The sequence below is a fragment of the Streptomyces sp. NPDC006134 genome, from assembly GCF_040628835.1.
In the GTDB taxonomy this organism is placed as follows: domain Bacteria; phylum Actinomycetota; class Actinomycetes; order Streptomycetales; family Streptomycetaceae; genus Streptomyces.
On the sequence record NZ_JBEXTV010000021.1, the window covers coordinates 1 to 113493 of the forward strand.

General features: G+C 72.4%; 99 protein-coding genes, 1 tRNA gene, 3 pseudogenes and 1 riboswitch (1 of these 104 only partly in view). Of the genes and pseudogenes, 42 read left to right on the top strand and 61 right to left on the bottom strand.

Features of this window, described 5'->3' with window-relative positions; translation table 11 throughout:
* Nucleotides 1-1205 (bottom strand): adenosylhomocysteinase (gene ahcY, locus ABZ340_RS15990; RefSeq protein WP_358782382.1); only part of this gene is annotated, 1205 nt, incomplete at its 3' end.
* A 342-nt stretch (nt 1206-1547) separates the two neighbouring features.
* Here ahcY and lepB point away from each other — a divergent pair.
* Nucleotides 1548-2207, top strand: coding sequence for a signal peptidase I (gene lepB / locus ABZ340_RS15995; protein WP_358782383.1), 660 nt, complete (start codon nt 1548-1550; stop codon nt 2205-2207).
* Between the two features lie 85 nt (nt 2208-2292).
* Here the strand turns inward: lepB and ABZ340_RS16000 are convergent, their stop codons facing one another.
* From ABZ340_RS16000 to ABZ340_RS16030, 7 genes are all read right to left on the bottom strand, one after another.
* On the bottom strand, nt 2293-3273 hold the full coding sequence (locus ABZ340_RS16000; protein ID WP_358782384.1) for a cation diffusion facilitator family transporter: 981 nt from the start codon (nt 3271-3273) through the stop codon (nt 2293-2295).
* 144 nt (nt 3274-3417) lie between these two features.
* Nucleotides 3418-4569 (bottom strand): mannose-6-phosphate isomerase, class I, encoded by a 1152-nt coding sequence (gene manA, locus ABZ340_RS16005; protein ID WP_358782385.1) that lies wholly within the window; start codon nt 4567-4569, stop codon nt 3418-3420.
* Nucleotides 4570-4804: 235 nt separating this feature from the next.
* Nucleotides 4805-5938 carry an SIS domain-containing protein gene (locus ABZ340_RS16010; RefSeq protein WP_358782386.1) on the bottom strand — a complete coding sequence of 378 codons (1134 nt, stop codon included), beginning with the start codon at nt 5936-5938 and terminating at the stop codon, nt 4805-4807.
* A 217-nt stretch (nt 5939-6155) separates the two neighbouring features.
* Nucleotides 6156-6326, bottom strand: coding sequence for a Trm112 family protein (locus ABZ340_RS16015; protein ID WP_020940431.1), 171 nt, complete (start codon nt 6324-6326; stop codon nt 6156-6158).
* A gap of 206 nt (nt 6327-6532) precedes the next feature.
* Nucleotides 6533-7897 carry a phosphomannomutase/phosphoglucomutase gene (locus ABZ340_RS16020; protein WP_358782387.1) on the bottom strand — a complete coding sequence of 455 codons (1365 nt, stop codon included), beginning with the start codon at nt 7895-7897 and terminating at the stop codon, nt 6533-6535.
* Nucleotides 7898-7987: 90 nt separating this feature from the next.
* Nucleotides 7988-9604 carry an L-lactate permease gene (locus tag ABZ340_RS16025; protein ID WP_358782388.1) on the bottom strand — a complete coding sequence of 539 codons (1617 nt, stop codon included), beginning with the start codon at nt 9602-9604 and terminating at the stop codon, nt 7988-7990.
* Nucleotides 9605-9725: 121 nt separating this feature from the next.
* Nucleotides 9726-10100, bottom strand: coding sequence for a DUF3499 domain-containing protein (locus ABZ340_RS16030; RefSeq protein WP_029384352.1), 375 nt, complete (start codon nt 10098-10100; stop codon nt 9726-9728).
* 342 nt (nt 10101-10442) lie between these two features.
* Here ABZ340_RS16030 and ABZ340_RS16035 point away from each other — a divergent pair, with 342 nt between their 5' ends.
* A complete protein-coding gene (locus tag ABZ340_RS16035; RefSeq protein WP_358782389.1) occupies nt 10443-10892 on the top strand; it encodes a metallopeptidase family protein in 450 nt (149 codons plus the stop codon).
* A 54-nt stretch (nt 10893-10946) separates the two neighbouring features.
* On the opposite strand, the gene ABZ340_RS16040 is transcribed toward ABZ340_RS16035, so the two are convergent.
* From ABZ340_RS16040 to ABZ340_RS16050, 3 genes are all read right to left on the bottom strand, one after another.
* Entirely contained in the window at nt 10947-12458 is a 1512-nt protein-coding gene (locus tag ABZ340_RS16040) for a DUF5719 family protein (protein ID WP_358782390.1), read from the bottom strand.
* Nucleotides 12455-16192, bottom strand: coding sequence for a glycosyltransferase family 2 protein (locus ABZ340_RS16045; protein ID WP_358782391.1), 3738 nt, complete (start codon nt 16190-16192; stop codon nt 12455-12457). Before ABZ340_RS16045 ends, ABZ340_RS16040 begins: the two co-directional genes overlap by 4 nt.
* 247 nt (nt 16193-16439) lie before the next feature.
* Nucleotides 16440-16703 carry a WhiB family transcriptional regulator gene (locus tag ABZ340_RS16050; RefSeq protein ID WP_003975777.1) on the bottom strand — a complete coding sequence of 88 codons (264 nt, stop codon included), beginning with the start codon at nt 16701-16703 and terminating at the stop codon, nt 16440-16442.
* A gap of 759 nt (nt 16704-17462) precedes the next feature.
* Here ABZ340_RS16050 and ABZ340_RS16055 point away from each other — a divergent pair.
* The 4 genes from ABZ340_RS16055 to ABZ340_RS16070 all read left to right on the top strand — a co-directional run bounded on the left by ABZ340_RS16055 (nt 17463) and on the right by ABZ340_RS16070 (nt 21377).
* Nucleotides 17463-17969: a cysteine dioxygenase family protein gene (locus ABZ340_RS16055; RefSeq protein WP_358782392.1), complete on the top strand. Its 507-nt coding sequence runs from the start codon at nt 17463-17465 to the stop codon at nt 17967-17969.
* 105 nt (nt 17970-18074) lie between these two features.
* Nucleotides 18075-19034, top strand: a complete 960-nt coding sequence (gene cofD, locus ABZ340_RS16060; RefSeq protein ID WP_358782393.1) for a 2-phospho-L-lactate transferase — start codon at nt 18075-18077, stop codon at nt 19032-19034.
* A complete protein-coding gene (locus tag ABZ340_RS16065) occupies nt 19031-20341 on the top strand; it encodes a coenzyme F420-0:L-glutamate ligase (RefSeq protein WP_358782394.1) in 1311 nt (436 codons plus the stop codon). The genes cofD and ABZ340_RS16065 overlap by 4 nt, the downstream gene beginning before the upstream one ends.
* 58 nt (nt 20342-20399) lie before the next feature.
* Complete coding sequence (locus ABZ340_RS16070; protein WP_358782395.1) at nt 20400-21377, top strand: DNA-3-methyladenine glycosylase 2 family protein; 978 nt, start codon at nt 20400-20402, stop codon at nt 21375-21377.
* Nucleotides 21378-21562: 185 nt separating this feature from the next.
* Here ABZ340_RS16070 and ABZ340_RS16075 read toward each other — a convergent pair whose 3' ends face one another.
* Entirely contained in the window at nt 21563-22645 is a 1083-nt protein-coding gene (locus tag ABZ340_RS16075; RefSeq protein WP_358782396.1) for an NDP-sugar synthase, read from the bottom strand.
* Nucleotides 22646-22856: 211 nt separating this feature from the next.
* Nucleotides 22857-24290 (bottom strand): peptidoglycan recognition protein, encoded by a 1434-nt coding sequence (locus ABZ340_RS16080; RefSeq protein ID WP_358782397.1) that lies wholly within the window; start codon nt 24288-24290, stop codon nt 22857-22859.
* Between the two features lie 149 nt (nt 24291-24439).
* On the opposite strand from ABZ340_RS16080, the gene ABZ340_RS16085 reads away from it, so the two are divergent.
* From ABZ340_RS16085 to ABZ340_RS16105, 5 genes are all read left to right on the top strand, one after another.
* On the top strand, nt 24440-25195 hold the full coding sequence (locus tag ABZ340_RS16085; RefSeq protein ID WP_358782398.1) for a TIGR03089 family protein: 756 nt from the start codon (nt 24440-24442) through the stop codon (nt 25193-25195).
* A 158-nt stretch (nt 25196-25353) separates the two neighbouring features.
* The gene (locus tag ABZ340_RS16090; RefSeq protein ID WP_358782399.1) at nt 25354-26583 is read left to right on the top strand and encodes an LCP family protein; all 1230 of its coding nucleotides are present in this window, start codon (nt 25354-25356) and stop codon (nt 26581-26583) included.
* A gap of 237 nt (nt 26584-26820) precedes the next feature.
* Nucleotides 26821-28719: an LCP family protein gene (locus ABZ340_RS16095; RefSeq protein WP_358782474.1), complete on the top strand. Its 1899-nt coding sequence runs from the start codon at nt 26821-26823 to the stop codon at nt 28717-28719.
* A 447-nt stretch (nt 28720-29166) separates the two neighbouring features.
* Nucleotides 29167-30924 (top strand): LCP family protein, encoded by a 1758-nt coding sequence (locus ABZ340_RS16100; protein WP_358782400.1) that lies wholly within the window; start codon nt 29167-29169, stop codon nt 30922-30924.
* A 90-nt stretch (nt 30925-31014) separates the two neighbouring features.
* A complete protein-coding gene (locus ABZ340_RS16105) occupies nt 31015-32691 on the top strand; it encodes an LCP family protein (RefSeq protein WP_358782401.1) in 1677 nt (558 codons plus the stop codon).
* A 55-nt stretch (nt 32692-32746) separates the two neighbouring features.
* On the opposite strand, the gene ABZ340_RS16110 is transcribed toward ABZ340_RS16105, so the two are convergent.
* Nucleotides 32747-33832 (bottom strand): glycosyltransferase family 2 protein, encoded by a 1086-nt coding sequence (locus ABZ340_RS16110; RefSeq protein WP_358782402.1) that lies wholly within the window; start codon nt 33830-33832, stop codon nt 32747-32749.
* Nucleotides 33833-33905: 73 nt separating this feature from the next.
* On the opposite strand from ABZ340_RS16110, the gene ABZ340_RS16115 reads away from it, so the two are divergent.
* Nucleotides 33906-35486 carry an LCP family protein gene (locus ABZ340_RS16115; protein ID WP_358782403.1) on the top strand — a complete coding sequence of 527 codons (1581 nt, stop codon included), beginning with the start codon at nt 33906-33908 and terminating at the stop codon, nt 35484-35486.
* Nucleotides 35487-35504: 18 nt separating this feature from the next.
* On the opposite strand, the gene ABZ340_RS16120 is transcribed toward ABZ340_RS16115, so the two are convergent.
* Nucleotides 35505-36809 carry an LCP family protein gene (locus ABZ340_RS16120; protein ID WP_358782404.1) on the bottom strand — a complete coding sequence of 435 codons (1305 nt, stop codon included), beginning with the start codon at nt 36807-36809 and terminating at the stop codon, nt 35505-35507.
* 119 nt (nt 36810-36928) lie between these two features.
* On the opposite strand from ABZ340_RS16120, the gene ABZ340_RS16125 reads away from it, so the two are divergent.
* Complete coding sequence (locus tag ABZ340_RS16125) at nt 36929-37495, top strand: acyl-CoA thioesterase (RefSeq protein ID WP_358782405.1); 567 nt, start codon at nt 36929-36931, stop codon at nt 37493-37495.
* A 599-nt stretch (nt 37496-38094) separates the two neighbouring features.
* On the opposite strand, the pseudogene ABZ340_RS16130 reads toward ABZ340_RS16125, so the two are convergent.
* A pseudogene (locus ABZ340_RS16130) lies at nt 38095-38271 on the bottom strand (sigma factor); the annotation flags it as partial.
* Nucleotides 38272-38478: 207 nt separating this feature from the next.
* Here ABZ340_RS16130 and ABZ340_RS16135 point away from each other — a divergent pair.
* The gene (locus tag ABZ340_RS16135) at nt 38479-39684 is read left to right on the top strand and encodes a hypothetical protein (RefSeq protein ID WP_358782406.1); all 1206 of its coding nucleotides are present in this window, start codon (nt 38479-38481) and stop codon (nt 39682-39684) included.
* Between the two features lie 93 nt (nt 39685-39777).
* Here the strand turns inward: ABZ340_RS16135 and ABZ340_RS16140 are convergent, their stop codons facing one another.
* On the bottom strand, nt 39778-40254 hold the full coding sequence (locus tag ABZ340_RS16140; protein ID WP_358782407.1) for an ATP-binding protein: 477 nt from the start codon (nt 40252-40254) through the stop codon (nt 39778-39780).
* A 224-nt stretch (nt 40255-40478) separates the two neighbouring features.
* On the opposite strand from ABZ340_RS16140, the gene ABZ340_RS16145 reads away from it, so the two are divergent.
* The 9 genes from ABZ340_RS16145 (at nt 40479) to ABZ340_RS16185 (ending at nt 45794) form a co-directional block, all read left to right on the top strand.
* Nucleotides 40479-41333 (top strand): helix-turn-helix transcriptional regulator, encoded by an 855-nt coding sequence (locus ABZ340_RS16145; RefSeq protein ID WP_358782408.1) that lies wholly within the window; start codon nt 40479-40481, stop codon nt 41331-41333.
* 11 nt (nt 41334-41344) lie between these two features.
* The gene (locus ABZ340_RS16150; protein ID WP_358782409.1) at nt 41345-41581 is read left to right on the top strand and encodes a DUF397 domain-containing protein; all 237 of its coding nucleotides are present in this window, start codon (nt 41345-41347) and stop codon (nt 41579-41581) included.
* The gene (locus tag ABZ340_RS16155) at nt 41565-42083 is read left to right on the top strand and encodes a DUF6879 family protein (protein ID WP_358782410.1); all 519 of its coding nucleotides are present in this window, start codon (nt 41565-41567) and stop codon (nt 42081-42083) included. Before ABZ340_RS16150 ends, ABZ340_RS16155 begins: the two co-directional genes overlap by 17 nt.
* Before the next feature lie 328 nt (nt 42084-42411).
* Nucleotides 42412-42678: a hypothetical protein gene (locus ABZ340_RS16160; RefSeq protein ID WP_358782411.1), complete on the top strand. Its 267-nt coding sequence runs from the start codon at nt 42412-42414 to the stop codon at nt 42676-42678.
* The gene (locus ABZ340_RS16165; protein WP_358782412.1) at nt 42659-43171 is read left to right on the top strand and encodes a DUF6879 family protein; all 513 of its coding nucleotides are present in this window, start codon (nt 42659-42661) and stop codon (nt 43169-43171) included. The genes ABZ340_RS16160 and ABZ340_RS16165 overlap by 20 nt, the downstream gene beginning before the upstream one ends.
* A 12-nt stretch (nt 43172-43183) precedes the next feature.
* Nucleotides 43184-44032 carry a helix-turn-helix transcriptional regulator gene (locus ABZ340_RS16170; protein WP_358782413.1) on the top strand — a complete coding sequence of 283 codons (849 nt, stop codon included), beginning with the start codon at nt 43184-43186 and terminating at the stop codon, nt 44030-44032.
* Between the two features lie 90 nt (nt 44033-44122).
* A complete protein-coding gene (locus ABZ340_RS16175; protein WP_358782414.1) occupies nt 44123-44317 on the top strand; it encodes a hypothetical protein in 195 nt (64 codons plus the stop codon).
* A 218-nt stretch (nt 44318-44535) separates the two neighbouring features.
* On the top strand, nt 44536-44994 hold the full coding sequence (locus ABZ340_RS16180; RefSeq protein ID WP_358782415.1) for a hypothetical protein: 459 nt from the start codon (nt 44536-44538) through the stop codon (nt 44992-44994).
* A gap of 74 nt (nt 44995-45068) precedes the next feature.
* Nucleotides 45069-45794, top strand: coding sequence for a class I SAM-dependent methyltransferase (locus tag ABZ340_RS16185; RefSeq protein ID WP_358782416.1), 726 nt, complete (start codon nt 45069-45071; stop codon nt 45792-45794).
* Between the two features lie 85 nt (nt 45795-45879).
* Here ABZ340_RS16185 and ABZ340_RS16190 read toward each other — a convergent pair whose 3' ends face one another.
* A complete protein-coding gene (locus ABZ340_RS16190; RefSeq protein WP_358782417.1) occupies nt 45880-47037 on the bottom strand; it encodes an acyl-CoA dehydrogenase in 1158 nt (385 codons plus the stop codon).
* Nucleotides 47038-47232: 195 nt separating this feature from the next.
* On the opposite strand from ABZ340_RS16190, the gene ABZ340_RS16195 reads away from it, so the two are divergent.
* Nucleotides 47233-48576, top strand: coding sequence for a UDP-glucose/GDP-mannose dehydrogenase family protein (locus tag ABZ340_RS16195; protein ID WP_358782418.1), 1344 nt, complete (start codon nt 47233-47235; stop codon nt 48574-48576).
* Nucleotides 48577-48624: 48 nt separating this feature from the next.
* Here ABZ340_RS16195 and ABZ340_RS16200 read toward each other — a convergent pair whose 3' ends face one another.
* Complete coding sequence (locus ABZ340_RS16200; protein ID WP_358782419.1) at nt 48625-49134, bottom strand: CGNR zinc finger domain-containing protein; 510 nt, start codon at nt 49132-49134, stop codon at nt 48625-48627.
* Between the two features lie 153 nt (nt 49135-49287).
* Here ABZ340_RS16200 and ABZ340_RS16205 point away from each other — a divergent pair, with 153 nt between their 5' ends.
* The gene (locus ABZ340_RS16205) at nt 49288-49647 is read left to right on the top strand and encodes a VOC family protein (RefSeq protein WP_358782420.1); all 360 of its coding nucleotides are present in this window, start codon (nt 49288-49290) and stop codon (nt 49645-49647) included.
* Nucleotides 49648-49679: 32 nt separating this feature from the next.
* Nucleotides 49680-50072 (top strand): VOC family protein, encoded by a 393-nt coding sequence (locus ABZ340_RS16210; protein ID WP_358782421.1) that lies wholly within the window; start codon nt 49680-49682, stop codon nt 50070-50072.
* A 19-nt stretch (nt 50073-50091) separates the two neighbouring features.
* On the opposite strand, the gene ABZ340_RS16215 is transcribed toward ABZ340_RS16210, so the two are convergent.
* Complete coding sequence (locus ABZ340_RS16215) at nt 50092-51222, bottom strand: dipeptidase (RefSeq protein WP_358782422.1); 1131 nt, start codon at nt 51220-51222, stop codon at nt 50092-50094.
* 92 nt (nt 51223-51314) lie between these two features.
* Nucleotides 51315-51674, bottom strand: a complete 360-nt coding sequence (locus tag ABZ340_RS16220; RefSeq protein ID WP_358782423.1) for a MerR family transcriptional regulator — start codon at nt 51672-51674, stop codon at nt 51315-51317.
* A gap of 68 nt (nt 51675-51742) precedes the next feature.
* On the opposite strand from ABZ340_RS16220, the gene ABZ340_RS16225 reads away from it, so the two are divergent.
* Entirely contained in the window at nt 51743-52903 is a 1161-nt protein-coding gene (locus tag ABZ340_RS16225; protein ID WP_358782424.1) for an alkene reductase, read from the top strand.
* On the opposite strand, the gene ABZ340_RS16230 is transcribed toward ABZ340_RS16225, so the two are convergent.
* The 3 genes from ABZ340_RS16230 to ABZ340_RS16240 are packed head-to-tail and all read right to left on the bottom strand — an operon-like array spanning nt 52852 to nt 55729.
* A complete protein-coding gene (locus tag ABZ340_RS16230; protein ID WP_358782425.1) occupies nt 52852-54039 on the bottom strand; it encodes a dipeptidase in 1188 nt (395 codons plus the stop codon). The two genes, ABZ340_RS16225 and ABZ340_RS16230, sit on opposite strands and share 52 nt — an antisense overlap.
* Before the next feature lie 5 nt (nt 54040-54044).
* Nucleotides 54045-54572, bottom strand: coding sequence for a 5-(carboxyamino)imidazole ribonucleotide mutase (gene purE, locus ABZ340_RS16235; protein WP_358782426.1), 528 nt, complete (start codon nt 54570-54572; stop codon nt 54045-54047).
* Nucleotides 54569-55729, bottom strand: coding sequence for a 5-(carboxyamino)imidazole ribonucleotide synthase (locus ABZ340_RS16240; RefSeq protein WP_358782427.1), 1161 nt, complete (start codon nt 55727-55729; stop codon nt 54569-54571). The genes purE and ABZ340_RS16240 overlap by 4 nt, the downstream gene beginning before the upstream one ends.
* Nucleotides 55730-55883: 154 nt before the next feature.
* Between ABZ340_RS16240 and ABZ340_RS16245 the strand changes: the two genes are divergently transcribed.
* Complete coding sequence (locus ABZ340_RS16245; RefSeq protein ID WP_358782428.1) at nt 55884-56498, top strand: GtrA family protein; 615 nt, start codon at nt 55884-55886, stop codon at nt 56496-56498.
* A gap of 48 nt (nt 56499-56546) precedes the next feature.
* On the opposite strand, the gene ABZ340_RS16250 is transcribed toward ABZ340_RS16245, so the two are convergent.
* A complete protein-coding gene (locus ABZ340_RS16250) occupies nt 56547-57815 on the bottom strand; it encodes an ATP-binding protein (RefSeq protein WP_358782429.1) in 1269 nt (422 codons plus the stop codon).
* 113 nt (nt 57816-57928) lie between these two features.
* A complete protein-coding gene (locus ABZ340_RS16255) occupies nt 57929-58606 on the bottom strand; it encodes a response regulator transcription factor (protein WP_358782430.1) in 678 nt (225 codons plus the stop codon).
* Nucleotides 58607-59139: 533 nt separating this feature from the next.
* Here ABZ340_RS16255 and ABZ340_RS16260 point away from each other — a divergent pair.
* The gene (locus tag ABZ340_RS16260) at nt 59140-60678 is read left to right on the top strand and encodes an oligopeptide:H+ symporter (protein ID WP_358782431.1); all 1539 of its coding nucleotides are present in this window, start codon (nt 59140-59142) and stop codon (nt 60676-60678) included.
* Nucleotides 60679-60897: 219 nt separating this feature from the next.
* Here ABZ340_RS16260 and ABZ340_RS16265 read toward each other — a convergent pair whose 3' ends face one another.
* Both ABZ340_RS16265 and ABZ340_RS16270 read right to left on the bottom strand, forming a co-directional pair.
* Complete coding sequence (locus ABZ340_RS16265) at nt 60898-61491, bottom strand: ATP-binding protein (protein ID WP_358782432.1); 594 nt, start codon at nt 61489-61491, stop codon at nt 60898-60900.
* 249 nt (nt 61492-61740) lie between these two features.
* Nucleotides 61741-62118 (bottom strand): STAS domain-containing protein, encoded by a 378-nt coding sequence (locus ABZ340_RS16270; RefSeq protein WP_358782433.1) that lies wholly within the window; start codon nt 62116-62118, stop codon nt 61741-61743.
* Between the two features lie 239 nt (nt 62119-62357).
* On the opposite strand from ABZ340_RS16270, the gene ABZ340_RS16275 reads away from it, so the two are divergent.
* Nucleotides 62358-63284: an RNA polymerase sigma factor SigF gene (locus ABZ340_RS16275; protein WP_358782475.1), complete on the top strand. Its 927-nt coding sequence runs from the start codon at nt 62358-62360 to the stop codon at nt 63282-63284.
* Between the two features lie 226 nt (nt 63285-63510).
* On the opposite strand, the gene ABZ340_RS16280 is transcribed toward ABZ340_RS16275, so the two are convergent.
* The 6 genes from ABZ340_RS16280 to hutU form a co-directional block, all read right to left on the bottom strand.
* Nucleotides 63511-63882, bottom strand: a complete 372-nt coding sequence (locus ABZ340_RS16280; protein WP_358782434.1) for a hypothetical protein — start codon at nt 63880-63882, stop codon at nt 63511-63513.
* 66 nt (nt 63883-63948) lie between these two features.
* Nucleotides 63949-64884 carry a hypothetical protein gene (locus tag ABZ340_RS16285; RefSeq protein ID WP_358782435.1) on the bottom strand — a complete coding sequence of 312 codons (936 nt, stop codon included), beginning with the start codon at nt 64882-64884 and terminating at the stop codon, nt 63949-63951.
* A 106-nt stretch (nt 64885-64990) separates the two neighbouring features.
* Entirely contained in the window at nt 64991-66166 is a 1176-nt protein-coding gene (gene hutI, locus ABZ340_RS16290; RefSeq protein ID WP_358782436.1) for an imidazolonepropionase, read from the bottom strand.
* A gap of 35 nt (nt 66167-66201) precedes the next feature.
* Nucleotides 66202-67539, bottom strand: coding sequence for a formimidoylglutamate deiminase (locus tag ABZ340_RS16295; protein WP_358782437.1), 1338 nt, complete (start codon nt 67537-67539; stop codon nt 66202-66204).
* Complete coding sequence (locus ABZ340_RS16300; RefSeq protein WP_358782438.1) at nt 67536-68753, bottom strand: allantoate amidohydrolase; 1218 nt, start codon at nt 68751-68753, stop codon at nt 67536-67538. Before ABZ340_RS16300 ends, ABZ340_RS16295 begins: the two co-directional genes overlap by 4 nt.
* The gene (gene hutU / locus ABZ340_RS16305) at nt 68750-70414 is read right to left on the bottom strand and encodes a urocanate hydratase (RefSeq protein ID WP_358782439.1); all 1665 of its coding nucleotides are present in this window, start codon (nt 70412-70414) and stop codon (nt 68750-68752) included. The genes ABZ340_RS16300 and hutU overlap by 4 nt, the downstream gene beginning before the upstream one ends.
* 177 nt (nt 70415-70591) lie before the next feature.
* Between hutU and ABZ340_RS16310 the strand changes: the two genes are divergently transcribed.
* Nucleotides 70592-72046: a diaminopimelate decarboxylase gene (locus tag ABZ340_RS16310; RefSeq protein ID WP_358782440.1), complete on the top strand. Its 1455-nt coding sequence runs from the start codon at nt 70592-70594 to the stop codon at nt 72044-72046.
* Between the two features lie 390 nt (nt 72047-72436).
* On the opposite strand, the gene ABZ340_RS16315 is transcribed toward ABZ340_RS16310, so the two are convergent.
* Both ABZ340_RS16315 and ABZ340_RS16320 read right to left on the bottom strand, forming a co-directional pair.
* Complete coding sequence (locus ABZ340_RS16315; protein WP_358782441.1) at nt 72437-73021, bottom strand: hypothetical protein; 585 nt, start codon at nt 73019-73021, stop codon at nt 72437-72439.
* Nucleotides 73022-73158: 137 nt separating this feature from the next.
* Entirely contained in the window at nt 73159-74001 is an 843-nt protein-coding gene (locus ABZ340_RS16320) for a MurR/RpiR family transcriptional regulator (RefSeq protein ID WP_358782442.1), read from the bottom strand.
* 257 nt (nt 74002-74258) lie between these two features.
* Between ABZ340_RS16320 and ABZ340_RS16325 the strand changes: the two are divergent.
* Both ABZ340_RS16325 and ABZ340_RS16330 read left to right on the top strand, forming a co-directional pair.
* Nucleotides 74259-75238 (top strand): annotated as a pseudogene (locus ABZ340_RS16325) (cytosine permease).
* Nucleotides 75239-75243: 5 nt separating this feature from the next.
* Entirely contained in the window at nt 75244-75669 is a 426-nt protein-coding gene (locus ABZ340_RS16330; protein ID WP_358782476.1) for a hypothetical protein, read from the top strand.
* 511 nt (nt 75670-76180) lie between these two features.
* Here ABZ340_RS16330 and ABZ340_RS16335 read toward each other — a convergent pair.
* Complete coding sequence (locus ABZ340_RS16335) at nt 76181-77569, bottom strand: cystathionine beta-synthase (protein ID WP_358782443.1); 1389 nt, start codon at nt 77567-77569, stop codon at nt 76181-76183.
* A 159-nt stretch (nt 77570-77728) separates the two neighbouring features.
* Here ABZ340_RS16335 and ABZ340_RS16340 point away from each other — a divergent pair, with 159 nt between their 5' ends.
* The 3 genes from ABZ340_RS16340 (at nt 77729) to ABZ340_RS16350 (ending at nt 81197) form a co-directional block, all read left to right on the top strand.
* Complete coding sequence (locus tag ABZ340_RS16340) at nt 77729-78754, top strand: SGNH/GDSL hydrolase family protein (protein WP_358782444.1); 1026 nt, start codon at nt 77729-77731, stop codon at nt 78752-78754.
* Nucleotides 78755-78897: 143 nt separating this feature from the next.
* Nucleotides 78898-80118: an acetyl-CoA C-acetyltransferase gene (locus ABZ340_RS16345; protein ID WP_358782445.1), complete on the top strand. Its 1221-nt coding sequence runs from the start codon at nt 78898-78900 to the stop codon at nt 80116-80118.
* A 293-nt stretch (nt 80119-80411) separates the two neighbouring features.
* A complete protein-coding gene (locus ABZ340_RS16350; protein WP_358782446.1) occupies nt 80412-81197 on the top strand; it encodes a hypothetical protein in 786 nt (261 codons plus the stop codon).
* A gap of 42 nt (nt 81198-81239) precedes the next feature.
* Here the strand turns inward: ABZ340_RS16350 and ABZ340_RS16355 are convergent, their stop codons facing one another.
* The gene (locus tag ABZ340_RS16355; protein WP_358782447.1) at nt 81240-81551 is read right to left on the bottom strand and encodes a hypothetical protein; all 312 of its coding nucleotides are present in this window, start codon (nt 81549-81551) and stop codon (nt 81240-81242) included.
* Between the two features lie 124 nt (nt 81552-81675).
* Here ABZ340_RS16355 and ABZ340_RS16360 point away from each other — a divergent pair, with 124 nt between their 5' ends.
* Nucleotides 81676-81903 (top strand): DUF4287 domain-containing protein, encoded by a 228-nt coding sequence (locus tag ABZ340_RS16360; protein WP_358782448.1) that lies wholly within the window; start codon nt 81676-81678, stop codon nt 81901-81903.
* Between the two features lie 87 nt (nt 81904-81990).
* Here the strand turns inward: ABZ340_RS16360 and ABZ340_RS16365 are convergent, their stop codons facing one another.
* The 6 genes from ABZ340_RS16365 to ABZ340_RS16390 form a co-directional block, all read right to left on the bottom strand.
* Nucleotides 81991-82902 carry a Bax inhibitor-1/YccA family protein gene (locus tag ABZ340_RS16365; protein ID WP_358782449.1) on the bottom strand — a complete coding sequence of 304 codons (912 nt, stop codon included), beginning with the start codon at nt 82900-82902 and terminating at the stop codon, nt 81991-81993.
* A gap of 202 nt (nt 82903-83104) precedes the next feature.
* The gene (locus ABZ340_RS16370; RefSeq protein ID WP_358782450.1) at nt 83105-84280 is read right to left on the bottom strand and encodes a 4-hydroxybenzoate 3-monooxygenase; all 1176 of its coding nucleotides are present in this window, start codon (nt 84278-84280) and stop codon (nt 83105-83107) included.
* Between the two features lie 543 nt (nt 84281-84823).
* Nucleotides 84824-85972, bottom strand: coding sequence for a glycosyltransferase family 4 protein (locus ABZ340_RS16375; protein WP_358782451.1), 1149 nt, complete (start codon nt 85970-85972; stop codon nt 84824-84826).
* Complete coding sequence (locus ABZ340_RS16380) at nt 85969-86520, bottom strand: hypothetical protein (RefSeq protein WP_358782452.1); 552 nt, start codon at nt 86518-86520, stop codon at nt 85969-85971. The genes ABZ340_RS16375 and ABZ340_RS16380 overlap by 4 nt, the downstream gene beginning before the upstream one ends.
* Before the next feature lie 211 nt (nt 86521-86731).
* On the bottom strand, nt 86732-88999 hold the full coding sequence (locus ABZ340_RS16385) for a CDP-glycerol glycerophosphotransferase family protein (RefSeq protein WP_358782453.1): 2268 nt from the start codon (nt 88997-88999) through the stop codon (nt 86732-86734).
* Between the two features lie 872 nt (nt 89000-89871).
* A tRNA-Leu gene (locus ABZ340_RS16390) sits at nt 89872-89955 on the bottom strand.
* Between the two features lie 418 nt (nt 89956-90373).
* On the opposite strand from ABZ340_RS16390, the gene ABZ340_RS16395 reads away from it, so the two are divergent.
* Nucleotides 90374-91144, top strand: a complete 771-nt coding sequence (locus ABZ340_RS16395; RefSeq protein ID WP_358782454.1) for an ABC transporter ATP-binding protein — start codon at nt 90374-90376, stop codon at nt 91142-91144.
* Nucleotides 91145-91213: 69 nt separating this feature from the next.
* Nucleotides 91214-93742 carry an ABC transporter permease gene (locus ABZ340_RS16400; RefSeq protein WP_358782455.1) on the top strand — a complete coding sequence of 843 codons (2529 nt, stop codon included), beginning with the start codon at nt 91214-91216 and terminating at the stop codon, nt 93740-93742.
* 134 nt (nt 93743-93876) lie between these two features.
* Here the strand turns inward: ABZ340_RS16400 and ABZ340_RS16405 are convergent, their stop codons facing one another.
* The 3 genes from ABZ340_RS16405 to ABZ340_RS16415 all read right to left on the bottom strand — a co-directional run bounded on the left by ABZ340_RS16405 (nt 93877) and on the right by ABZ340_RS16415 (nt 96594).
* On the bottom strand, nt 93877-95181 hold the full coding sequence (locus tag ABZ340_RS16405) for a cyclopropane-fatty-acyl-phospholipid synthase family protein (RefSeq protein ID WP_358782456.1): 1305 nt from the start codon (nt 95179-95181) through the stop codon (nt 93877-93879).
* A 343-nt stretch (nt 95182-95524) separates the two neighbouring features.
* A complete protein-coding gene (locus ABZ340_RS16410) occupies nt 95525-96313 on the bottom strand; it encodes an ATP-binding protein (protein ID WP_358782457.1) in 789 nt (262 codons plus the stop codon).
* Nucleotides 96310-96594, bottom strand: a complete 285-nt coding sequence (locus ABZ340_RS16415; protein ID WP_358782458.1) for a hypothetical protein — start codon at nt 96592-96594, stop codon at nt 96310-96312. The genes ABZ340_RS16410 and ABZ340_RS16415 overlap by 4 nt, the downstream gene beginning before the upstream one ends.
* A gap of 483 nt (nt 96595-97077) precedes the next feature.
* Between ABZ340_RS16415 and ABZ340_RS16420 the strand changes: the two genes are divergently transcribed.
* Nucleotides 97078-97836 carry a GntR family transcriptional regulator gene (locus tag ABZ340_RS16420; RefSeq protein WP_358782459.1) on the top strand — a complete coding sequence of 253 codons (759 nt, stop codon included), beginning with the start codon at nt 97078-97080 and terminating at the stop codon, nt 97834-97836.
* Nucleotides 97837-97971: 135 nt separating this feature from the next.
* Here the strand turns inward: ABZ340_RS16420 and ABZ340_RS16425 are convergent, their stop codons facing one another.
* Nucleotides 97972-99354 (bottom strand): NAD(P)/FAD-dependent oxidoreductase, encoded by a 1383-nt coding sequence (locus ABZ340_RS16425; protein ID WP_358782460.1) that lies wholly within the window; start codon nt 99352-99354, stop codon nt 97972-97974.
* A 555-nt stretch (nt 99355-99909) separates the two neighbouring features.
* On the opposite strand from ABZ340_RS16425, the gene ABZ340_RS16430 reads away from it, so the two are divergent.
* Entirely contained in the window at nt 99910-101112 is a 1203-nt protein-coding gene (locus tag ABZ340_RS16430; protein ID WP_358782461.1) for a PP2C family protein-serine/threonine phosphatase, read from the top strand.
* A 102-nt stretch (nt 101113-101214) separates the two neighbouring features.
* On the opposite strand, the gene ABZ340_RS16435 is transcribed toward ABZ340_RS16430, so the two are convergent.
* From ABZ340_RS16435 to ABZ340_RS16460, 6 genes are all read right to left on the bottom strand, one after another.
* Nucleotides 101215-102156 carry a Ppx/GppA phosphatase family protein gene (locus tag ABZ340_RS16435; protein WP_358782462.1) on the bottom strand — a complete coding sequence of 314 codons (942 nt, stop codon included), beginning with the start codon at nt 102154-102156 and terminating at the stop codon, nt 101215-101217.
* Complete coding sequence (locus tag ABZ340_RS16440; protein ID WP_358782463.1) at nt 102153-102701, bottom strand: DUF501 domain-containing protein; 549 nt, start codon at nt 102699-102701, stop codon at nt 102153-102155. Before ABZ340_RS16440 ends, ABZ340_RS16435 begins: the two co-directional genes overlap by 4 nt.
* Before the next feature lie 116 nt (nt 102702-102817).
* Nucleotides 102818-103294, bottom strand: coding sequence for a septum formation initiator family protein (locus tag ABZ340_RS16445; RefSeq protein WP_358782464.1), 477 nt, complete (start codon nt 103292-103294; stop codon nt 102818-102820).
* A gap of 111 nt (nt 103295-103405) precedes the next feature.
* Nucleotides 103406-104686, bottom strand: a complete 1281-nt coding sequence (gene eno, locus ABZ340_RS16450; RefSeq protein WP_358782465.1) for a phosphopyruvate hydratase — start codon at nt 104684-104686, stop codon at nt 103406-103408.
* A gap of 369 nt (nt 104687-105055) precedes the next feature.
* Nucleotides 105056-105823, bottom strand: a complete 768-nt coding sequence (locus tag ABZ340_RS16455) for a transglycosylase family protein (protein ID WP_358782466.1) — start codon at nt 105821-105823, stop codon at nt 105056-105058.
* A 3-nt stretch (nt 105824-105826) separates the two neighbouring features.
* Nucleotides 105827-105993: riboswitch (cyclic di-AMP (ydaO/yuaA leader) on the bottom strand.
* A gap of 182 nt (nt 105994-106175) precedes the next feature.
* Nucleotides 106176-106574, bottom strand: coding sequence for a LysM peptidoglycan-binding domain-containing protein (locus ABZ340_RS16460; RefSeq protein WP_358782477.1), 399 nt, complete (start codon nt 106572-106574; stop codon nt 106176-106178).
* Nucleotides 106575-106671: 97 nt separating this feature from the next.
* On the opposite strand from ABZ340_RS16460, the gene ABZ340_RS16465 reads away from it, so the two are divergent.
* Nucleotides 106672-107043, top strand: coding sequence for a hypothetical protein (locus ABZ340_RS16465; RefSeq protein WP_358782480.1), 372 nt, complete (start codon nt 106672-106674; stop codon nt 107041-107043).
* Here ABZ340_RS16465 and ABZ340_RS16470 read toward each other — a convergent pair.
* The 7 genes and pseudogenes from ABZ340_RS16470 to ABZ340_RS16500 all read right to left on the bottom strand — a co-directional run.
* A pseudogene (locus ABZ340_RS16470) lies at nt 107007-107294 on the bottom strand (transglycosylase family protein); the annotation flags it as partial. The gene ABZ340_RS16465 and the pseudogene ABZ340_RS16470 overlap by 37 nt on opposite strands.
* A gap of 181 nt (nt 107295-107475) precedes the next feature.
* Nucleotides 107476-108882 carry a cytochrome P450 gene (locus tag ABZ340_RS16475; RefSeq protein ID WP_358782467.1) on the bottom strand — a complete coding sequence of 469 codons (1407 nt, stop codon included), beginning with the start codon at nt 108880-108882 and terminating at the stop codon, nt 107476-107478.
* 84 nt (nt 108883-108966) lie between these two features.
* Nucleotides 108967-109941, bottom strand: a complete 975-nt coding sequence (locus ABZ340_RS16480) for a nucleoside triphosphate pyrophosphohydrolase (protein ID WP_358782468.1) — start codon at nt 109939-109941, stop codon at nt 108967-108969.
* Nucleotides 109942-110114: 173 nt separating this feature from the next.
* On the bottom strand, nt 110115-110759 hold the full coding sequence (locus ABZ340_RS16485; protein ID WP_358782469.1) for a SurA N-terminal domain-containing protein: 645 nt from the start codon (nt 110757-110759) through the stop codon (nt 110115-110117).
* 211 nt (nt 110760-110970) lie between these two features.
* Nucleotides 110971-112488, bottom strand: coding sequence for a serine/threonine-protein kinase (locus ABZ340_RS16490; RefSeq protein WP_358782478.1), 1518 nt, complete (start codon nt 112486-112488; stop codon nt 110971-110973).
* Between the two features lie 23 nt (nt 112489-112511).
* On the bottom strand, nt 112512-113195 hold the full coding sequence (locus ABZ340_RS16495) for a hypothetical protein (protein ID WP_358782470.1): 684 nt from the start codon (nt 113193-113195) through the stop codon (nt 112512-112514).
* Nucleotides 113196-113481: 286 nt separating this feature from the next.
* A protein-coding gene (locus ABZ340_RS16500; RefSeq protein WP_358782479.1) for an N-6 DNA methylase crosses the window boundary here: on the bottom strand, nt 113482-113493 show its final stretch. The gene runs 2199 nt beyond the window's last position; the window shows 12 of its 2211 coding nt (coding positions 2200-2211); its start codon lies off the right edge, out of view; its stop codon occupies nt 113482-113484.

The following is a 113493-nucleotide window of genomic DNA, read 5'->3' on the forward strand; positions in this document are numbered from 1 at the left end:
TTGCCCAGGTTCAGCAGGCGGCCCTCGGACAGCACGATGATCTTCTTGCCGTCGGGGAAGGTCCAGGTGTGGACCTGCGGCTTGATCTCGTCCTTGACGATGCCGGGGACCTTGGCGAGGCCGGCCATGTCGATCTCGTTGTCGAAGTGGCCGATGTTCCCGACGATCGCCTGGTGCTTCATCCTGGCCATGTCACCGGCCATGATGATGTCCTTGTTGCCGGTCGTGGTGATGAAGATGTCGGCCGTCTCGACGACCTCGTCCAGCGTGGTGACCTGGTAGCCGTCCATCGCCGCCTGGAGGGCGCAGATCGGGTCGATCTCGGTGACGATGACGCGGGCGCCCTGTCCGCGCAGGGACTCCGCGCAGCCCTTGCCCACGTCGCCGTAGCCGCACACGACCGCGGTCTTGCCGCCGATCAGGGTGTCGGTGGCGCGGTTGATGCCGTCGACCAGGGAGTGGCGGCAGCCGTACTTGTTGTCGAACTTCGACTTGGTGACGGCGTCGTTGACGTTGATCGCCGGGAACAGGAGGGTGCCCTCGCGCTGCATCTCGTACAGGCGGTGGACACCGGTCGTGGTCTCCTCCGTCACACCGCGGATCTCGGACGCCAGGTTGGTCCACTTCTGGGGGTTCTCGCCCAGGGTGCGGGTCAGCAGTTCGAGGATGACGCGGTGCTCGTCGGACTCGGCGGTGTCGGGCGAGGGGACCTTGCCGTCCTTCTCGTACTCGACGCCCTTGTGGACGAGGAGGGTGGCGTCACCGCCGTCGTCCAGGATCATGTTCGGGCCGCCGGTGGGGGAGTCCGGCCAGGTCAGCGCCTGCTCGGTGCACCACCAGTACTCCTCCAGGGTCTCGCCCTTCCAGGCGAAGACCGGGACGCCCTGCGGGTTGTCGGGCGTGCCGTTCGGGCCGACGGCGATGGCGGCCGCGGCGTGGTCCTGGGTGGAGAAGATGTTGCAGGAGGCCCAGCGGACCCGGGCGCCGAGGGCGACCAGGGTCTCGATGAGCACGGCGGTCTGCACGGTCATGTGCAGCGAACCGGTGATGCGGGCGCCCTTCAGCGGCTGCGCCTCGGCGTACTCCTTGCGGATCGCCATCAGGCCCGGCATCTCGTGCTCGGCGAGGGTGATCTCCTTGCGGCCGAACTCGGCCAGGGAAAGGTCGGCGACCTTGAAGTCCTGCCGGTTGTCGACAGTCGTCATTGCGGGCTGCTCCTCGGGTTGGGTCGAGGTGGGTACGGCTGATCTGCGCGGCGGCGGACACAGGGGTGCCCGGAGAAGGCACAGGCATGCCCGCGTGCGCGCAGCGCAGTCCGTCGGAGGCCCTCTCTCCCTCGGCCGGCCCGTCGTGGGTCCGCCCGACCGCCATCAGCAGCGACGTCTGGCTCCGTCCCAAGCTACACCGGTCGGCCCGGACGTCCCCAGTCCGCCTCCGGACACTTCACGCCATCCCGGGCCGTGACCGGGTGTCCGGGCGGGCCGCGCCGGCTCGTTGCTCTCGGCCCGCGCACGTGCCGTATGGGGAGGGCGAGGGGTGTGGGCAGGGTGGGGAAGCTCACGGGTGCGGCATGGGTGCCGGGCCCGGCGGGGCTGGTGACGGTGGTGGGCTCGGTGCTGTATCTGCGGGGGCACTACGGGATGGCCACCGTGGCGGGCCGCAGCATGGAACCGACGTATGCGCCGGGCAGTCGGGTCGTCTACGAGCGGGGTGGTGGTGAGGGGCCGGGGCGCGGTGATGTCGTGCTGTACCGGGTCCCCGGGCGCTGTCCGTTCGACGGGAGCGTCGTCCGGCGTGTCGTCGGGGCGGGCGGTGGCCGGGTCGTGTGCCGCGTGGGTGCGGAGGGCCGGGAGCGGCTCGTCGTCAACGGCCGGCCGCTGACGGAGCCGTACGTCCGGGACGGTGTCGTGGACGGTACCCGCCGGCCGTACGACGTGAAGGTGCCAAAGGGGCGGCTGTTCCTGCTCGGTGACCACCGCTCGCTCGCGCGGGACTCCCGCGCCTTCGCCGACGATCAGGGCGGGACGGTGCCCGTCGGTGCTGTCGAGGGGCGGATGACCGGCGACTGGACGGGGGTCGTCGTGCCGGCGGTGGGGGCGTTCGCCCGGCTCGTCGTGACGCTCGCCGGGCTGGGGTGCGCGGTCGCGGCGCGTGGTGTGCGGCGGCGGCCGGAGGCTCGTACGGAGCTGTGGCCGTCGCACCTGTGAGGCCGCGGGGCCCGTCACCAGCCCACAGGGCCCGCCGGGACGTGCCGGGCGGGCCCTGTGGAGGAGTGTGCGGAGTGCGCGGGGGTCAGTGGCCGGAGCCCTGCGGGGCCGGGCCGCCGGGGGTGGCCTCGCGGTCGGGGCCCTTGGCGGCCTCGGCCTCGCTGTAGACGTCCGGTTCCAGATAGATGACGCGGGCGATCGGGACGGCCTCGCGGATGCGGGCCTCGGCCGCGTCGATGGCGCCGGCGATCTCGCGGGCCGTGCCGTCGTGCCGTACGGCGATCTTGGCGGCGACGAGGAGTTCCTCGGGGCCGAGGTGGAGCGTGCGCATGTGGATGATGCCGGTGACCGTGGTGCCGTCGACGACGGCGGCCTCGATCTTCTGGACCTCCTCGGCGCCGGCGGACTCGCCCAGCAGCAGCGACTTGGTCTCGGCGGCGAGGACCAGCGCGATCAGGATGAGCAGCACGCCGATGCAGAGGGTGCCGATGCCGTCCCAGACGCCGTTGCCGGTGAGCAGGGCGAGGCCGACGCCGCCGAGGGCGAGGATCAGGCCGACGAGGGCGCCGAGGTCCTCCAGGAGGACGACGGGCAGCTCGGGCGCCTTGGCGTGGCGGACGAACTCCTTCCAGGACTTGCGGCCGCGCAGGAGATTGGACTCCTTGATGGCCGTGCGGAAGGAGAAGGACTCGGCGATGATCGCGAAGACCAGGACGCCGACCGGCCAGTACCAGTGCTCCAGTTCGTGCGGGTGCTTGATCTTCTCGTAGCCCTCGTAGAGGGCGAACATGCCGCCGACCGAGAACAGCACGATGGAGACGAGGAAGGCGTAGATGTAGCGCTCGCGGCCGTAGCCGAAGGGGTGCTGCGGGGTGGCCGCGCGCTGCGCCCGCTTGCCGCCGACCAGCAGCAGGGCCTGGTTGCCGGAGTCGGCGAGTGAGTGCACGGACTCGGCGAGCATCGACGACGAGCCGCTGAAGAGGAACGCCACGAACTTGGATGCCGCGATCGCGAGGTTGGCGGCGAGTGCCGCCACGATCGCCTTGGTACCGCCTGACGCGCTCATGTGTCGCGTTGTCCCTTCGCCTTCGTCCTGCGTGTGTACGCCGCCCGGGGCTCGGCCGTCTCCCGGCTTTGCCCGCCCTTTGCGGTGGGTCATTGTTGCAGCCCGCGGCGGCCGTGGCGCGCCGGACTGCCCGTCGTGTCCGCGTCAGACGCGTACGGTGGCCCGGAACACCGTCCCGGCCCCGGACACTTCGGCCTTTTCGCCCGCCGGTACGAACACGGATTCGCCGGGCGTCAGCCGGTGCTCGCCCGCGCGGACGGTGCCCGCGGTGCAGAGCAGGATCTGCGGGGCGGGCCGGGTGAGGTCGTGGGCGGCGGCGCCCTCGGGCAGGACGTACCGGGACAGGCGGAACTCGTCGACGGGGGTCTCGTAGACCTCCTCGCCGTCGTCGGACGCCTCCGGCCGCAGCACGCCGGGGTCGCCGGCCTCGAAGCGGACGACGCGCAGGAGTTCGGGGACGTCGACGTGCTTGGGGGTCAGGCCGCAGCGCAGGACGTTGTCGGAGTTGGCCATGATCTCGACGCCGAGGCCGCCGAGGTAGGCGTGCGGGATGCCGGCGCCGAGGTAGAGGGCCTCGCCGGGCTGGAGCCGGACGTGGTTGAGGAGCATCGCGGCGAGCACGCCGGGGTCGGCCGGGTAGTGGTGGGCGATGCCGGCGTAGGGGGCGTAGGCGCCGCCGAGGCGCTCGCAGGCGGCCGCGGCCTCCGCGACCGTGCGGGACATCTCCTCGGGGTCGGCGGTGAGGATCGCCGTGAGGACCTCGCGCAGGGCCGCGTCCTCGGGGTGGGCGCGCAGCAGGTCGACGTACGGCTTGAGGGAGGCGACGCCGAGGCCGTCGAACAGGCCGGCGGCCTCGGCCGGGGGGCGGAAGCCGCACAGGCCGTCGAACTCGGTGAGGGCGCAGATCAGTTCCGGCTTGTGGTTGGCGTCCTTGTAGTTGCGGTGCGGGGCGTCGGCGGGGACGCCGCGGCGCTCCTCGTCCTCGTAGCCCTGCCGTGCCTGCTCCAGGTCGGGGTGGACCTGGAGGGAGAGGGGGGCGCCGGCGGCGAGGAGCTTGAGGAGGAAGGGCAGGCGCGGGCCGAACTTGCCGACGGCCCGGGCGCCCAGCTCGCGTTCGGGGCCGGACTCGACGACCTCCAGCAGGGTGCCGCGTGCGGTGCGCGAGGGTGCGCCCGGGTGGGCGCCCATCCACATCTCGGCCTGCGGTTCGCCGCTCGGCTCGACGCCGAGCAGCTCGGGGATGGCGGTGGGGGAACCCCAGGCGTAGGGGCGGATGGTGTTGTCGAGGCGGTCCATGCGGTGTCTTCGTCTCTCCGTACGTGCGCGGTGCGGCGGGGCGCGGGTCACAGGGCGGCGGCCGGGCGGCGCCCGTGCCGGTCCGGCTCTCGCGCCGCGTCGGGCGGCGGCGCCGGGTGGCCGGGCGGGCGGGGCCCACGGCCACGCGGGGTGCGGGCGGAGCCCACGGCCGCGCGGGGTGCGGGCGGAGCCCACGGCCGCGCGGGGTGCGGGCGGGGCCCACGGCCGCGCGGGTTCAGGATGAGGGCTTCGAGGCGAGCGCCAGGTAAACGGCGGCGAAATCCGTCGTGGCGATCAGTTCCGCGAGGGTCTCCAGTTCGCCGCCCGCCTCCGGTTCGAGCTCGCTGACCGGTGTGTCGTGGTCGAGGGCCACGTCACGGGCGGCCGGGGCCGCGGTGAGGCTGCCGATGGGGCGGTCGCGCAGCAGCACCACGCGCGCGTGCAGGGCGGGCGGTTCCTCGACGCGGTCGCGGAAGAAGTCGTCGGGGTCGGCCCCGGCGGCGAGCGGGCCGGCGAGCAGGGCGCTGTGCGCGGCGAGCGCCTCGGGCAGCTCGGCGACGACCGCGGGCACGCCGGACAGCTCGGCCAGCGCGGCGGCGAAGCGCCGGCCCGCGGGGCCGGCCGAGGTGCCCTCGGTCCACACGATGGGGAGGGCGTCGGCGAGTTCGGCGGCCAGCGTCTTGGCGGGGTTGCCGTAGGTGGCGATGGCGGGCCCGCAGCGTTCGGCGACCTGGTCGAGGCGGTCGGCGACCTTCTCCAGGGCGTCGGGCGGGGCGGCGAGCAGGCCGGTGCGGTCCAGCAGCGCCAGGAGCGGGGTGAGCAGGGCCCACAGGACGCCGGGGGCGGACGCGGCCAGGGGCTCCTCGACGTCGTAGGGGGCGGTCGCCATCGGGACGAACAGGCCGTGGGAGGCGCTCACCGCGTCGGCGAGCGGGGAGGGGGCGGGGGCCACGCCGACGACCGTGCAGCCGCGCCGGTAGGCCTGTTCGGCGAGCAGGGACAGGCCCGGCTCGGTGCCGTCGGGGGTGGCGATCAGCAGCAGGTCGACGGAGCCGGCCCAGCCGGGCAGCTCCCAGCGCAGGGCACCGGCCGCGGGGGCGACGCCGGTGGGCGCCAGCCGGGTGACCGGGCTGCCGGCGCCGGCGAGTGTGCCGAGGAGGTCGGCGGTGTGGGTGGCGGCGGCTCCCGGACCGGCGATGAGGACGGCGCGGGGGCGGCCGTCCGGCGTGAGGGCGGGGACGCCGGCCTCGGCGGCGTGCCGGGCGGCGGTGCGTACCCGGGCGCCGGCCTCGGCGGCACCGCGGAGCAGTCCGCGGCGGTCGGCCTCGGCGAGCCCTTCCGGGTTGTCGAGCAGCGCTTCGTCGAGCATGGCGGCAGTTCTCCGATCGCCGGGGTTCTGTGACGCGGGCGGCGGGCTCTTCTGCGACGGGGTCGCAGCGGAGCACGGGAGCGCGGGACCGTCCGGGCGGGGCCGCGCGGCCGCGGGGCGACCGGGCGGAACCGCCGGAACCCGCCGGCCCGCGTGCCTGCGTGACCTGTGTGGCCGGGTCCTCTGGCTCCTGCCCGTCCCGCGCGCGGATACGCCGCTACGCCGGGCGGCGCGCCTCGTCGACGAGCAGGACCGGGATGCCGTCCCGCACGGGGTAGGCCAGTCCGCAGTCCTGGCCGGTGCAGATCAGCTCGGCGTCCTGCTCCTTGAGGGGCGCGTGGCAGGCCGGGCAGGCGAGGATCTCCAGGAGGCCGGCTTCGAGCGGCATGGGTGTTCCCTTCGGGCGGGGTGTGTGCGGATGTGCTGGTCAGCGTACCGCCGGTGGGGGCGGGGCGCCGGGTCGGAAGCGTCGCGGTCCGCTTCCGTCCCCTTGGGTCTTTCCGCTGTGTGTCTCTGCGTGTGTTCCTGCCGCGTCCACGTGGTGTTCTGCCGTGTCCTCCGCCGTCCGGCGGCGGAGGACACGGCAGGGCGGTGTCAGGCCCGGATGAGGGCCAGGGCCTCGTCCCGCACCGCGGCCATCGTCGCCTCGTCGCGCGCCTCGGCGTTCAGGCGCAGCAGCGGTTCGGTGTTGGAGGGGCGGACGTTGAACCACCAGTCGGCGGCGGTGACGGTCAGGCCGTCCAGCTCGTCGAGGGTGACGCCGGGGCGGCCCTCGTACGCGGCCCTGATCGCGGCGAGGCGGCCCGCCTGGTCGTCGACGGTGGAGTTGATCTCGCCGGAGCCGGCGTAGCGGTCGTACTCGGCGACCAGGGCCGACAGGGGCTCGTGCTGGCCGCCGAGGGCCGCCAGGACGTGCAGGGCGGCCAGCATGCCCGTGTCGGCGTTCCAGAACTCGCGGAAGTAGTAGTGCGCGGAGTGCTCGCCGCCGAAGATCGCGCCGGTGCGGGCCATCTCGGCCTTGATGAAGGAGTGGCCCACGCGCGTGCGGACCGGGGTGCCGCCGTGCTCCCGCACGACCTCCGGCACGGACCGGGAGGTGATGAGGTTGTGGATGACCGTGCCCGTGCCGCCGTTGCGGGCGAGTTCGCGGCGGGCGACCAGGGCCGTGACCGCCGACGGGGAGACCGGGTCGCCGTTCTCGTCGACGACGAAGCAGCGGTCGGCGTCGCCGTCGAAGGCGAGGCCGAGGTCGGCGCCCTCCTCGCGGACCCGCTTCTGCAGGTCGACGAGGTTGGCCGGGTCGAGGGGGTTGGCCTCGTGGTTCGGGAAGGTGCCGTCCAGCTCGAAGTACATCGGGACGAGGTCGACGGGCAGTCCGGCGAGGACCGAGGGGACCGTGTGGCCGCCCATGCCGTTGCCCGCGTCGACGACGACCTTCAGGGGCCGGATGGAGGTGAGGTCGACGAGGGAGCGCAGGTGGGCGGCGTAGTCGGCGAGGGTGTCGCGTCGCGTGACCGTGCCCGGGGCGGCCACCGGACCGGGGGCGCCGGACTCGCTCCACCGCTCGACGAGGGCGCGGATGTCGGCGAGCCCCGAGTCCTGCCCGACGGGGGCGGCGCCCGCGCGGCACATCTTGATGCCGTTGTACCGCGCCGGGTTGTGGGAGGCCGTGAACATGGCGCCCGGCAGGTCGAGCGCGCCCGAGGCGTAGTAGAGCTGGTCGGTGGAGCACAGGCCGATCTCGGTGACGTCGGCGCCGCGTGCCGCCGCCCCGCGCGCGAAGGCGCGCGCCAGGCCGGGCGAGGAGGGCCGCATGTCGTGCCCGGTGACGACGGCGCTCGCGCCGGTCACCTGGACGAAGGCGGCGCCGAACAGCTCGGCCAGCGCCTCGTCCCACTGGTCCGGGACCACCCCGCGTACGTCGTACGCCTTCACGATCTGCGACAGATCAGCAGCCACGGCCAACCTTCCTGAAAGTCCTATCGGCGCTCTCAAACTACCCGCACCCACCGACAACGGACCGGCCGGACGCCCGGACGCCGCCCCGGGTCAGGGCAGCATCCAGTCCAGCACCGGCGAGGACTGCCCGACCACGATCAGGCACATCACCAGCAGCAGGCCCAGGCTCCAGGGCAGCACCTTGCGCAGCAGGTCCCCCTCGCGGCCCGCGAGGCCGACGGCCGCGCAGGCGATGGTGAGGTTCTGCGGCGAGATCATCTTGCCGAGCACGCCGCCCGAGCTGTTGGCGGCGGCCAGCAGCTCGGGCGACAGCCCCGACTCCCGCGCGGCGGTCACCTGCAGGGCGCCGAAGAGCGCGTTGGCGGAGGTGTCCGAGCCGGTGACGGCGACGCCGAACCAGCCCAGCACCGGTGACAGGAAGGCCAGTCCGGCGCCGGCCGCGGCGACGAAGTGGCCGATGGTGGCGGCCTGCCCGGAGAGGTTCATGACGTAGGCGAGGGCCAGCACGGAGGTGACCGTCAGGATCGCGAACCGCAGTTCGCGCACGGTGGCGAGCCACTCCCGGACCGCCACGCGCGCGTGCACCCCGAGCACGGCCGCCGAGCCCACCCCGGCGATCAGCACGAGCGTGCCGCCGGTGGACACGACCGGCCAGGTGAAGACGTTGGCGCCGACCGGTTGCCCGTCCGCGTCGGCCACGTCCAGGAAGGGCCAGTCGTACGTCTGCGTCGCCCGGGCCAGCAGGTCCTTGACGGCCGGGATCTGCGCGGCGGAGAAGACCGCGACGATCAGCGCGTACGGCGCGTAGGCCCGCACCACCTCCCCGCGCGGGTCGTCCTCGTCCAGTTCCTCGCTCCGCGCGCCGGTCAGCACGGAGGCGCGTACGGCGTCGGCGGCGGGCACGCGCGCGTGCACCACGGCGGCCAGGGCGCCCGCGCCCGCGAGGGCGGCGCCGATGTCGGCGAGCTGGGCGGAGACGTGGTTGGAGGCGACGAACTGGGCGGCGGCGAAGGCGGTTCCGCACGCCACCGCGGGCACCCAGGTCTCGCGCAGCCCGCGCCGCCCGTCCACCAGACCGACCAGCACCAGCGGCACCACGAGGGCCAACAGGGGCGTCTGACGCCCCACCACGGCGGAGACGTCGTCCAGCGGCAGCCCGGTCACCTGGGCCAGCGTCACCACCGGGGTGCCCATGGCGCCGAAGGCGACCGGCGCGGTGTTGGCGACCAGCGACACGACCGCCGCGCGCACCGGGTCGAAACCCAGGGCGACGAGCATCACCGAACAGATCGCCACGGGCGCGCCGAAGCCGGCGAGGGCCTCCAGCAGGGCGCCGAAGCAGAAGGCGATCACCAGCGCCTGGATGCGCGGGTCGTCGGAGAGGCGGCCGAAGGAGCGGCGCAGGACGTCGAAGTGCCGGGTGCGGACGGTCATCCGGTACACCCACAGGGCGTTGACGACGATCCACAGGATGGGGAAGAGGCCGAAGACGGCTCCCTGGGCGGCGCCGGAGAGCGTCTGCTCCAGCGGCATGCCGTAGACCGGCCAGGCGACGAGAACGGCCGCCGCGAGCCCCGTCAGGCCCGCCAGGTGCGCCTTCATCCGCACACCGCCGAGCAGGACGAGGACGATCACGAGGGGCAGGGCCGCCACGAGGGCGGACAGCCCCAGCGAGCCGGCGACGGGTTCCAGTTCCTGGACGTACACGGGCGCCTCCCCGGATTCCGCTGTGCGGAAGCGATGTCTCGCCGTTCCGGAAATGGTCGTGTCCGCGCCAAGTCGGCGTCAATGGCCGTGCGTCACTCGGCGCACAGGGGACGCGGAGGGCTCAGTTGTCGGGCGACCGCAGGACCCGCAGGTGTCCGCGCCGCGCGACCTCCATCGGGTCGGCCGCGCGCGCCCCGCCACCGGCCCCGGCGGCGCGCTCCTGCGGGCGGGCCGCCTCGCGCACCGCGTTGGCAAGCGCTTCCAGGTCGTCCCCGCTGGGCCGCGCCGGAGCGGAACCGTCGAGCAGCCGGACGACCTCCCAGCCGCGGGGGGCGGTCAGGCGCTCGGAGTGCTCGGCGCACAGGTCGTAGCAGTGGGGTTCGGCGTAGGTGGCGAGCGGGCCGAGGACCGCCGTCGAGTCGGCGTAGACGTACGTCAGCGTCGCGACGGCAGGACGGCCGCAGGCGGTGCGCGAACAGCGACGTACAGGGCTCACGATGTTGGACGGTACCGCACTCTTGAGCGGGCCGCGACGACTCTCCGCCGGGTCACACCACCGTGTCGGGGTGTGAAACGCCACACACCCCTGTTTCGACACGCCGCGCCGACCTGCGCGGACACCGCTTTCCCCGCCGTCGGGGCCACTGTGCGCCGGTCACGACCCGGTACAAACATCGCGATTCGCCACGAGCTGATCGCGCTCCGAAAGATACGAAATCGAACCCGGCTTTGGCTGGAATGACCATCTCGTGTCATCCGGCGTCATCCGGTACGGCCGTGTCGCGGCGCCCCGCGGAACCGGGCGCGCGGCCCCGGCGAGGACTACCCTTCACCAGTGATGGACAACCCTGTGACACCCCGTGCCGCCGGCCCAGGGCCCCGCCGCCGTGATCGCCACGGCCGGGGCATGCGCGGCCCGATCGCTCCGCCGCAGGTCCCTCTCGCCGCGAGCCGCGCCGAGGCGTTCGCGGACCTCGTGCAGGACTCCGTGGACCGCCTGGAACGGCGGTGGCCGCAACTCGCCGACATCGACTTCCTCGTCCTCGACGTACCCCACCTGGGCGGTCCCGGGCAGGGGTGGAGCGACGAGGCGGTACCGCTGGGCGGCACGACCCCCGCGCGGGACGGGCAGCGGGCGCGGGTGGTCGTCTACCGGCGGCCGGTCGAGATCCGCACCAAGGGCCGCGAGGAGCGGGCCGCGCTGGTGCACGAGGTCGTCGTCGAGCAGGTCGCCGACTTGCTGGGGCTGACGCCGGAGACGGTGGATCCGCGGTACGACGAGGACTGAGCCGGTGCTGCCGGGGCGCCTTCCCGGGCTCTTCGGGCACAAGGCGCCCCGCGCTCACTTCTGCAGGACCGTCAGGTCCTCGTCCGCCACCGGCACCGCCACCATCCCCCGGTCGTCCGGCAGCGTCTGGATCGTGAAGCCGGTGGTGCCGTCCTCCGTCGCCGTCAGGGTCCGGGCCGCGTACACGGGGCCGCCCGACAGGGGCTCCACCGTGAGGGCGTACGTTCCCCGCACGCCGGCGGGGACCGGCGCCTCGACGTCCTGGGTCGTGCCCCCCTTGACCGTGAACGTCTTCGACACGGCCGTGCCGCCCTCGCTGCCCGCCGACGCCGTGACCTTGACCTTCGCGCCGCCCTCGGGGGCGGTCAGGGAGAGCGTCGTGCCCTCGGCCCTGTTGTCCACCGCCGACGCCCGCTCCCCCACCGGCCTGGCGGCGGGGATGAACGCCGTCTCCTGCTTGGCGTCCTTGCCCCGCACCACCCGTACCGCGGCCACCACCGGCACCGGCTGCCCCGTCGGTGTCAGCACCAGCGACCCGGCCTCGCCCCGTGTGACGTCCCCGAGCTCGATCGTCGTCGTCATGCCCGCCTTCACGTGCACGGTCTCGTGCCCGGCCGGGGTGATCGTCCCGGAGCGCGAGGCCAGCCGCAGCCTGAGGTCGGCGTCGACGTCACCGGGCGTGAACAGCACCAGCCGCACGGCGGTGGCGTCCTTCGGGATGCCCGGCAGCACCAGCGTGCCCGCGGGGTCCGCGGACGCGGGGAGCCAGTCACCGCCGAGCGTGTCGTCCAGGGCCTGCACGGCGGCCCCGACCCGCCCGCTGCGGACGTTGACGTGCACGGTGAGGTCGTTCTGCGGGGTGTCGCCGAGCGTGGAGAGGAGGACCGGCTCACTGGTGTGCGGCCGCACCGTGATGCCCTCCCCCACCGTCGACTTGAGGGCCCCGTCCTTGCCGTACAGCTCGACGTCCACGACGGCGGCCGAGTCGTCGGGGTTGGTCAGATGCACGTAGTCGGTGCGGTCGGACGCCGTGCTGGCGCCCGGGAACCAGAAGTCGGTGTCCGCCTCCGCGCAGGTGATCCCCTGCAGCCCCCGCCCGGTGCCCGCGGCGACCTCGGTGGTCTGCTGCACGGTCCAGCCCGGCGCGAACCTCCCCTCCGCGGTTCCCACGAGCGCGGGCCCGCCGGCACCGGAGGTGTCCCCGGTCACCGGCGTGCCGGGTGCCTTCGGCTCCACCGCCGGCACGCCGGCGTCCTTGCCGCCGCCGCTCCCGCCGGTCTTCGCCCCGGCCTCGCCCGGTGCCTCCGGCGCGGCCCGCAGCTCCGCCTTGCCGCCGCTGCCGGCCGCGCCCTTGGTGACGGGGGTGAACGACGTGTAGGTCGTCTCCGCGAGGTCGGACGTACTGGGCGCCGGGCACACCAGGCTCGTCCGTTCCACGGGCAGCCGGGCGGCCGCCCCGGCGGTGTCGCCGCCGCCGGAGGCGTCCGGCGCGCCGAGCACGGCGAACCCGGTGACGGCGGCGAGCGCCGCCGTGCCGGCGATGAGGGACAGGGTGGTGCGGTTCACTGCTGACTCCCGTCGGGACGCTCACTGCCCGTGCCATGGGGACGCCGGGACTGCGCCGGGTCGTACCCCTGCGGATACGCCTGGTCGTACGTCCCCGCCGGGGACGAGCCGTCGTACGCGTACGGGTCGTACTGGCCGCCCTGGTACGCGTCCGCCGGGTACGCGTCGCCCTGGTACGCGTCCGCCGGGTACGGATGCGCCTGGTACGGCTCCGCCGGGTAGGCGTCCGCTCCCTGCCGGCCGGCCTGGTACGGCTGCCCGTACGCACCCGGCCCGTACCGCGGGTCCTCCTGGTACGGCGGCTGCCCGCCGTCCCCCTGACGGGACTCCTCTCCGTACGTGCCGTACCCGGCCCCCGCGCGGTCCGCCGCGTCCCACTCCCCGGGGGCGGCCTGCCGCGGCACCGCCCCCGGCGGCACCTGCCCGGCCCCCGCCGCGCCCTCGGCCTCGGCCGCCTCGGCCTGCGCCCGCAGCCGCCGCGCCCGGCGGCCCTCGCCGGCGGCCGCCGGTACCGGGACGACCGGCTCCTCGGGCAGGTCGTCGTCGACGTCGCGCCGCCGGCCGGGCAGCGCGAGCACGACGAGGACGACGGCGAGGAGGCCCTGCGCCCACAGCCAGGCGGTGTGGGCGAACGGGTCGTCGTAGGTGACGTCCAGCCTGCCGCCGCCGGCGGGCAGTTCGAAGCCCTGGGCCCAGCCGTCGACCGTGGTGGGGGCGAGCGGCTTGCCGTTCAGGGTCGCCGTCCAGCCCTCGGCGGCGGCGTCGGCCAGGCGCAGCACCCGGCCGCCGGACCCGGAGGGGATCGCGGTGTGGATCTCGACGGGTCCCGCCGCGACGGGCTGCGGGGCGCCGGAACCCGTGCCGGACACGATGGTGGCCCGCGCCACCTCCTGGTCCACCCGCCACAGCGCGCTGCCGTTCTGCTCGCTGAGCCGGCTCAGGCCGGGGGTGGCGTCGAGGACGCGCGCGACCTCGCGGGGCGCGCCCTGGTGGACGAGGACGTACCGCACGGCGAAGCCGCCGAGCTGGTCGGCCTGGTCGGCGCCGGAGCCGGCGACGAGGTTGGCGACGACCTTGTCGAGCCTGCCGCTGCCGCCGCCGGCTGCGGCGAACTCGGCGTCGCCGAGGCGGGCGCCGGCGCCGCGGACCAGCATGTAGCGCACGTGGGCCGCGGAGTCGCTGTCGATGACGAGGGTGCGGGCCTGGTCGCGGGTGCCGCCCTCCTCGGCGACGAACGCGGGCACCTGCACGGGGTCCCGCCGCTCCAGCGGCCCGTCGGCGCCGCGCATCATCCAGCCGGCGGCGATCAGGAGGGGCCCCGCGGCGGCGGCGAAGGCGATCAGCGCGGCGACGGGCTGGCGCCAGCCGAAGCTCTGCTCGGCCACGCGCGCGCGTGCTCCGTCGGCGCCGAGGGCGGCGGCGCCGAGCAGGGCGATGCCGTGGACGAGGGTGGCCGGACCGGCCCAGGCGGAGCCGTTGGACAGCACCGAGAAGACGAAACCCACCAGGGCGACGGCCCAGGCCGTCAGGATGCCCGTGCGGCGCTCGGAGCGCAGCAGGGCGGCCAGCGCGGCCAGCACGATGCCGGCGAGCATCAGCCCGTGGACGGTGCCGGGCCCTCCCGGACTGGTGCCGAGCAGGTCGAGGGCGGAGGCGGCCGAGGGGCCGTACTCCAGGCCGGCCTCCTGGAAGAAGCCGAACGGCAGCAGCGTCAGCGACCAGGGGGCGAGGACCAGCAGGGGCGTGCCGAGCTGGGCGAGGAAGCGCAGCCCGTACGCCGTGATGTCGCCCCGCCGCAGGACGAGCAGCCCGGCGCCCAGGACGAGGGCGATGGGCCACACGACCGGCGTGAAGGCGGTGGTGAGGGTCAGCAGCAGCGCGTACGCCCAGGTGGCCCGCCAGCTTCCCCGCGCGCCGGAAGGGTGCGCGAGACCGGCGGCGGCGATGCCCGCGCGGGCGAGCAGCGGCAGCAGGACGGCCAGGACGGCGGTGCCGATGCGACCGCCGGCGAGCGCGCCGGTGACGGCGGGCAGGAAGGCGTAGGCGGTGGCCGCCCACGCCCGCAGCAGCCGGGAGGTGACGAGCGGGCGGGAGGCGAAGTACGCGGTGAGACCGGCCAGCGGGACGGAGCCGACGAGCAGGACGGTGACGGCGAGCCCGGTGGAGCCCAGCAGCACGGACGCGAGCGTGGCGACGAGCGCGAGGTAGGGCGGCGCGGAGGAGGTGCCGCCGAGGCTCACGGCGTGCCAGGAGTCGGCGTACCGGGACCACAGCTCGCCGGCGCCGGCCGGGGCGGGCAGCAGGGCGCCGCCCGCGAGGGAGCCGCCGCCGAGGAGGCCCCGGCAGGCGACGAGGGAGACGAGCAGCAGCGCCAGGAAGAGCACCGGGCCCGGGTTGCGGGCGATGCGCTTGAGGCGGGCGAACTGCTCGACCTGGAGGAAGTCGGCGTCGTCGCCGCCGGGTCCGGACTCCAGGGCGCCGCCGTGCCGTCCGGCGCCCGTGGCCGACTCGGGGTCGGAGCGTCCGGCGAGGTTGCCCGCGACCTGTTCGACGGTGGCGCGGACGGTGGCGCCGGGCGGCGGGAACAGGGCCCGCAGTTCGTCCTTGTCGATCTGCGGGCGGCCCCTGACGCGCCGTCCGGCGAGGACGCGCTCCGGCCGCAGCAGGACGCTCAGCAGACCGCGGATCTCGTCGACGGCCTGTCCGGGGACCTTGCCCACGAGGTAGGCGAGGGTGCGCAGCAGCGTGCCGAGGACGAGGCGCAGCAGCACCCAGGGGAGGAGGGCCGCGCGGGTGTTGACGAGCAGGGTGTAGACGGCGCCGGCCTTGTCGACCTTGTGCGGGGAGGCGGTGGTGCGGCCGGCGCAGTCGACGGTGCGGCGCTCGCGGGAGGCCGCCTCGGCGTGCCGTACGACGGCCTCGGGCGCGACGAGCACCCGGTGGCCGGCGGCGTGGACGCGCCAGCACAGGTCGACGTCGTCGCGCATGAGGGGCAGCCGCCGGTCGAACCCGCCGAGCCGTTCGAAGACGTCACGCCGGATCAGCATGCCCGCGGTGGACACCGACAGCACGGACCGGACGTGATCGTGCTGGCCCTGGTCCTGTTCGCGCCGGTCCAGACCGGTCCAGCGGCGGCCGGAGTGGGCGATGGAGACGCCGACCTCCAGCAGTTGCCGGCGGTCGTACCAGCCGCGGAGCTTGGGGCCGACGACGGCGACGTCGTCACGGCCGAGTTCGTACTCGTTCTCCACGACGCGCAGCAGCTGGGCGAGCGCGTCGGGTTCGGGGGCGCAGTCGTCGTGCAGCAGCCACAGCCAGTGCACCGGCTCGCCGTGCGGCAGCTCCGGCAGGTCGTAGGCGTCGTCGCGCCAGGTGCGCGTGACGGGGTCCCAGCCGCTGGGCCGCTTCAGGTAGGGCAGGTCGTCGGGGGTGAGGACCGGGACGGTGCGGCTCGCCTCCTCGACGGCCTGGCCGAAGCCGGTGCGCCGGGCGAGGTGGAGGACGCGGTCGTCGCCGAGGGCGTCGGCGACCAGCTGCGCGGAGGTGTCCGCGCTGCCGGTGTCGGCCGCGACGGCGTACTGGACGGGGCGCTCCTGGCCGAGCAGCGCGGCGAGCGCGTCGGGCAGCCAGCGGGCGCCGTCGTGGGAGACGAGGACCGCGGTCACCACATGACGCGGGAACTCAGGTGTGGCAGCGGTGTCTTGACGGGCTGCCGTGTGGCTGTGCACGGACATCGAGGTACGGGCCCCGGTTCGGTGGACTGCGGTGGACGCCCGTGCCTCCTGGGGGTGGCGGGGCGTCTCGGACGAGCGACCACACTATCGGCTGGGCATGACGACGGCCCGCCGCCTGTGGACAACCCCCGGGCGACGGGCCGTTCGTACCGTATGACCGTATGCGTGCATGCCGTATGGCGGTATGACCATATGACCGTATGTGCGCGTGCGCGGGCGACGTGGCCGCCCGCCGTGCGGCGAACCCTCAGACGGCGGCCTTCTTCAGCCGGCGGCGCTCCCGCTCGGACAGGCCGCCCCAGATGCCGAAGCGCTCGTCGTTGGCGAGGGCGTACTCGAGGCACTCGGAGCGGACCTCACAGGCGAGGCAGACCTTCTTGGCCTCGCGGGTGGAGCCGCCCTTCTCGGGGAAGAAGGACTCGGGGTCGGTCTGGGCGCACAGCGCGCGCTCCTGCCAGCCGAGTTCCTCGTCCGCGTCGTCGACCAGCAGTTGCTGCACCAGCTCGGTCATGTGCGCCCCTCGTCTGTCTTTCGCGTCCCCGTGATGTAGCCGTTACCGATTTCGGCTGAACGACACGAGTGAAATTACAGGTGTGCTGCTCCGGGCGAGTCAAGCCGAGATCTGCTATTGGGCCCCTTATTCACTCTGCGGAACCAAGCCCGTGCGGAAAGTGTTCAAATCGGCATAAACCTTGACACATGGACGAGGCTCCGCGGAGGTCCGCGGCCCCGTACGCACCCGTACGAGGAAGGACGCCCTGCGGTTCGATCCCGTTCCGGCACGCGCACCGAAGCGAACCGGATCACATTTCGATCACGGGATCGCAACGGGGCTTGTGCGCCCGGCTTGGACGCCATGTGTCCCGGAACCCCCCTGCACAAACCTTTCACCGGCGAGATGAACCGGATGAGGTGAACCACATCCCACCCAGGGGGTCCGGAGTTGACAGTGGAGGTGTGAGCCGCTCTCCTTGGGGGCATGCTCGCGAACTCGGCGCTCACCACGACCCGCACCGCCGGGTCCCACGGTGCTGCCCGCGCTCGCTGTAGCTGTTGCCGTCCCAGCTGTTGAGCCAAGCCCGCTCCGGCTGTCCGCCGAGTCCACGCGTCCCGGCCCGCCCGTCGCCCCGCCCCCACCCGGGCACACTTGTCTCCCCGCGACCCGGGCGGACGATCCGCGACCCGGCACCCCGCCCTTCTCTCTCCTCACTCTCTCTTCCTCTCTCCTCCCTCCCTCTCCGCACTCTCCCGCCGAGGAACCACCGCACCCATGAACAGCGACAGCGACCTCCAGATCGCCGGCGACATCCTCGAAGTCCCGCACCTGCTCCAGCCCCCACGCGAGCACCCGGCCACCGTCGCCGAGTTCGCCGGCCTGGCCCGGTCCATCGCCGCCGACCGGTCCCGGTGGGAGCCCCTCGTCCGGTACGACGCCACCACGCGCTGGTACCACCGGCTGCACACCGGGCCCGGTTACGAGGTGTGGCTGCTGTCCTGGGTGCCCGGCCAGGGCAGCGGACCGCACGACCACGGCCCCTCCTCCGGCGTGCTGACCGTGCTGGACGGCACCCTGACCGAGCACACGCGGCGCGGCACGCGCGTGCTGCGGCCGGGAGCCCAGCACGTGTTCGTGCCGGGGTACGCGCACGAGGTGGTCAACGACAGCCTGGAGCCGGCGGTCAGCCTGCACGTCTACTTCCCCGGACTGACGGAGATGCCCATGCACGCCGCCCGGTGCGCAGCCTCCGCGCCGCACGACGCCGTACCGGCCGCCTGACACCGTTCCCGTACCCGCCGCGTATCCGCCGGCCGGACCGGCTCCCGCCCGGCCGGCGGGCCACCGCCCTCACCGAGCCGGCCCGGCGGCTGACACACTGTCGGAATGCGCATTGTGGTTCTGGCAGGCGGCATCGGCGGTGCCCGGTTCCTGCGCGGTCTGAAGCGGGCCGTGCCGGACGCGGACATCACGGTCATCGGCAACACCGGGGACGACATCCACCTCTTCGGGCTGAAGGTCTGCCCGGACCTCGACACGGTGATGTACACGCTCGGTGGCGGCATCAACGAGGAACAGGGCTGGGGACGGGCCGACGAGACCTTCCACCTCAAGGAGGAACTCGCGGCCTACGGCGTCGGGCCGGAGTGGTTCGGCCTGGGCGACCGGGACTTCGCCACGCACATCGTGCGGACACAGATGATCGGGGCCGGCTATCCGCTCAGCGCGGTCACCGAGGCCCTGTGCGACCGCTGGAAGCCCGGCGTGCGCCTCATCCCCATGACCGACGACCGCGTCGAGACCCATGTCGCCGTGGAGATCGACGGCGAACGCAAGGCGGTCCACTTCCAGGAGTACTGGGTCCGGCTGCGGGCCTCGGTCCCCGCCGAGGCGGTCGTCCCGGTCGGCGCCGAGCAGGCCAAACCGGCGCCCGGCGTGCTGGAGGCGATCGCCGAGGCGGACGTGATCCTCTTCCCGCCGTCCAACCCGGTCGTCTCCGTCGGCACGATCCTCGCCGTGCCGGGCATCCGGGAGGCGATCGCCGACGCCGGGGTGCCGGTGGTGGGCCTGTCCCCGATCGTCGGGGACGCGCCGGTGCGCGGCATGGCCGACAAGGTGCTCGCGGCGGTCGGCGTGGAGTCCACGGCGGCGGCGGTCGCCGAGCACTACGGCTCGGGCCTGCTCGACGGCTGGCTCGTCGACACCGTCGACGCGCCCTCGGTCGGGCGGGTGGAAGCGGCCGGCATCCGCTGCCGGGCCGTACCGCTGATGATGACCGACGTGGACGCCGCCGCGCGGATGGCGAGGGAGGCTCTGGCGCTGGCGGAGGAGGTGCGGGCCGCGTGACCGGGGCACCCGCCGACGGCTACCGGGTCTGGGCCGTCCCCGGCATCCCGGAGGTGCGCCGGGGCGACGACCTGGCCAAGCTGATCGCGGCGGCCGAACCCGATCTGGCCGACGGGGACGTGCTGCTCGTCACCTCCAAGATCGTGTCCAAGGCGGAGGGACGCCTGGTCCGGGCCGACGACCGCGAGGCGGCGATCGACCGGGAGACCGTGCGCGTGGTCGCCCGGCGCGGCACGCTCCGCATCGTCGAGAACCGCCAGGGCCTGGTGATGGCGGCCGCCGGCGTGGACGCCTCCAACACCCCCGCCGGCACCGTCCTGCTGCTTCCCGAGGACCCCGACGCGTCCGCCCGGGCGATCCGCGACGGCCTGCGGGACGCCCTCGGCGTCACGGTCGGCGTCGTGATCACCGACACCTTCGGCCGCCCCTGGCGCGCGGGCCTGACGGACGTGGCGATCGGCGCGGCCGGCGTCCGCGTCCTGGACGACCTGCGCGGCGGCACGGACGCGTACGGCAATCCGCTCAGCGCCACCGTCGTCGCCACGGCGGACGAGCTCGCCGCCGCCGGCGACCTGGTGAAGGGGAAGGCCGCCGGTCTGCCCGTGGCCGTCGTCCGCGGACTGCCGCACACCCTCGCCGCCGACGACGGTCCCGGAGCGCGGGCCATGGTGCGCGGCGCCCGCGACGACATGTTCCGCCTGGGCACCTCGGAGGCGGTACGGCTGGCGGTGACCCAGCGGCGTACCGTCCGCTCCTTCACCGACGAGCCGGTCGACCCGGGGGCGGTGCGCCGGGCGGTCGCCGCGGCCGTGACGGCACCGGCCCCGCACCACACCACGCCGTGGCGTTTCGTCCTCCTCGAATCCGCCGGTGCCCGGACCCGCCTGCTCGACGCGATGCGGGACGCCTGGATCGCGGACCTGCGGCGGGACGGCAGGAGCGAGGAGTCCATCGCCAGGCGGATCCGCCGCGGCGACGTCCTGCGCAACGCGCCCTGCCTCGTCGTACCCTGCCTGGTCATGGACGGGGCCCACAGCTACGGGGACGCGCGGCGCGACGGGGCCGAGCGGGAGATGTTCGTGGTCGCCGCCGGGGCCGGGGTGCAGAACTTCCTCGTCGCCCTGGCCGGGGAACGGCTGGGGTCGGCGTGGGTGTCGTCGACGATGTTCTGCCGGGACGTCGTACGGGAGGTCCTGGACCTGCCGGACGACTGGGACCCCATGGGCGCCGTCGCCGTCGGCCACCCGGCCGGGGAACCCGGGCCGCGCCCGGAGCGGGACGCGGACGCCTTCCTCACCGTGCGCTGAGGACGTCCGCGAGCGCCTACCCTCGTAGGACACCTCTCGTTTCCCAGGGACTCCACTCGTGGCAGGACGCTTCGCCCCCAGGCCCGTACGCGGCGCCCCCGCCGCCGTGCCGCGCCCGGCCGCGGCACCGGCGCGGGTCCGCACCTGGGCGCCGGACGGCCCGCTCGACCTCGCCCTGGTCCTCAGCCCCCTCCGCCGGGGCCCCGGCGACCCCACGTTCCGGGCCCTGCCGGACGGATCGGTCTGGCGGGCCAGCCGGACCCCCGCCGGGCCGGGGACGCTGCGGGTCACCGCGCGCGGCGGGCAGGTGCGGGGCGAAGCCTGGGGTCCCGGCGCGGAGTGGCTCCTCCACCACCTGCCGCGGCTGCTGGGCGCCGACGACGACCCGGCCGCGTTCGCGCCCCGGCACCGGCTGCTGGCACTGGCCCGGCACCGGCGGCCGGGGCTGCGGCTGGGGCGGACCGGGCTGGTGCTGGAGTCGCTGATCCCGTCGGTCCTGGAGCAGAAGGTCACGACGGACGAGGCGTACCGGGCGTGGCGGCTGCTCGTCCGGACGTACGGGGATCCGGCGCCGGGCCCCGTGCCGGACCGGATGTACGTGATGCCGGCGCCGCGGACGTGGGCGCTCATCCCCTCCTGGGAGTGGCACCGGGCGGGCGTCGACGACAAGCGGGCGTCCACGATCCTGCGCGCCGTACGGGTGGCCGCGCGGCTGGAGGAGGCCGCGGGGATGGAGCCGGCGGCGGCGCGGGCGCGGCTGGAGGCCGTGCCGGGGATCGGGCCGTGGACGTCGGCGGAGACCGTGCAGCGCAGTCACGGGGCGCCGGACGCGGTGACCGTCGGGGACCTGCACCTGCCGGGGATCGTGGGGTGGGCGCTGGCCGGGGACCGGTACGCGGACGACGCGGAGATGCTGCGGCTGCTGGAGCCGTACGCCGGGCAGCGGCATCGGGCGGCCCGGCTGATCCTGCTGAGCGGGAGGGTGCCGCCGCGGAGGGCTCCGCGGATGCCGGTGGGGGACATCGGGCGGTTGTGACGGGGGCGGGTGTCCGGCGTTCGCTTGGCGCCCACCGCCGGAGGCACCCGCACAGGCCGCCACGGGCACCCCGCCCCACCGCCGGAGGCACCCGCACAGGCCGCCACGGGCACCCCGCCCCACCGCCGGACGGCACCCGCACAGGCCGCCGCAGGCACCCCGCCCCACCGCCGGACGGCCCCCGCTCACTGGTCGGAGGAGAACCGCACCGCCCCCGCCGGAATCCGCGCGTCGCACCACACGCGGACGCCTTCGCGGAGTTCGTTGTCGGGCCCGACCACCGCCCCGTCGCCGATCACCGTCCCGGTGAGGACGGACCGTTCGCCCACGCGGGCCCGGGAGCCGATGAGGGAGTCGGTGACGACGGCGCCGGGTTCGATGACGGCCCCCGGGAGGATCGTGCTGCCGAACACCCGGGCGCCCTCCGCCACGAACGCCCCCTCCCCCACCACCGTCCCGCCCGCCAGCTTGGCGTCGGGCGCGACCGTCGCCGTCGGCAATATGAGGCGGTCCCCGCAGCGGCCGGGCACGGCCGGGGACGGCGCCCGCCCCAGCACCAGGTCCGCCGACCCCCGTACGAAGGCCGCCGGCGTCCCCAGGTCCAGCCAGTACGTGGAGTCCACCATGCCCTGCAGGTGTGCCCCGGCCGCCAGCAACTGGGGAAACGTTTCGCGTTCCACCGACACCGGCCGCCCCGCCGGGATCGTGTCGATCACCGAGCGGCGGAAGACGTACGCCCCCGCGTTGATCTGGTCGGTGACGATCTCCTCCGGCGTCTGCGGCTTCTCCAGGAACGCCAGCACCCGGCCCGTCCCGTCCGTGGGCACCAGGCCGTACGCGCGAGGGTCCGTCACCTTCGTCAGGTGCAGGGACACGTCCGCGCCCGTCGACTCGTGGGTCCGCACCAGGGCCCGGATGTCCAGGCCGGTCAGGATGTCGCCGTTGAAGACCAGTACCGGGTCGTCGGGCCCCGAGTGCAGCCGGGAGGCCACGTTGCGGATCGCGCCGCCCGTGCCGAGCGGCTCCTCCTCCGTCACGTACTCGATGTGGAGTCCCAGCGACGACCCGTCGCCGAAGTACGGCTCGAAGACCTCCGCCAGATAGGACGTCGCGAGCACGATGTGCTCGACCCCCGCCGCTCTCGCCCGCGCCAGCTGATGCGTGAGGAACGGCACCCCCGCCGCCCTGACCATGGGCTTCGGCGTGTGCACCGTGAGCGGGCGCAACCGGGTGCCCTTGCCGCCGACCAGGAGGATCGCTTCTGTCACCTGTCGTCTCTGCTTCCTGCCGGGACCGGCCGAACTGTCTTTCGGCCGGCCAGTGTATGCAGACCGTTCCCTGGCGCCGTCGATGGCCGTGAGGTGTCCCGCCCCATGCCCCCGATGGCGGTTCGAGTCCCCCTTGGATTTTCTTGAGTCCCCCCTGCCCCCCTCGCCCCGTCCCCTGCCCGCCCCTGCTCCCCGGCCGGCCCTCTCCCCCTCAGCGGCCCTGGTACCGCGCCGCGGCCGACCGGGCCGTACCGAGCTTGCCGTACAGCTTCCGCCCGGGACAGTCCGTGACGAAACCGTCCCGGTGGCCGGAGATGACGTTCAGTCGTACGTTCTTTCCTTTTCGGTAGAGATTGCCACCGGCGGACTTCAGGTATGTCTTGCCGCGCGGATTCATCCCGTACAGCCCGAGCTTCCACGCGGCCAGCCGTGCGATGGCCTTGACGGCGGAGGAGGAGGGCTTGGTGGAGTTGTACGTGCCGAGAACGGCGATGCCCATGCTGTTGCTGTTGAACCCGAGGGTGTGCGCGCCCAGGACCGGCTTCGCCACGCCGCCGGCGCGGCCCTCGTAGATCTTCCCGCACTTGTCGACGAGGAAGTTGTAGCCGATGTCCCGCCAGCCCATGCTGCGGACGTGGTAGCGGTAGATACTGCGGATGACGGACGGGGCCTGCGAGCAGTGGTAGTTGTTGCCGGACGCCGTGTGGTGCACGAACGCCGCCTTGACCTTCTTCGTGTAGGCGAACTTCTTCTCCCGCAGCTTCTCGTCCGCTCCCCAGCCGCGGCGCGTCACGATGCGCGGGCGCGGCCCGACGTACGGCTTGACCTTCTGCTGCTGCCCGGTCAGGACACCGGCTCCCAGTGCGAGCAGCTCGCTCTCGGTCTGGGCACGGCTGAGCTCCGGGATCTCGATGGCGCCGAGCGGGGCGAGGTCGGCGTTGACCGCGGAGGCGGTGACGGATTCGGCCGACTGGGCGCCGGGGGCACCGTGGGCACCGGAGCCGGGGGTGTCCGCCGCGTCGTCCGGCGTGCCGTCCGGCGGCGGCACGGCGGCGTCCCGGCCGGGGTCGACGAGTTCGAGGCGCAGCCCGGAGGGGAGGCCCCCGGCGGCCGGGGCGCCCGCCGCCCGGGTCCCGCTCCCGGTCCCGCGCGTGTGCTCCGCCCGCACCCGCACCTCGACGCCGTCCGACTCGCCCACCCACAGCGGCGCGGTGGCCCCGCGCACGCGGCCGGACCCGCGCTCGGCCGTGCCGGGGTCGGCCCCGTGGTCGGCGTGGTGTGTCTCGAGCTCCTGCCAGGCGGACCAGGTGCCGGTGCCGACGGCGCGGGTACGGACCTGGACGCGGCCGTGCAGCTCGGTGCCGGGTTCGTCCCAGACGACGCCGACGAGCGAGAAGTGCCGTACGTCGCGGCGCGGCAGGCCCTGTTCGGCGGCGCCGGAAGCGCGGTCGCGGGGCAGGGGTTCGAGGGGGAGCGACTGGGTGCCGCCGGGGACGTACGACGACCGGCCGGCTCCGGTCGGGGTCGCGGGAGCTTCCGCGGTCGGCACCGGTCTCGCGGTTGTCCCGGCCGCGGGCGGGGCGAGGGGAAGAGCGAGGGCGGCCGCGCAGGTGACGCCGATGGAGGAAGCAAGGAATCCACGCATGCCCCTGATCTTGGACATGAAATGACAAATCTGTCTAACCGTAAATTGTCGGCATGTCGGGTGTATTAGCCCGAACCGGTAACACCGTGGCGACGGCACGGGCGTCCGTCCGCTCGGCGCCCGGCCCCCGCCCGCGTACGCTTGCGTGGGTGAACGCGAGCGACCGTACCCCTGCCGACCTGCTGAGTTCCGCGCTCGCCGCGGACCCCGGGCGCCCCCTGGTGACCTTCTACGACGACGCGACGGGCGAGCGCGTCGAATTGTCCGTGGCCACCTTCGCCAATTGGGTGGCCAAGACCGCCAACCTCCTCCAGGACGAACTGTCCGCCGAACCCGGCGACCGGGTGACGCTGCTGCTGCCCGCGCACTGGCAGACGGCGGTGTGGCTGCTGGCGTGCGCGTCGGTGGGCGTCGTCGCCGATGTCGCCGGCGACCCGGCGGCGGCCGACGTGGTGGTGAGCGGACCGGAGACGCTCCAGGCGGCGCGGGCGTGTTCCGGGGCGCGGATCGCGCTGGCGCTGCGTCCGCTCGGGGGACGTTTCCCGCAGCCGCCGGAGGGCTTCGCCGACTATGCCGTGGAGGTGCCGGGGCAGGGGGACCGGTTCGTCCCGTACGCGCCGGTCGATCCGGAGGCGCCCGCGCTGATCGTGGCCGGGCGGGAGTTCAGCGCGGCGGAAGTGGTCGAGCGGGCGCGGGCGGAGGCGACGGGGCTCGGCCTGACGGGGCCGGGGTCGCGCATCCTGTCCGGGCTGCCGTACGACACGTGGGAGGGGCTCAGCGCGGGCCTGTACGCGCCGCTGGCCACCGGCGGGTCGGTGGTGCTGTGCCGGCATCTGGAGCGGCTGGAGGCGGAGGCGCTGGACAAGCGGATCGAGGCGGAACGGGTGACGGCGACGGCGCGGTAGCACCGCCCCCTCCCCCATTCGGCCCTCCCCGCCCCTCCCCCGCCGCCCATCCGCGCCATCGTCGTAAGAGCGGCAGCGGCGAGACCCGCGCGGAACCGGCGGCGGCAGGCCCGCGGCACGCAGGACACGCTCGTACGGCACGAGGGGCGGAGCCAGACGTGAGTGACACCGCAGACGCGTCCGACGGGACCGGGGCCACGGGGACCCTGGGTCCGGGGGCGGGCGCGTCCGCGACCGGGGCGGGGCTGAAGCGCCGCCGGCGGCGGCGCCGGCGGCGGGTGACGGCGCTCGCGGTGTGCGGGGCCGTCGCCGCCGCCGTGGGCGCGGGGTGGGCGGTGTACGCGAAGCTGGACGGCAACATCACGCCGGACGAGGCCGCCGCGGCCGAGCTCGCCCGCTACGAGAAGGAGCGGCCCACCGCGCTGGTCCGCGGCGCGCGGAACATCCTGCTGATCGGGTCCGACACCCGCTCCGGCGACGGCAACGCCCGCTACGGGCGGGACTCGGGCACCGCGCGATCGGACACCACGATCCTGCTGCACCTGGCCGCGGGCCGGCACAGCGCCACCGCCGTCTCGGTGCCGCGCGACCTGATGGTGGAGGTGCCCGGCTGCCGCCGGGCGGACGGGTCCCGGACCGAACCGGTGTTCACGATGCTCAACTACGCCTTCGAGGCGGGCGGTTCGGCCTGCACGATCCGGACCGTGGAGAAGCTGACGGGCATCCGGATCGACCACCACGTCGTGGTCGACTTCCACGGCTTCAAGGAGATGGTCGACGCGGTCGGCGGCGTCGAGGTGTGCCTGAGCGAACCGATCGACGACAAGGCGGCCGGGCTGAAACTGCCCGCGGGCCGGGTGACGCTCGACGGGGAGCAGGCACTCGGTTACGTCCGCGTCCGCAAGACGCTCGGGAACGGCAGCGACACCGGCCGCATGGAACGGCAGCAGCGCTTCCTGGGCGCGCTGGCCGACAAGGTCCAGAGCAATGACGTCCTGCTGAATCCGGTGAAGCTGTATCCGGTCCTGGACGCGGCGACCTCGGCCCTGACCACCGATCCGGGACTGGCGAGTCTGCGCGGTCTGTACGAACTCGCGCGCGGCCTGCGCGACATCCCCACCGAGCGGGTGCAATTCCTGACCGTTCCGCGGGAGTCGTATGCGCGTGACGCCAATCGTGACCAGCTCGTGGAAGCCGAGGCGGAGAAACTGTTCGAACGGCTGCGGAGGGACGAACCGGTGGCGGTGACGGAGGCGCCGGGCGGCCACGGCGCGTACGGACGCGACCGCGGAAAGTCCCGCGAAATGCGGGCCGACGAGCCCTCCGGCTCCGTTTCCCCGGCGCCGACGTTCCACGGGAACACCGCCGCCGAGGACGGCTGCGCGTAAAGCGCGCTCCAAGGGTTCTCACAGGAAACGGACTTCGTCCCCGAATATGGGCGGATTGCCCGGGTGTAAAGGGCGTGGAATTTGTCACCGGCGTCGTACGGCGCTGAACTGGGCGATTAGTGTGAGCGATCCGGTGTGCCCGACCGCACGGTTCCGCCTGGGGTCGCGCACTGATCGACCGAGACCCGAGCGCCTTGGGGAAGGCGCCGCGTGGCCCCGACGGAGGAACGGACGACCGTGGACGCGCAAGGCCGTGGGCGGGCGGGAAACATCGACCCCGCAGACCAGTGGGTGCTCAATCCGAACACCGGCGAATACGAACTGCGACTGCCTCCTTCCGCACCGGAGCCGGTACCCCAGGCGGCACCGCAGTCGGCGCCCCGGACGGTGTCTCAGGCGGCCCCCTGGCCGGCACCGCAGCCGACCGTGCCCGGCCCGCGCAGAGCCACACCCGGAGCACCCGGGGCGCATGGGGCGCCCGGGGCACCCGGGACACCCGGTGCGGCCACCTCGGCGAGGGCGGCGCGAGCCCGCACGGCGCCCGCCCCCGGGAGCGGCGCACCCGGCCCGGGGAAAACCTCCCCGGGCGGCGACGGCCTCGCCCCGGACCGGGCGGCTCCGTCGCGGCGCCGGCGCCGCGGCGCGCCCGAGACGCCCCCGCCGGGACGGCGCGGACGGCGGCCGGCGAAGAAGAAGGCGCGGAGCAGGCGGATCCTGCTGTGGACCGGCGGCTCGCTGGCGTTCGTCCTCGTCGCCACCGCGGGAGCCGCCTACTTCTATCTCCAGCACCTCAACGACAACATCGAGTCCCTGCCCGACGACGGCGCGAGCACCGGCGGCTTCCGCAAGGACCAGCCGATCAACATCCTGCTCATCGGCACCGACAAGCGCACCGGCGCGGGCAACGAGGGCTACGGCGACAAGGGCAGCAGCGGGCACGCGGACACCACGATCCTGCTGCACGTCTCCAAGGACCGTTCCAACGCCACCGCGCTGAGCATCCCCCGCGACCTGATCGTCGACATCCCCGACTGCCCGACCACGCAGGAGGACGGGACGACGAAGGTCATCCCCGGCTCGCAGGGCGCCCGCTTCAACGAGAGCCTCGGCCAGGAAGGCCGTACGCCCAGCTGCACCATGCGGACCGTCACCGAGCTGACCGGGGTCACGCCCGACAACTTCATGGTCGCCGACTTCAACGCGGTCAAGACGCTGACCTCGGCGGTCGGCGGCGTCGAGGTCTGCCTGGCGAAGGACATCGACGACCCGGACTCGCACCTGAAGCTGTCGGCGGGCACGCACACCATCGAGGGCGAACAGGCCCTCGCCTTCGTGCGCACCCGGCACTCGGTCGGCTTCGGCGGTGACCTGAGCCGTATCGAGATCCAGCAGCAGTTCCTCAGCTCGCTGATGCGCAAGCTGAAGTCCAACGACACGCTGACCAGCCCGTCGAAGATGGTGAAGCTGGCCGAGGCGGGCACCAAGGCCCTCACCGTGGACTCCCAGCTCAAGAGCATCGGCAAGCTGAAGGACCTGGGGATGGAGCTGGGCAAGCTCAACCCCAAGAACCTGACGTTCACCACCGTCCCGGTGGCCGACAACCCCAACGAGACGGTCAAGGCGACGGTGGTCCTGAAGGAGGCGGAGGCCCTCCAGGTCTTCCAGGCGATCCAGGACGACGTCTCCTTCACCGCGGTCAAGGAGAAGAAGAAAAAGGAGGCGGACGCCGTCGCCGCCCGGCTGAAGGGCGCCAGGTCCGACCCCTCCGAGGTCCGGGTCCGCATCCTCAACGGCGGCGCGAAGGACGGCGCCGCCCAGGAGACCCTCGCCTGGCTCCAGACCGAGCAGGGCGTGGACAAGTCCGAGAACGCCGGCGACGCCCCCGCGGAGCTGAGCAGGACCACGCTGGAGTACGCCCCGGACCAGGCCGACCAGGCCCGCCGCCTCGCCGACATCCTCGGCCTGCCGGGCGCGGCCATGAAACCGGGCGAGAGCGTCACCAACGCCCAGGGCATGCCGACGATGACCCTGACCCTGGGCAAGGACTTCAAGGGCGCCGGAGTGAAGCTCACCGCGCCGCAGAAAGCACCCGACGTGAAGAAGTCCACGGCGGACAAGGTGCAGTGCGCCAAGTGACGCGGTCCCGGCGGCCCGGGGGCGCCCACAGGGCCGCCGGTGCCGCGCCGGTGCCGCCGGGCCGCCGGTGCCGGAACCGGTGCCGGAAATCTCCGTACAGCCATCGCGCGGGTTCGTGCGTCCAACAGTGCGTGGACGCGAGCGGCGCATCCGCCGGCGTACGGCCCGGGGCGGACGGAACGGCGTGGCGCGTGGACACGCTCCGTGCACGGACGGACACCCGATTCACCGCGGGTAGCCATCCTGTCAAGGGAATGGGAGGAATTGCCCTGTTATAGGGACGTCGAATTTGTCACTGACGTCGTTCGACGCTGAACTGGGCGGATAGTGTGAGCGATCCAGTGCTCCCCGCCGCGTGGCCCGCCCTGGCGTCGTGCACTGTGCTGACCATCACCGAGCGCCTTTTCCGGAAGGTGCCGCGTGGCCCCGACGGAGGATCGGACGACCGTGGACGCGCAAGGCCGTGGGCGGGCGGACAACATCGACCCCGCAGACCAGTGGGTACTCAATCCGCGCACCGGCGAATACGAACTGCGACTGTCCCCTTCCGCACCGCAGTCGCCCGTGCCCGGACCGCGTGGCGCGGACGGCGGCGCCTCCCGCCGCGCCCCGGCTCCCGGCAGCGAGACGCCCGCCCGTGAGGCCCGGCGGGAGGTGCCGTCCCAGCGCAGGCGCCGCGGCGCGCCCGAGGGGCCGCCGGAGCGGCGCGGGCGCCGCCCGGCACCGCAGGGGAAGCCACAGGGGAAGCCACAGGGAAAGAAGACGGCCCGGGGCCGCAAGGTCCTGCTGTGGTCCGGCGGCACGATGGCGCTGGTGCTGCTCGCCGCCGGCACGGGCGGCTACCTCTACCTCAAGCACTTGGAGGACAACGTCTCGACGACGGACGTCGGCAGCGCGGGCAAGAGCAGCTTCAGCAAGGACGAGGCCTTCAACATCCTCGTCATCGGCACCGACAAGCGCACCGGCGCGGGCAACGAGGGCTACGGCGACAAGGGCAGCAGCGGGCACGCGGACACCACGATCCTGCTGCACGTCTCCAAGGACCGCACCAACGCCACCGCGCTGAGCATCCCCCGCGACCTGATCGTCGACATCCCCGACTGCCCGACGAAGCAGGCCGACGGTTCCACCCGGATCGTCCCCGGCTCGCAGGGCGTCCGCTTCAACCGGAGCCTCGGCGAGGGCGGCCGGGACCCGGGCTGCACCATGCGCACGGTGCAGGAGACCACCGGCATCCCGGTCGACCACTTCATGATGGCCGACTTCAACGCGGTCAAGACGCTGACCACGGCGGTCGACGGCGTGAACGTCTGCCTGACCCACGCCGTCAACGACAAACAGTCCAAGCTGAACCTGCCCGCGGGCGAGTCCAAGGTCGAGGGCGAGCAGGCCCTGGCCTTCGTCCGCACCCGGCACAGCTTCGGCAACCAGGGCGATCTGGACCGCATCAAGGTGCAGCAGCAGTTCCTGGGCTCGCTGATGCGGAAGATGTCCTCCGGCGACACCCTGACCAGCCCCACCAAGCTGGTGAAGCTCGCCGAGGCCGCCACCAAGGCGCTCACCGTGGACTCCGCCATCGGCAAGGTCGGCACGCTCAAGGACATCGCCCTGGAGCTGAAGAAGGTGCCGACGAAGAACATCTCCTTCACCACGGTGCCGGTGGTCGACAACCCCGCCGAGAAGCGCCCGGTGACGGTCGTCCTCGACCAGTCGAAGGCCCCCCAGCTCTTCGACACCATCGTCAACGACGTCTCGCTCACCGCGGTCAAGGAGAAGAAGAAGCAGGAGGCCGCCGCTGTCGCCGCCCGGCTGAAGGGCGCCAGGTCCGACCCCTCCGAGGTGCGGGTCCGCATCCTCAACGGCGGCGCACCGGCCGGCAGCGCGCAGGAGACCCTGGCCTGGCTCCAGACCGAGCAGGGCGTGGACAAGTCCGAGAACCTGGGCAACGCGCCCGCGCAGCTCGCCAGGACCACGCTGGAGTACGCGCCGGACCAGGCCGACCAGGCCCGCCGCCTCGCCGACATCCTCGGCCTGCCGGGCGCGGCCATGAAACCGGGCGAGAGCGTCACCAACGCCCAGGGCATGCCGACGATGACCCTGACCCTGGGCAAGGACTTCAAGGGCGCCGGAGTGAAGCTCACCGCGCCGCAGAAAGCACCCGACGTGGAGAAGTCCACGGCGGACAAGGTGCAGTGCGCCGGCTGAGGCCGGAAGTGGACCTGAGGGGCCCGTCACGCGTCCTACAGGACGACAGGCGGGACTGTGCCGACGGCACGAGGGTGGGGAGGACGGGAAGTGACCCGGAACAGTGTGCAGGAGGAGGACGCGCCGCCGCCGGCCCGGCGGGCCCGGCAGCGGCCGCGGGGTGACGATCGCCCGCCCGCGAAGGGCCCGCAGGCACACCCGGCCGCAGCGCCGCCCCGTGACGGCGGAGACGGCAGGCACGGCGCAGACGGCGGTGAGGTCCACGCCCGCGGCACCAGGCGCCGGCCGCCGCGGCGCGGGCACCGCGCGTTGCGCTGGTCCGCGGTCACCCTGGCGGTGCTGATACTCGGCACGGCCGGCGCCGGATACCTCTACTACCAGCACCTCAACGGCAACATCGAGAAGGACCCCCTGAACCTGGGCGACAGCAAGGTCGCCAAGCCGACGCCGAACGCCGCCGGGCAGGTTCCGCTGAACATCCTGGTCATCGGCTCCGACGCCCGGGACACCGAGGAGAACCAGAAGCTGGGCGGCGCCCGGGAGACGTTCGGCGGCACGCCGCTGGCGGACGTGCAGATGCTGGTGCACCTGTCCGCCGACCGCAGCAACATGTCGGTGGTCAGCATGCCGCGCGACACCCTGGTGAAGATCCCCAAGTGCACCGACCCGGACGACGGGAAGGTCTACCCGGCCACCGTCGGCCGGACGATGACGAACCAGAGCCTCGGCCACGGCGGCCCCGGCTGCACGGTGGCGACCTGGCAGGAGCTCACCGGCATCCACATCGACCACTTCATCATGGTCGACTTCGCGGGCGTGGTGTCGATGGCGGACGCCGTCGGCGGCGTCCCGGTCTGCGTGGACGCCAACATCCACTCCCGCGACCGCAAGGGCCACGGCTCGGGCCTGAAGCTGCCCGAGGGCACCCACCCGGTCAAGGGCGAGCAGGCCCTCCAGTGGCTGCGCACCCGGTACGGCTTCGAGGACGGCAGCGACCTCGCCCGCGCCAAGGCGCAGCACATGTACATGAGCTCGATGATCCGCCGGCTCCGCGAGAACGCCACCCTGAGCAACCCGAACAAGCTGCGCCGCCTCGCCGAGGAGGCCACCGAGGCGCTCACCGTCGACCCGGGCCTGGACACCGTCAAGAAGCTGTACGACCTGAGCACCGAACTGCGCAAGGTGAAGCCGGAGCGCATCACCATGACCACGATGCCCAACCGGTACGTGGGCGCCCGCGTGGAGCCGACCGAGGACGCCGAGCAGCTCTTCCGGCTGGTGCGGGAGGACATCCCGCTGGACGGCAAAAGCGTGAAGAAGACCCCGGAGAAGGAGTCGGACGACCCGGCCGCCGCCGACGGCGAGATCGCGGTGCAGGTCCGCAACGGCACCCGTACCGACGTCCTGGCCCCGGCGAGCGGGCGGGCGCGCACGGTCGCCGGGCTGCTGGTGGACAAGGGCTTCACGCAGGCGGTCGCCGACCCCGCCACCGCCGCGAGCGAGGACCGGACCGTCGTGCGCTACCCGAGCGCCGAACTGGAGGGCGACGCCCAGCGGGTCGCCAAGGCCCTGGGGATTCCGGTGAGTTCGGTGAAGCAGTCGACGGACGTCTCGGGCGTCACGCTCGTCGTGGGCGCGGACTGGCGGGAGGGTACGGCGTACCGGGCGCCCAAGAGCGACGACAAGACGCCCAGGACGGCTCAGGCCCTCAACGGGGCGGACGACAAGGCGTGCATGCACGTGAACCCGGCGTTCACCTGGTCCTGACGGCCGGCCGCGCCCCGGTCCTCTCCTTCTCCTGAGGACCGGACGTGTCCGGCCCTCACCGCGAACCGGCGTCCGCGCCCGTACCCGTACCCGTGCTCACGTTCGCGCCCGTGCCCGTGTCCGCGTGGACCGCCGGGCGCCGGCTCGCGATCACCTTGCGGGCCAGCGACCGCGGGCTGGTCAGGAAGCCCCAGCCCCACGACATGTGCATGGTCGCCAGCGCGAGGGGGATCTGCGCCCGCGCCTTCAGCGGCAGCCCCTTGCCGGCCGGCACCGACCCGGCGACGATCGCCGCCAGATAGCCGCCGGGGATCACGAAGCCCCACGGGGTGAGCGCCGCGCCCACCACGATCCCGGCCGCGATCGCGCAGACCGCGGCCGGCGGGGCGAGGTAGCGCAGGTTGATGGAGCCGGCGTGGTAGCGGGCGACGACGTGCCGCCAGCGGCCGTAGTCCTTGTACTGCTTGGCGAGGGCCTTGACGCTCGGCCGGGGCCGGTAGGACACCTTCAGCTCGGGCGAGAACCAGATCAGCCCGCCGGCCTCGCGGATGCGGAAGTTCAGCTCCCAGTCCTGGGCGCGGATGAACTCCTCGTTGTAGCCGCCCTGCTGCTCCAGCGCCTCGCGCCGGAACACCCCGAGGTAGACCGTCTCGGCGGGGCCCGCCTGGCCGCCGGTGTGGAAGGCGGCGTTGCCGACGCCGATCTTCGACGTCATGGCGGCGGCGACCGCGTCCTCCCAGGCGTTCTCGCCCTCGGCGTGCATGATGCCGCCGACGTTCTGCGCGCCGGTCTCCTCCAGCAGCCGTACGGCCGTGGCGATGTAGTTCGGCGAGAGCATGCCGTGCCCGTCGACGCGCACCACGACCGGGTGCCGGGATGCCTTGATCGCGGCGTTCAGCGCGGCCGGGGTGCGCCCGCTGGGGTTGGGCACGGTGTGCACGCGCGGGTCCTCGCGGACGAGCTGGGCGGCTATCTCGTCCGTGCGGTCCGTGGACGGACCGAGGGCGATGACGACCTCCATCTCGCCGGCGTACTCCTGCGCGAGGATCGCTTGGACGGCTCCGCGCAGATGCCGCTCCTCGTTGAGGACCGGCATGATCACGGACACGGCGGGAAGCTGCACGTCGGAGTTGGCGTTCATCGGTGCTCACGTTACCGCGAACGGGGGACACGGGTGCGCGCCGCGGGGGCCGCTGCACCGGGCCGCAGATCGTATGGGCCTACGGTGCTCACGGATTCCCACGTCCGGTTCCAGGGCCAGTCCTCGCGGAGGTTTCCCCTTGCCCACGCCGTCCCGCTCACCCTCCCCCAGGGTCCCGGCCGCACCCGCGCGGGGCGGGCCCCCGCCGCCCCGGCGCCGCCCGCGGCCCTCGGGAGCGGCGGCGCCGGGGCCCGCCGCCGGGCGGAAGCGGCCGCGCTGGGCCCTGCGGGTGGTGACCACGCTGTCGGTGGTGGTGCTCGCCTCGGCCGGCATCGGGCACACGGTCCTCAGCGACCTGGACGCGGACATCGCCCGGGTCGACGCCTTCAAGGACATGAAGAACCGGCCGCGCGCCGGGCACGGCATGAACGTCCTGCTCGTCGGCACCGACGGCCGCGACCGGATCACCCCCGAGGAGCGGCACCGGTACCGGCTGGGCGGCGCGCCCTGCCACTGCACCGACACCATCATGATCGTGCACATCTCGGAGGACCGGGAGCGGGCGAGCGTGGTGAGCCTGCCGCGCGACTCCTACGCCGTGACGCCCGCGCACACCGACACCACCACCGGCAGGCGGCACGGCGGCCACCCGCTCAAGCTGAACGCGGCGTACGCGGAGGGCGGCCCCCAGCTGACCATCCGCACCGTCGAGGCCATGACCCGCGTGAAGATCGACCACTATCTGGAGGTCGACTTCACCAGCTTCATGAAGACCGTCGACGTCCTCGGCGGCGTACAGGTGTGCACCGCCCGGCCCCTCAAGGACAGCCACACCGGCCTCGACCTGCCGGCCGGCACCCACACCCTGTCGGGCGGGCAGGCCCTGCAGTACGTCCGCTCCCGCCACCTCGACGGCGCCTCCGACCTGGGCCGGATGCAGCGCCAGCAGCAGTTCCTGGCCGCCCTCATCGACCGGGCGACCTCCTCGGGCATCCTGCTGAACCCGATCAGGTTCCGGGACATGACGCGGGCCGTGCTGGGCTCCGTACGCGCCGACAAGGGCTTCGGCACCGACGAGCTGCTGGCGCTGGGCCGGGCGATGCGGAACTTCTCCCCCTCGTCGTCGGAGTTCGCCACGGTGCCCATCGAGGAGATGGGGTACGCCGTCAAGGGCGTCGGCTCGACCCTGAAGTGGGACCCCGTCCAGTCCGAGCGGCTCTTCCGGGCGCTGCGCGAGGACAAGCCGCTGGCCGCGCACCGGCCGCGCGCCACGCCGGTGCCGACCGTGCCGGTGGACCCGCGGCAGATCCGCGTCCAGGTCGAGAACGGCACGCACACGGCCGGGCTGGGCCGGCGGGTGGACACGGCGCTGGCGGCGCTCGGCTTCGGCACCACCCGGGCGCCGGTGAACGCCGCGGACCGTACCGTCCGGCGGACCGTCGTCGCCTACGACCCCCGCTGGGACCGCTCGGCCGAGTCGCTCGCCGCGGCCCTGCCGGGCAGCGAGCTGCGCCCGGTCGCCGGGCTCGGGCCGACGCTGAAGGTGATCGCGGGCACCGACTTCAAGGGGGTCCGCAAGGTCCGCGCCGAGCAGCCGGTCCGGCAGCCGGGCGGCGTGGTGCGCGGCGACGAGGTGGTGTGCGGGAAGCCGTAGGGCCCGCCCCTGCGGGGTTCAGTTGCCGGAGACGGTCACCGTCTCGTCGTTCTTCAGCTGCTCCACGAGCTGCTTGACCTTGGCGGTGTCCCACTGGAGGTTGCCGTTGGGGGCGTTGCCCGCGATCGGCATGTTCAGGGACTTCCCGTCGCCGCCGCTGACGCCCTTCATCGCCAGGAACATGTCGGCCAGGTCGAACAGGCCCATGTCCTTGTCGACGATCAGGGAGTCCAGGCCGGCGCCCATGGTCGGGTACAGCCTGAACGGGTTGAGGACCGTGGAGGGGGTGGCCACCTGGCTCGCCAGGGCGGACAGGAACTTCTGCTGGTTCTTCGTCCGGTCCAGGTCGGAGCCGGCCAGCGCGTAGCGGGTGCGGACGAAGGCGAGGGCCTCCTCGCCGTTCAGGGTCTGCCTGCCCTTCTCGAAGTCGGCGCCGGACTTGGTGTCCTTGATGTCCTGCGGGATGTCCATCTCGACGCCGCCGGCCGCGTCCACGATGTTGGCGAAGCCGGCGAAGCCGATCTCGACGTAGTGGTCGATGCGCAGCCCGGTGTTGTGCTCGACGGTGCGCACCAGCAGCTCGGGGCCGTCCTCGGCGTAGGCGGCGTTCAGCTTCACGTGCCGGCCGGTGGCCTCGTACCGCTTGCCGGACTCCGATCCCACGAAGCTCGGGATCTCCACGTCCGAGTCGCGCGGCAGGGAGATCAGCGTGGAGCCGTTGCCGCCGGTGTGCAGGATCATCATCGAGTCCGTGCGCTTGCCCTCGGCGGACCCGGTGTGCAGCTTCTTCTTCTCCTCGGCCGACATGCCCTCGCGGCTGTCGGAGCCGACGATCAGGTAATTGGTGCCCTCGCCCGCCTCCGGCCGCTCGATGACCTTCGACAGGTCGACCTCGCGGTTGAGCTTGGAGTCGGCCCAGAAGTAGGTGCCGATCGTCGTGGCCACGAGCACGGTCACGACGGTGATCGAGGTCACCTTGATGCGGCGCCGCCAGTTCGGCGCGGGGCGCGGGCCGCGCGCCCCGGGACCGCCGGGGCCCCGGCCGCCGGGGGTGCCGTAGACCTGGCCGGTGTTGTAGCCGCTGTCGTAGCCGCCGGGACCGCCCGGATCGGCGTATCCGTCGTGGCCGCGGCCGTCGACGTACGACGGCTGCTGCGGCACCCGGCCGCCGTGGGGCGGCGCCGCGGGGCCCTGGCCGGGCGGCCCCGCCGGGCCGCGGCGGACCTGCCGCATCACGCGCGCGCCCTCGGGCTGCGCGCTCGCGCTGCCGCGTCCGTACCTGCCGCGGTCCTCGCCGGACCATCCCTCGGGCCAATCACTCATGGCTCCCAGTGTGCAGGTCCCCGCTGTGCCGCATACAAGGGTCGTCGGAAAACGGGGGCCGCGCTGTTGCGAAGCTGACACAAAATACGCCGTTGTCGCCCCGGCATAAGGTGGAGGCCATGACAGACCAGGCAGACCACGCCTCGACCGCCGAGACCGGAACCCCGGAGATCCCGGGCAAGCCGGTGTCGGCGTCCCGCACCACCCTGAGCCACATCATGACCCACAACGACACCAACCTCCTCGGTACGGTGCACGGTGGTGTGATCATGAAACTGGTCGACGACGCGGCGGGCGCCGTCGCCGGCCGCCACTCCGGCGGACCGGCCGTCACCGCCTCCATGGACGAGATGGCGTTCCTCGAACCGGTCCGCGTCGGCGACCTCGTCCATGTGAAGGCCCAGGTCAACTGGACCGGCCGGACCTCGATGGAGGTCGGCGTGCGGGTCCTGGCCGAGCGCTGGAACGAGTCCGCCCCGCCGACCCAGGTCGGCTCGGCCTACCTCGTCTTCGCCGCCGTGGACGCCGACGGCAAGCCGCGCCGCGTGCCGCCGGTGATCCCCGAGACCGAGCAGGACAAGCGCCGCTACCAGGAGGCCCAGATCCGCCGCACCCACCGCCTGGCCCGCCGCCGCGCGATCATGGAGCTGCGGGAGAAGCGGGCGGCGGAGGGGCTCGAGGACTGACCTGCGGCGCCCGGCGTCCGGCGCACAGGGCGGGGGGCGGGGGGGCGCTACTTCCCGGGCGTCCCGCTCTCCCCGTGCTTCCCCTGCGCTCCGGGCTCCCCCTGCGCTCCGGGCTCCCCCTGCGCTCCGGGCTCCCCTTGCGCTCCGGGCTCCCCTTGCGCTCCGGCCGTCAGTTCCGGCCGCAGGACCAGGGCGCGGAGCTGCTCACGGGTGAGGGGCGGGGTCTTCAGCAGGGGCCCGAGCCGGCCCTGACCGCGGTAACCGGTGCTGTCCCGCACGTACAGGGCCTGGCCGTCGGGGAACATCAGCCGGGCGTGCAGCTCCTCGCCCCAGGACGGGGTGCCGGACGTCCGCCCCGCCGGCTGCCGCCAGATCGTCAGTACGCGCCCGCCGGACAGCTCCTCGCGCACGCAGTCGGCGCGGGGGTCCTCGCCCCGGTCCGGTGCGCAGAGGTCGTCGGCCGGGCTGTCCGCGCCCGTCTTGGCCTTGGTGTACTTCTCGTCCCGCAGGGCGATGTGGAGGTAGCCGACGCCACCGTCCCGGCGGACGGCGTAGTCGCCGTCCGGCGCGCCCCGGGACCGGGACCTGCCGCGGGTGGCTGCCTCGACGTTGTCCAGTCCGTGCAGGCGCCGCCAGCCGAGGACCACCTTGACCAACGTCGTCTGGACCAGGTCCTCCGCCTCGTCGCGGTTGCCGCAGATCAGGTAGGCGCTCCGGAAGAGCGCCAGGCGTCTGCTCCCGACGAATTCGTGCAGCGCGCCCTCGCCGCGCTTCATCCCTCCCCGCTTTCCCGGGCCGCGCACACGGACCGTCCCGCCCCTTCAGTGCGCCGGCACCCGCCCCGGGTTGCGGCACCGTGGAACGCGATTCCTCCGCGCCCGATCCGGCACCCAATCCGGCACCCGGTGCAACCCCCCGCCCTTCCCGGCGCACTGGCAGGGGTGACAGGCGTTGCCCCCGAGAAGGAACAGGAAGTGCTCGGCATGAGTGCAATACGCGTACGGAAGGCACGGGAGATGCGGAAGACACGGCTGAGAACGGCCGCCGTGGTCCTGGCCGCCGCGGTGGCCGTCGTGTCGTCGGCCACCGCGCACGCCGGCGTGCGGTGGTCCGCGGGAGAGCTGCCGGACACGGGAACCGCCGCGCTGACCGGCATCACCCGGGTGGACGGCGACACCACCTGGGCGTACGGGATACGGGTGACCCAGGAGGGCAAGGCCCAGCGCTCGGCGCCGCTGCTGCTCTCCCGGGACGACGGCGAGCGGGGCTGGCGGGAGATCCCGATGCCGGCGTTCGGCCAGAGCTTCGACCAGATCAACGAGATCAGCGCCGTGTCGCAGGACGACGCCTGGGCCGTCGGCCTCTACGACGACGCGCGCGGGACCTTCCGCACCCAGCACTGGGACGGCACCGGCTGGCAGGTGATCGACGCCCCGGCGCCCGAGGGGGTGCCGCTCGCCGGCGGCGGGCTGCTGGACGTGTCCGCCCGCTCCGCCGACGACGCGTGGGCGGTCGGCTGGATCCAGGTCGTCGACAGCGAGACGCCCACCCCCGGCAAGCCCGGCGGGACGACCCAGGAGTCGCACGACGAGGCGCTGGTCCAGCACTGGGACGGCGACGCGTGGCACATCGTGCCCGTGCCGGACGCCACCTCCCTGTCGGTCAGCTCCGTCGCGGCCGTCGGCGCCGACGACGTGTGGGTCTCCGGATACACGGCCGAGGACAAGCCCGTGATGCTGCACTACGACGGCGGCGCCTGGTCCCGCGTTCCGGTCCCGTACGACGGGGTGAACGGTGAACTCGTCGACCTGGAGGTGCGCGGCCCCGGCGACATCTGGGCGGCGGGCCGGAAGCTGAACGACGACGAGGACACCGGGCACGCCCTGGTCGCGCACTGGGACGGCCACGCCTGGCAGCAGGTCCCGGTGCCCGCGGACGCCGGGCGGGTCGACGACCTGACGCTCACGCCCGGCGGGGTGGCGGTGGCCGGGAAACGGCCGGACGGCAGGCCGTACGGGATGCGGTTGCGCGACGGGCGCTGGTCACCCCTGGACGTGCCGGTGGGCGGCCCGGCCGGCAGCCGGTACCTGAGCGGTCTGACGTGGACCCCACAGGGGCTCGTGATCACCGGCCACGACACGGGCGAGACCGGCCTGCCGGCCCCGGTCCTGCTGACCGAAGGCCGCTGAGCGGACAAGAAACCAGGGCAGCATCCCCGGCCCCGGCCCCCGGTCCCTGACCCCCGGCCCCCGGTCCCGGCCTCCGGTCCCCGGCCCTCTGCGTCACGCCGTGGGCCGGGGGCCGGGGCTCCCCGTCTCGAACCAGAGCAGCTTCCCCGCCCCGCACCCCGGAAGGCCGCCGCCCTCGCCGTCGCCGAGCGACCAGGCACCCCACGAGTCGGCGTACTCCTGCACGAGGTGCAGCCCGCGCCCGCCGACCGCGCCGGGCGGGGCGGGGACGGCGCGGCCTCCGTGCGGCCCGGCGAAGGGCGCGGGGACGCGCGGATCGCCGTCCCACACCCCGACGCGCAGCCGCCCGTCGTCCAGCGCGGTGAGCCGCAGCGAGCAGGGCCCGCCGGTGTGCCGGTAGGCGTTGGTGACCAGCTCGCACGCCAGCAGTTCCACGGTGTCCAGCAGTTCGTGTCTGCCGTGCCCGTCGAGGGCGGCCCGTACGGTCATGCGTGCGACGCGTGCGGCTCTGGGGTCGTGGGGCAGGCGGAGGGCGTACACCCAGGTGTCGGACAGGGATACGGTGCCCATGGAGACCTCCGGGAGAAAGGGGAGACGGCTTGCCCGACCGGCCGCGCCGAGCGGTGGCTGTGCCTGGGGTGGTGCGCTTCCGGCTTATGGGGGCGGCGAGTTGGGCGGTACATGAGAACCGTAGAGCAGTCAGTTAGATGCATCTAACGAATCCCGCTAAAACCATCCATGCTTCACTCGTGTGAGGGAGTGCAACGCCGCGTCGCGGCCAGAAAGGAGATGCCGTGCCGCCCACCAACAGCCCCACGCTCCGGCAGCGAAGGCTGGGGGCGGAGCTGCGCAAACTTCGCGAGCGGGCCGGACTCACCGCTACGGGCGCAGCCGAACTCCTCGGCGTCAACCAGGCACGCGTCAGCATGATCGAGACCGGCCGCACGCCCATCAGCGCCGACCGGCTCCGCTCCATGGCGCACACCTACGACTGCCGCGACGAGGAGCTGATCGATGCCCTCGCCGCGATGACGGGCCGACGCACACGCGGCTGGTGGGAGGAGTACCGCGACCATGTACCGGTCGCCTTGATCGACCTGGCCGAGCTGGAGCATCACGCCTCCGGGTTCCGCGTGGCCCTCCTGATCCACATCCCGGCGCTGCTCCAGACCACCGACCACGCCCGCTCCCTTTTTCGCGCGGTGGTCCCACCGATGCGCCAGTACGAGATCGAGCACCGCCTCACGCATCGCGTGAAACGGCAAGGCATCCTGCACCGGGCGGACCCACCCCCGTACGCGGCGATCATTCACGAAGCGGCGCTCCGGATGAACTTCGGTGGCCCGGTAGTCGCCCGTGGCCAGCTCAAGCACCTGCTCGACATGAGCGAACTGCCCCACGTCACCATCCGGGTGATCCCCTTCGGCGCGGACCACTTCCCGACCACCGGTCAGTCCTTCGACTACATCGAGGGCTCCGTCCCGCAGCTCGACACGGTCCAACTGGACTCGCATCACGGCGCCTGCGAATTCCTCGACGCAGAAGCTCAGTTGAGCAAGTACCGCGCGGTACTGGACCGCATGGAGTCCTGTGCGCTGGACCCCGCCAAGACTCGCGACTTCATCCACCACCGCATCCAGGACCTGTGAAGGAACCGACCATGCAGACCTTTGACTGGCGGAAGTCCACCTACAGCGGCGACGGCTCCAACTGCGTCGAGATAGCCACCACCCCGACCGCGGTCCTGGTCCGCGACTCCAAGAACCCGGCCGGCCCTCATCTCGCCCTTCCGCCCACCGCCTGGGTGGACTTCCTCACCCACGCAGCGGAGGGGGAAGCCCTGGCCGATATTCCGGAAACGATCTCAGGGGAGGCTGTCCGTGCTCTTGGCTGGTGAGGCTTGGCGGAGTGCGTTCGACGCGATGCAACGAGCGGCATGGCGCCTGGAGACGCTCCCGGTCTGCCGCGTCCCCCAAGAGGAAGAGACCATCGCCGAGTTCCTGGCCGGTGGCCCGGTGACGCGGGAAGCGACACAGCCCTGGTTCGATCGGGTCCAGGCGTACGTTGCCGACGGTCGCAGCGTCGGGCGGGTTCACGTCGTCACGCGACCGCTCTCGGACTACCTCCGGTTCGAGTTCGCGTACTACCGTCACAACGTCGAGGCCGGGGAGGATGTCCGCATCCTTGATGTGACCGGCCGCCCCAATCCCCTTGAGAGAGCTCCCGACTTCTGGATGTTCGATCGTTCCCGAGTCGTGCTCATGCACTACGAGGCAGACGGAACCCAGATCAGCCGGGAACTGCACGATGGCGACCCCGAGCCCTTTCGTGAGTACCAGCGCATCGCTCTCTCCGAATCGGTGCCCTTCGAGAAGTACGTGAAGAGCCTCGCCGTTTGACGGCGAAGCCCCGGACCGGGCTGAAGAGCCGTCCGGGGTTTCCCCTGAGCACAGATGTCAGGGCAGGTTGCATGCCATCACGTTCCGCTGGACCTGGTTCGCGCCTTCGCAGATCTGGGTGCTTTACGGGCAAAAGATGATCTGCCCTGTGCAAATACCCCTTCTTGGGGCCCGGGGTTTCCCCATGAACATCACTACGTCGTCCCTGGCTAGGGGCCGTGCGTGCCCCCGACCCAACTACGGCCGTCTGCTGGCGCCCTTGACGCCAGGACTCAACAGGGCGACGCTCCCGCAAGCGAGTGCAACCGCATCGACACCGGGAGCAGTCATGCCCTACAAGTTCCTCGGGATCACGCCCAACACCGGCAAGGACGACTCACCGACGATCTGGCTCGATGAGGAGACGGGAGACCTTCTGATCCAGTCGTACAAGGCGACCGAGGAGGAAGTAAAAGCCTGCCAGGAGGTCGGCTCCATCCCCGGCCACTCCACGGACGTCCCGGATCACGAGACGATCATCAGGCTTCCCGCTGTCATGCTCCAGTTCATCCCGCGACAGGATGGAGACGCCACAGATGCAGCCCCCAGCACGTGAACCACTGTCCCACGCCCGGCGATCCGCTGTTCATCTGGAAGTGCGCGACCACTACCAGACCGAAGACCCGGACTTCCTTGCTTGGCGAGAGGGCCGCCGGTTCCACCCGGGGAACCGCGAAGCGTGGTGGGAAGGCTGGCACGACGCCGTACACGCTGCCGTGACTCGGGGTGTGACCGTGCGCCGCGCTCGCGTCGTGTCCGAACCGCTGTCGGAATACGTCTGCTTCGAGTACGACTACGCCGTGACGAACCTCGCCGCCGGGGAGCAGGTTCGTTGGCTTCCTCGCCGCCAGACAAAGGGCTTGGCCATTCCGGCAGTGGATTTCTGGGTCTTTGACGAGGAACTGGTTCTCTTCCACCATTTCAGCGGGGATGGCGTACTCATGGAGCGCGAGTACGTCAGTGACGGCACGCTGGCTAAGTGGTGCATGAATTCGTTCGAAGCGATCTGGGAACGGGCCACGCCACACGAGGAGTACAAGCCGGCCTGACTGGTCCGCACCATGGCAACTTCAGGATCATCGAGTGTCCAGGCAGCCCGGAAAGTCCTTGCCGATCGTCTTCGGGAGATCTATACGGATGCCGGGCTGGATGGCAAAACGCTCGCGCGTGCATGCGGCTGGCATCCGTCCAAGGTGTCGCGGATCTCGACGGCGAAAACGTCACCGTCGGCTGACGACATCCGGGCATGGTGCCAGGCGTGTGGTGCGGAAGACCAGACGGAAGATTTGATTGCTTCCCTACGCGCCGTCGAAGGCATGTGGGTCGAGTGGCGCCGCGCGGAGCGTGCCGGCCTGCGACGTTCCCAGGAAGAACGTCTTCCGCTGTACGAACGCACGCGCCGGTTTCGCTCTTACTCGTCGTGGGCTATTCCCGGGCTTATTCAGACCCAGGGGTACACGGAGGACATACTCCGGACCATCCAGCGGCAGCGGGTTTCAATGGATGATGTGGCCGATGCGGTAGCGGCCCGCATGGAGCGTCAGCGCGTGCTGTACGAGGGAGAACGTCGCTTTGCTTTCCTCATCGAGGAGCCGGTCCTCCGGAACACCCTGAGCGCGGCTGAAACGCAGTGCGCGCAGCTGGAGCACTTGCTCATGGTGAGTCGCCTGCCGAACGTCAGCCTGGGTGTGATTCCGGTGTCACAGCGGCGCCCACGCCTACCCGTCGAGAACTTCTGGATCTACGACGCAGCACAGGTCAACGTCGAGTTGGTATCCGGCTACCTCACAATCACGCAGCCAAGCGAGGTCGCTGCCTACGCCGATACGTTCGCAGGCATGGCCGACATGGCGGTCTACGGGCCCAAAGCCAGAACGCTGATCTTGACGGCCCGGGACTCGCTCGGGTGATCGCCGTGCAATCTCATGCAATCAGCTAGGGATTGATTCGTTTGCGTTCCTAGCGTGGTCATCACACGGACGACGCGAAGGGGTGTCGGCATGAGCCAGCCGAAGACTTACCCGAGTGAGCCAGTAGAGCTGCCGCTGAGGATGGAACCGGAGCCGGCCCCCGTGGAGGGCTGCGCGGGTTGTGCGGAGCTGGCGAACGTGCGGGAGCGGGCGCGGGCAGGTGGCGACTGGACCACCGTGACCGACTGCAACGTCTACTTGCAGCGGCACCCCGAGGGCCACTGATGGTCACGGTCGAGAACGTCGGTAAGCGGGGCAACGCCCTCTCGCCTTCCTCCTCCCCCCCCCCGGGGGCGAGGCCAGGAGTGTGTCCCGCCGCACCAGGTCACACGCACCTGAGACTCACCGGGCGTCGCCCGTTCTCCGCTGAGAACCCAGTCTCCCGCCATGTCGGGATGCACCACCGCACCGTTCACGCACCATCCGACCAGGAAGGAAGAGACGTGACGATCACGCATGCCAACCAGGCCGAGGTTCTGGACCTCATCAGCCCCGACCTCCAGGCGCAGCTCATCGCGGACGTGCGCAAGAGCTGGCCCGTCCTCACCGACGACATGGGCAAGCGCGGCGTGAGCCAGATGGCTGCCTTCCTGGCCACCAGCGCCCGCACCACGGAGACGCTGACGCCCTCGCTGCGCGTGGACGAGTTCTGGCACCGGTTCATCCTGCGGACGCAGGACTACGCCGCGTTCTGCCGCGCACTGGGCACCGGGTTCATCCACCACGTCCCCGAGCCCGCCGGGCAGGCCGACCCGGTCAAGGGCTGTGGCGTCATGGAGCGGACCACGGCCGCAATCGCGGCGGCCGGGTTCACCATCGACGTGGAATTCTGGCCCGGAGTGGGCGCGGCGGAATGCACTCAGTGCCACGCTGGATGCACCGACAGCCCCGTGAACAAGTAGGCCCCCACAGCGAACCGGCCGGCCGCCCGGCGTCCAGCCTGGCGGCCGTGCCCGTGAACAGGAGCGGAAGAGGCGTGACGGACCCCCGCAGTGCCGCTTGGGACACGTACTCACACACCAAGCCCCAACGCCGCACGACGAACGCCAAGGGCGAGACGACGTGGTTCAACTGGACCCAGCACCCCGACCACGGCCCTGGCGCCGAAGTGCTCACGCTGAAGTCCGGGGACAGTGTGCTCGACCTGGGATGCGGGTCGGGCGGGAACCTGGCGCACCTGGCCACGCTCGGTATGCGGGCCGTGGGGATCGACCTATCGGGCGCCCAGCTCGCCAAAGCCCGTCGGCGCTGGTCGGACGTGAACGGGATGGAGCTGCATCAGGGCGACGCCCTGGCCTTCCTGGCAGCCTCCACCGCCCCCTACAACGCGATCTACTCCGTGTTCGGGGCGGCCTACTTCACTGACCCTGGCTTGACGTTGCCCGCCGTTTACGGACGTCTCGTTCCCGGCGGAGTCTTCGCCATGTCGCAGCATCCCCCCGTGGAAGGCTGCTACGGCTGCCAAGCGTCCTACATCCCGCGCGGGCCCGACGAGGACCCGGCCATCGTCAAGCGGTGGGACCACCCTCCGGAGACATGGGCCGCGATGCTGAAGGAGTACGGCTTCGAGGACGTGACCGCCACCGTCCTCCCAGCCCCGGAACACGGCAAGCGCCGAATCGGCACTCTGCTGATCCGTGGGGTGCGCGGCTCGTCGTGGGAACGGGGTCACGGAACCACTCGGACCGAAGTAACGAAGTAACGAAGTAACGGAAAAGAGCCCCGCCGTTGATGGCCGGGGCTCTTTCGTTTGGCTGATCAAGCGCCGCTGACCTGCGGAAACCCTACTAGGGAAGGTTCCTGGCCATCACGATCCGCTGGACCTGGTTCGTGCCCTCGTAAATCTGCGTGATCTTGGCGTCGCGCATCATGCGCTCCACCGGGTAGTCCCGCGTGTAGCCGTAACCGCCCAGGAGCTGGACCGCGTCCGTGGTGACCTCCATCGCCACGTCGGAGGCGAAGCACTTGGCGGCGGCGCCCTGGTAGGTGAGGTCGGCGTCGCCGCGTTCGGAGGCGGCGGCGGCCTGGTAGGTCAGGGCGCGGGCGGCCGAGATCTTCATGGCCATGTCGGCGAGCATGAACTGGATGCCCTGGAAGTCGGCGATCGGCTTGCCGAACTGCTTGCGCTCCTTGACGTAGCCCTTGGCGTAGTCGAGGGCGCCCTGGGCGATGCCGAGGGCCTGGGCGGCGATGGTGATGCGGGTGTGGTCCAGGGTCTTCATCGCCGTGGCGAAGCCGGTGCCCTCCGCGCCGATCATGCGGTCGGCGGGGATGCGGACGTTGTCGAGGTAGACCTCGCGGGTCGGGGAGCCCTTGATGCCGAGCTTCTTCTCCGGGGCGCCGAAGGAGACGCCGGGGTCGGACTTCTCGACGACGAAGGCGGAGATGCCCTTGGAGCGCTTGGACGGGTCGGTGACGGCCATCACCGTGTAGTACTCGGAGACGCCCGCGTTGGTGATCCAGCGCTTGACGCCGTTGAGGACCCAGTGGTCGCCGTCGCGGACGGCCTTGGTCTTCATGCCGGCGGCGTCGGAGCCCGCGTCCGGCTCGGACAGGCAGTACGAGAACATCGCGTCGCCCTTGGCGAGCGGGCCCAGGTACTTCTTCTTCAGCTCCTCGGAGCCGGAGAGGATCACCGGGAGCGAGCCCAGCTTGTTCACCGCCGGGATGAGGGAGGACGAGGCGCAGACGCGGGCGACCTCCTCGATGACGATGACCGTGGCGAGCGCGTCGGCGCCCGCGCCGCCGTACTCCTCCGGCACGTGCACGGCGTGCAGGTCGTTGGCGACGAGGGCGTCCAGCGCCTCCTGCGGGAAGCGGGCCTCCTCGTCCACCGCGGCGGCGTGCGGCGCGATCTTCGCCTCGGCCAGCGCGCGGACGGCGTCGCGGAGCATGTCGTGCTCCTCGGACGGGCGGTACAGGTCGAAGTCAGCCGTTCCGGCCAAGGTCTCTCACGCTCCCAAACGCTGCGATGTGGCGCCCACTACGCTAACTACCGTTAAGTAACCCAGATTTTAGAGCTCCGCCGGCGCTCGTGGATAGGTGAGCTTGACGACAGCGGGAAAGCTGCCCGGCGGGGCCCGCCCCCATGCCCCGGTTATGCTCGGGCCGCACGACTGCCGTACATCCCTGGAGCACCCATGGCCCTGAAGATCACCGTGATCGGCACCGGCTACCTCGGCGCGACGCATGCGGCGGCCATGGCCGAGCTCGGCTTCGAGGTGCTGGGGCTGGACGTGGTGCCCGAGAAGATCGAGAAGCTCCAGCGGGGCGAGGTCCCCCTGTACGAGCCCGGTCTGGAGGAGCTGCTGCGCCGGCACGTCGCCGGGATCGAGGGCTCCAGCGGGCGGCTGCGGTTCACGATGGACTTCGCCGAGGCGGCGGCCTTCGGCGACGTGCACTTCGTGTGCGTGAACACGCCGCAGAAGCACGGCGAGTACGCGTGTGACATGAGTTACGTCGATGCCGCGATCGCCTCGCTCGCGCCGCATCTGAAGGGCCCGGCGCTGGTCGTGGGCAAGTCGACCGTGCCCGTCGGTTCCGCCGACCGGCTGGCCGCCTACCTGGCCGAGCACGCGCCGGCCGGGGGCGACGCCGAGCTGGCGTGGAACCCGGAGTTCCTGCGCGAGGGCTTCGCCGTCCAGGACACGCTGCACCCGGACCGGATCGTGGTCGGGGTGCGCAGCGAGCGGGCGGAGAAGCTGCTGCGGGAGGTGTACGCCACGCCGATCGCCGAGGGCTCGCCGTTCGTGGTGACGGACTTCCCGACCGCGGAGCTGGTGAAGACGTCCGCGAACTCCTTCCTCGCCACCAAGATCTCGTTCATCAACGCGATGGCGGAGGTGTGCGAGGCCGCGGGCGGCGACGTGGCGAAGCTGGCGGAGGCCATCGGGTACGACGACCGGATCGGGAAGAAGTTCCTGCGGGCCGGGATCGGCTTCGGCGGCGGCTGCCTGCCCAAGGACATCCGGGCGTTCATGGCGCGCGCGGGCGAGCTGGGCGCCGACCAGGCGCTGACGTTCCTGCGCGAGATCGACTCGATCAACATGCGCCAGCGCGGCCAGATGGTGGAGCTGGCCCGGCAGGCGCTGGGCGGCGGTCCGTTCCTGGGCAAGCGGGTCGCGGTGCTCGGCGCCACCTTCAAGCCGGACTCGGACGACGTACGGGACTCGCCCGCGCTGAACGTGGCCGGGCAGATCCACCTCCAGGGCGGCCAGGTGACGGTGTACGACCCCAAGGGCATGGACAACGCCCGGCGGCTGTTCCCGACGCTCGGCTACGCCGGCTCGGCGCTGGAGGCGGTGCGGGGGGCCGACGTCGTGCTGCACCTGACGGAGTGGCGGGAGTTCCGCGAGCTGGACCCCGAGGCGCTCGGCGAGGCCGTGGCGGCCCGGGTCGTCCTGGACGGGCGCAACGCCCTCGACCCGGAGGTGTGGCGGCGGGCCGGGTGGACGTACCGGGCGATGGGGCGTCCCACCGCGTAGCCGGCCCCCGGCCGTGTACCGGACCAGGGGGGCGGGGGCTCTCCTTCCTCACGCCCCCTTCGCGCGGTAGCGGCGCATCTTGGCGCGCGCCCCGCACACCTGCATCGAGCACCAGCGCCCGCGTCCGGCGGGGCTGCGGTCGTAGTACGCCCAGTGGCAGTCGGCGGCCTCGCACGCCTTGAGCCGCATCCAGGTGCCGTCGGCCAGGGCCCCGGCGACGGCGGCGGCGACCCGGGAGAGCAGGGCCGGGCGGGCGGCGGCGGGGGCGAGGGCGGCGGTGCCGTCGGCCGCGTCGACCGTCACCACCAGGGGCGCGGCGGCCAGCAGGTCACCCAGCGGGGTCACCGTGCGGTGCGGCGGGTGGCCGGCGTGGGCGAGCAGGGCCGCGCGCAGCGACTCGCGCAGTTCGCGCGCCGCGGGTACGTCGCCCTCCGCGAGGCCGAACCGCGCCCGGCCCTGCGGTGTGCCGAGCGAGTCGGCGCCCGTCTCCATGTCCAGCGTGTTCACCAGGTCCTCGACCAGGGCCAGGCTTCCCGGCGCGGGCGATCTCTCACTCATGGCCGCGGCCTCGTACTCGTGTCCTCACGCTTGCGACGTATGCGACGTACTCGTGTCCTCACCCTTGCGACGTTACCGCCGAGGCGGGAGTATGGGGTAACGGTTACCGGTTACTCGTATCAGCAGGTAACCGCGGACTTCGAGGAGGAAGTCATGGCTGTCGCCGAACTGGGCGTCGTCGTCCTGGACTGTCCCGATCCCCGCGCCCTGGCCGGTTTCTACGCCGCCGTGCTGGGCGGCACGGTCACGGACCAGGGAGAGTGGGTGGAGCTGAAGCTGCCCGGCGGGCAGACCCTGGCCTTCCAGGCCGCCCCCGGCTTCGTACCGCCCAAGTGGCCCTCCCCCGACCGCTCGCAGCAGTTCCACCTGGACCTGGACGTGAAGGACCTGGACGCGGCGGAGAAGGCCGTGCTGGAGCTCGGGGCCAGGCCGCTGGACACCGGGGACCGCGCGCGGAGCTTCCGGGTTTACGCGGACCCGGCCGGGCACCCGTTCTGCCTCTGCGCCTGCTGACACCTGGCGTCCGACATCCGGAGGTTGTGCCCATGGCACCCGTCGCACGTGTCCGTTCCGTCGTCCTGGACTGTCCCGAGCCGTACGAGCTGGCCCGCTTCTACGCACAGGTCGCGGGCGGCACGCCCGTGGAGGAGAACGCCGACTGGGTGGTGCTCCAGATCCCCGGCGGGCCGCGCCTGGCCTTCCAGCGGGCGCCCGGCCTGACCCCGCCGGAGTGGCCGCGCGCGGACCGCAACGCGCAGCAGTTCCACCTGGACTTCGACGCCGGGTCCACCTGGGAGGAGATCGACGCGGCCCACGAGAAGGTGCTGGCGCTGGGCGCCCGGCCGCTGGACCTGGAGGACCGGGAGAAGAAGGACTTCCAGGTGTACGCCGATCCGGCGGGGCATCCGTTCTGCCTGTGCCGGATCGAGCATCCCTAGGAGGGACGCCGCGGTGCCGTCAGCCGTCGAGGTCGGCGATCGTCGCCGTCGACGGCTCGCGGCGCTGCTGGAAGGCGCGGGCGGTGAAGTCCGCGGTGCGCAGCACGCGCTGCACGTTCCCCCAGGTCAGCAGGGCCACGTCGGACTCCTCCCAGCCGCGCCGGAGCAGCTCGGCGATCAGGCGGGGGTAACAGGAGGCGTCGCCGAGCTCCAGCGGGTGGGCGGTGCCGGTGTCGTACGTGCCGGACAGGGCGACGGACTCGGGGCCGGCGACGGTGCGGACGTGGTCGAGGTGGTCGGCGACGTCCCGGACGGTCGGGCCGGTCTGCTCGGCGGTCAGCGGCACCATGCACAGGCCCCCGGCGGCGCCGAGCTCGACGAGCAGGTCGTCGGGGAGGTTGGCCGGGTGGGGGCGCAGGGCGCGGGCGGCGGAGCGGGTGCACACCGCGGGCGCCTTGGAGACGGCGAAGGTGCGGCGCATGGTCTGCGGGGAGGCGCCGGAGAGGTCGGCGAGGACGCCGAGCCGGTTCATCTCGCGCACGACCTCCTCGCCGAACCGGGTCAGCCCCGCCTCGCTCGCCCAGCCGGCGCCGGTCAGCGTCAGCACGCGCAGGCCGAGGGCGCGCAGGCAGCGCAGGGTGCCGAGGCTGTCGCCGAGGGCGGCGGCACCGGCGGGGCCGAGCAGGGCGGCGACGCGTCCGCAGTTGCGGGCGTCCACGGTCTGCCCGGCGTCCTCGGCCAGCCGCAGGCCCTCGGGGTGGGCCCGTACGACCGTCTTCACCAGGTCGATCTGGTCCAGGGTGGCGCCGACGGCCCGGTCCCCGTCAAGGCCCTCGGGCAGGTGCAGCGACCAGAACAGCGCGGCCACGTGGCCCTCGCGCAGCCGGGGCACGTCGGTGTCGACGGCACTCTCGCCGAGCTCCAGGTCGTACCAGGGCAACCGCCTGAGCGCCCGGGCCAGTCCGCTGTAGCCGTCGGCCACGGGGTGGGCCGCGAGCACGGCGTGGGCCCGCTCCAGCGGGGCGTCGTCCGGGTCGGAGAGGGGCGCGCGGGCCCCCGGCGCGAGGGCGTCCACCGGGAACGGCACGGGCAGGTCGTCGAGCTCGCCGGCCTCTGGGGTGGTGTGCAGGTCGTCCTGGAGGTCTGCCATGGCGGGCTCCGTACGGTCGTCGTGCAGTACTGTCACCGTCGCACGGAGCCCGGGCGGCTTCCTGATGGGTGGGGCGTTCGGGGGTACGCCGGTCAGCGGCCCCGGGCCGTGTCGATCACCTCGTCCAAAGTCTCCCGGGAGCGGAGCAGATCGGCGATCATCCGGTCGATCCGCTCCCGCTCGGCGGTCAGCTCCGTCACCAGTTTCGGCGTGGCGATCGCGGAGGGACGGCCGTCGGTGTCCCGCATGCAGGGCAGCAGCTGGGCAATCTTGCTGCTGCACAGTCCGGCGGCGAACAGCTCCTGGATGCGGACGACCCGGTCGACGGCCGCCTCCGGGTACTCGCGGTGCCCGCCGGGCGTACGCTCGGCCACGAGCAGCCCCTGCTTCTCGTAGTAGCGCAGCGAGCGCTCGCTGACGCCGGTGCGCCGGGCCAGTTCACCGATCCGCATCGTCCCCCACCCTCTCTCGCATCGTCGGGCTTGATTCTGACACCAGTGTCAAGTTCTACCGTACCGGCATGACGAACACGACGAAGCTCCTCGCCCCCGCCGCCCTCGGCCCGCTCACCCTCCCCAACCGCCTCCTGATGGCCCCGCTCACCCGCAACCGGGCCGAGGCCGACGGCACGCCGACCCCGCTGATGGCCGAGTACTACGCCCAGCGCGCCTCCGCCGGCCTGATCATCGCCGAGGCCTCGACGCCGAACGCGACCGGGCAGACGTACCCGAACATCACCGCGATCCACACCGCGCGGCACGTCGAGGGCTGGCGGCGGGTCACCGACGCGGTGCGCGAGGCCGGGGGCGGGGGGATGTTCCTCCAGCTCCAGCACGGCGGCCGGGTCGGCCACCCGGCGACCAGCGGACTGACGCCGGTGGCGCCCTCCCCCGTGCCGCTCCCCGAGACGATCTTCACGCCGGACGGGCACCGGCCGGCCGTCGTGCCCAGGGAGATGACGGCCGAGGACATCCGCACCACGATCGCCGACTTCGCACGGGCCGCCCGCAACGCGCTGGACGCCGGGTTCGAGGGCGTGGAGGTGCACTCGGCCAACGGCCACCTCCTGCACCAGTTCCTGGCCCGCAACACCAACCGCCGCACGGACGGCTACGGCGGCTCGATCGCCGGGCGGATCCGGTTCACCGCCGAGGTGACCGAGGCCGTGGCCGCCGAGATCGGGGCCGACCGGGTGGGCTTGCGGATCTCCCCCGGCAACACCGTCAACGGCATCGCGGAGGGCGAGACCGAGGAGCTCTACCCGGCGCTCGTCGAACGGCTGGGCGGGCTGGGCCTGGCCTATCTGCACCTGGTCTTCGCCGACCCGGACAGCCCGGTCTACCGGACGATCCGCGCCGGATGGCCGGGGACGCTGGTCGCCAACCCGGTGCTCCCGGAGATGTCCGTCCCCGCGATCGAGGAGGCGTCCGCCCGGCTGCTGGACGCCGGGGCCGACCTGATCGCCCTCGGCCGGCCCTTCCTCGCCAACCCCGACCTGGTGACCCGGCTGCGCCTGGGCGCCCCCCTGAACCAGGTGCGGGACCGGTACCTGATGTACGTGGGCGGGGCGGACGGCTACACCGACTACCCCACCCTCGCCGAAGCCGAGGCCGGAGCCGGAGCTGCCGCTCAGCCGTCCAGCGAATCGATCGTCGCGTTGGAGGGGGCCCGCGTCGCCTGAAGGTCCCGGGCCACGTCCTCCGCCGCGCCCAGCACCCGCACCGCGTTCTTCCAGGTCAGCTTGGCCAGGTCGGCCTTGGACCAGCCGCGGTCCAGCAGCTCGGCGATCAGGTTCGGGTAACCGGAGACGTCGTCGAGGCCGTCGGGGGTGAAGGCCGTGCCGTCGTAGTCGCCACCGATGCCGAGGTGGTCGACGCCCGCGACCTCGCGCATGTGGTCGAGGTGGTCGGCGACCGTGGCGACCGTGGCGACCGGGCGCGGGACGCGCTCCTCGAAGGCGCGGTGCACCTTCATCGCCTCGGGGCTGGTGTCCAGGTGGTGGAAGCCGTGCGCGCGCATGTTCTCGTCGGCCGCGGCCGTCCAGTCCACGGCCGCCTGGAGCACGAACTTCGGCACGAACGTCACCATCGCCACGCCGCCGTTGGCGGGCAGCCGCTCCAGGACGTCGTCGGGGATGTTGCGCGGGTGGTCGCACACGGCCCGCGCGGACGAGTGCGAGAAGATCACCGGCGCGGTGGAGGTGTCCAGCGCGTCCCGCATCGTCGTCGCCGCGACGTGCGAGAGGTCGACCAGCATGCCGAGGCGGTTCATCTCGCGGACCACCTCGCGGCCGAAGGCCGACAGGCCGCCGACGCCCGGCTCGTCGGTCGCCGAGTCCGCCCACGCCACATTGTCGTTGTGGGTGAGGGTCATGTAGCGCACACCGAGCGCGTACAGCGCGCGCAGGGTGGCGAGCGAGTTCGCGATCGAGTGGCCGCCCTCGGCGCCCATGAGGGAGGCGATACGGCCCTCCGCGCGCGCCGCCTCCATGTCCGCGGCCGTGTACGCGGCGCGCAGATCGCGGGGGTGGCGGTCGAGCAGCTGCCGTACGCAGTCGATCTGCTCCAGCGTCGCCGGGACCGCGTCGGGCAGGTCGGAGCGCACGTACACCGACCAGTACTGCGCGCCGACCCCGCCCGCGCGCAGGCGGGGGAGGTCGGTGTGCAGGTGGGCGGACTGGTCGGCGGCGATGTCGCGGGCGGCCAGGTCGTACCGCACCTGCTCGCGCAGCGCCCAGGGCAGGTCGTTGTGGCCGTCGACGACCGGGAACTCCCGCAGGAGCTCCCGGGCCTCCGCCGGCGAGGTCGTCGTCGCCATCGCCGTCACTTCCCGAAGCCGAAGCCGGACCCGGCTCCCTGGGCCTTGGACCGCAGACGGCGGCCCTTCTCGGTGGCCTGGTCGTTCAGGTCCTGCTGGAACTCGCGCATCCGGGCGAGCAGCTCCTCGTCGTGCGCGGCGAGCATGCGGGCGGCGAGGAGACCGGCGTTGCGGGCACCGCCCACGGAGACGGTCGCGACGGGCACGCCGGCCGGCATCTGCACGATCGACAGCAGGGAGTCCATGCCGTCCAGGTACTTCAGCGGCACGGGCACGCCGATGACCGGCAGCGGGGTGACGGAGGCGAGCATGCCGGGCAGGTGGGCGGCGCCGCCCGCACCGGCGATGATCACCTTCAGGCCGCGGTCGGCCGCCTGCTCGCCGTACGCGATCATCTCGCGCGGCATGCGGTGCGCGGAGACGACGTCCACCTCGTAGGCGATCTCGAACTCGTCGAGGGCCTTGGCGGCGGCCTCCATCACGGGCCAGTCGGAGTCCGACCCCATGACGATGCCGGCAACGGGGCTGCTCATTCGGTGATCGTGCCTCTCAGGTAGCCGGCTGCGTGACGGGCGCGCTCCAGCACGTCGTCCAGGTCGTCGCCGTAGGTGTTGACGTGGCCCACCTTGCGGCCGGGCTTCACGTCCTTGCCGTACATGTGGATCTTGAGCTGGGGGTCGCGGGCCATGCAGTGCAGGTACGCGGAGTACATGTCCGGGTAGTCGCCGCCGAGGACGTTGACCATGACCGTCCACGGGGCGCGCGGGCGCGGGTCGCCGAGCGGGAGGTCGAGCACGGCCCGGACGTGGTTGGCGAACTGGGAGGTGATCGCGCCGTCCATCGACCAGTGGCCGGAATTGTGCGGTCGCATCGCCAGCTCGTTGACGAGGATCCGCCCGTCGCGGGTCTGGAACAGCTCGACGGCGAGGTGGCCGACGACGCCCAGCTCCTTGGCGATGTTCAGCGCCATCTCCTCGGCCTGGAGGGCGAGGTCCGGGTCCAGGTCGGGCGCGGGGGCGATGACCGTGTCGCAGACGCCGTTCACCTGGCGGGACTCGACCACCGGGTACGCCACGGCCTGGCCGTGCGGGGAGCGCACGACGTTGGCGGCGAGCTCGCGGACGAAGTCGACCTTCTCCTCCGCGAGGACGGGGACGCCGGCGCGGAAGGGCTCGGCGGCCTCCTCGACGGAGTCGACCACCCACACGCCCTTGCCGTCATAGCCGCCGCGGACCGTCTTCAGGACGACGGGGAAGCCGTCGCCCTCGGCGCCCTCGGGCAGGCCCTCGCGGGCGAAGGCGGCCACGTCGGCCGGGTCGCTGACGATGCGGTGCCGCGGGCAGGGCACGCCGATCGCGTCGAGCTTGGCCCGCATCACGCCCTTGTCCTGGGCGTGCACGAGCGCGTCCGGGCCCGGCCGGACGGGGATGCCGTCCGCCTCCAGGGCACGGAGGTGCTCGGTCGGGACGTGCTCGTGATCGAAGGTGATCACGTCGCAGCCGCGGGCGAACGCGCGCAGGGTCTCCAGATCGCGATAGTCGCCGACGACGACATCGTTCACGACCTGGGCCGCGGAGTCCTGAGGAGTGTCACTGAGGAGCTTGAACCTGATGCCCAGCGGGATGCCCGCCTCGTGTGTCATACGAGCGAGCTGGCCCCCGCCGACCATGCCGACTACCGGGAACGTCACACCCCTAGCGTATCGGCCACACGACGGCACCGGTCTCCCGGCCGGTTCGCCCCCTTCTGCGGGGGCTCCGGCCCTCGTCCGCAGGAAGATCACGGGTGGGGGTGGTTAGCATGGCTGGGTTGACGCCAACCGATGGACGGGGGCCTGCACGACCATGGGACGTGGTTCCTCGGGGCATCCCCCGACGCTCCCGGCAGCACCCCGCGGGCCGGTGCGGCAGCGCGTCGACCGGCTCGTGCGCGAGGCCGTCAAGTTCGGCGCGGTGGGCGGGGCGGGGCTGCTCGTCAATCTGCTCGTGTTCAACCTGGTCCGGCACACGACCGACCTCCAGGTGGTCCGGGCGAGCGTCGTCGCGACCGTCGTCGCGATCGTCTTCAACTACATCGGCTTCCGCTACTTCACGTACCGGGACCGCGACAAGAGCGGCCGTACGAAGGAGATGACGCTGTTCCTGCTGTTCAGCGCGGCCGGGCTCGTGATCGAGAACGGCGTGCTGTACACGGCGACGTACGGCTTCGGCTGGGACAGCCCGCTGCAGAGCAACGTCTTCAAGTTCCTCGGCATCGGCATCGCCACGCTCTTCCGCTTCTGGTCGTACCGCACCTGGGTCTTCCGCGCCCTGCCCGCCCGGGAGGCGGTGGCCCGCGCGGAATCGTTCCTGGAGCACGAGCACCCGACGGCGGCCCGTCCGGGTGACGGCCCCGCCGGCGGTCCCTCCGACGGCCGACCCGCCGGGGCGAGCCGGGTGGGTGCGGGGCGCAGGCCGTAGGGCACGGGGCGCGTAGGCCGCAGATCGCGTAGGCCGCAGATCGCGGGGTCAGCGGACCGTCTGGGCCGCGTCCGACTTCTTCGGGGGCGGTGTGCGGGACAGGAACAGGCCGAAGACCGCCGGCTTGGCCTGGAGGAGCTCCAGGCGGCCGCCGTCGGCCTCCGCCAGGTCGCGGGCGACCGCCAGGCCGATGCCCGTCGAGTTCCGGCCGCTGATCGTGCGCTCGAAGATGCGGGCGCCGAGGTCGGCGGGGACGCCCGGGCCCTCGTCCGTCACCTCCACGACCGCCTGGTTGCCCGTCACCCGGGTGCGCAGCGCCACCGTGCCGCCGCCGTGCATGAGGGAGTTCTCGATCAGCGCGGCCAGCACCTGCGCCACCGCGCCGGGCGTGCCCACGGCCTCCATGTGCCGCTTGCCGGAGGAGACGATGGCGCGGCCCGCGCTGCGGTAGGCGGGGCGCCACTCGGCGATCTGCTGCTGGATGACGTCGTCGAGGTCGAAGGTGACCGCGGAGCCGTTGCGCGGGTCGCGGGAGTTGGTCAGCAGCCGCTCCACCACGTCCGTCAGCCGCTCCACCTGCGACAGCGCGATCGTCGCCTCCTCCTTCACCGTCTCCGGGTCGTCGGTGAGGGTGATCTCCTCCAGCCGCATCGACAGCGCCGTCAGTGGCGTGCGCAGCTGGTGGGAGGCGTCGGCGGCCAGGCGCCGCTCGGCGGTCAGCATGCGGGCGATGCGCTCGGCGGAGGCGTCCAGCACGTCCGCGACCCGGTCCAGCTCCGGGACGCCGTACCGCTTGTGCCGCGGGCGCGGGTCGCCGGAGCCGAGGCGTTCGGCGGTCTCGGCGAGGTCGGTGAGAGGGGAGGCGAGGCGGTTGGCCTGGCGCACGGCCAGCAGCACCGCCGCGACCACCGCGAGCAGCGCCACCAGCCCGATGATGAGCAGGGTCCGGCCGACCTCCCGGGTCACCGAGGAGCGCGGCTCCTCGACGACGACCGTCTCGCCCTCCTCGCCGGTGGCCCTGCCGCGGATGACCTCGCCGTCCGGCTTGTCGCCGACCTCGATGACCGGCTTGCCCGGGATGCGGATGGCGGCGTACCGGTTGTCCGCGACCTGCCGGCGGAGGATGTCCACGTCCACCCGTCCGGTGCCGAGGAGCCGGCTGTCCACGATGCTGGCCAGCCGGGCCGCCTCCAGGTCGACCCGTTCCTGGGCGGTGCTGCTGATCGTCCGGGTCTCGACGATGACGAGGGAGACGCCGAAGACGGCGATCACGACGAGCACCACGGCGAGCGTGGACTGGATCAGTCGGCGGCGCATGTCCTCTTACCCGGTGGGAGCCCGGAGGGCTCGGTCCTCGGAGCCGGAGAGCCCGGTTCCCGGAGCCCGCCGGGGCTCGCCCGCCGGACCTCGGTTCCGGAGCCCTCCGGGGCTCAGTTCTTCTCGAAGCGGAAGCCCACGCCACGCACGGTCGCGATGTACCGGGGGTTGGCCGCGTCGTCGCCCAGCTTCTTGCGCAGCCAGGAGATGTGCATGTCGAGGGTCTTGGTCGACGACCACCACGTGGTGTCCCAGACCTCCCGCATCAGCTGGTCGCGGGTGACGACCCGGCCGGCGTCGCGCACCAGCACCCGCAGCAGGTCGAACTCCTTCGCGGTGAGCTGGAGCTCCTCGTCGCCCATCCAGGCCCGGTGCGACTCGACGTCGATACGGACGCCGTGCGTGGCGGGCGGCTGCTGCGGCTCGGCGGAACCGCGCCGCAGCAGGGCCCGGACGCGGGCGAGCAGCTCGGCGAGGCGGAAGGGCTTGGTGACGTAGTCGTCGGCGCCCGCGTCCAGGCCGACGACGGTGTCCACCTCGTCGGCGCGCGCGGTCAGGATGAGGATGGGCACGGTGTGGCCCTCGGCGCGCAGCCGGCGGGCGACCTCCAGGCCGTCCATGCCGGGCAGGCCCAGGTCCAGTACGACCAGGTCCACGCCGCCCTGCATCCCGGCGTCGAGCGCGGCGGGTCCGTCCTCACGCACCTCGACCTCGTACCCTTCCCGGCGCAGTGCGCGGGCCAGCGGCTCCGAGATGGACGCGTCGTCCTCGGCGAGCAGTACACGGGTCATGAGGTGATGGTAGTCCGCTCGGACCAACGGCCGAGGTGAGATGCGAAGGGCCGTTTCCCGCCTTCGGACATGCCGGGCAATCCGGTCCCGCCGCCCGCCCGTCGCTCCCGGCACCCTCGGTGCGGCCCTGCGGGTGTGGGATGCCATCCTGGTGAACACCTTGGAAAGGGCGCCCATGGTTCCAGGATCACCTGTGATCCATGTCTCAAGTCCTTCCATACCGGGCGGTGTCCTGCCGTATGGTGAACCAACGCCTGTAGCACCACGGGGACCTTTGGCGGCCATTTGACGCTGAAGGTCTCTTTTGTGTGCGGGCTGGTCCGAGACCAGCCTGACAAGGAATGACCTGTGGCCGGGCCTCACCGCGCAGCGACGCGCACCGAGGCGTGGATCCCGGTGGTCACCGTCCGCCGCTCCGTGATCCGGGGCGGGCACCCCGTGGGCGTGGGGTGGACGGCCCCGCCGCCGGTGCCGGCTTCCCCCACCGGGCGCGCATCGCCTACTGAGCGCGTCCCGACCAGCAAGGAACGACCATGGCGTCCAGCCTGACGAAGGACTCGGTCCGTCCGGGCACCCCCGGTTCCGAGAAGACCTTCTTCGGCCACCCCCGGGGACTGGCCACCCTCTTCATGACCGAGATGTGGGAGCGCTTCAGCTTCTACGGCATGAGGGCCTTGCTCGTCGTCTACCTGCTCTCCGGCGGCCCTGACGCCAAGGAAGGCAGCATGGGCGGCGGGCTCGGCATGGATCTCGCCACCACGACCGCGATCTACTCGGTCTACCTGTCGATGGTGTACCTGCTCGCCATGCCCGGCGGCTGGCTCGGTGACCGGATCTGGGGTCCCCGCAAGACGGTGGCCGTCGCCGCCGTCACGATCATGGCGGGTCACGTCGTGCTCGCGCTGCCCGGTGGCCAGGCTCCCTTCTTCGCCGGTCTCGCGCTGGTCGCGCTCGGCTCCGGCCTGCTGAAGGCCAACATCTCCACCATGGTCGGCCACCTCTACGACGGCCCGGACGACCCGCGCCGCGACGGTGGCTTCACCATCTTCTACATGGGCATCAACATGGGTGCCTTCTTCGCGCCGCTGATCATCGGCACGGTCGGCCAGAAGGTGAACTGGCACCTCGGCTTCGGCCTGGCCGCCGTGGGCATGGCGATCGGCCTCGCGGCCTTCCTGATCGGCACCCGCAACCTCAGCCCGGAGAGCAGCGTCGTTCCCAAGCCGCTGGCGGCCGAGGAGCGCGCCGCCTGGCTGCGCAAGGGCCTGATCTGGCTGGCCGTCGCGGTCGTCTTCTACGGCATCGTCGGCTTCACCGGCCACTTCACCCTGAACTGGGCGATGATCCCGCTGACCGTGCTCGGCCTGATCATCCCGGCGGGCGTCCTGCTGCGCATCAAGCGCGACAAGGAGCTGTCGGACGTCGAGCAGTCGAAGATGACCGGCTACATCTGGTTCTTCGTCGCCGCCGCCGTCTTCTGGATGATCTACGACCAGGGCGGTTCCACGGTCCAGGCGTTCGGTGAGACGAAGGCCGCCGACTCGCTGCTCGGCTTCACCTTCCCCTCCTCCTGGTACCAGTCGCTGAACCCGGTGTTCATCATGGCGCTGGCCCCGGTCTTCGCCTGGTTCTGGCTGTGGCTGAACCGCAAGGGCAAGGAGCCGAGCACGGTCGCGAAGTTCGCCGCCGCCCTGTTCATCATCGGCGTGTCGTTCTTCTTCTTCCTGCTGCCGATGGGCATGGCCGACGGTGACACGCTGGTCAGCCCGATGTGGCTGGTGGGCATCTACCTGATCCAGACCACCGGTGAGCTGTGCCTCTCCCCGGTCGGCCTGTCGGTGACCACGAAGATGGCCCCGGCGAAGTACGCCAGCCAGATGATGGGCGTGTGGTTCCTCGCGGTCACGGCGGGCGACTCGGTCACGAGCCTGCTCTCCAACCCGGCCGTCGCCGGGGTCGACCTCAGCGGCAAGGGCATGGTCGCCGTGGAGGCGGTCCTCGCCGCCCTCGCGGGCATCGCGATCTACATGTACCGCAGGAAGGTCAAGTCGCTCATGGGCGACGTGCACTGACGCCGGGAGACGGCGGAACACCGCGAACACGACGAGAAGGGCCGCGCACCCGAGGGTGCGCGGCCCTTCCGCGTCTTCCGGGCCGTACCGCGCGCTACGGGGCGGACGGTGCGGGGCGGGTGTACGGGGCGGGTGTACGAAGCGGGTGTACGGGGCGGGTGGCGGGTGTACGGGGCGGGTGTACGAAGCGTGTACGAGGCGGGTGTACGGGGCCGGCGGTTACGCCGGTGCGCCCAGCTCCGCCCAGACCCTCTTGCCGGCGACGCCCGGAGTCCGTACGACCCCCCAGTCCAGGCACAGCCGCTGCACGATGAACATGCCGTGGCCGCCGGGGCGTCCCGCGCGGTGCGGGGTGCGGGGGGCCGGCTGGCCGGTGCCCCGGTCGGAGACCTCCAGCCGGATCACCTTCCGGTCGCAGCTGATCCACAGCTCGTCCGGCCCCTCGGCGTGCAGGCAGGCGTTGGTGACCAGCTCGGACACGACGAGCAGGACGTCCTCCGCGGCGGCCCGCTGGTCGGCGGTGGCGGCGGGCAGCCAGCCCCACGCGTACAGCGCCTGGCGGGTGAAGTCGCGGGCGAGCGGTACGACACCGCTCTCGCCGTCGAAGCTCAGTCTGCGGACCTGGCGGCCGGCCGGTTCCGGCGGCCCGGCCGCGTCCCCGGCGGCCGCCGGGGTCTCCGCCGCAGCCGCCGCGGCCTCCGTCGCACGCCCCGTGGGCTCCTCGGTCACGGGCATGCCCCCCTCGGGCACCCCGGAAGCGCCGCTGGGCTCCGGACCGCGGTCGCCCGGCGAGTAGGGCCGGGTGGTGCTCATCAGCGCTTCACCTCACCGATTCACCAGTTCACGTTTCAACGTCGTACTTCGAAGTCGTGCACATTCAGTTGCGCGGCACAACGGTGTCCGTCCCCGGCACCCCGCACCCCGACGGCCGACAGGTTCAGGTTGTCTCCTGCCCGAGCGGACCGGCGGAACACCCCTGTCCCGGCGGGAAACCGGGCACCGGGCGAAATCGCCGGTCACGGAGCCGCTCAAGGGCCGCCGTCGCCGCCGTGGGGCAGCCGCTCAGCCGGACTCGCCGGCCAAGGCGGCCTCCAGCGTGTCATGGACCGTGAAGACGGCGTCCGCCCCCGTGATCTCGAACACGCGTGCCACGACCGGCTGCATCCCCACCAGGTGCACGCCACCCCCCGCCGCCTCCGCCTTCAACCGCGCGCCCAGCAGGACGTTGAGCCCCGTGGAGTCGCAGAACTCCAGGCGCGAGCAGTCGACGACCAGCCGGCCGAAACCCTTGGCGAGGCAGTCCTCCAGCGGCTCACGCAACAGGTCTGCGGTGTGGTGATCCAGCTCACCCGCCGGGGTCACGACGGCACTGAGGCCCTCTTCCCGCACCTCCACCAGAAGCCGGCCCGACTGTGCGCTGCCGACTGTCCCGCGGTCCATGCCGTCTCTCTCTCCCGACGTCGTGACTGCTTGCTGACGCCCCTGAACACTACGCCCTCCCCGCGCCCTCCAACACCCGAACAACCGCACACAAACGGACATATGCGCACAGAACACACTTGCGGTGGGCTCGGTAAAGCAGGTAGGGCTAGTAAGACACGTACCCGACACGGCCGGCTTTGGAGGCGCCGCACACCGCAGTGCACGCAACTGGCTTCGGCAGCCGCATGCCGAGAACGATGGAGGACATCATGTCACCCCGGCTCGACGGATCGCGTACCCGTGAAGCGACGTCGACACTCCCTCCGGAACATCTGGATCCCATCGAGCAGCAGGACGCAGGTGCCGCGCACGGCGGCGCACTCGCCGGGCTCCCGGACATCCCCGCGTACGACGAGGTGGCCCCGGCGGACGCCCGGGCACTGTCCAAGACCCTCTTCGAGCGGCTGGAGTCGCTGGAGGAAGGCACCCACGAATACGCGTACGTCCGCAACACGCTCGTCGAACTCAACCTCGCCCTCGTCAAGTTCGCCGCCTCCCGTTTCCGCTCGCGCAGCGAGCCGATGGAGGACATCATCCAGGTCGGCACCATCGGCCTGATCAAGGCGATCGACCGTTTCGAGCTCTCCCGCGGCGTCGAGTTCCCGACTTTCGCGATGCCGACCATCATCGGCGAGATCAAGCGGTTCTTCCGCGACACCTCGTGGTCCGTGCGGGTGCCGCGCCGCCTCCAGGAACTCCGGCTCGACCTGGCCAAGGCCGGTGACGAACTGGCCCAGCAGCTCGACCGCTCCCCGACCGTGGCCGAGCTGGCCGAGCGTCTCGGCATCTCCGGCGAAGAGGTCGTCGAGGGCATGGCGGCCTCGAACGCGTACACCGCCTCCTCACTGGACGCCCAGCCGGAGGAGGACGACACCGAGGGCACGCTCGCGGACCGGATCGGCTACGAGGACCACGGGCTCGAAGGCATCGAGTACGTCGAGTCGCTGAAGCCGCTGATCGCCGAACTCCCCTCCCGGGACCGGAAGATCCTCTCCCTGCGTTTCGTCGCCGGCATGACCCAGTCGGAGATCGGCGAGGAGCTCGGCATCTCCCAGATGCACGTCTCCCGGCTGCTGTCGCGCACGCTGGTGCGGCTGCGCAAGGGGCTGACGGTCGAGGAGTGACGACCGGTCGCCGACCGACCGCCGCACGGTCCGCCGTGCCGGGCTCGCGGTCGGCGCCCCGTCGGCGCCGGATGTCCGCACGGACACCGGGCGTCCACCGGGCGCCGACCGCGGATCGGTTACTCACACAGCCGGTTGGCTGCGGCCGACGATGGCGGAAATCGCGAGCGCGGGATGTGCGCCGGCACGGCCGGATCGCGGCACATCGGATTTCAGTGGAAAGCCGTCACGGCTTTCCGATGTCCACCACCCATACCCCTGTGCCGTCATAGGCCTCGGGTGAGGCGGTCAGAATCTGCCCCTCGACCGTGTCGGAGGCAGCGGCGTAGACCGCGTGCCCGAAGGGCCAGTCCAGTCCGGCGGACACCAGTTGTTCGACCGCGGCAGTGCCTGCGAAGTCGAGCGGCAGGAACTCCAGCCCCGGCAAGGCTCCGACATGTGCCGCCACACCAGGGCGCTCCAGGCCGGCTGCGACGAGGCACAGGGCGGGGACATGCGCTCGCCGGGCCGGATCGTCGACCTCCACGACGGCCAGTCCGGAGAGCAGCCGGTGCCCCCGGCACAGGGCGAGGGTCGCGGTGTGATCCAGAATGATCACCTGCGACTCCCCACTTGACCGGCGGCAATCGCCGCCCGCCACTCCTGCGCCTCCCGCACGTCGTCCTCACTGAAGTCTTCCCGCAGGTGGGCGCGCACATATGCCACAGCCCGCGCCGTTCGCTCGGCCCGCTCGGCCTCGGTGGGCGTGGCTGCGACTGGTGCGCTCGAAGCCGGCCTTGCCGAAGATCGCCGTCACCACGAACGAACGCAGTGTCGACAGGGTCATCCATGCGCGGTCAGTGGCCTTCAGCTGCCGCTGCCGTACCGCAACCAGTTCCTCCAACGGGATCGACTCGCCCGACTGGGTATCCACAACGGTCATCTTCGCCAGCAGGGCGTTGGTGATCTGAGTCGCCTTGTTCAGCGAGTCGGACGCCAGGGCCACGTTCTTGTTCGGGATGACGCCGAGCAGATTGCGGTCGTGGAAGATCTGCCGGGCCGAGCTCAACCCGATGCTGTGGTAGATCTCCACGCCGACGGTCCGCCCGTTGACCTGCTGCGTGGTCACGCCGTAGGCGGCGGGGTCGTCCAGGAGCAGGAAGTGCGCCAGGTGCTGAGTCTCCGCATCGACAAGTACTCCTGTCATCGAGTACGGCAGGTAGACCAGGTGGTCGACACCGAACGGGCTCCTTGCCTTGACCGTGGTCAACCGCTCCTCGGTCCACAGCGCAAAGGGCGGAGTCGCCCAGTGCTCACCGCGCTCACCACGCATGACCGTCGCCAGATAGCGAGCGTAGTCCCTGGCGTTCTCCGCCTTCTTCGTGGACTTGATCGCCCGCTGCACCGCCCCCCGCACCTCGGCCTGTCGCTGCACTTCGGGTGACAGAGCCTTGAGCACCCGGGCATTCTCGGAGAGCCGGGGATCGGGCACGATCTGCCGCAGCTTGCCCCAGGGCATGCCGGCCAGGAGCCGAGTAGGGCTCAACTGCAGGACTCGCAGCGGTTCACCGAGCCCCGGATCGATCTCCTCCACATACTCCGCAGCCAGTTGCTCGGTCACAGCCTGCCCCTCTCCGCTCAACCGGCGTCGGGAACCGGCCGACGCGCAAGCCTTAAGCGTAATCAGCGTGTGTCAACTGCGGGGGCACGTTGAACAACTGCGGGGTTCAGCTGCTCACGCGAGTCCCTCTCCGCCAGACCGTGCTGACCAGCGGGACACCCGGCCGATAGGCCAGGTGGACGTGGCTCGGGGCGTCGAGGAGGGTCAGGTCGGCGTAGGCGCCGGGTGTGAGGCGGCCGATGTCGGTGCGGCGCAGGGCCGCCGCGCCGCCCGCCGTGGCCGACCACACCGCCTCGTCCGGTGTCATCCCCATGTCCCGCACCGCCAGCGCGATGCAGAAGGGGACGGAGGAGGTGAAGGACGAGCCGGGGTTGCAGTCGGTGGACAGGGCGACCGTGACGCCGGCGTCGATCAGGCGGCGGGCGTCGGGCCACTGGGCGCGGGTGGAGAACTCGGCGCCGGGGAGCAGGGTGGCGACGGTGCGGCTGTTCGCCAGGGCGTCGACGTCCGCGTCGGTGAGGTGGGTGCAGTGGTCGGCGCTGGCCGCGTCGAGTTCGACGGCGAGCTGCACGCCGGGGCCGTGGGAGAGCTGGTTGGCGTGGATGCGGGGGTGCAGTCCCCTGGCCTTGCCCGCCGTGAGGACGGCGCGGGCCTGGTCGCCGTCGAAGGCGCCCTTCTCGCAGAACACGTCGATCCAGCGGGCGTGCGGGGCGCAGGCGTCGAGCATCTCGCCGGTGACGAGGTCGACGTAGGCGGCCGGGTCGTCGGCGTAGTCGGGGGAGACGATGTGGGCGCCGAGGTAGGTGACCTCGTCGGTGTGGCGGGCGGCGAGGCGCAGGGCGCGGGACTCGTCGGCGACGGTGAGGCCGTAACCGGACTTGGTCTCGAAGGTGGTGGTGCCCTGGCGGAGGGCCTCGGCGAGGTAACGGGTGAGGTTGGCCTCCAGTTCCGCGTCGGTCGCGGCGCGGGTGGCGGCGACGGTGGTGCGGATGCCGCCCGCGCTGTAGGGGCGGCCGGACATGCGGGCGTTGAACTCCTCGGTGCGGTCGCCCGCGAAGACCAGGTGGGAGTGGGAGTCGACGAAGCCGGGCAGGACCGCCCGGCCGCCGGCGTCGACGTGATTGTCAGTGGCGGGTGCTTTGCTTGATTCACCGGTCCACGCGATGCGGTCGCCGTCGATGACGACGGCCGCGTCCCGGACCAGGCCGAGGGGGGAGTCGTCGCCGAGGGAGGGGTCGTTGGTGACGAGCGTGGCGATGTTGGTGATGGCGGTGCTGCTCATGGCGTCCTCGTGGGTGGCCTTCGGGGGCGGGCGGGTCAGGCGCGGAGGGCTTCGACCGCCCGCGCGAGGGCGTGCGGCACGTCGGGGACGAGCGTGTGCGCCCCGTCGCGTACGACGTGCCGGCCCGCGACGACCGTGTGCCGCACGTCCGCTGCCGTCGCCGCGAATACGGCCGTCTCGGCGCCGAGCCGCGGTGGCGGCCCCGCTGTTCTGACCGAGTCCAGTGCGATGGTCGTCAGGTCGGCGCGGGCACCCGGCTCGATGGTGCCCGCGTCGTCCCAGCCGAGGGCGGCGTGGCCGTCGGCGGTGGCGGCGCGCAGCAGGGCGGCGGCCGTCCAGTGGCCGCGGGTACGGCTGCGCAGGCGCTCGTTCAGCTCCATCGCGCGCGCCTCTTCCAGCAGGTCGATCACGGCGTGGCTGTCGGAGCCGAGGGAGAGCGGCGAGCCGGCCCGCTGGAGGGCGGCGGCCGGGCCGATGCCGTCGGCGAGGTCGCGTTCGGTGGTGGGGCACAGGCAGGTGCCGGTGCCGGTGGAGCCGATCAGGGCGATGTCCTCGTCGGTGAGGTGGGTGTTGTGGACGCCGGTGGTGCGGGGTCCGAGCACGCCGTGGTCGGCGAGGAGCCGGGCCGGGGTGCGGCCGTGGGCCCGGCGGCAGGCGTCGTTCTCGGCGGGCTGCTCGGACAGGTGCACGTGCAGCGGGGCCCGCCGCTCCTCCGCCCAGCGCGCCACGGTCGCCAGCTGGTCCGCGGGCACGGCCCGTACGGAGTGCACCGCCGCCCCGATCCGTGCGTGATCCCGTTCCTTGAGAACTGAACAGCGTTCCGCCCAGGCCTGCGCCGTCCCGTCGGAGAAGCGGAGCTGGTGGGCCTCGGGAGGCTGCCCGAAGCCGGAGGAGAGGTAGCAGGTGTCGAGGAGGGTGATGCGGATGCCGGCCTCGGCGGCGGCCTCGATCAGGGCCTCGCCCATCGCGTTGGGGTCGGCGTAGGGGGTGCCGCCGGGGGCGTGGTGGAGGTAGTGGAACTCGCCGACGGCGGTGATGCCGGCCAGCGCCATCTCGGCGTACACGGCCCGCGCGAGGGAGTGGTAGATGTCGGGGGTCAGCCGGTCGGCGACGGAGTACATGGCCTCGCGCCAGGTCCAGAAGGTGCCCGAGCCGACCTGGACGGTGGAGCGCAGGACCCGGTGGAAGGCGTGGCTGTGGCTGTTGGCCAGGCCCGGGATCGTCAGCCCGCGCAGCGCTTCCGCGCCCGGGGGCGGGGCCGCGACCCCCGTGCGCACGGCGGTGATCCGGCCGTCGGTCACGTCCACGGCCACGCCCGGCTCGACATGTGTGCCCAGCCAGGCGTGCTCCAGCCAGTAGATCCCCTTGGTCACCTGCAGGCCAGTCCTTCCAGTACGTCGGCGAGTGCCAGGACCCCGGCCACACAGTCGTCCTCGGTGGCGGACTCGGCCGGGGAGTGGGAGACGCCGGTGGGGTTGCGCACGAACAGCATGGCGGTCGGGACGCGTCCGGAGAGGATTCCGGCGTCGTGTCCGGCGCCGGTGCCGAGGACGGGGACCCTGAGACCGGTCTCCTTGCCCAGGATGCGGGCGAGTTCGTCGCGCAGGGCGTGGTCGAACTCGACGACGGGCGTGAAGGACTCGCGGACGACGTCGAGGTCGACGCCGTGGGCGGCGGCGTGTTCGCGGGCGGCCCGCTCGATGCCGGTGACGACCGTGTCCAGGGTCTCCTGGTCGGCGGCGCGGGAGTCCAGCCAGCCGCGCACCAGGGAGGGGATGGCGTTGACGCCGTTGGGCTCGACGGCGATCTTGCCGAAGGTGGCGACGGCACCGGCGAGACGGGCCTCGCGGCGGGCGGCGAGGACGGTCTCGGCGTAACCGAGCATGGGGTCGCGCCGGTCGTCGAGGCGGGTGGTGCCGGCGTGGTTGGCCTCGCCGCGGAAGTCGAACCGCCAGCGGCCGTGCGGCCAGATGGCACTGGCGATGCCGACGCGGTCGCCGGTCAGGTCCAGGGCGCGGCCCTGTTCGACGTGGAGTTCGACGAAGGCGCCGATGCGGGCGAGGCGTTCGGGGTCGGGGCCGATGGCGTCGGGGTCGTATCCGGCGGCCTCCATGGCCCTCGGAAGCGTGATCCCCTCGCCGTCGGTCAGCCGGTGGGCCTGCTCGGCGGTGAGCACTCCGGCGGTGAGGCGGGAGCCGACGCAGGCGAGGCCGAACCGGGCGCCTTCCTCGTCGCCGAAGTTGACGATGCCGACGGGCCGGGCGAACCGCGCTCCCCTGTGGCGCAGTTCGTCCAGGGCCGCGAAGGCGGACACGACACCGAGAGGCCCGTCGAAGGCGCCGCCGTCGGGGACGGAGTCCAAGTGGGAGCCGGTGACGACGGCGTCCCCGGCGGCCGGGTCCCCGAGCCAGGCCCACTGGTTGCCGTTGCGGTCCAGTTCGCAGGCGAGCCCGCGGTCGCGGGCCTGCTGCTCGAACCAGGCCCGGCACTCGGCGTCGGCGGCGGTCCAGGCGAAGCGGCGGTAGCCGCCGGAGACGGAGCTGCGGCCGACCGGCAGCAGCTCCGCCCACATGCTGTGGAAGGTCACGCGCCGTCACCCTCGCGCATCGGGACGCGCACGCCGCGCTCCTGGGCGACCGTCTCCGCGATGTCGTATCCGGCGTCGACGTGCCGGACGACGCCCATCCCGGGGTCGTTGGTCAGCACCCGGCGGATCTTCTCCCCGGCGAGGGGGGTGCCGTCGGCGACGGTCACCTGCCCGGCGTGGATGGAGCGGCCCATGCCGACGCCTCCGCCGTGGTGGAGGGAGACCCAGGAGGCGCCGGAGGCCACGTTGACCATGGCGTTGAGCAGCGGCCAGTCGGCGATGGCGTCGGAGCCGTCGAGCATGGCCTCGGTCTCGCGGTACGGGGAGGCCACGGAGCCGCAGTCGAGGTGGTCGCGGCCGATGACGACCGGAGCGGCCAGCTCGCCGCTCGCGACCATGTCGTTGAACCGCTCGCCGGCCTTGTCGCGTTCGCCGTAGCCGAGCCAGCAGATGCGGGCGGGCAGCCCCTGGAAGTGGACCCGCTCCCCCGCCATCCTGATCCAGCGGGCCAGGGACTCGTTCTCGGGGAAGAGGTCGAGGACCGCCTGGTCCGTCCTGGCGATGTCGGCGGGGTCGCCGGACAGGGCGGCCCAGCGGAAGGGGCCCTTGCCCTCGCAGAACAGGGGGCGGATGTAGGCGGGGACGAAGCCGGGGAAGGCGAAGGCCCGGTCGTACCCGGCGAGCTGGGCCTCGCCGCGCAGGGAGTTGCCGTAGTCGAAGACCTCGGCGCCCGCGTCCTGGAAGCCGACCATGGCCTCGACGTGCCGGGCCATCGACTCGCGGGCGCGGGTGGTGAAGCCGGCCGGGTCCTTGGCGGCGGCGTCGGCCATGTCCTCGAAGGCGACGCCGAGCGGCAGGTACGACAGCGGGTCGTGGGCCGAGGTCTGGTCGGTGACGATGTCGATGGGGGCGCCCAGGGCGAGGAGCTGCGGGACGAGTTCGGCGGCGTTGCCGAGGACGCCGACGGACAGCGGCCTGCGCTGGTCGCGGGCCTCGGTGGCGAGCCGGAGGGCGTGGTCGAGGGAGTCGGCCTTCACGTCGAGGTAGCGGTGCTCGATGCGGCGGTCGATGGCGCGCGGGTCGCAGTCGACGCAGATCGCGACACCGTCGTTCATCGTCACGGCGAGGGGCTGGGCACCGCCCATGCCGCCGAGGCCGGCGGTGAGGGTGATGGTCCCGGCGAGCGTGCCGCCGAAGCGTTTGGCGGCGACGGCGGCGAAGGTCTCGTAGGTGCCCTGGAGGATGCCCTGGGTGCCGATGTAGATCCAGGAACCGGCCGTCATCTGCCCGTACATGGTCAGGCCGAGGGCCTCCAGGCGGCGGAACTCCTCCCAGTTCGCCCAGTCGCCCACCAGGTTGGAGTTGGCGATGAGGACGCGCGGGGCCCACTCGTGGGTCCGCATGACGCCGACCGGGCGGCCGGACTGGACGAGCATCGTCTCGTCCTGCTCGAGGGTCTTCAGCGTGCGGACCATCGCGTCGAAGGAGCGCCAGTCGCGGGCCGCCTTCCCCGTGCCTCCGTAGACGACGAGTTTGTCGGGGTGTTCGGCGACCTCCGGGTCGAGGTTGTTCTGCAGCATCCGCAGGGCGGCCTCCTGCTGCCAGCCCAGGGCGCTCAGGTCCGTGCCGCGCGGCGCTCGTACGGGGCGGGGTCCCGGCATCGTCTGCCTCCTGTCGTCACTGCACCTATTCAGATCCTGGATGTGTGAATAGAGCTAGTCAATAGGAGCGGTCCGGACGCACCGGCGCGCCGCGGATGTTTGGCTGGGAGGACGGCACGCGGGCACACGCGCGGACGACAGGGCGGACGGCAGGGCGGACGACAGGAGGGGGAGGCCGTGGAACAGGACATCGACGGCGAGGCGCGGGCGGCCCGGCGGGACGCGGCGGTGCGGGCGGCGGTGGAGCAGGGGCTGCTCGGCCCCGAGGCGCCCCTGGCCGGGCTGCTCGACGTCGTCGGCATCCGGGAGTCGGCGGCGGCGCTGCGGGCGGCGTTCGACGCGGTGGTGGCGCCGGGCACGCCGGTGCTGCACGCCTTCGCGGTGAAGGCGGCCCCGCTGGTGCCGGTGCTGCGGCTGCTGGCCGGGGAGGGGCTGGGCGCGGAGGTGGCCAGTCCGGGGGAGCTGGCGCTGGCGCGGGCGGCGGGGGTGCCGCCGGAGCGCACGGTCCTCGACTCGCCCGCCAAGACGCCGCAGGAGCTGCGCGAGGCGCTGGCGCTGGGCATCGCCGTGAACGCGGACAATCCGCAGGAGCTCGACCGGATCGACGGCCTGATGAGGTCCGCCGAGGCCACCGGGTCCGCCGAGGCCACCGGGTCCGCCGAGGCCACCGGGTCCGCCGGGACCACCGGGTCCGCCGGCAGCCGGTCGCCGCTGGGCATCCGGGTGAACCCGCAGGTCGGCGGAGGTTCCATCGAGGCGCTGTCGACGGCGACGGCGACCTCGAAGTTCGGTGTGGCGCTGCGGGACGACGGGGCCCGGGAGTGGGTCGTGCGGGCCTTCCTGGACCGGCCGTGGCTGACCCGGCTGCACACGCACACCGGGTCCCAGGGGATCCCGCTGTCCCTGATGGCCGAGGGCGTGGCGGCGGCGTACGCGCTCGCCGAGGAGATCAACGAGCGGGCCGGGCGGCGGCAGGTCGACACACTCGACATCGGCGGCGGTCTGCCGGTGAACTTCGCCTCCGACGAGACGGCGCCGACGTACGCCGCGTACGCGCGACAGCTGCGGGCGGCGGTGCCCGGGCTGTTCGACGGGCGGTACGGGCTGGTCACCGAGTTCGGGCGGTCGCTGCTGGCCAAGCACGGGACGGTGGTGGCGCGGGTGGAGTACGCCAAGAGCGCCGGCGGGCGTCCGGTCGCGGTCACGCACGCGGGGGTGCAGGTGGCGACGCGGACGGTGTACGCGCCGGGGGCGTGGCCGCTGCGGATCGCCGCGTACGACGCCGGGGGGCGGCCCAAGGGCGGGCCGGACGTCGTGCAGGACGTGGCCGGTCCCGCCTGCTTCGCGGGGGACCTGCTCGCGGTGGGACGGGCGCTGCCGCTGTTGGAGCAGGGGGACTACGCGGCGGCGCTGGACACGGGGGCGTACTACTTCGCGCACCACTACGCGTACAACTCGCTGGCCCGGCCCGGGGTGTACGGCTTCGCGCCGGACGGCGAGGGGGGCGTCGCCTTCGCGGTCGTACGGGAGCCGCAGCCGGTCGAGGCGATCGTGGCCGAGGCGGGAGGGGCCCACGCCGACGCGCTCACCTCCGGCCTCACCCCGCGAGCGGCCCGGCCGTCACGCGGCTGACGTTCCGGGCGTCGACATCCCGGGCGCCGACGTCCCGGGCTCGGCGCCGGGGGTGCGGGCTCGGTGCCAGGGGTGCGGGCTCGGTGCCAGGGGTGCGGGCTCGGTGCCGGGGGTGCGGGCTCGGTGCCAGGGGTGCGGGCTCGGTGCCAGGGGTGCGGGCCGGTCCGCACCGGAGCGACCCCGCCGGAGCGGTCCCCACGGACCGGCCCCGCCGGAGCGGTCACCACGGACCGGCCCCGCTGGAGCGGTCCCCACGGACCGGCCTTCACCGGACCGGCCTTCACCGGAGCGGCCTCCACCGGAGTGATCCCACCGGGCCGGCCTCACCGAACCGGCCCCACCGAACCGGCCCCACCGGAACAGGTTCGCCGGAACGGGCCCCGCGTGCGGTCAGACCAGGGCCGCCGTCTTGCGGGGCTTGCCTCCCGGGGCCGCGTCGCCCGCCGCGATGCCCGTGCTGCGGTACGCCTTGACCGCCTTGCCCGCGGGGCGTCCCGCGCTCTTGGTGAGCCAGTCGACGCGGACCCACAGCAGGACGTCCGCGGCGCGTTCGAGGCGGCCGACCCAGGCGGCCTTCAGCCACAGGCCCACCCCACAGCCGGCCAGCAGCATGCCGCCCGCGGCCGGCGCGGCGAACGCGCTGCCCACGGCGGCGAGGAAGGCGAGCAGCAGCCACCAGCGGTGGCCGCGGCGCCAGTTGCGGGCGGTCACCGCCCGGTCCTGGAGCACGTCGTGCTTGCCCGCGCGGGCGGCCGAGCGGGCCAGGGCGGCGTACCGCCTGCGCCGCGTGTACGCCACGGCGGCCACCGCGACGACGAACAGCGCCGCTCCGCCCAGCACCCCGATCCGGCGCCCGGTCAGTCCCGGCACGCACGCGCCGACACCCGCCGCGAGCACGCCCAGCCACCACAGCGGTGCCGCGCCCGCCCGCACGACGACGGCCACCCGAGCCAGCCCCTGTCCACCGCGTGCCACGTCCAGCCTCCCGTCCCAGGTCTGTGAAAGGTCTGAGGGTTTCTTGGGAGAGGCACGTTAGCGGGGCAACGTGAGACGAGTCTGAGAAGCCGGTCCCGCGAACGGCCCCCGCCCTCGCCCCACGGACGACCCCGCCGTCATTCCACGAACAGCCCCCGTGCCGCCGCCTTGGCGTCGAACTCCTCCAGCCGCGCCTGGGCGTCGGGCAGGTCGTCGCACATCGCCTCCAGCAACACCCGGCCGAGCAGCATCGGCGCGCAGGCGGTGTCGAAGGCGAGGCCGGTGCCGACGGCGGCGGGCAGCAGCAGGTCGGACACCTTGGCGACGGGCGCGAAGGCCGAGTCCGCGACGGTCACGACGGTCAGCCCGGCCTCGCGGGCGTAGGCGAGGGCGTCGACGGCCTCGCGGGGGTGCCGGGGCAGCGCGAAGCAGAGCAGGGCGCGGGCCCCGGCGCGCACGGCGCCGTCGATGCGGTCCTGGAGCATCGTGCCGCCCTCGTTCAGCAGGCGCACGTCCGGGTGGACCTTGGCGGCGAAGTAGGCGAAGCCGTACGCCTGGGAGGCCGCCGCCCGCAGCCCGAGGACGGGCAGGGGCCGGGAGGCGGCGAGCACCCGGCCCGCCTCCCGCACCGGCCGGGGGTCGGCCAGCAGCTCCGCCAGGTGGCGCAGGTTCTCGATCTCGGCCTGGACGGCCTGCTGGTACTCGTTGGGCGCCCCCGTCTCGGCCGCCGGTTCGGCGGGGGTGACCTCGCGCAGGTGGCGGCGCAGCGCCGGGTAGCCGTCGAAGCCGAGGGCGACGGCGAAGCGGGTCACGGACGGCTGGCTGACCCCGGCCAGTTCGGCCAGTTCGACGCTGGAGAGGAACGGCACGTCGGCGGCGCGCCGCACCATGCTGTGCGCGATGCGCCGCTGGGTCGGCGTCAGCCGGTGCCCCTCGAAGAGCGCCTGCAGCCGCGCGGCAGGGCTGTCGGTCCCGCTCATGACGTGCTCCCCCTCCGGATGTCCGTGCGCCGGCGGCCCGGCCGGCCCGCCGCCGTCACGTCCCGGGAGGGTACAGCGTCCGCCCGCGACGCCCTGTCCGCGATCCGGGACGACATCTCGCCCGCACCCTCCTCGACCCGGGCATCCGGTCTCGTCCTGCGGCCCGCCGTCACCACGGACCGTCGCGCGGGCATCGACAATCCATTCACTCGACCAGAACTCTGCATACCGTTATACAGCCGAACAAGGGACCTCGCATGACCCAGTTCGTCGAACTGCGCTCGATCGACGTCGTCCCGGACGACGAGCGCCACGGCAGAGCCTTCTCCCAGTTCACGCTCTGGCTCGGCGCCAACCTCCAGATCACGGCCGTCGTCACCGGCGCCCTCGCCGTGGTCTTCGGTGGCGACGTCGTCTGGTCGCTCGCCGGCCTGCTCCTGGGCAACCTGCTGGGCGGGCGGTCATGGCCCTGCACTCGGCGCAGGGGCCGAAGCTGGGCCTGCCTCAGATGATCCAGTCGCGCGCCCAGTTCGGGGTGCCGGCCGCGGCGACGGCGGGCGAGGAGTTCATGGCGAGCCAGGTCGGCTATGTCGTGGCGCTCGGCGGCACAGGGCTGGCCGCGTCCTTCTTCTACTTCGTCATCGCCCTGGGCAAGCTCACCATCAACGTGCTCAACACCTACGGCGGTTTCATGTCGATGGTGACCAGCGTCAGCGGCTTCCGCGGCCTGCGGGTGACCTCCCGGCGCGGCCGGGCGGCGTACATCGCGCTGATCATGGTGGCGGGCACGGCGGTCGCGCTCGCCGGCAAGGACACCTTCCTGACCTCGTTCAAGGACTTCCTGCTGTTCCTGCTGACCTTCTTCACCCCGTGGTCGGCGATCAACCTGGTCGACTACTACCTGATCTCCAAGGAGCGCTACGACATCCCGGCCCTGTTCGACCCGCACGGCCGCTACGGCGCCTGGCGCTGGGACGCGCTCGTGGTGTATGCGGTGGGGCTGCTGGCGCAGCTGCCGTTCCTGGTGACGCACTTCTACACGGACCCGCTGGTGGAGCGGCTCGGCGGGGCGGACGTGTCGTGGCTCGTGGGCCTGGCCATACCGGCGCTGCTGTACCGGCTGCTCGCCCGGCGAACCCTCCGGCCCGGTGGGTCCCGGCCCTGCGAACCCCAGTCCGAAGACGGGGGTTACCCCCCGTGCGACCCGCCCCGCCGCTCCCTACCGTGGAACGCATGACCGGAATGGACGCGCGGGACGCCGACCTGAAGAAGGAACTCGACGCCAGCCTGCAGGCCCGCAGGGAGCTGGGCGAGGAGTACGAGTCCGCGCTGGTCGACTCGTTCCTGGAGAAGGTGGACCGGCGGATCGACGACGCCGTCGAGCGCCGGGTGCGGCGGCAGCTCGCCGAGCAGCAGCTGGTGGCGGCGCGGGAATCCCGGTCTCCGGCGCCCACGGACTCCTGGGGCGAGCGTTTCGGGTTCGGGATCGTCTCGCTGGTCCTCGCCATCCCCCTGTCCGCGATCGGCGGCGCCGTGGGCCACCTGCCCGGGCTCTTCGTCACCTGGGCCGGCATCGTCGGCGTCAACGTCGTCCAGGCCGCCCGCGCCCACCCCGGCCTCTTCCAGCACCGCCGCACGCCCTCCCGGGACGGCGACTGGGAGGACTGAGGGGGCGAAGCGCCCGGCGCCGGCGGGGAACGGGCGGCGAGCCCCACCCGCCGAACCGCGGGGGGGGGCGAGAAGTGTGCGCGGGGACCGCCGCACCCCCGTCACCGGGGGGCGGGACGACGGCGGTCCCCGCGAGGGACGCGGGGCGGGCCGGTGACCGGCCGCCGCGTCCGTGGCGTCCATGGAGGTCCGGGAGCCGCTCCGGAAAGTCCCTGGCGCCGTTCGGTGCCGGACCAGGCGGGGAACCTCCCCGTGCTCAACGCCCGGGAGTTGCCTCCACCGCCTGCCGACACCCCTTACTCTGCCGGGCGCGTGTTAAGTGAGTGCTGCGTGCACGTGACGTGCTCGTACCGGTTCGCGGCGCCCCGACCACCCGCGGTCCACCGCGCGTTCGCCGCCGTCACCGCCGGTTCACCCCGCGTCCGCCGTACGTTCGCCGCCGCCCCGCCGGCCCGGCCCGCCCCCTACTCCCTCACCGCGCCCGCCGCCCTGCCCCGCCCCGCGTCCGCCGCTACTTCCCGCCCCCGGCGAGGAAGGCCAGCAGGTCCTGCCGGCTGACCACGCCGGTCGGCTTGCCCTCGACGAGGACGATCGCCGCGTCCGCCGTGCCGAGCACGGACATCAGGTCCCCGACCGGTTCGCCGGAGCCGACCTGCGGCAGCGGGGCGGACATGTGCCGCTCCAGCGGGTCCTCCAGCGCGGCCCGCCGGGTGAACAGGGCGTCCAGCAGCTCCCGTTCGACGACCGAGCCGACGACCTCGGCGGCCATCACGTCCGGGTGGCCGGCGCCGGGCTTGACGATCGGCATCTGGGAGACGCCGTACTCGCGCAGCACCTCGATGGCCTGGCCGACCGTCTCGTCGGGGTGCATGTGGACGAGGGAGGGGATGGAGCCGCCCTCCTTGTGCTCCAGGACGTCGGCGACGCGGGCGCTGGGGCCGGAGTCGTCCAGGAAGCCGTAGTCGGCCATCCACTCGTCGTTGAAGATCTTGCTGAGGTAGCCGCGTCCGCTGTCCGGGAGGAGGACGACGACCACGTCGTCCTCGGTCAGCCGCTCGGCCACCCGCAGCGCGGCGACGACGGCCATGCCGCAGGAGCCGCCGACCAGCAGGCCCTCCTCCTTGGCCAGGCGCCGGGTCATCTGGAAGGAGTCCTTGTCGGAGACGGCCACGATCTCGTCGGCGATCGTCCGGTCGTAGGCGGTGGGCCAGAAGTCCTCGCCGACGCCCTCGACGAGGTACGGCCGCCCGGAACCGCCGGAGTAGACCGAGCCCTCGGGGTCGGCGCCGATCACCTTCACCCGGCCGTCACTGGCCTCCTTCAGGTAGCGGCCGGTGCCGGAGATGGTGCCGCCGGTGCCGACGCCCGCCACGAAGTGGGTGATCCGGCCCTCGGTCTGCTCCCACAGCTCGGGTCCGGTCGAGTGATAGTGGGAGAGGGGGTTGTGGGGGTTGGAGTACTGGTCGGGCTTCCAGGCGCCGGGGGTCTCGCGGACCAGGCGGTCGGAGACGTTGTAGTAGGAGTCGGGATGCTCCGGGTCGACCGCCGTCGGGCACACGACCACCTCGGCGCCGTACGCGCGCAGCACGTTGATCTTGTCGGTCGACACCTTGTCCGGGCAGACGAAGATGCACTTGTAGCCCTTCTGCTGGGCCACGATGGCCAGGCCGACGCCCGTGTTGCCGCTGGTCGGCTCGACGATCGTGCCGCCGGGCTTCAGCTCCCCGCTCTGCTCCGCCGCCTCGATCATGCGCAGGGCGATGCGGTCCTTCACCGAGCCACCCGGGTTGAAGTACTCCACCTTGGCCAGGACGGTCGCCCTGATGCCCTTGGTCACGCTGTTGAGCCGCACCAGCGGGGTGTTGCCGACGAGGCTGATCATCGAGTCGTGGAATCGCACCGTTGTCTCCGGATGCCGCAAAAGATGTGGTCGTGATGGTTCCGCCAGCCTAGGCCCTGCCACCGGCGTGTGACGGTCGTTCACTCCCCGTCGAGATTGGGCGACGGTCCGTACGGGGCAAGCAGTGGGTGTACGGCTCGAAGGAGGTGGCGGCGACGTATGACGAGCATGTCGAGGGCGAGGGTGGCCCGGCGGATCGCGGCCGGCGCGGCATACGGCGGCGGCGGGATCGGCCTGGCCGGCGCGGCGGCGGTCGGTCTGCTGCTGGCGGAGGTGCGGCTGGCCCGGCGCCGGGTGGGGATCGGCACGCCCACGCGGGTGCCGAACGCGGAAGGACTGTACGGGGGCACCCTGCCGACGGCCGGTGAGCCGCCGCTGCGGCTGGTGATGCTGGGCGACTCCACGGCCGCCGGGCAGGGGGTGCACCGGGCCGGGCAGACGCCGGGGGCGCTGCTGGCGTCGGGGCTGGCGGCGGTCGCCGAGCGGCCGGTGGCGCTGCGGTCGGTGGCGGTGCCCGGGGCCCGGTCGGACGACCTGGAGCGGCAGGTGTCGCTGGTGCTGGCCGACCCTGCCCGGGCGCCCGACATCTGCGTGATCATGGTCGGCGCCAACGACGTCACCCACCGCATGCCCCCGACCCGTTCGGTGCGCTGCCTGGCGGCGGCGGTACGGCGGCTGCGCACGGCCGGTGCGGAGGTGGTGGTCGGCACCTGCCCGGACCTGGGCACGATCGAGCCGGTGCGGCAGCCGCTGCGCTGGCTGGCCCGGCGGGTCTCGCGGCAGCTGGCGGCGGCCCAGACGATCGGGGTCGTGGAGCAGGGCGGGCGCACGGTGTCGCTGGGCGACCTGCTGGGGCCGGAGTTCGCGGCCAACCCGCGCGAGCTGTTCGGCCCGGACAACTACCACCCCTCGGCGGAGGGGTACGCCACGGCGGCGATGGCGGTGCTGCCGACGGTCTGCGCGGCGCTCGGCCTGTGGCCGGCGGAGGAGGAGCGGCCCGACGTCTCCCGCCGCGAGGGCTTCCTGCCGGTGGCGCGGGCGGCGGCGGAGGCGGCGTCCGAGGCGGGCACCGAGGTCACGGCGGCGATGCCGGCCGGGCCGCGCGGGCCGTGGGCGCTGCTGAAGCGGCGCAGGCGGCGCCGGGTGGACGAGGCGGAGCCGGCGCCCTCGGCGCAGCCGTCGTAGCGGCTGCCTCCCCCTGGAGAAAGCAAGCGCTTAGTAAATTGCGGTCAGGGTCACACCGCACGACCCGTGACCCGGGCCATACGTCCGGGTAACTTCCCAACCAGCCCTGCCGGACCCGTATCCGTATCGCCTCTGGAGCCGTGATGCCCGAAGCCGTGATCGTCTCTGCCGCCCGCTCCCCCATCGGGCGCGCTTTCAAGGGCTCCCTGAAGGACCTGCGCCCGGACGACCTGACCGCCACGATCATCCAGGCTGCCCTGGCCAAGGTGCCCGAGCTGGACCCGAAGGACATCGACGACCTGATGCTCGGCTGCGGCCTGCCCGGCGGCGAGCAGGGCAACAACCTCGGCCGGATCGTCGCCGTGCAGATGGGCATGGACCACCTGCCCGGCTGCACGGTCACCCGCTACTGCTCGTCCTCGCTGCAGACCTCCCGCATGGCCCTGCACGCCATCAAGGCCGGCGAGGGCGACGTCTTCGTCTCGGCCGGTGTCGAGATGGTCTCCCGGTTCGCCAAGGGCAACTCCGACAGCCTCCCGGACACGCACAACCCGCTCTTCGCCGAGGCCGAGGCGCGCACCGCGGAGGTGGCCCAGCAGGAGGGGACCACCTGGCACGACCCGCGCGAGGACGGCCTGCTGCCCGACCCGTACATCGCGATGGGCCAGACCGCCGAGAACCTCGCCCGCTTCAAGGGCGTGACCCGCCAGGAGATGGACGAGTTCGGCGTCCGCTCGCAGAACCTCGCCGAGGAGGCCATCAAGAACGGCTTCTGGGAGCGCGAGATCACTCCGGTGACGCTGCCCGACGGCACGGTCGTCAGCAAGGACGACGGCCCGCGCCCCGGCGTGACCATGGAGGGCGTGGCGGGCCTGAAGCCGGTCTTCCGGCCCGACGGACTCGTCACCGCCGGCAACTGCTGCCCGCTCAACGACGGCGCCGCGGCCCTGATCATCATGAGCGACACCAAGGCCCGCGAGCTGGGCCTGACCCCGCTCGCCCGGATCGTCTCCACCGGCGTCTCCGGCCTCTCCCCCGAGATCATGGGCCTCGGCCCGGTCGAGGCGTCGCGGCAGGCCCTGAAGCGGGCGGGACTGACCATCGACGACATCGACCTGGTGGAGATCAACGAGGCGTTCGCCGCCCAGGTGATCCCCTCCTACCGCGACCTCGGCATCCCGCTGGAGAAGCTGAACGTCAACGGCGGCGCCATCGCCGTCGGCCACCCCTTCGGCATGACCGGCGCCCGCATCACCGGCACGCTCATCAACTCCCTGCAGTGGCACGACAAGCAGTTCGGCCTGGAGACGATGTGCGTCGGCGGCGGCCAGGGCATGGCCATGGTCATCGAGCGGCTCAGCTGAGCCCGCACCGGCCGCCCGCGGGCCACGGTCGGTAGCGGCCGGCCGACACCGCGCGAGGCTTTGGCCCGGGACCCCGCACACGCCGGGTCCCGGGCCGTTTCGTGACCCCATCTTTCCCAGGATGTGACCTATCTCCCTCGCCCCGGGGATTTCCGCAGGTCAGAGTGGCCTCATCGCCCCCTCCAGCCCCACAGCCCTGTCCGTTTCGTGACGTTACGCACTGACAGGGGGTTAGTCCGCCCTTCAAGCTGATGTAGGAAGTCGGGGGTCGACTTTGAACCGGGAGTACGTCCGTGAGCGCCATGCCGATCGCCCTGCTGCTCACCACGGCCGCCACCGGCGCCGTGGGCGTCGCCGTCCTGCGCAGCATCCAGGTGCTGCGCCGGCAGGTGGCGGCCCTCCACACCGAGCTGGCCGAGAGCCGCGCCGCCTCGTCGGCGCAGGGCCTCGTTCCCGCCGCCCGCACCGCCGCCGACGCGGACGAGATACGGGCCGCCGTCGCCGAGGCGCTGGCCGAGGAGCGGGAGCGGGAGCTCGCCGAGGCGCGGGCGTTCTGGGCCGCGCAGGAGGCCCGCGACGCCTCCGACGCCCCGCTGCTGCTGGGCCTGTCCGACAGCGAGCTGTACCTGCCCCGGCAGGCCGACTTCGCGGGGCTGGAGCCGGTGGCCGAGCCCGGCTCGGAGGGCGACGAGAGTGCCGGGGACTCCCCCGAGCTGGCCGCGGCCCGCCGCCGCCACCCCTCGCACCCGGACTTCGTGCCGGCCTCCTCGCCGGGGGCGAACGACCAGGAGCGCACGGCCGCCGCGCTGGAGGAGCTGGCCGCCTCCCGCGTCGAGCTGGCCGACGTCCGCCCGGGCCCGCTGGGCACCCTGGACGTCTATGTCTTCGCCGACGGCACCACCCTGTGCATGACGCCGGGCCACCGGGAGACCGCGGAGCGCCTGGCCGCCGCGCTGCACGCGGGGGACACGCCGGTCCTGCTCGGCGGCTCCGGCGTCTCGGGCGCCTACGCCCTCACCTTCTCCTGCGGCGAGGAGACGGTGTACGTCCTGGCGGACCGCGTCATCGCCTCGCTCTGATCCGGGGGTCCGTCCCGCGGGTTCCGCCGCGCGCGCCGGGGTTCACACCCCGGCGCGTTTCTGTGCCTGGGCGACCAGTTCCACCGCCTCGGCGACCTCGGCCTCGCCGGTCAGGACGAGCGCCAGGTCGTGCGCGGCGACGGTGATCTGGTCGGCGGCGGCGAACATCCCCGCGTCGGGCATCTCGCGGGGCCGCGCGCCGGGTTCCTCGGCGAGCTGGGCGCGGCGCGCCAGCTCCCTGGCCAGTTCCAGCGCCTCGGCGGCGGCGCCCCGTTGCAGCCGGCTCTGCGGGGCCGCCCGCAGCCGGTCGGCGAAGTGATCCACGGCACGGGTCAGAGGCGTCGTATCAACCACGAGCGCGAGCGTACGCGGCCCGCCGGGGCCGTCGCCAACGGGCACCGGGACTGTTGCCAACGGGTGAACCCTCGGGCACGGTGAGCTGAAGGACCGGCTCACACCCCTACGTCCGGAGGCGCCGATGTCCCAAGTCTTCTCCGAGGAGACCCATCGCAACCTGCTCGCCCGCATCCCCCACTGCACCGGTCGTGAGATCTCCGACTGGCTGCGCACCGTCGAGGAAGGCCCGGCTCTCCGCTTCGAGGAGAGGGTCAGCTGGCTCCGCCACGAACACAACCTCGCCTACGGACACGCCAAGGCGATCATCCACGAATACGACTTGAGGCGGGCCGCGCGCAGGCTGCTCTAGGCGCACGGCCCCGGACACGACGAAGGGCCCCGGGGGTGCCGGGGCCCTTTCGCACGCCCGCGCCGAACGGAGCGCTCGTGCGAGGCGTCAGTCGTTGCTGTTGAGGATCGAGATGAGGCGCAGGAACTCCAGGTAGATCCACACCAGCGTCAGCGTCAGGCCGAACGCGGCCAGCCACGCCTCCTCGCGGGGGGCGCCGTAGGCGACGCCGTCCTCGACCTGCTTGAAGTCCAGGGCGAGGAAGCAGGCGCCGAGCAGGACGCCGATGACGCCGAAGACGACGCCGAGGGCACCGCTGCGGAAGCCGAGGCCGTCACCGCCGCCGAAGACGGCGAACAGCAGGTTCACCAGCATCAGCAGCACGAAGCCGAGCGCCGCCGCCATCACGAAGCCGACGAAGCGGCGGTTGACGCGGATCCAGCCCGCCTTGTAGGCGACCAGCACGGCGGCGAAGACCGCCATCGTGCCGAGCACCGCCTGCATGGCCGCGCCGTCGGCGACGTGGGTGTCGACGATGCTGGAGACGACGCCGAGGAAGACGCCCTCGAACGCCGCGTAGGCCAGGATCAGCGCCGGCGAGGCCGTGCGCTTGAAGGACTGGACGAACGCCAGGACCATACCGATCAGCGCGGCGCCGATACCGATGCCGTAGGAGCGGTTGATGTTGGCCTGGTCGACGGGCAGCAGCGCCCAGGAGAGCGCGGCCGTGACGATGAGCACGCCGAGCGTGCTCGCCGTCCGCACGACGACGTCGTCCATCGTCATCCGGCCGGTGGTCGCCGGCGCCTGGGGCGGCGCGCCGTACTGCAGGTCCTGCTGGGCGTACGGGTTCTGCGCGTAGGGGTTGCCGGCCGGCTGGGCGTACGGGTTGCCCTGCGCGTACGGGTTGCCCTGCGTGGCGACGGCGGGACCCCCGGCCTGCGGCGCGGCGCTGAAGCCCGCGTAGCCGTTGTCGCGGCTGAACCCCCGTCGCGAGAAGACCGGGTTTCTGCTCCTCATTTCACTCCTCCATGGCCACACAGCATGGCCTTGGCTCAAGAGTAATAGGTAGGCAAAGGATTGACCCTACTGCTTGGGGAGGATCTTTCCCTCGTCGTGCTGCGCAACACGCTACGCGGATCCGTGATTCCCCTCACGGCAGGGGGCCACACCAGGCGTCACACCAGGAGTCGCACCGGGAGCCGCACCGGGCGGTCCGGGCTCACCCGACCGGGAAGCCGGTGTAGGCCTCGGCGAGGTCGGTCTCGGCGGCCCGGGAGGAGGTGATCCGCTCCAGGCGGGCCACCTGGAGACGGTCCTCGAAGGGGGTGGCGTCGGGGGCGCGGTGGAGCAGGGTGGTCATGTCGTAGGAGAACCGCTCGGCCTGCCAGACGCGGCGCAGGCAGGTGGCGGAGTAGGCGTCGAGGAGCTCGTCGGAGCCGGTCTCGCGCCGGTGGACGAGGGCGCGGGCGAAGGTGACGACGTCGCCGACGGCGAGGTTGAGGCCCTTGGCGCCGGTGGGCGGCACGATGTGGGCGGCGTCGCCGGCGAGGAAGAGGCGGCCGTGGCGCATGGGCTCGTGGACGAAGGAGCGCATGGGCGTGACGGACTTCTGGGTGATGGGGCCGCGCTCCAGGCGCCAGTCGTCGGCGGTCTCGAAGCGGCGCTCCAGCTCGTCCCAGATCTCCTCGTCGCCCCAGCTCTCGGCGTCGGTGCCCTCGGGCACCTGGAGGTAGAGGCGGGAGACGGACGGGGAGCGCATCGACAGCAGGGCGAAGCCGCGGTCGTGGCGGGCGTAGACCAGCTCGTCGTGCGAGGGGGCGACGTCGGCGAGGATGCCGAGCCAGCCGAAGGGGTACGTCCGCTCGAAGGTGCGGCTCAGTTCGGCGGGGACCGCCTTGCGGGCCACGCCCCAGAAGCCGTCGCAGCCGACGACGTAGTCGCACTCCAGGACGGATTCGGCGCCCTCGTGGCGGAAGCGGACGCGGGGGCTGTCGGTGGCGGCGCCCTCGACGGCCAGCGCCTCGGCCTCGAACAGCAGCGGGCCGCCCTCCTTGAGCTGGAGGGCGATGAGGTCCTTGCACACCTCGGTCTGGGCGTAGACCATCACGGACTTCCCGCCGGTCAGGGCGGGGAAGTCGACGCGGTGGCGGGTGCGGTCGAACCGCAGCTCGATGCCGTCGTGGCGCAGGCCCTCGCGGTCCATCCGCTCCCCGGCGCCGGCCGCGCGCAGGACGTCCACCGTCCCCTGCTCCAGGATGCCGGCCCGCTGGCGGCGCTCGACGTAGGCGCGGTCGCGGCTCTCCAGGACGACCGAGTCGATGCCGGCGTTGTGGAGGAGCCGGGCGAGGAGGAGGCCGGCGGGGCCGGCCCCGATGATGCCGACGGTGGTGCGCATCGGTCGTTCCCTTCGATTGGCGTCGTTGCCGGGGGCGGTGGGCGGGTGTCCGGGCGTGCGGCGCGCCACCCGTTGTTCGTCTGGTGAAATTTCCTTCACTCAGTGCTGACGTGAGTTTCCGGCCGTGTGGGCCCGCTGTCAATGGGTGTGTGGTGAAGTCACCGGCGGCGAAAGGGGGGTGACGCCCCGGCGCCGGAGCGGTCAGGCGGGGAGGCGGCCGACGCCGAAGGTGCCCGGAGCCGGACGAGGGCCTGCCCCGAGACCCTCTCCGGCCTGCGGTGATGCGGTGCCCTCGGAGAACGCCCCGGGTCTTCCCGGCTGCTCGCGTCCCGGGGCCGGCCCTGTGCCAGGGGGCTTCCGGCGGACCTCCGCGGCGTCGCGACGCCCGGCGCGCCCTCCGAGGGCCCCCGCCGCGGCCCGGGACGGAGGGCGCGCACACCGGGGTGCCGTACGCGCTCCTCCCCTGCCGGCAGGCCGGCCCGGCCCCGGACGGCCGGCTCCGTCACTCGGGGCCGCGGAGGTGCGGCCCCCGAGCCCCCGGCGTCACTTCGCCTTGGCCAGGGCCTCGTAGAGGTGTTCCCAGGACGTGGTGACGATGTCGGGGCCGTATGCGGCGGCCTTTTTCAGGGCCGCCCGGGAGAAGCTGCGGCGCAGTTCCTCGTCCTCGATGAGGCGGATGATGCCCGAGGCCAGCGCCTCCACGTCGAGTTCGCGGACGAGGAAGCCGTCCACGCCGTCGGTGACGAGTTCCCGCGGGCCGACCGGGCAGTTGAAACTGACCACCGGGAGGCCGCAGTTCATGGCCTCCAGCAGCACCATGCCGAAGCCCTCGGACTTGGAACTCATCGCGAAGACGGAGCCCTTCGCGAGTTCCTCGTCGAGGTTGCGCGTCGCGCCCATGAGGAAGACGTGGTTGTACAGATGCCTGGCGCGGATGGCTTTGCGGAGGGCTTCCAGTTCCGGGCCGTCGCCGTGGATGCGCAGCGTCCAGTCCGGGTGGGCTTCCACGACGCGGCCGAACGCCTCGATCAGCTTGTCGACGCCCTTGTTGCCGTCGAGCCGCCCGGCGCTGACGACCAGGGGCCGCGAGAGGTCGGAACGCGGGACCTCCAGGGAGTGGAGCGCGTTCGGGATGCGTTCGACGCGGACCTCGGGGAACGACTCGGCGTAGACGGCGCGGTCCGCCTCGGTGAGGCAGACGATCGCGTCCATCTTCACGTAGGCGGCGTCGATGGCCTCGCGCCACTCGCCCTTGTGCGTGGACAGTCCCGCGTGTTCCTGGACGACCCGGACCAGCGACGGGTCGGCGAACTCGGCGATGATCAGGTTGATCGTGGGCCGGGTGCCGACCACGATCCGGTCCTCCAGGGCGCGCACGAAGCGGATCATCGCGCCGATGCGGCGACGGCTGTCCGCGTTCTTGGAGAGACCTGCCGGGAACCGGTCGTGCCAGGAGGTGTCCTCCGGCCCCTCGTACCGGTCCCAGTCCACGTACGAGCCGGACCGGTTGTCCACGAGCGCGGTCACCTTCACCCGCGGGTCCAGCGGGAACGGCGGCTCCTCGTGGTAACGCAGCATGGTCGCGATCTCGACGTCGTGACCGCGCTCGACCATGGCGTTGGCCTGGTTGAATATGGTACGGACGGTGCCGCCGACGCCGAACGCGTTGTAGATCAGGTAGGTCAGCTTCATCTGGCACTCCGGTTGGCGTCGTCACGTCGGGCGCAGCGTATGGAGAGGTCGTCCCCATCGGTGTAGTACGGCAGTACGGCGACCCCTGCCTTGTACTGCTCGGGGAACTTCACGATCTGCTTCTTGCCCGGCATGTCGTCGAGGTGGCGGCCGACGCGAAGCGCCAGCTCCTTGCCGCCTCGCGTCGCGACCACGTGCACATCCCAGTGCTCGCGGGGCAGCGCGTCCCAGACGGCCAGGTCGCGGACGGCCACGACCGCCTCGAAGTGCGCCCCGTCGCGGACGACGGGGAAGTACAGCTGCCGCGGGGTGGGGCGCGGAGTGCGCGTCACGCCGTGCACGAGCCGGTTCGTGAGCCGTTTGATCCCGGACGGGACGGGGATCTCGGGCCGTTCGCGGGAAGTGAGGCGCAGCTTCCACGGCTTGTCCACGGCGATGTCGTCCGGCACCCCGCCCGTGACGACCGTCCCGAGGATACGGATGTGACCGTCGCGCGGCCAGACCCGTCTGATTTCAGCGTGGGACCGCTCCCCGGCACTGGCTTGCATGACCACCTTCTCTTCTGTTCCTGTCGTTGGCCTTCCCTGGGGGAGGCGAGAGGTCAGGCAGAGCAGTGGCCCCAGACCGCCTCATTCCGCCAGGCTCACCGAGGGGCGGCAGGACGGGAGATTGTGTGCACGTGCATGTCAGGACTGTCAACGTCTCGACACCGGGACACCGGCGCGCTCCCGAGGGGCGCGCCGGCGCTCCGGCCGGGAGCTACGCGGCCCTGGACCGCCCGGCCGCGGGCTCCTTCACGCTTTCCGCCTCGGCGACCGCCGGCGACGGGGCCGGCGTCCGCTCGTCCAGCGGCACGATCGGCAGGTCCTCCGCCGGCTCGCCCAGCAGGATCTGCCGTATGACGCGCTCGGACGCCCGGCCGTCGTCGTACTCGCAGAACTTGCGGCGGAAGGCGTCCCGCAGGGCGTCGGACCGCTCGTCCTTCCAGGCGCCGCCGACGAATATGTCGTGCAGTTCGTCCTGGGTGCGCGCGACGTGGCCGGGCGGCTCCTCCGTGAGGTCGAAGTACACCCCGCGGGCGACCTTGTACGCTTCCCAGTCGTTGGCGTAGATCACGATCGGCCGGTCGAGGTTGGCGTAATCGAACATGATGGACGAGTAGTCCGCCAGCAGCACGTCCGCGGCAAGCTGCAGCTCCTCCGAGGACGTGTGGGAGGTGACGTCGATGACACGAGCCGAGGCCTGCAGTTCCTTCAGCTCCGCCGTCTGCTCGTAGAAGTGGTGGCCGCGCATGAGCACCACGAACTCGTCACCGAGGGCGTCGGCGAAGCGGGCGATGTCGAGCTGCGGGACGAAGCGATTGGTGTAGTCCCGGTGGGTCGGCGCGTAGAGAACAGCGATCTTCCCCTGCGGAATGCCGAGCTCGCTCCGGATGCGGCGGACGTCGTCGGCGGTCGAGTTGTAGAAGACGTCGTTGCGGGGGTAACCGCTCTCCAGCAGCGCGAAGGAGCACGGGAAGGCCTGCTCCCAGATGTCCGAGGAGAAGCGGTTGGAGGATATGCAGTAGTCCCAGCGGTCCGAGCGCTGCAGAAGCTTCGTGAAGTTCGTGCCCTTGGCGGCGACCGGGTGGGCCAGCAGGTGGATGCCCATGTGCTTGAGCGGCGTACCGTGCTGCGTCTGCACGTGGACGGTGCCGGGCCGCTTGACGAAGCGGTCCTCGAAGTTGACGTTGTTGAAGAAGTACTTGGCGCGCGCCATGACCTCCCAGTACTCGGGGGTCCCCGGGACCACGTAGTCGGTGCCCGGCGGAAGCTTCTTCACCTCTTCCTGCTTGGCGACCACCACGCCCTTGATGTGGGGGGCTATCTCCTTGGCCTTGGCGTGCAGCGCGGCGGGGTTGCACACATAGCCCCGGCCCCAGTAAGCCGAATAGACGGCCAGGTTCTCGTCGATGGGCTGCTTGAGCGCGGTTTCGTAATGACGCTCCAGACGCTTCTTGGCAACCTTCTTCCGGGTGTCGCGGACCGTCTTGCGGACCTTGCGCCGGCCCTTGTTGGCCACCTTCAGGGTCTGGTAGACCGGGTAGGCTCCACGCGCGATCAGTGCGTGCCGCAGGCCGGTATGCCCCTCGGGCCGCACGTAGTCCGCCGGCAGATAGCGCCGGTAGTGCCGGTGCGCCAGAGCGAAGAATTCGGACCGCAGCTCGTCGGGCACTCGGTTGTTCTTCGCCAGGATGGCGATGAAGTGGTCGATCATCTTGTTGAACAGCCAGGCCCGCCACTCCCAGAGAGACGGGTCGCTGTCGATGAAGTCGAAGACCCGCTCGTACTGGTCGAAGATGTCGAAGTGCTTGCGGCTGACCGTGCGAAGGATGTTGCCCTGGCGACGCTGGCGGTAATGGACGACAACGTGGTCCAGGGCGGCGATCCGGCCGGCCGACAGCATGACCGGGAAGGTCCAGGGTGTGTCCTCGTAGTACCCCGGCGGGAATTGGAAGCCGCGCTGCTCCACGAATTCACGCCGGTAGACCTTGTTCCACACCACCATGATCAGGTTGAGGAACTCCGGCCGCTGCTTCGCCGTGAAGACCTCCGGCCCCTCCGTCTGGAAGACCGAGGCCAGGCTGTTGCGGGTCTCCCCGCCCCACCAGAAGGTGCGCGCGTAGTCGAAGATCAGAACGTCCGGGTCGGAGGTCTGCTCCAGCCGGTCCGCTATGAGCTGCAGCGAGCCGGGCGTGATCGTGTCGTCGCTGTCGAGGAAGAAGAGGTAGTCGCCGCGCGCTATCTCCATTCCCGCGTTCCGCGCCCGGCCCAGGCCCACGTTCTCGGGCAGGTGCAGTGCCCGGACCCTCTCGTCGGCCTTGGCGTATTCGTCTACGATCTCACCGCAGCGGTCGGGAGAGCAGTCGTTGACGGCGATTACCTCGATGTCGCGGAAGGACTGCCCAAGGATGGAATCGAGGCACTCCCGCAAGAAGGACTGCACTTGGTAAATCGGCACAATCACGCTGATACGTGGCTTCGACACGCCCTGCTCTTCCAATCCTTCGACCCCACCGGTTCACTGTCCCGGTCCGGGTCCGGGTCCGGGTCCTGAGTCCTTCGTCATCCGAACGGCCTAGAAGGTAGGCGCATGGTTGACGGATGAGGCACGATACACTGGCTATCAGCTTATGTGTTAGGTGCAGGAGTCCGGCGCCTCGCCCTGCGGTCCGGGTGTGCCTGTGACGTGAATCATGGGCTCGGAGCCAACGGTGACGGCCTCGCAGTCGGAGACGAGACCGGGGCGCACCCTTTCAGGACGCGAAACCCCGGGTCAGGGCTCCCGTCGTCGCGTCGGCGAGAAAGCGGCACTTCCGGACGGCGGCCTTCTCCGCGGTACCGGTTCCCTGACGTGACCCCTGAGTGATCCCTGAGTGATCCCGGACGCTCTGGGAGAAGTCTCACGTTCCCGGGGCGGCTCCCCCCCCCTCATTCCAGGCCGAGTGAAGGCCGGCCCGTACCCCCGCCGCCCCCGCACCGGCGACCGGCCCGGTGGGCCGCTGTGGGGGCGGCGGGCCGCGCCGGAAGCGGACCAGGCGGTCCAGGAGGAGAGGCTCGCCGGCCTCCTCACCACCGGCGGGCCCGGAACGCGCGCGGGCGGCCGGTCGCCCTGCCGGCCGAAGGAACTGCGGCGGCACGGGGCCGGCCGGGGCCCTCGTGGCGGAGAGCGGCGAAGTGGGTGCCGGGCGAGCCACCGTGGCGCCTCGCCCGCACTGCACGCCGCTCGCGCCCTGGACCGCCAGGCCCCGGCACCCGGGCGTCCCGGCCCGCCGCCGGGCGCCGGCCTTGCACCGGGGAGAGGAACGAGCGAGGGCGTCCACCGGCCCTTCGGCCGGTCGGACGTCATACGGTCGGAGGTGCCCGGAGCCGGACTCGAACCGGCACGCCCGCGAAGGGGCAGCGAGGTTTAAGCTCGCCGTGTCTGCATTCCACCATCCGGGCAGGCCATGGGCTCCGCGTAGAGACCCCGAGCCTATCGGGATGCTTCCCCCGAACAGCGGACGGGCGGACCGATGTTGTCTTATTTTATTGACGTCTGAGGAAGCATCAGCCGACAGAACAGGCCGTCCGCACTTGCCAACAGCCTTGCGTGCGGCGATCGGCCGCGCATGCGGAATGACGGAATTTCACCGTCTGAGTGAAGGGGAACCACCGGTTCCCCACGAATTCCCGGCGTCTCAGGGTCGCCCGTCATCCCCAGGTATGACGCGGCTGCGCCCGGTCCGACCGAAGTCGCCCCCCGGAACCGGAACAGCGGCTGACTCCCCCGCCCGCCGCGGCCGGGAGGATGGACGACATCCCCGGAAACCACCCCGGCCCGTCGCCGGGGGCACCGTCGTCCCGTCAGGAGTGCCTTCCCATGACCACCGCATCCCTCGCCGGCCGGTCCACCACCGTGGCCGCGCGCGCCACGGAGCTGTCGAAGATCTACGGTGAGGGCGATACCCGGGTGGTCGCCCTGGACCGGGTCTCCGTCGACTTCCGGCAGGCGGAGTTCACCGCGATCATGGGCCCCTCCGGTTCCGGCAAGTCCACGCTGATGCACTGCGTGGCCGGGCTGGACACCTTCTCCTCCGGTTCGGTGCGCATCGGCGAGACCGAACTGGGCTCCCTGAAGGACAAGCAGCTCACCAAGTTGCGCCGGGACAAGATCGGCTTCATCTTCCAGGCGTTCAACCTGCTGCCGACGCTGACGGCCCTGGAGAACATCACCCTCCCGATGGACATCGCGGGCCGCAAGCCGGACCGGCAGTGGCTGGACACGGTGATCGGGATGGTCGGCCTGTCGGGCCGGCTCGGCCACCGGCCCTCCCAGCTCTCCGGCGGCCAGCAGCAGCGCGTCGCCGTGGCCCGGGCGCTGGCCTCCAAGCCCGAGATCATCTTCGGTGACGAGCCGACCGGGAACCTCGACTCGCGCTCGGGCGCCGAGGTGCTGGGCTTCCTGCGCAACTCCGTACGGGAACTGGGGCAGACCGTCGTGATGGTCACCCACGACCCGGTGGCGGCGGCCTACGCGGACCGGGTGGTCTTCCTGGCGGACGGCCGCATCGTCGACGAGCTGTCCCGGCCGACGGCCGACGCGGTGCTGGACCGCATGAAGCGGTTCGACGCCAAGGGCCGCACCAGCTGACGCACGCCCCTCTCCCCTCACACCGTCCGCCCCGCCCCCGCACCCGTACTTCTGGACTGAGACGACCCCATGTTCCGAACCGCCTTGCGCAACGTACTCGCGCACAAGGCCAGGCTGTTGATGACCGTGCTCGCCGTGATGCTCGGCGTGGCGTTCGTGTCCGGCACCCTGGTCTTCACCAACACCATCTCCGGCGCGTTGCAGAAGAGCTCCGCCAAGGGCTTCGACCATGTCGACGTCGCCGTGCGGCCCGAGTACCAGGACGCCGAGGGCGACCGGGTCGGCAGGACGCCCGAGCTGACCCAGGCCGTGCTGGAGAAGAGCGCGCGGGTGCCCGGTGCCGCGCACGCCGTCGGTGTCGTCGGCGGCTTCACCGCCCTCGCCGGCAAGGACGGCAAGCTGGCAGGCGACGGCTTCGGCACGCGGGGCGGCAACTACTGGGGCACCGAGGACCCCCGCTATCCGCTGGTCGAGGGCCACGCCCCGAAGGGACCCGGCGAGGTCCTGATCGACTCCGAGACCGCCCGGCGCACCGGCTACCGGGTCGGCGACACCGTACGCCTGTCCGTCGACGGGCCCGTCCTGACGCCGGTCGTCGCCGGTGTCTTCACCACGGACGACGGCAACGTCGCGGCCGGCGGCAGCCTCGCCCTGTTCGACACGGCGACCGCGCAGAAGCTGTTCGGCAAGACGGGCACGTACGACGAGATCGCCGTCGAGGCGAAGCCGGGCGTCACGCAGGCCGCGCTCAAGGCCGAGCTGGACCGGGCGCTGCCGAAGGACCTCGTCGAGACCACCACCGGCGAGCGGCTCGCCGAGGACCAGGCGGAGACGATCGCCTCGTCGATGAGCGGCATGAAGCAGGGCCTGCTGGTCTTCGCCGGCATCGCGCTGTTCGTCGGCACGTTCATCATCGCCAACACCTTCACCATGCTGGTCGCCCAGCGCACCAAGGAGCTGGCGCTGCTGCGCGCGGTCGGCGCCTCCCGCCGCCAGGTCACCCGGTCGGTGCTGATCGAGGCGTTCGTGGTGGGCCTGGCCGCCGCCGTGGCCGGTCTGGTCGCCGGCATCGGCATCGGGGCCGGGCTGCGCTCCCTGATGGGTTCGATCGGTGCGACCGTGCCCGACGGGCCGCTGGTCGTCTCCCCGGGCACGATCGTCTCGGCGTTCGCGGTCGGTGTCCTGGTCACCATGGTGGCCGCCTGGCTGCCGGGCCGCCGGGCGGCGAAGATCCCGCCGGTGGCGGCGATGAGCAGCGTGCACGCCACGGCCACGGCCAAGTCGCTGGTGCTGCGCAACACGCTCGGCGCCCTGTTCTCGGCCGCCGGCATCGCGGTCGTCCTCGCGGCGACCACGATGAGCGGCTCGGACGGGCAGGCCCCGATGGGCCTGGGCGCCGTCCTGCTGATCATCGGCGTGTTCGTCCTGACCCCGCTGCTGTCCCGCCCGCTGATCGCCGCCGCCTCCCCGGTGCTGCGCCTGTTCGGGGTCTCCGGCAAGCTGGCCCGGCAGAACTCGGTGCGCAACCCGCGCCGTACGGCCGCCACCGCCTCCGCGCTGATGATCGGCCTCACCCTGATCACCGGCATGACGGTGGTGGCGGGCAGCCTGCAGAAGTCGATCGACAAGATGGCGGCGTCCGCGATCGAGGCGGACTACGTGGTCTCCATGGCCAACGGCAACGTGCTGTCGCCGGACGTCGAGCGGAAGCTGGAGCGGTCCGGCGACGTCACCGCCACCAGCCCGCTGCGCATCGCGCCCTCCCGCATCGGCGGCGAGACCGAGTACCTCACCGGCGTCGACGGCTCCACCATCGGCGAGCTGACCGACCTCGCGGTGAAGGACGGTGCCTTCGAGATCGGCGGCACCCGGGTGACCGTCGACGACAAGACCGCCGTACGCCACGGCTGGAAGGCCGGTTCCGCCTTCACCGTCGCCTACGAGGACGGCCGGAAGCAGAAGCTGACCGTCGCCGGCGTCTACGAGGGCAACGAGATGATGCGCGGCATCATGCTCGACACCGCGACGCTCGCCCCGCACCAGAGCGATCCGGGCGACTTCCAGGTGATGGTCAAGACCTCCGGCGGCGCGTCGGACGCGGCCGAGGACCGGCTGGAGAAGGCGCTGGGCAGCAACCCGGCGATCAAGGTCCAGGACAAGAAGGACCTGTCCGACGAGATCGCGCAGATGTTCACGCTGATGCTGAACATGCTCTACGGCCTGCTGGCCATGGCGGTGATCGTGGCCGTCCTCGGGGTCGTCAACACCCTGGCCATGTCGGTCTTCGAGCGCTCCCAGGAGATCGGCATGCTGCGGGCGATCGGCCTGGACCGCCGGGGCGTCAAGCGGATGGTCCGCCTGGAGTCCCTGGTGATCTCCCTCTTCGGCGGCGTGCTCGGCATCGGCCTGGGCGTGTTCTTCGGCTGGGCGGCCGGCAAGCTCCTCGGCACGTCGCTGGCGACGTACGAGCTGGTCCTGCCGTGGGGCCGGATGGCCGTCTTCCTGCTGCTGGCGGCGGCCGTGGGCGTCCTGGCGGCGCTGTGGCCGGCGCGGCGGGCGGCCCGGCTGAACACGCTCCAGGCGATCAAGGCCGAGTAGCCGGGCGCAAGGCCGGGCGGCTCGGGGCTCGTACAGCCGGGCGGCTCAGGGCCCGTGCAGCGGCCGGGGCCCCTGTTCCCTCCACGGGAGCAGGGGCCCCTTCGCCGTTCTCACGGACTTCCCGTCTGCCCCGTTCAGCCGTTCCAGGTGCGGGAGCGCAGCGGCATCCCGGAGTCGCCCGACTCGGGGGTCTTCACGGCCAGGACCTGGTTGACGCCGATGCGGTTGCGCTCGAAGGAGAGCGCGGAGGCGGCCATGTACAGGCGCCAGACGCGGGCCCGGCCGGGGCTGGTGAGCTCCACGGCGCGCGGCCAGTGGGTCTCCAGGTTGGCGACCCAGCGGCGCAGGGTGAGGGCGTAGTGCTCGCGGATCGACTCCACGTCGCGCACCTCGAACCCGGCGCGCTCCAGCTGGGTGACGGTGGTGCCGACGGGCGCGAGCTCGCCGTCGGGGAAGACGTAGGCGTCGATGAACTCGTCCACCCGGTAGGCGGACTCGTCCTTCTCCGGGCGCCGGGCGATCTGGTGGTTCAGCAGCCGCCCGCCCGGCTTCAGCAGGGCGTACAGGTCCCGGGCGTACTCCAGGTACCGTTCGGCGCCGACGTGCTCGGCCATGCCGATGGAGGAGATCGCGTCGTACGGCCCGTCGGCGACGTCCCGGTAGTCCTGGACGCGGATCTCCACCCGGTCGGTGAGTCCCTCGTCGGCGACGCGCTTGCGGGCGTACGCCGCCTGCTCCTGCGACAGGGTGACGCCGACGACGCTCACCCCGTGCTCGCGGGCGGCGTGGACGGCCATGGAGCCCCAGCCGCAGCCGACGTCGAGCAGGCGCTGACCGGGCTTCAGGTCCAGCTTCCGGCAGACCAGTTCCAGCTTGTCGCGCTGGGCGTCCTCCAGGGTGCCGCCCTCGGATTCCGGGGCCTGCCAGTAGGCGCAGGAGTACACCATGGAGGGGCCGAGGACGAGCTCGTAGAAGTCGTTGCCGACGTCGTAGTGGTGGCTGATGGCCCGCTTGTCGGTGCGGCGGGTGTGCAGGTGGCCGCGGACCCTGCGGACCTCCTCGCGGGGCGGCGCGGGCGGCAGCGCGGGCCCGGCCATCCGCACCAGCCCGCGTACGGCGTCCCGGACCCGGGGATCGCGCAGTGCCTGGCCGAGGCTGCGGGCGTCCTCCCCGCGTTCCCAGATCAGTCCGGCGAGCAGGTCGAGCGCCGTGTACAGATCGCCCTCGACCTCCAGGTCGCCGGCCACCCAGGCGCGGGCCAGGCCCAGTTCGCCCGGCTTCCACAGCAGCCGGCGCAGGGCCCGGCGGTTGCGCACCACCAGGACCGGCGCGCCCGGCGGGCCCGCCTGCGACCCGTCCCAGGCGCGGATGCGCACCGGGAGCGGCGCCCCCAACGCTTGTTCGACAAACCCCTTCAGCCGCGGCGCGGCGTCGGCCATGGCGTACACCTCCGTGACAGCGATCCCGGATGTTCCCCACCACGTAAACACCTGCGCGCGCCCGGCGCAGTCCCGCATCGGGGTCATGGCTCGGCAAAGCGGGTGCGCGTACCGCCTGTCCGCCGGCCGTGTCACGGCCGCGGCTCCGGAGCCGCCCCCATGTCCTTCGCGCTGTAGCGCGGCAGGCCGGTCGTGTCGATCGTCCACGCGCCGAGTTCGGTGGTGATGGTGACCGGCTTGCCGTACGGGAGATGCAGCCGGTTCTCGTAGGCGGGCCGGGGCGGGCCCGGGCACCCGCCGGTACTGCGGCGCCGGCGGAGTCATCCGACGGGCTCGGCGGGTTTCATCCGGCGGGCCCGGCCGGTTCGAGGGCGATCTCGGCCCAGACGGTCAGTCCGCCGTCCAGCCGCCGCGTTCCCCAGCGCGTGGCCAGCGCCTCGGTGATCAGCAGTCCCCGGCCGCGCTCCCGCTCCTCTCCCGGTGGCCCGTCCGGCCGGAGGGACGTCACCGGGAGGGGCGCCGTGCCCTCGTCGGTCACGCCGACCACGGCCGCCTCCCCGGTGAGGGCGCAGGCGAGGGACACGGTGTGGCTGTCGCTGTGTTCCAGGGCGTTGGCGACCAGTTCCCCGGTGATCGTCTCCAGGTCGTCCACGGTGGCGGGCGGCAGGCTCCAGGCGCGGGCCGTGTCGCGTACGTGGCGCCGGGCCGTGGGGGCGGACGCGCGGTCACGGCCGGGGAGGGCGAACAGGGCGAAGCCCCGGGTTCCGGCCCGGTCGTGCGCCAGGACCTCGTGGAGGACGGCGGCGGGTGACGGCAGCGGGGCGGACCCGTCCGTCACGCCCCTTCTCGCCTCGCCCAGGCGGGCGCCTCGCGACGCGGCGATGAGCAGCGCGTCGGCGAGCGCGTCGGCCAACTGGCCGGTCAGCTCGCCGGGTTCGCCCCCGCCCCGGCCCTGCGCGAGCGCGGCCCGCGCCCGGCCGAGCAGCCGGTCCGCCAGCCCGAGCTGCGCGTCCTCGATCCGGTCGGCGAGCCGGGAGGCGGTCCCGCCGTGACCGTCCGTCAGCAGCAGGCAGGGCTGCCCGAGGGCACCGGCCCAGGGCAGGAGCCGTACGCGGCCCGTCTCGCCGCTCATGACGCGGCCCCCGGGCGGGCGTGGACGTCGCGGGCGCCGAGACCGACGCCGTACGCGGCACGCCAGGGGATGTCACGCCACAGGTGCTGAAGACGGGCGTCCTCCTCACGTTCGTGGGCGGTGAGGTAGGGACGGACGAGGAGGGTGGAGGTGCCGTCGATGGGGGTGTACCAGGAACGGACCGTGGGGGCGACCGCATCACGGAACACCCCGGCGCGGGACATCACCGTGACGGCGGGTGCAGGAAGCCGCCTCGGCGGCGCGACGCGGGTCTGCGGCACCTTGCGGTGCCTTCCCTGGAGAACGAGAGCGTCCCGGATGCGGTCCAGTACGCGAGCGAGAGCGCGGAGCACGAGGTCAACACCCCTTCGAAGAGCACCTGCCGGATGGAGCGCCCGGTTCACCGGTGTCGACCTCCGCCCAGACGTACGCGCCTCGCGCCGTCACGTCATGGCCGTACCGGTCGGCCCCGGCGAGGACCAGAAGGAGCGAACGGCGGCAGACGGCCGTGAGCGGCGCAGGAAGCGCGACCCTGACACGAATCCGGCCGACGAGCTTCTCGGTGTGCGCCGTATGCCCTGCCAGAGCGGTGAGTTCGGCGGCCAGCGCGACCGCGCGCGACGTCACAGAGCACACGAAGAAGCCCCCCGTGATGAACCGAGCACTGAGAGTATTTCTACTCCAGTAGCTTCCACCTGATGCAGTAGCTTGTCAACGTCGTCGGAAGAACCGCCGTCTTACGGCTGAGGAACCGGAGAGCCGCCATGCCCCGAGAGGCGCCGTACCTCGAAGTGGCCGACTCCCTTCGGGCCCGCATCCTCGCGGGAGAGTGGGAGATCGGAGCGCGCCTGCCCTCCCGCGCGCAACTCGCCGAGGAGTACGGCGTGGGCCGCAACGTCACCCAGCGGGCCATGGACCGGCTGATCGTCGAGGGTCTTCTCGAAGGGCGCGCCGGATCGGGCACATACGTCCGGAAACCACGTGAGCGCATGCGGATGGTCCGCTCACGCCACCGCGAACGCCGAAACGGGTCCCCCTTCCGCGCCGACATGAGGGAACAGGGCAGGGCAGGCACCTGGGAATCGCACAGCCGAGCCCGCGTCCCCGCGCCGGACGCCATCGCCGAGCGGCTGGCCATCACTCCCGGGGACCTCTGCGTGACCACCCGTTACGAGTTCCTGTCCGACGGGCAGCCCGTCCAGCTCTCGGAGTCCTGGGAACCGATGGCCATCACGGACGGGACGCCGGTCGTCCTGCCCGAGATGGGTCCCCTCGCGGGGATGGGGGTGGTGGAGAGGATGCGCTCCATCGGCGTGGAGGTCGAGACAGCGGTCGAGGTGCCGCGCCCCTCTCGCGCCACCCAGGCCCAGGCGAACCTGCTGGGCATCAGCGTGGGCGACCTGGTGCTGGAGATCGAACGGACGTACTACGACACAGACGGGCGCCCCGTGGAGACAGCGGACATCGTCGTTCCCGACGCCCGCTGGGAAGTGGCCTACGAGTTCGGGATCGACCGGCCGTAGGCCAGGAGCGCAGGAAGCGGGTGAGACGCCGAAGGGGCCGCCCGCACCACGGATGGCGGGCGGCCCCTTCGGGAGGGTGAGGGGTGACGTGCCGTCAGGCCCGGTGGGGCGACGGCACGTCCGGTGACCGTGGGGTCAGGAGGCCTTGGCCTTCTCCTCGGTCTTGGCGGCGGCGGGCGCCGGGGCCGGCTTGGCGGCCTCGTAGAACTCCTCGCGCGGGGACTCGATCGCGCCGAGCGAGACGACCTCGCGCTTGAGGAACATGCCGAGCGTCCAGTCGGCGAAGACCCGGATCTTGCGGTTCCAGGTCGGCATCGCCATGCCGTGGTAGGCGCGGTGCATGTACCAGGCGAGACGGCCCTTGAGCTTGATCTTCATCTTGCCCATGACGATCATCGCGACGCCCTTGTGCAGGCCGAGGCCCGCCACCGCGCCCTTGTTGGCGTGGCTGTAGTCCTTCTGCGGGAAGCCCCGCATGCCGGACAGGACGTTGTCACCGAGCACCTTGGCCTGGCGCAGCGCGTGCTGGGCGTTGGGCGGGCACCAGGCGTTCGGGTTGCCGTTCTTGCGGCCCACGAGGTCCGGGACCTGGGCGTTGTCGCCCGCGGCCCAGACGTAGTCCATGCCCTTGACCTGGAGCGTCGGCTCGCAGTCGATGTGACCGCGGGGACCGAGGGGCAGGCCGAAGCGGGACAGGGCCGGGTTCGGCTTGACGCCGGCGGTCCAGACGATCGTGTTGGAGTCGACCTCGAGGCCGTTCTTCAGCACCACGTGGCCGTCGACGCAGGACTCCATGGAGGTGGACAGGTAGACCTCGACTCCGCGGCTTTCGAGGTGTTCCTTGCCGTACGTGCCGAGCTTGGGGCCGACCTCGGGGAGGATCTTGTCGGCGGCGTCGACCAGGATGAAGCGCATGTCCTCGCGGGACACGTTCTTGTAGTACTTGGCGGCGTCGCGGACCATGTCCTCGACCTCGCCGACGGTCTCGGCGCCGGCGAAGCCGCCGCCGATGAAGACGAAGGTGAGCGCCTTGCGGCGGATCTCCTCGTCCGTGGTGGAGTCGGCCTTGTCGAGCTGCTCCAGCACGTGGTTGCGCAGGCCGATGGCCTCCTCGATGCCCTTCATGCCGATGCCCTGCTCGGCGAGGCCGGGGATCGGGAAGGTGCGGGAGACCGCGCCCATGGCGATGACCAGGTAGTCGAAGGGCAGCTCGTACGCCTCGCCCACGAGGGGGGTGATCGTGGCGACCTTGCGGTCCTGGTCGATGGTGGTGACCCGGCCGGTGAGGACCTCCGCCTTGGGAAGCACGCGTCGCAGGGGGACGACGACGTGCCGCGGGGAGATGTTGCCGGCGGCGGCTTCGGGGAGGAAGGGCTGGTAGGTCATGTACGACCGGGGGTCGACGACGGTGACGGTCGCCTCTCCGTAACGCATCTTCTTCAGAATGCGTCGAGCTGCGTACAGGCCTACGTACCCACCGCCTACTACGAGGATCCTGGGACGCTCCGTGGTGCTCATGCCATCGAGTATCCACCCGCTCCCGGGGGTCCCCTCGTGCGCCCCTTCACAAGCTCCGACGAGGGCTGTGTTACACTCCGCCGCTCACGTGACGGAGATCATGGCACCGAAAGGGAACCACCGCGCAGGGGAGGTCGTTGTCAACGGCTCGTGAGCTGCCCTTCAGGCCCGCCGGACCGCCCCGGACCCCCCTCCGCCCCGCCCGCCGGACCTCCTCCCGGAGCGCTCTCCTGAACGTGTTCAAAGGGCAGTTGAGCCCCCAAAAGGGTCAACGCGGCCACAGGAGCCGTCCGGCCGGACCCAATTCCTTGTGAAGAACTTCACGAACTTTCCGGCCGGACATCGCCGCCGGGCCGCCCCCACCCTCCGCAAGGGTGCTCATCCGTTCCCTGACCAGCTCACACGGCACCCCCGACAGGGGAATCGGACAGGCGTACGGCGGGGTCTTCCTTGCCCCTTTTGCCGGATTCGGCAAGGCTTCGAGGAGTAAGGGGTTCCCGCCCGGCAGCTCCGGAAAGGGGTGCCATGAGTCCGCACCGCCGTACGACGGGACTGGTGTCCCATGCCACGGAGCCGGCGGACCTCCCGCTGCCGCGCTGGGTGCAGTGGCTGCCCCTGGCGCTGGTGGGCCTGGCCCTCGCCGTCGACCTGCCCACGCCCGGCGCCTTCAGCGGCGACGTCTTCCTGGTCCTCAGCGCGATGATCGCCGCCTGCGTCCACTCCCTGCGCCGGGTCGCCCTGGTGGCGGTCCTCAACAGCGCTGCCGGTCTGCTCCTGCTCGCCGGGCACCTGGAGGTCGACGGCGGCCACGCCGTGGTCGACTACTTCTCCCTGCTCCTGCTGGCCTGGGCCGCCGTACCGCTGTGCCTGCTGCGGCTGGCGCTGCACCGGCGGCTGCGGGGTGCCCGCGAGACCGCGGAGTCCGCGCAGCGCGCGGTCCTGCCCCCGGTACGGGCCTGGCTCGGGCACACCTGGATCGCCGTACGGTACGAGGCCGCCTCCGACGCGGCGGCCGTGGGCGGTGACCTCTACGCGGCCGAGAACACCCCGTACGGCGTACGGCTGCTCATCGGCGACGTGCGCGGCAAGGGCCTGGACGCGATTCCCCGCGTGGCCGCCCTGGTGGGCAGCTTCCGCGAGGCGGCGTACCACACGGAGACGCTGCCGCTGCTGGCCCGGCACCTGGACGAGGCCGTCGCCCGGCACACCCGCGACCTGGCCGCCGTACGCATCGGAGGCGGCGCCGAGAGCGAGCAGTTCGTCACGGCGGCCATCGCCGAGTTCCCGCCCGGCGGCCGCGAGGTCCGGCTGATCAGCCGGGGCCACTGCCCGGCGTTCCTGGTCGGCGAGGAGGGCGTCCGGACGTGGGAGCCGGCCGACCCCGGGCTCCCGCTGGGGCTCGGCGAACTGGATCCGGGCCCCTGGCAGTACGACACGCGCCCCTTCGCCCCCGGCGATCTGCTGCTGATGTGCACGGACGGCCTGCTGGAGGCGCGGAACGCCGACGGTGTCTTCTTCACGCCCGAGGAGGGCCTGGCCGACTGCCGGCGGCAGGGGCCGCCGGCCGTGGTGGAGACCGTGGCCCGGCTGGTGCACCGGCACGCGGGAGGCGTCCTCGCCGACGACCTGGCACTGATCGCGGCCACCGTCACGGAGGCGCCGTACCGGCCCCCCGCGCGCATGGAGCCCGGTTCGGCCGGTCCCGAGGACGGCTGCGCCGCACCGCCCGACTCGACGGGACCGTCCGCCGAGCACTGAGGGCCGCGCGGCCCCTGCCCACGGACCGGCCCCGGACGGGCCGGTGGGGCACGCCGGGCGCACCCCGCCGGACCGCCCGCCTCCCGGCGGCCCTTCGGGCTTCTACGCCACCGACCAGGCGATTCCGTCGAGGATGTCGTGCTCGCTGACCACGACCTCCTCCGCGCCGGTCCGTTCCATGATCGCCAGCAGGACGAGAGCCCCGGCGGCGATCACGTCGACGCGGCCCGGGTGCATGGACGGGATCGCGGCGCGCTCGGCGTGGGTGGAGCGGAGCAGGCGGCCGGTGATCTCGCGGACCCGGTCACGGGTGACGCGGGAGTGGTGGATGGCGGTGGAGTCGTACGCGGGGAGCTCCTGCGCGATCGCCGACACCGTCGTCACCGAGCCGGCCAGACCGACCAGCGTGCGCGCCTCGCGCAGCGGGACAGTCTGCTCGGCGAGGTCGAGGGCCGCCTCGATGTCGGCCCGCATCGCCGCGATCTGCTCCTCGGCGGGCGGATCGGTGACCGCGCCGTCGCGCACCAGGTGCCGTTCGGTCATGCGGACGCAGCCGACGTCGACGGAGCGGGCCGCACGGACGTGGTCGTCACCGACGACGAACTCGGTCGAGCCGCCGCCGATGTCCACCACCAGGAAGGGGCGGTGCAGGTCCGCACGGCCCGTCAGTTCCTTGGTGGCGCCGGTGAAGGAGAACTCGGCCTCCTGGTCCCCGCTGATCACCTCCGGCTCGACGCCGAGGATGTCCCGGACGCCGCGCACGAAGTCGTCGCGGTTGGAGGCGTCGCGGGAGGCGGACGTCGCCACGAAACGCAGGCGCTCGGCGCCGTGCGCCTTGACGATCTCCGCGTACTCGCGGCAGGCGGCGAAGGTCCGCTCCAGCGCCTCGGGGGCGAGCCGGCCGGTGCGGTCGACGTCCTGGCCGAGGCGGACGATGGTCATGCGCCGGTCCAGCTCGGTCAGTTCGCCGGTGGCCGGGTCGGCGTCGGCGACCAGGAGCCGGATGGAGTTCGTACCGCAGTCGACGGCGGCGACACGGGTCACTGCTCGTCCTCCCCACAGGTTCCGGCGGTCTCGGGAACCGTCACGCACGGGCCCTTGCGCCACCACTCGGGCAGCATCGCGATCGCCTCGTCGCCCAGCGGGTTGACGCCCGGACCGGCCGCCAGCGAGTGGGCGACCAGGACGTGCAGGCACTTGACCCGGTCCGGCATGCCGCCCGCGCTCGGGAAGTTCTTCAGCTCCTCGATCTCGTCGCGGCGCCGGATGTAGTCCTCGTGCGCGGCGCGGTAGGCGGCGGCCAGCTCCGGGTCGGCCGCCAGGCGCTCGGTCATCTCCTTCATCACGCCCTCGGCCTCCAGCGTGCCGATCGCCGAGTTGGCGCGCGGGCACGTCAGGTAGTACAGCGTCGGGAAGGGCGTGCCGTCGGGCAGCCGCGGTGCCGTCTCCACGACGTCCGGCTGCCCGCACGGGCAGCGGTGCGCGATGGCGCGCAGCCCGCGCGGCGGACGCCCGAGCTGCTGCTTGAAGGCCTCGACGTCCGCGTCGGTGGGCTCGGTGCGCGGGGTGGGCGGCGGAGGGGTTTCCATGGCGGTGTTCAGGCTGTCTTTCTGTCCGTGGATACGTGGGACGTGGAGCGCGGATCGTGGGCGGAGGGGGCGCGGGCCGCGGACGGAGGGCCGCGGATCGCGGGGCGGGGCCGTCCTCACCGGCCGGCGGCGTCGGACTCGTCCACACCGCCCCAGATGTTCAGGTACCAGGGGCGGTCGGCCGCCCCGAGGTCGGTGCGGGACTGCTCGGTCGCGTCCGGGTCGATGACGACGTAGCCCGTCTCGCCCGGCATCACGTAGTGCAGCCGCTGCCGGATCTGCTGCTCCGCGTACGCGTCGTCCTGCCAGCGGGCCTTCAGGTCGCGCAGGCGTTCGACCCGCTCCTGGGTCTGCTGCTTCTGCCGCCGCAGGTCGGCGATCTCGCCGCGCTGGGCGACGTACTGCCTTATGGGATAGGCGAGCACCACGACGAGGGAGCAGACGACCATCGCGAGCAGCGCGGCCCGGCCGGTCAGCCGGGAGCGGCGGGCCTGCCGCTTGGACTGCGAGCGGTAGACCCGGGCCGCCGTCTGCTCACCGAGCAGCCGGATCCGGGTCGTGGTGGAGAAACGGTCCCGGTCCTTCACCGCCATGTCCCCGCCTCCCGTTGCGCCGTCCTGGCCGTCCTACGTGCGTACGTCCCCGCACACGGTACGGGACCGGGTACGGGGACGTACGGACGACGCTGCCTTCTGCCGGGCCGGTCAGCCCTTGAAGCGCGGGAAGGCGCTGCGGCCGGCGTACACCGCGGCGTCGTCGAGGATCTCCTCGATGCGCAGCAGCTGGTTGTACTTGGCGACGCGCTCGGAGCGGGCCGGGGCACCGGTCTTGATCTGGCCGCAGTTGGTGGCGACGGCCAGGTCGGCGATGGTGACGTCCTCGGTCTCGCCGGAGCGGTGGGACATCATGCACTTGAAGCCGTTGCGCTGGGCCAGCTCGACGGCGTCCAGGGTCTCGGTCAGCGAGCCGATCTGGTTGACCTTGACCAGCAGGGCGTTGGCGGCGCCCTCCTCGATGCCGCGGGCCAGGCGCTCGGGGTTGGTGACGAACAGGTCGTCACCGACGAGCTGCACCTTGTCGCCGAGCTGGGCGGTGATGGTCTTCCAGCCCTCCCAGTCGTCCTCGAACAGCGGGTCCTCGATGGAGACCAGCGGGTACGCCTCGACCAGCTCGGCGTAGTACTCGGTCATCTCGGCGGCCGTGCGCTCCTTGCCCTCGAAGACGTACACGCCGTCCTTGTAGAACTCGGACGCGGCGACGTCGAGGGCGAGGGCGATCTGCTCGCCGGGGGTGTAACCGGCCTCCTTGATCGCCTCCAGGATGAGGTCGAGGGCCTCGCGGTTGGAGCCGAGGTTCGGGGCGAAGCCGCCCTCGTCGCCGAGGCCGGTGGCCAGGCCCTTGCCCTTCAGGACCTTCTTCAGGGTGTGGTAGACCTCGGCACCCCAGCGCAGGGCCTCGGAGAAGGACTCCGCGCCGATCGGGGCGATCATGAACTCCTGGATGTCCACGTTGGAGTCGGCGTGCGAGCCGCCGTTCAGGATGTTCATCATCGGCACCGGCAGCAGGTGCGCGTTGGGGCCGCCCAGGTAGCGGAAGAGCGGCAGGTCGCTGGCCTCGGAGGCGGCGTGGGCGACGGCGAGGGACACGCCGAGGATGGCGTTGGCGCCCAGGGAGCCCTTGTTGTCGGTGGCGTCCAGGTCGAACATGGCCTGGTCGATCAGGCGCTGCTCGGTGGCGTCGTAACCGACCAGCTCCGGGCCGATCTGCTCGATGACGGCCAGGACGGCCTTCTCGACGCCCTTGCCCTGGTAGCGGTTGGTGTCGCCGTCGCGCAGCTCGATGGCCTCGAAGGCGCCGGTCGAGGCGCCGGACGGAACGGCGGCACGACCCGTGCTGCCGTCGTCGAGGCCGACCTCGACCTCGACCGTGGGATTGCCTCGGGAGTCCAGGATTTCCCGGGCTACGACGACGTCGATGGACGGCACGAGCATCTCCTTCTTGGATGTGACGCGGGTGGGCAGGACCGCGGCGGTTCTGCCAGAGAAACCGTGTGGCTCTGCGGGACGAGCCTAACCGGCTCCGGGCGATCGGCCAGCCGGTCACCCACCCGTTGGACAGAACCGAGAGTAAATTGTTTCCGAACGGAACAAACACGTCCCCCGTGCGGGCCGCCGTGCGGGCCCGTCCGGAGGTGTCGTGGCGCGGCGCGAAAAACCCCGCCCCGGTGCGTACGGGGGACACGCACCGGGGCGGGGAGCCCGTGGGGGGACCGGGCGGGGAGCCCGGGGGCCGGGCGGGAGCCCGTGGGGGGAATCGGGCGGGAGCCCGGGGGCCGGGCGGGCCGGTGCCGCGCCTTACTTCAGGTGCAGCTGCTGGCCCGGGTAGATGAGGTCGGCGTCCTCGACGATGTCCTTGTTCAGCTGGAACAGCTTCTCCCAGCCGCCCTGGACGCCGTGGTCCGCGGCGATCGTGCTGAGGGTGTCGCCCTCGACCACCTTGTACTCGCCGTCGCCCTTCTCGACCTTCTCGCCGGTCGGGGTGGTGACGGTCTTCTGCGAGGCGGCCGGGCGCTCCTGGGAGCGGGATGCCTTCTGCTCGGTCGAACGGGTCGTGGTCTCGGACTGGGCCGACGACGAGCCGGCCGAGGAACCGGCCGAGCTGCCGGAGCCGGTGTTCGAACCGGCCGAGGAACCGGCCGAGGAACCGGAGCCGTTGTCCGAGCCGGCCGACGCGCCGCCGCCGGTGTACGCGGCGCCGGACAGACCCTTGCCGCAGACCGGCCAGGCACCCTTGCCCTGGCCCGCGAGCACCTTCTCGGCGACCGCGATCTGCTGCTCCTTGCTGGCCTGGTCGGCGGTGGCGGCGTACTGCGTGCCGCCGTACGCGGCCCAGGTGGAGGCGGAGAACTGCAGACCGCCGTAGTAGCCGTTGCCGGTGTTGATGGACCAGTTGCCGCCGGACTCGCACTGGGCGACGGCGTCCCACTCGGAGGCGGTGGCGGCGGAGGCGTTGCCGGCCGCCATCAGCGGGGCGGCGACGGCGGCGCCGGCGACACCGGCGAGCGTGATGGCGCGGGTGGCCTTGGACGGACGACGGTGCTTGCCCTTGCCGGAAAACAGCATGGTTGATCCCCTCACCGACGCCTGCGAGGTGAGCTGTCGGGTTCGGGCCGGTTGAGTTGCCCGGCCGGGCCCCTTGCGGGACTCGGCTCCACCCCTAGCCGCTCCGGCTCAACTGCCCGGCGCGGCGCTTACCTTGGGTCCCCCGCTCCTGCCTGCGGCGCTTGACGCGACGACTGTTCCCGGACGGCCGCTGGCAGGATTCGGCGTTGCGGCAGCCGGGGCCCGCGGTGGCGAGCGCTCATGACCGTAGACAGGCCACCGACGGAATTTCAAAGACGATCAGGGCTTCTGAGACCTATCTCTCACCGCGTTTATAAGGGACATTAGCGGTGAAGCCTGACGCGAACTCCCGCTACTTTTCGCCCGTTTCGTCACCGACCGCAAGCTTCTGACCGGGAAGGATGTGGTCCGGGTCGGCGCCGACCGTCTCCTTGTTCTCGGCGTACAGCCCCTGCCATCCGCCGCTGAGGTCAAGGGAGTCGGCGATGGCCCAGAGACTGTCGCCGTGGCGGACGGTGTAGGAGCCGTCGACGACATCGCGCGCCGACCCCTCGCCGCGCGAGGCGTGCCGGCCCGAGGAGGTGCCGTCGCGGCGGTCGGCCGGGGTCTCGTCGGCGCTGGGGCCGCGATGGCGGCCGTTGCCGGAGGTGCCGGTGTCCGTCAGGCCCGAAACAGCCTCCTCCTGTCCGGAGTTGCCGGATGCGTCACGCTCGGGCGCGGCCGGGTTCCGGGAGGCGCCGGGGGCCGACACGGACCCGGAGCCCGAGCCGGAATCAGCCGATGTGCCGGACTTTGGCGATTCCTCCCGGTCACCCGACGAAGCGTCAGGCGTGCCGGACGGAGACGAGATGGAGGACGATCCGGACGTTCCGGAGCTTTCGCTCTTACTCGGCGACACGGACGGGTTGGCCGATATGGATGAGCCGGACGATCCGGACGCCTCCGGTGACTTCGGCGACTTCGGCGACGCCGAGGGGTCCGTCGACTTGGAGGACCTGGACGACTCCGACAACTCGGGCGATTCAGGTGTCTTCGTGGCATCCGGTCCGGACGACGCCCCGTCCGCCGGAGCGGTGCCGGTGGCGGCCGATCCCGAACCCGCGTTCAGGCCGGCGAGAAGGCCGCAGGTCGGCCAGGCGGTGATGCCCTGGGCCGCGAGGACCTTCTCGGCGATTCTTATCTGCTGGGAACGGCTGGCCTGGTCGGCGCTGGACGCATAGGCGAGTCCGCCGTACTTCTCCCAGTCGTCCTGGGTGAGCTGCAGACCGCCGTAGTACCCGTTGCCGCTGTTCTCGCTCCAGGCGCCGCCGGTCTCGCACTCGGCGACCCGGTCCCAGGTCGCGCCGTCGGCCGCACTGGCACCGGAGGCTCCGAGAAGGGGGATCGCGATGGCGGAGCCGGTCACTCCGGCGGCGACCACGAGTGCCGGAGCCTGGCGGGGGCGGCGGTGACGACCGTTCCCGGAAAGCATGCGGAAACCTTTCGCGAGACAACAGGGACCGCGCGACGGGTGGCGCTCGGCGCCGCGCTGATCCGTGAACGTATAGCCATACGATCACTTGTCACAAGTTCATGCCGCGCAGATCACACGAAGATCACAGAGCTGAACTTCTGTCACCTTTTGGTGAGGGCGGCTCTGTTCCCGGGCGAGGTCATGGAGCCGGTGTGAACGTCACGGGCAGCGTGCGCAGGCCCCGCATGATGAGTCCGCCGCGCCAGCACAGGTCGGCCGGATCGGCGGCCAGACGCAGATCCGGCAGGCGGGTGAGGAGCGTGGCGAGCGCGGTCTGGCCCTCCAGCCGGGCGAGCGGGGCGCCCAGGCAGTAATGGATGCCGTGGCCGTACCCGAGGTGCTGGTTGTCCCGGCGGGCGAGGTCGAGGGTGTCCGGGTCCGCGAACCGCTCCGGGTCCCGGTCGGCGGCGGCCAGCACGACGAGCACCGGGTCGCCGGGGGCGATGTCCTGCCCGCCGATGGTGAGCGGCTCGGTGGCGAAGCGCCAGGTGGCCAGTTCCACCGGCCCGTCATAGCGCAGGAGTTCCTCGACGCCGGTCTCCAGCAGGCCGCGCTCGCCGGCGGCGAGGGACCGCTGGAGGCGGGCGCGCTGCCCGGGGTGGGTGAGCAGGGCGTATGTGCCATTGCCGATGAGGTTGACGGTGGTCTCGAAACCGGCGAACAGGAGGATGAACGCCATCGCCGCGGCCTCGTTCTCGGTGAGGTGCTCGCCGTGGTCGGAGGCGCGGATGAGGCCGGAGATGAGGTCCTCGCCGGGGCCGGGCTCGGGCGGCAGCGCCTCGCGCTTGCGGTGGATGAGGTCGGCGAGATAGCCGCGCATCTTCTTCACCGAGCGGGCGACCCCGCCCCGGGGCCCTCCCTGGTGGCGGATCATCATGCCCGCCCAGTCCCGGAAGTCGTCCTGGTCCTCGCGGGGGACGCCGAGCATGTCGCAGATGGCGTAGATGGGCAGCGGGAAGGCGAACTCGTGGATGAGGTCGGCCTCCCCCGTGGACGCGAACCGGTCGATGAGCCCGTCGGCGAGCTCCTGCACGCGGGGCGCGAACTCGGCGACACGGCGGGGCGTGAACGCCTTGCTCACCAGACGGCGCAGCCGGGTGTGGTCCGGCGGGTCGATGTTGAGCAGGTGCGTCATCAGTTCGGCCTTCCGCTCGCCGGGAATGCCGGTCTTGCCCCTGGCGTGGGCGGGCTCGTCGTGATGGGCCGGGTTCTTGGAGAGACGGTTGTCGGCGAGCGCCTGCCGGGCATCGGCGTAACGGGTGACCAGCCAGGCCTCGACTCCGCTGGGCAGCGTGGTCCGGTGCACGGGGGCGTGTTCGCGCAGCCAGGCGTAGGCGGGGTAGGGGTCGGCGGCGAACTCCCAGGTGAAGAGGGCGGGCTCCGGAGTGGGGGCCGGGGCTGTGGGGGCGGGGGTGGGGGTGGGAGTGGGGGTGGGGGTGGGAGCCGGGGCCGCGGGAGTGGGAGTGGGGGTGGGAGCCGGGGCCGCGGGGGTGGGAGTGGGGGTGGGGGCCGGGGTGGAGCTGTCGGGCTTGGGCTGGTCGGTCACTCCTTGACGGTATCCGGGAGGGGGTCTCCCCCCCTCCCCTCCCTCCCCCTCCCCTCCCGCCCCGCCCCACCCTCCCCGCACAGCTCAGCCCTCGGCCTCCCGGATGGCGTCGCGATACGCCCGCGCGGCTGCCCTGAGTGCCGCTTCCGGGTCGACGCCCTGCGCCTCGGCGCGGACCGCCAGCGCGAGCAGTTCGTAGCCGATGCCCTCGGCGGGCGGGAGCGGCACGTCGAGCCCGGCCGTGCGGACCCGCGACGCCAGCTTCGCCGCGAGGGCCAGGCCGGGCTGGCCCAGGGGGATGCCCTCCGTGACGGAGGTGCGCTGTTTCTCGACCGCCTTGGTGCGCAGCCAGTGCTCCTTGACCTCCTCGGGGGTGGTCGCCGTGGCGTCCCCGAAGACGTGCGGATGGCGGTGGATCAGCTTGGCGACGATGCCGCCGGCCACGTCGTCGATGGAGAAGGGGGCGTCCGGGTCCTCCTCGGCGATCCGGGCGTGGAAGACGACCTGGAGCAGGACGTCGCCGAGCTCCTCGCGCAGTTCCTCGCGGTCGCCGTCCTCGATGGCCTCGACCAGCTCGTACGCCTCCTCGATGCCGTACTTCGCCAGCCCTTTGTGGGTCTGCTGCGAGGACCAGGGGCACTCGGCGCGGATGCGGTCCATGACCTGCACGAGGTCGAGCAGGCGGGCGCCCGGCAGGTCGTAGGAGGCGGGCAGCAGCTCCAGCTCCGGCATGTGCACGCGGCCGGAACCGGCGAGCCGGGCCAGGCCGTCGGTCAGGGCCGGTTCGCCCTCGCCGGTGGCCACGACCACGACCGTGTGCCCGCCGGCGCAGGCGTCGACCAGTTCCCCGGCGGTCGGGGACGCCTCGTCGACGGTTATTCCCGCCTCACGCAGGTATGGCAGCTGCGGGTGCGCCCCGTCCGCGCACAGCACGCGGTCGGCGGCGTGCAGCGCCTGCCAGGCGGGCCAGGACAGCAGGCCGGGCGCGACGCGGTGGCTGGTGGTGAGCAGGATGATGCGGCCGGGGCCGGAGGCGGTTTCGGGGCTGGTTTCGTTCACGCTCCGAACGTAACGCACACCGCCGACGGGTCCACGAGTTATCCACAGGGGGCCGGGCTTCCGCTTCCGCGGGGCCCGCCGGTCGTCCACAGGGTGGGCGGAGAGCCGAACCGCCCTGTCGCGCGCCGGCCGGTCCGCCGTGCGGGCCGCGCGCCGGTCCTCGTGTGGGGCGGCTAGGCCGTCTGCTGCGTGCCCTGTGCCGTCACGTCGCGCAGCCACGGCGTCTTCGCGTCGACGCGGCTGCTCTTCTCCACGTCCCAGGAGCCGTAGCGCGGGTTGAGGTCGATGTCGAGTTCTTCGGACGCCTCGGACAGGGCCTTCCAGAACTCGGGCCGGCGGGTGTCGGTGCCGAGCTTCTCGGCGAGTTTCTGGGCCTGGAGCTGGAGGCGGAGGTTCTCGTCGAGGCGCGCGGGCGGGATGTCGTACTGCTCCAGCCAGGCCGTCTCCAGTGCCTTCGCACCGCCGACCTGCTGTTCCAGGCCGGTGCGCATCTGCTGGACCTCCTTGGGGGTGACGGTCACGCCCGCGTCCTGGGCGGCGTGGTGCAGCACCCGGTCCAGGACCATGCCCTGGAGGGTGGTGCGGGCGAGGGTGCCGGTCCCGGCGACGGCCTGCGCGTACCGGGCGTCGTCCGGTACGGCCGCGCGCTGTGCGACGCGCACCTCGTCGACCCGGTCCTCCAGCTGGGCGACGGTGATCCGCTGGCCGCCGACGACGGCCGCCGCGCCGGGGTGCGCGTCGTTTCCGCAGGCGGTGAGGAGGGGGGCCGCGGCGATCGCGGCGGTGAGGAGGAGCGCGGTGCGACGGCGGCGGTGCAAGGGGACCTCCCGAGGGGATTGTGCGGCGGTGCACAAGGTCTTGCGGTGATCGATGGTAGGCAGTGGCCAAGCTCTGGCCAACCCATTCGACCAACGATTCACCGGGGCGCACGGCACCGCCGCGTGGCGCCCGAGTGGTCGAGTGCCCGGCGGGCCGGGTGGCCGGGTGGCCGGGTGGCCGGGTGCCCAGGTGCTCGGGTGCCTGGGGCGGTCAGCCGCGTACCTGTCCCAGCCACTGGAGTGTGCGCCGGATCTCCACCGCGAGCGGATACCCGGGCCCGTGCAGGTGTTCGACGTCGTGGAGGAGCCGGGCCAGGGTGTCGTGGGCGGCGGCGCGGTCGCCGAGGGCGAGCAGGAGGTGGCCGATGCGGCGGCGGACGTCGTGGGCGAGGTCGGGGTCGCCGGCGGCGACGTACTGGTTCTCGTAGTACGGCAGCAGCGCCCGGTACTCGGCGAGTGCCGCCGCCGGTTCGCCGAGCTGTTCCAGGCACTGGGCGGCGTCGTGGCGGAAGCGCAGGGCCTGGGGGTCGGCCTGGCCGGCCTCGGCGGCTCGTTCGTCGGCGAGGCGGCGCAGTTCGGGCAGTGCGCGCCGGTACTGGCCGTCGTCCATGAGGGTGGCCGCGTACTGCTTGCGCAGGGTGCGGACCACGGGCGAGCGTTCGCCGTGCTGTTCGGCGGCGGTGGGCAGGATCGCGCCGAGGATGTCGACGGCCTGGGTGATGCGGCCCTCGCCGAGCAGGCGCTTGACCTCGTCGACGGCCCGGGCGACGTCCGGTTGCCCGGCCTTCTCGGCGACCGGCGGGACCGGGACGGGCTGGGGTGCGGGGGTGCGGGCGCGGTCGGGCCAAGGGGCGTGCGGGCGCAGGAAGGGGCGGGTGGGGTCGAGGGGTGCCCCGGCGGGGGTGCCGCGCGCGGGCAGGAGGGGTTCCAGGTGCTCGTACACCTCCTGCGCGGAGGCGGGGCGGTGCTGCGGGTCCTTGGCGAGCAGGCGCAGGACCAGCGTTTCGAGGGCCTCGGGGACCTCGGGGCGGATGCGGCGCACGGGCAGCGGCGGCTCGTACAGGTGCCGGTGCAGCACGCCGAGCGCGGTGGAGCCCGCGAACGGCACGTCGCCGCTGAGCAGTTCGTGCAGCAGCACGCCGAGCGCGTACAGGTCGGTGTACGGGCCGACCGCGCCGCCCATCGCCTGCTCGGGGGCCATGTAGGCGGGCGAGCCGATGGGTGTGCCGGTGTGGGTGAGGCGGGTGGTGTCCGCGTCCATCACGGAGGCGACGCCGAGGTCGAGGACGGTGACCGTGCCGTCCTGCTTCACCATCACGTTGCGGGGCTTCAGGTCCCGGTGGATGATCGGCACGGCGTGCACGGCGCTGAGTACGGCGCACAGCTGGGCCGCGACCGCGACCGCCCACGGCCACGGGTACGGGTCGTGTTCGGCGAGGTGGTCGGAGAGGTCGGCGCCGTCGACGTACTGCATGACGAGGAACAGTTCCTCGCCCTCGCTGCCCGCGTCGTGCACCGTGACCAGGCCGGGGTGGTCGACCTGCGCGGTCACCCGGCACTCGCGCACGAAGCGGCGGCGCAGCTCGTCCGCGTCCTGGCCGGCCACCCGGTCGGGGCGCAGCAGCTTCACCGCCACGCGCCGGTCGAGCCGCCGGTCGTACGCCGTCCAGACCTGTCCCATGCCGCCCTGGCCGATGAGCGTCGCCAGCTCGTACCGGCCGGCGACGATCCGTCCCGTCGCCACTGTCACCGTCACCGTCCGCCTTCGTGGCCGCCGTCCTGCCGGCGCAGGTAGTCGCTGAGTTCGTCGAGTTCGGCACGCACTTGGTCGATGCGGGCGGGTGCGGGGCGCTGGGGCGGAGGGGTGGGGAGGGTGGTGGGAGCGGGGGTGGGAGGGGTGGGCATGGGAGGTACGGAGGTGGGGGGTGCGGGGGTGGGAGGTGCGGGGGTGGGCGGTGCGGGGGTGGGCGGTGCGGGGGTGGGTATCGGGCCGGCCCGCATCGGGGCCGGGGCCGGGGGTGTGGCGAGGTACGGGGCCGGCGGCTGCGGGTAGCCGTACGCCGGTGCGGGCCGGGGCGGGTGGCCGCCGTACCGGAGCTGGAAGAAGTGGCGTATGTCCGCCGCGAGGTAGTAGGCGATCGCGGCCACCAGGGTGCCGAGCAGCAGGCCGAGGCCGGTCCACCCGCCGGCGGTGTGGATCTCGTCGCCGGGCTCGCTGCCGAGCAGGACGATGCTGAGGACGTCGGTCGCCAGCACGGCCACGAACAGGCCCCAGTCGAGGGACCTGCGGGTCACGATCGCCAGCCGCAGCAGCATCGCCCAGGTGAGGAAACCGAGGCTGAGGATCGCGAGGGTCACGAACAGCACGCGCAGGAAGACCAGCCACCCCGTCGGGGGCGGCTGCTTCACCGGCTGCGTGTAGCCGTGGCCGTGCATGGCTGCTCCTGGTGCCTGAGGTGGGCGTACGGGCGCGGCCGGTGCTCGGACGGCACCGGCCGGTCGTGCGATGGTCGCTTCGAGCGTATAGGCCGACACGGACAACCGGTCCCGGGTTGTACCGAACCGTTGTCGTGCTGGTCACGTCGCCCGTCCGCGCCGGGACCGGCGGGCGCCGGCCCGGGCTTCGGATCGGGCACCGGCCCGGGCGTCGGATCGGGCACCGGCCCGGGCGTCGCCGGACGCGGTACCGCGGGAACGCGCCGGTGGCGCGGCCCACGGTCCGTCAGCCGGGCGT

What these genes read in the sequence shown, in the direction of transcription:
- ABZ340_RS16000 (WP_358782384.1), bottom strand. Translation starts at nt 3,273, where the DNA reads ATGAGCGCGTCAGGCGGTACCAAGGCGATCGTGGCGGCACTCGCCGCC.
- manA (WP_358782385.1), bottom strand. Translation starts at nt 4,569, where the DNA reads ATGGACCGCCTCGACAACACCATCCGCCCCTACGCCTGGGGTTCCCCC.
- ABZ340_RS16010 (WP_358782386.1), bottom strand. Translation starts at nt 5,938, where the DNA reads ATGCTCGACGAAGCGCTGCTCGACAACCCGGAAGGGCTCGCCGAGGCC.
- ABZ340_RS16015 (WP_020940431.1), bottom strand. Translation starts at nt 6,326, where the DNA reads ATGCCGCTCGAAGCCGGCCTCCTGGAGATCCTCGCCTGCCCGGCCTGC.
- ABZ340_RS16035 (WP_358782389.1), top strand. Translation starts at nt 10,443, where the DNA reads ATGGACAACCCTGTGACACCCCGTGCCGCCGGCCCAGGGCCCCGCCGC.
- ABZ340_RS16045 (WP_358782391.1), bottom strand. Translation starts at nt 16,192, where the DNA reads ATGTCCGTGCACAGCCACACGGCAGCCCGTCAAGACACCGCTGCCACA.
- ABZ340_RS16050 (WP_003975777.1), bottom strand. Translation starts at nt 16,703, where the DNA reads ATGACCGAGCTGGTGCAGCAACTGCTGGTCGACGACGCGGACGAGGAA.
- ABZ340_RS16055 (WP_358782392.1), top strand. Translation starts at nt 17,463, where the DNA reads ATGAACAGCGACAGCGACCTCCAGATCGCCGGCGACATCCTCGAAGTC.
- cofD (WP_358782393.1), top strand. Translation starts at nt 18,075, where the DNA reads ATGCGCATTGTGGTTCTGGCAGGCGGCATCGGCGGTGCCCGGTTCCTG.
- ABZ340_RS16080 (WP_358782397.1), bottom strand. Translation starts at nt 24,290, where the DNA reads ATGCGTGGATTCCTTGCTTCCTCCATCGGCGTCACCTGCGCGGCCGCC.
- ABZ340_RS16110 (WP_358782402.1), bottom strand. Translation starts at nt 33,832, where the DNA reads ATGAACGCCAACTCCGACGTGCAGCTTCCCGCCGTGTCCGTGATCATG.
- ABZ340_RS16115 (WP_358782403.1), top strand. Translation starts at nt 33,906, where the DNA reads ATGGGCCTACGGTGCTCACGGATTCCCACGTCCGGTTCCAGGGCCAGT.
- ABZ340_RS16120 (WP_358782404.1), bottom strand. Translation starts at nt 36,809, where the DNA reads ATGAGTGATTGGCCCGAGGGATGGTCCGGCGAGGACCGCGGCAGGTAC.
- ABZ340_RS16125 (WP_358782405.1), top strand. Translation starts at nt 36,929, where the DNA reads ATGACAGACCAGGCAGACCACGCCTCGACCGCCGAGACCGGAACCCCG.
- ABZ340_RS16135 (WP_358782406.1), top strand. Translation starts at nt 38,479, where the DNA reads ATGAGTGCAATACGCGTACGGAAGGCACGGGAGATGCGGAAGACACGG.
- ABZ340_RS16140 (WP_358782407.1), bottom strand. Translation starts at nt 40,254, where the DNA reads ATGGGCACCGTATCCCTGTCCGACACCTGGGTGTACGCCCTCCGCCTG.
- ABZ340_RS16150 (WP_358782409.1), top strand. Translation starts at nt 41,345, where the DNA reads ATGCAGACCTTTGACTGGCGGAAGTCCACCTACAGCGGCGACGGCTCC.
- ABZ340_RS16160 (WP_358782411.1), top strand. Translation starts at nt 42,412, where the DNA reads ATGCCCTACAAGTTCCTCGGGATCACGCCCAACACCGGCAAGGACGAC.
- ABZ340_RS16165 (WP_358782412.1), top strand. Translation starts at nt 42,659, where the DNA reads ATGCAGCCCCCAGCACGTGAACCACTGTCCCACGCCCGGCGATCCGCT.
- ABZ340_RS16170 (WP_358782413.1), top strand. Translation starts at nt 43,184, where the DNA reads ATGGCAACTTCAGGATCATCGAGTGTCCAGGCAGCCCGGAAAGTCCTT.
- ABZ340_RS16175 (WP_358782414.1), top strand. Translation starts at nt 44,123, where the DNA reads ATGAGCCAGCCGAAGACTTACCCGAGTGAGCCAGTAGAGCTGCCGCTG.
- ABZ340_RS16195 (WP_358782418.1), top strand. Translation starts at nt 47,233, where the DNA reads ATGGCCCTGAAGATCACCGTGATCGGCACCGGCTACCTCGGCGCGACG.
- ABZ340_RS16200 (WP_358782419.1), bottom strand. Translation starts at nt 49,134, where the DNA reads ATGAGTGAGAGATCGCCCGCGCCGGGAAGCCTGGCCCTGGTCGAGGAC.
- ABZ340_RS16205 (WP_358782420.1), top strand. Translation starts at nt 49,288, where the DNA reads ATGGCTGTCGCCGAACTGGGCGTCGTCGTCCTGGACTGTCCCGATCCC.
- ABZ340_RS16210 (WP_358782421.1), top strand. Translation starts at nt 49,680, where the DNA reads ATGGCACCCGTCGCACGTGTCCGTTCCGTCGTCCTGGACTGTCCCGAG.
- ABZ340_RS16215 (WP_358782422.1), bottom strand. Translation starts at nt 51,222, where the DNA reads ATGGCAGACCTCCAGGACGACCTGCACACCACCCCAGAGGCCGGCGAG.
- ABZ340_RS16220 (WP_358782423.1), bottom strand. Translation starts at nt 51,674, where the DNA reads ATGCGGATCGGTGAACTGGCCCGGCGCACCGGCGTCAGCGAGCGCTCG.
- ABZ340_RS16225 (WP_358782424.1), top strand. Translation starts at nt 51,743, where the DNA reads ATGACGAACACGACGAAGCTCCTCGCCCCCGCCGCCCTCGGCCCGCTC.
- ABZ340_RS16230 (WP_358782425.1), bottom strand. Translation starts at nt 54,039, where the DNA reads ATGGCGACGACGACCTCGCCGGCGGAGGCCCGGGAGCTCCTGCGGGAG.
- purE (WP_358782426.1), bottom strand. Translation starts at nt 54,572, where the DNA reads ATGAGCAGCCCCGTTGCCGGCATCGTCATGGGGTCGGACTCCGACTGG.
- ABZ340_RS16245 (WP_358782428.1), top strand. Translation starts at nt 55,884, where the DNA reads ATGGGACGTGGTTCCTCGGGGCATCCCCCGACGCTCCCGGCAGCACCC.
- ABZ340_RS16250 (WP_358782429.1), bottom strand. Translation starts at nt 57,815, where the DNA reads ATGCGCCGCCGACTGATCCAGTCCACGCTCGCCGTGGTGCTCGTCGTG.
- ABZ340_RS16255 (WP_358782430.1), bottom strand. Translation starts at nt 58,606, where the DNA reads ATGACCCGTGTACTGCTCGCCGAGGACGACGCGTCCATCTCGGAGCCG.
- ABZ340_RS16260 (WP_358782431.1), top strand. Translation starts at nt 59,140, where the DNA reads ATGGCGTCCAGCCTGACGAAGGACTCGGTCCGTCCGGGCACCCCCGGT.
- ABZ340_RS16265 (WP_358782432.1), bottom strand. Translation starts at nt 61,491, where the DNA reads ATGAGCACCACCCGGCCCTACTCGCCGGGCGACCGCGGTCCGGAGCCC.
- ABZ340_RS16270 (WP_358782433.1), bottom strand. Translation starts at nt 62,118, where the DNA reads ATGGACCGCGGGACAGTCGGCAGCGCACAGTCGGGCCGGCTTCTGGTG.
- ABZ340_RS16275 (WP_358782475.1), top strand. Translation starts at nt 62,358, where the DNA reads ATGGAGGACATCATGTCACCCCGGCTCGACGGATCGCGTACCCGTGAA.
- hutI (WP_358782436.1), bottom strand. Translation starts at nt 66,166, where the DNA reads ATGAGCAGCACCGCCATCACCAACATCGCCACGCTCGTCACCAACGAC.
- hutU (WP_358782439.1), bottom strand. Translation starts at nt 70,414, where the DNA reads ATGCCGGGACCCCGCCCCGTACGAGCGCCGCGCGGCACGGACCTGAGC.
- ABZ340_RS16320 (WP_358782442.1), bottom strand. Translation starts at nt 74,001, where the DNA reads ATGAGCGGGACCGACAGCCCTGCCGCGCGGCTGCAGGCGCTCTTCGAG.
- ABZ340_RS16330 (WP_358782476.1), top strand. Translation starts at nt 75,244, where the DNA reads ATGGACGCGCGGGACGCCGACCTGAAGAAGGAACTCGACGCCAGCCTG.
- ABZ340_RS16340 (WP_358782444.1), top strand. Translation starts at nt 77,729, where the DNA reads ATGACGAGCATGTCGAGGGCGAGGGTGGCCCGGCGGATCGCGGCCGGC.
- ABZ340_RS16345 (WP_358782445.1), top strand. Translation starts at nt 78,898, where the DNA reads ATGCCCGAAGCCGTGATCGTCTCTGCCGCCCGCTCCCCCATCGGGCGC.
- ABZ340_RS16360 (WP_358782448.1), top strand. Translation starts at nt 81,676, where the DNA reads ATGTCCCAAGTCTTCTCCGAGGAGACCCATCGCAACCTGCTCGCCCGC.
- ABZ340_RS16365 (WP_358782449.1), bottom strand. Translation starts at nt 82,902, where the DNA reads ATGAGGAGCAGAAACCCGGTCTTCTCGCGACGGGGGTTCAGCCGCGAC.
- ABZ340_RS16370 (WP_358782450.1), bottom strand. Translation starts at nt 84,280, where the DNA reads ATGCGCACCACCGTCGGCATCATCGGGGCCGGCCCCGCCGGCCTCCTC.
- ABZ340_RS16375 (WP_358782451.1), bottom strand. Translation starts at nt 85,972, where the DNA reads ATGAAGCTGACCTACCTGATCTACAACGCGTTCGGCGTCGGCGGCACC.
- ABZ340_RS16380 (WP_358782452.1), bottom strand. Translation starts at nt 86,520, where the DNA reads ATGCAAGCCAGTGCCGGGGAGCGGTCCCACGCTGAAATCAGACGGGTC.
- ABZ340_RS16395 (WP_358782454.1), top strand. Translation starts at nt 90,374, where the DNA reads ATGACCACCGCATCCCTCGCCGGCCGGTCCACCACCGTGGCCGCGCGC.
- ABZ340_RS16400 (WP_358782455.1), top strand. Translation starts at nt 91,214, where the DNA reads ATGTTCCGAACCGCCTTGCGCAACGTACTCGCGCACAAGGCCAGGCTG.
- ABZ340_RS16405 (WP_358782456.1), bottom strand. Translation starts at nt 95,181, where the DNA reads ATGGCCGACGCCGCGCCGCGGCTGAAGGGGTTTGTCGAACAAGCGTTG.
- ABZ340_RS16410 (WP_358782457.1), bottom strand. Translation starts at nt 96,313, where the DNA reads ATGAGCGGCGAGACGGGCCGCGTACGGCTCCTGCCCTGGGCCGGTGCC.
- ABZ340_RS16420 (WP_358782459.1), top strand. Translation starts at nt 97,078, where the DNA reads ATGCCCCGAGAGGCGCCGTACCTCGAAGTGGCCGACTCCCTTCGGGCC.
- ABZ340_RS16425 (WP_358782460.1), bottom strand. Translation starts at nt 99,354, where the DNA reads ATGAGCACCACGGAGCGTCCCAGGATCCTCGTAGTAGGCGGTGGGTAC.
- ABZ340_RS16440 (WP_358782463.1), bottom strand. Translation starts at nt 102,701, where the DNA reads ATGGAAACCCCTCCGCCGCCCACCCCGCGCACCGAGCCCACCGACGCG.
- ABZ340_RS16445 (WP_358782464.1), bottom strand. Translation starts at nt 103,294, where the DNA reads ATGGCGGTGAAGGACCGGGACCGTTTCTCCACCACGACCCGGATCCGG.
- ABZ340_RS16455 (WP_358782466.1), bottom strand. Translation starts at nt 105,823, where the DNA reads ATGCTGTTTTCCGGCAAGGGCAAGCACCGTCGTCCGTCCAAGGCCACC.
- ABZ340_RS16465 (WP_358782480.1), top strand. Translation starts at nt 106,672, where the DNA reads ATGGAGGACGATCCGGACGTTCCGGAGCTTTCGCTCTTACTCGGCGAC.
- ABZ340_RS16495 (WP_358782470.1), bottom strand. Translation starts at nt 113,195, where the DNA reads ATGCACGGCCACGGCTACACGCAGCCGGTGAAGCAGCCGCCCCCGACG.